Below are 99,018 nucleotides of genomic sequence, written 5' to 3'. Positions count from 1 at the left end.
TACCATACATTCGAAAGTAGAATTTTGGCGCAAAAATGAGGATTTGGTTTTTTGGCGAAACGGTGGACCATCACCTCCAGGACTGCTATCGCATTTACCTGCAGTCAAATCCTGAGATTCTCCGGAAACTCCAGGAAACATTCCCTTCGGGACCATTTGCCGTTTCATATGATCGAGGTAGATCGAAGGCCGTGCTCTGTCGATTCTGGCATTATTCTACAACCAGCCGGTTCCCAAATGCCAAATCGAGAAGAGTGCGCGATACGGTTCCTGGAATTTCCTCGGACTCCACAAAGATGCCGATGGATACTTGGCATTTGGCAGGAAAGGTATAACGGTTGGAGTCTGTGGGATCGTTGACTACGGCTTGCAGGGTAAATGACGGACTTTGCCCTTGGAACTCTACCTTTTCGAGGCGTGTAGTCGATCCAGCTTCTACCGATGAGTCACACCACATGGAAGGCTCATAATTCAGTTGAGGGCCGTTGACGCTGACTCTGAGACTAATATTTCTCATATCATCCTGCTTCTTGATGTCCACCTCAGATACGTTCAAACTAATTTCCTTGTTTCGATCCATACCATCGAGCTTTTTGGTTCGCGTGATTTTCATACTCCCATCATTGGCCGCGATATGGATGACTCCGTCCTGAACAAGGACAGTATAACCCGCGCCTGCAGCTTCATTGATGAAGTCAGAAAATTTACCAGCTGGTTCCAAACTGTAAGCAAGGACGTTGACATCGGAAATGCTTTTCGCATTACATGTTTCCGGAGTTACGTAGAGATAGGCTTGGCTGAAGTTCTCGCCTGAGATGTAAGTGGCATTAATGTACTGGCTCTCATCGCAAAGAGTCTCTTCCATATAAAATCCATTTTCAAGCGTCGCTGAGGGCGAGTCGGAATCATTCTCTTTCTTGCAGGCTGCCAGGGAAATAATGAGCGCGAGCACAGTCAGACTTTTTGAAATCATGATTTTCCTCTTGGGTTAAGTGATGCCATGATGCATGACCTGTGCCTCGCATATCCTGTGGAGTTCGCAGCATTGGATCTGTTTGTATTGGATGATTGTGTTGGGAATGTCGACAGTAAGAATTAGGTATAATTTGGCAAGATTCGGCTGAGACAATATGGAGTATCTCGGTATCCATTCGAATCGAGCCAATCACCGGACACGCCACAAAACCATTTCCACTGAAATGGCAAGTGCAATTTTATTCTCAAACCGGACATGATAGTCCTGGTGTTGCAATCGCTGAATACTTAGGGAATGAAAGCCGTACTGATGCTAGCTACTTGAAGGCCTCAAGTAATAGGCATGGTCAGGCATGTGACTCAAGGCTAGTGGTAGTCGCAACAATTACACACACAGTTCAAAGCGATTGGTCATTTGAGTCTTTGTCGTCGGGATAGGCAGCTATCTCAAACTCAAGATCCAAACCAAGGTCAGCTATTTTTTTGAGCTGATTTGCAGTGAAAGTAAACCATCCACCATCTTTTGTCCACCAGGTGCACCTGAAGGAAATGCTGACGCCGGGAACAGTTTTCAACACGTCCAGGCCAGACTTGGCCAGTGAAAGCTTATCAAGCATCCAATCCATATGCTCTACAAGCATATTTGACTTTAACACTTCATCTGAGATCAGAAACCAACAGTTGTTTTTATTGATCCTAACCCGGCCCAGGGAATTGGGGCCACTTATCTGCCCCTTCTTGAAGATTTCTGTTGGGGTGATACCCAGTATTTCGGTCACCTTTTCGGGGTCAAGATCCCCGGGATAAATCAAAAGTTTGACTCTACATTCCAATGCATCGGTGGAATTAACGGACTCATCCATCGGTTTTGTTCTCTCAAAATAAGTATTCTATGAGATTGCCAAGATTCCTACCATTTGTATCCAGATAATCACCATTTGATAGAATCTTACCATGGTGATCGTTACGCAAGCCCAAATCATCCTTCAATCTCTCAAGAGCCTTACCCCATTCTCTTTTATTCAAGCTTCGTCCAGTCGCCTGATTTAGTGCTTTAGCCGTACGTTCCTCGAGGGTTCTGCCACCGGTTTGTAAGACTTTGATTCCCCAGTTTATCGCACCGGACTCGGCACCAACCATAAACGGGCGCATGATGGCGAATCGCATCGCCGCGAAAAGAGCAGAAATTCTTCCACTTGCCATGGTGGCGGTAAGCTTGGAGCCGACAACGGCGGCTCCACCAGCGACTCCCCCCAGGATCATTCCACCCGCGAATTCAGCAGCGAATTTCTTAAGCCCATGGTAATTGCCTTGGGCAAGATATCGCCTTGTCAGATTTTCAATTTCCTTCGCATTGCGACCATAAGGCCCCGCAGCCGCTTCCGAACCAATGTCTTCTGGAGCAATGGCCCCGGCTATGACTCCGGAGGCAATTTCTCCGGCTCTAGTTTCAGTATGTGTCGCTGCCCCGGTCGACTCCGCACCAAACGTCATGCCGTTGATAAACGCGTCCACAAGAGCCCGGTTCGCACTAAAATAAGTCGATACTGTAACCGGTTCCTCGACTTCCTCTTCTTCATTGTCCGGTGTAACGACTGTGCCTGTATTTATATCGTGGCCCGAAACAATATACTCGCGCCCGCCAATAGTAGCCGTATCTGCAATCAGAGAGGTACCTCCAGCACCACACACGCGCCGGTTCTGTGCTTCAATTTCACTGAGCAAACCATGAAAGAAGCTGTCGGCAGTCGCACGAATGGACCGTACCAGGTTCGTATCCAACGAGCCATCATCACTGTAGAGTGGCCAATGCACGAGGGATTCGGCAATTTTCTCGTTGGCAATTCTGTTATAGGCGGCACGTAAACTTGCAAACCGATCAATCATGGCGGGACCGGAAGACTTACATGCAGGATTCCTGGGTTCAGTCGTTACCAGCTTGTCCTCATCTCCAGGTATGGAGTCATCAGTGGTCGTCCACCGTGGGTCAGTCGAGTCTTTTACAGGCGATGTTGCTGGGCTGCCACTGGGTTGTGTGCCCGGAGCAGCAAAGGTCTGACGCAGGAGATCGGAACGTTTCTGGGTACAAGTCTTCTTTTGTTTCGAAAGGACGTTCTTGAATTCACGATCCGCTTCAAAACGGCTTATCAAAGGAATTTTGGGTATAGGGGTGAATTTGGATCCGCCTATGGTACCTCCACGGACTGGCAAATCTGGGTCAATTCTTGAGGTCGTGCTTCTGAGGTCCTTTGGAATAAGTTTTTCACCCGAGCCAACGTCCGGGGAGACAGAAGAGTGAGTTCCTATTGATGGTATTACAATAGGTCCACCCGTCAAATCCGAATCGCGTATGATAGGCGCCACATCACCAGCCAAATTACAATGGTAGGTATCGTACATCTCTCGCGCCCTATCAGCGCAGCTTTGTGGAAGGCCGTCTGGCTCTTTAAAGTTGGCGATCAAACCGAAGTCGAACTCGGCTTTTTGCCTGCAGGCATTGCTGCAATAGACATCAGTAAAAGTGTAAAGGTCAGACTGTACGCTATTGGTCAATAGCTCGTTAAAGGCTTTAATGGTCGCGTCCGAGCATTCGCCGCGATCCTTAATTTCCTTGCGACCTGTGAGTGAAATTTCAAAAGAAGCCAGCTCAAGTCCGATGGCGTTAAGATAGCCGAGATAATCCGCAAAGAAATACCGACTCAATTCCTGAAGCTCACCTGAAGGAATAGGGCTTATTCCTTCATCCTCATATACTTTGCGCGCCGCTGTCTCCCATACTGCACCGCCAACGCTGGCAGGCGCACTGACACGTCCCCCTAAAGTGGTCTGAGCCTGGGACATTGGGGTTGCGATCATAAGAATTATGGATAGGACTCTGGAGAATATGGTGCGCTTGCGTCGTGTCATTGAACAGTCCTTCTACCTGGATTTAAAGCCCAGTTGGGCACTCTCTAATAAAGTGGGACTATTCCCAACCACTCTGCGGTTTATAGCAAAAGGCTGGTTTCCGCAAGCAAAAATACAGTCTTTTTGACTTAGTGGATACGAGATTTCGTTCTCAGCGGTTCGTTACTTCAACAGACTAATATTATGACATTTTCAGCTCAACCGCCCTACCTCTCTGGCCGGGGTCATGCGGAGCTCAATGAGATGAGCGATGGCTAAACTGTTATTGTGAGTCCCCCTTTCCTCTCACCCATCCAGCAACTTTCAAGATCGCTCTTGTAAGAAGATTCAAGCGTGCTGGAATCACCCCGGAGCAATGAGGGCAGCGGATACCGCGATGGAATCTTCTGCCTGCCAGGTCCAAACTATCGAAGCTTCGGGAGCAGCTGTGACATGAGTGGAAAACCGTACCGCACGCGAGGCACCTGGACGCCTCGGCCGGAATCCTGATACCAAACAGGAGTTCGGCGAAGGCGACACCGGGATTCAAAATATAGTGAAGCACCATCGGATCGGTCGCGGTCATGACCTTCCTGGAATGTTCAGCACCGCAAGTCGGACATTGTCCGAGTTTCGCATTCGGGATAACGTCGACATCGGCTCCGATGTCCTGCTTGAGGCTGATGATGCGCTTCATGCCGGGACGCACGACCGCAAAATACATGGCGAAACCAAAGATAAGACCGGCCGCGGCATATCCCGGTAGTTGCGTGGCCAGCGAACGAAAAGTTGGCACTTTGCCACTGATCAGCCATCCCAAGCCATACTGCAACAGTCCAAAAAAGAGGGCAAACCTGAGGCCCATCCCGGCGGCCAATCGCCGATTAAAACTTTCGAAGGCTTGGGCGCTCATCTTTCCCTGAAGGAATCTGGTTTTTGCCAAGGCCAGCTGCGGCTGGCGCGTCGTGCCAGCTTCCTTTTTCAACACCTTAAGGATCTCCTCGTTTTCCATACTGGTCTCTCCCTATCAGACTTCGTGGAATACGGATGGCCATCCTAACCGAACCATACTTTTCGGAAAAGCTCCAAGGGAAGCCATCAATATGTTGACAAAGTGGCCGAAATTACAGGAAGAGGAGCCACATCATGAAAAAGAGTCTGCAAGTCGTCCTTCTTTTGTGTCTTGCCATAACCTTCAGTTTTTCCGAACGGGCCTTGGCCGAGCAGATGATTCTGGAGGTGAATGGAAACCAGGGCCAGCTTAGTCTTAACAACTGGCTTTGGTATCAGGAGGACCCCACTTCGGTCTATACAGCGGAAACTCTCGCGGACCCACTCTTTCAACAGCGCTTTGCGCCACTGGACCGCAAGACTCCCAATTTCGGGCTTTCTGGTTCGGCATGGTGGGCCCGGGTGACTTTGAAAAATACCAGTCCTCATCCCCTGATCCTGTATGTTACGCAGGAATATGCCCAGGTCGATTCCATGGATTTCTGGCAATTGTCCCCGACGGGCGAAGTCATGGCTCATGCCCGGGGCGGAGACAGGTCCGTGAGAGATCCCAATGCCGTTTCGTATCGCTTGCCCACTTTCAAAATGGAACTTCCACCCGGCGATTCCGTGCTCATCATGAGAATGCAGACGAACGGCAGTGGCCTGTTTTACGTCAATGCCAACACGGAACAGAATTTTTCTGACAAAAAGACGATGGAGTATGCTTTCATCTATTCCATGATGAGCATCCTCTTCTGCATGGCCGTTTACAATTTTTGTATCTGGCTCCAGCTGCGCAAGCTCGTATATTTTGTTTATGTGATCTTTATCGTCACCGTGGCACTGCAGCAACTCGGCTTTTCCGGACTGACGACTCATTTCAGCCAGGATACGTGGTTCATGAACGAAGGCGCCATCATCTTCACGGGCCTGTCCGTGATGGCTGCCTGCCTTTTTACGATCATGTTCCTGTCTCTTCGCAACCGTCATCCCTGGCTTCAAAGAAGCTGTTGGATCACGTTCATTCTGCCTGTCGTGGCGTGCCTTGGCCTTCTCGATTCCTATAATACCGGTATCAAGTTGATGATCCTGTCGACCTTCAGTGCGGCCATCGCCGTTACGGTCGCCGGCTTTGTGTGCTGCTGGAATCGCTACCGTCCTGCTTATTTCTTTACAGTGGCCTGGCTTGCAGTGCTGGTGGCCTCCCTGATTCGGTCGGCCATGCTAGCAGGATCCTTTCCTGTGACCTTTTTCTCCGAGTGGGGGACTCTGATCGGATCAGCTATCGAGGTCATGCTCCTCTCCCTGGCCATAGCGGACAAGATTCGAATCAGCGAAAAGAATGCCTTCGACAAAATCGAGAATTTGAATGCGGAACTGACCAAGGAACACGACATCGTCGTTTCCCTCAATAACAATCTGGAACGCATGGTCGAGGAGCAGACGCGGGAAATCAAATCCATTCTGCGCCATATCCAGATCGGTATCCTGGTCGTGCGAAAAGAAAACCTGGAGATCACCGACACCCATTCGATGTCAGTGAAACACCTTTTCAATGTCAACCAGATCGCTGGCAGGAATGCCATTGAACTGATTTTCGGTAACGCTCTGATCAGTCGGGAAGTTGCCAGCCAGGCCGAAAGCGTTCTGCAGAGCTGCCTCGGTGAAGACGCGTTGAACTTCGATACCAACAGCCATCTCCTGCCCACCGAAGCCCGTTTCCGCTTCGGTCAGGAGGAGCGGATCATGCAATTTGATTGGAACCCCGTGGTTGACAAGGAAGGGAACGTCGAAAAATTCCTCGTTTCGGTCAAGGATGTGACGGCCATGAAGCAGCTCGAAAGCGATGCGGCCGAAAAATCCAAGGAATTGGGCTTTATCGCGGAAATCCTGGAAATTTCAGCCCGGCAGTTCGGGGTTTTCATCAACTCGTCCCAGCGCTTCATGGCCGACAATATTCGGCTGCTGAAAGCCAATGTGAAACCGCAGCGGGAAGTCGTTAAGATCCTGTTCATCAACATGCATACCATCAAGGGCGCAGCCCGGGCTCTCGGCCTCAAACTCCTGACGCCGGTGATCCACGATGTAGAGCAGAATCTCTCCGGAGTTCTGAAGAACACCAAGGATTGGGATCGGGATACTCTGCTTGCCGATCATAATCGTGTCAGTACTTTGCTTGATCAGTATCAGTATCTCAATCAAACCAAACTCGGCCGGACGTCCACGGATGTGATCAGCATGACGATAGACTTCATACAGAGGCTGCGTCAGGCGCTGCTCTCTGCCGAAACCGAGGGCGACACCAGTCTTCGCCTCAAGGTCAAGCCCATTCGGGAAAGCATCGATGAAATGGCGTTCACCCGCGCCGAATCCATATTCCGGGAAGTGCTTTCCAATGCCGAGATGCTCGCCAGGGATCTCCAGAAGGAGTCGCCTCGCATCGATATCGTTGATAATACCGTTCAGCTGACGACCGAAGGCCAGGAATTGGTACGCAATGCTTTCATCCATATCATCCGCAACAGCATGGATCACGGCATCGAGAACGCGGATGAGCGGGTGTCCCGAGGCAAGACCGCTGAAGGCCACATCAGTGTTCAGTTGGAAATCATGGGCAAGCAGCTGCAGATTCGTTATCGGGATGATGGCCGGGGTCTCAACCTGCGCGCCATACGACGTCTTGCAACCGAGCGCGGGCTGATCACGGAAGACCAGCGTCTTGGTGATCTGGATATTGCCTACCTCATATTTGAGCCGGGGTTCAGTACCTGTGAGACATCCAATGAAATTTCCGGGCGAGGCGTTGGGATGAGCGCGGTCAAGGAGTATGTTGGCTCCGAGGGCGGGTCGGCTGAAATCCGCCTCCTGACGGGCGAGAAGGTGATCGACCCGGACTTCATTCCTTTTGAATTCGTCTTCGCGATCGGACCCCGTTTTTTCGTCCAGAAAGCTGCGGCTTGATTGCAGAAGGCCAGGGTGTTCACTTCATCCAGGTTTTTTGCGACAGGTCCATGGCAACGCCCAGGGCATCCGAGGTCCCGCAGAGCCTGTGACTGAGGTTGGCGTATTCGGAATAAACGAAGCGGGCCAGCTCGCGGCATTGACTGCGGATCAGCCAGCGCAGAAGAGCCAGATGTACGAGCAAAACCTTGTCGATGTCCGGCAGGGTGTGAACGGACTGCAATGTTTTCTTCACCAGGGCGAGGCGATGCGCCAGCGGAATCTCCTTGTCATAGGCCCGCTCCAGCTGGATCGCACAGCGTTGATAGACGCCATGGGGTTTGAAGTTCAGATTTTTTTTCTGGCCCAGCGATTTCAGTTTGGGCAGATGATCCATCCACTGAAGTCCCCCGATGGAACGTATCCAAAAAAAGCTTTCGAGGATGTAACTCGCCTGATAAAAATCCCGCCGCGGATTCATGACTTCCATCAGTCCATCGATGCTTCCCGTGCGCACGATCTGGCGGCAGAGCACTTCCCACTGAATCTCCCGGCGTGTGCGCTCATCAAGCTCCACCCGCAAAAGATCCGATGTAAACGCATCGGCCTCGTCCAGACGATGCGCAAGGCGCAAGGAACGTAATTTCATCAGCTGCGCATAGGGCAGGAAGTTCGGATCCAGACCATGTTCCATCGCACGTTCCACATACTGCGCCGCCAGCTGCGCTTCTCCGAGCCGCAGGCTCATCCGGGCCAGCGACAGGGCTTGAAAGGACTTTCCTCCAGGAAGATCGGCCCCGGACACATGTTCCACGAGCTGCTGTTCAATACAGGCCATGAGCGGCTGGCCATCACTCATGTGAAGCTGGGCTTTGAGTATATGAAGCTCACCCCACAGAAAGGCCAGAGGTGATGATCGGGGTTTGATGTTTTGAAGGGTGAGCAAAGCATCAGCCAGTTGAAAGAGTTCCTTCACCTGAAGATCTGTCAGACCCCCCTCCCGCACATGCGTGTGGAGGATGGTCATGGTATAAATCAGGCGGTCCAGCTCCTGTTCCTCGGATTGGGCGATCCGGTTCAACAGAAAGGGAATACGGTCCAGCGACGACTGGAACGGAGCCAGCTCTTCACGGATACGGGCTTTGATCTGTTCAATCTGTTCCCGTTTCCAGCTTCTGCCTGATGCTTTGCTCATGGGCTCACTTTATCCTTGGGTCGTTACATTATGCCACGCACGATCAAAACTGAAAACCAAGATCCTTTTTCAGCTTGTCGCACTCAGCCTTGGAATTCCCTACATAGGACTTGCCGTTGATGTTGAAAGCGCAGTTCACCTGGATGATCGAGCTGGAATCCTGAGCAGGAGCCGTAGCAGTTTCAGGAGCAGGTGTGGGAGTGGGAGTGGAAGCGGGAACTGGCGGCGAAACAGGAGCTGGAGTGGGAACAGGATTTTCCGTCCTTTCATCATCACGGGCAGAACTCGAGGGCATATCCGTAGGCTGAGCCTCTGTAACGGGAGCCTGGGGTCTGGAATCTTTTGCTGTGGTTTCCGTCCGGTCGACAGGATTGGGCTGACGAGTCGTTTCCTTTGGACTGGTTCCGCAGGCGTTCAGAAGGAGAAAGGCCACAGCGGAGAGGAACAGGTTTTTCAAGGACAGCATGGGTCACCTCATGGCGTTGGATGTAAAGGGCAACGCCCAACCTTCTACAAGGCCCGCGCCAGCCAAAAACCTGAATCATCCCAGGCTCAGCATCCGCGCCGTGCATGTCCGGTTATGGACAGCCTTGGGCCCAGCTTCTCTCGCACATTTTTCAAATCGGGGATATCATGGCAGAAAAATCTGCATACGCCGGTGCTATGGCGTCGCGTAAGGGTCTGGTTTCCAGGTTCAGGCGCAAGACCGGGATAATTCAAAGAAATCCGCGCAAGAGGGAGTGTTCCATGAAGCTCTGGCCCATCCTGATCCTGCTCCTGTCATGGGCAATGCCTCTGTTCGCCGGGCCGCCGCCGAGCGGTTTGTCCTGGCAAACGGAAACCGCGATCCAGCCTCTCGGCAGTCCAAAAGCGCAACGCGGCGGACGTATCATCGCCCCCCTTGCGGATTTTCCGCTGACCCTCAGGCAGGTCGGGCCGGATGCCGCCTCAGCCTTTCGCCGTTACCTGGATGAAAACGATCTTTCCCTTCTCATCGCCCATCCCAATGATGAGCGCTGGCTGCCGCTGCTGGCCACCCACTGGGCCCTGGCTGCCGATGGACGGACCGTTTATTATCGTTTGAATCCAGCCGCGCGCTGGTCCGATGGCAAAGCGATCACGGCTGCGGATTACGAATTCACCCTCGCCTTCATGCGCTCACCGCACATCCAATCGCCATGGTCGCAGGATTTTTATACCAGGATCATTGAAACGGTGGAATCCTTTCAGGAGAGCGATGGCAAGGAGGTCATCGCCGTGCGGCTCGTCCTTCCGGATGCGGATCGCCTGGCATTGACCAACATCAAACCCATGCCACGGCACTTTTATGGAACCCTCCAGGCGAATTTTGTGAGCGACTTCAACTGGAAGATTCCGCCCAACCCAGGACCCTATCAGATCACGGATGTGGAAAAAGGCCAAAAGCTGGTCTTTTCACGTAAAAAGGATTGGTGGGCTCAGGATCTTCCCCTATTTCGCCATCGCTTCAATGTGGATGAAGTGATCTTCAAACCGATCCGTGATGTGACGGTCGCCTTTTCCTACCTGAAATCAGGCGCGCTGGATGTCATGACGATCACCAGCCCCGATCTTTGGCATGCGGGGGCGCGCGACGAACCCTTTCGCCTGGGTTACATTCATCGGCTGCAGGCCTACAATGAAACGCCACGCAATGATTATGCGCTGATCATCAACCAGGCTCATGCGCCTTTCCAGGATCCACGAGTCCGCGAGGCGCTGGCCCATGCGATGAATATCGAGCGCGTGATCCAGGAGCTCCTGCAGGGAGATTTCCAGCGTCTGCAAGGGATTTCTCAGGGCTATGGGGCCTACACCAACCCGCGCATCAAAGCCCGCCCCTATGATTTGAAAAAGGCGGATGAACGTTTGATCCAGGCCGGCTGGAAGGTGCGCAATGCGGAAGGGATTCGCATCAAGGATGGAAAAACGCTCAGCGCCACCCTCACCTACACCCAATCAAACCTTACAGCACGTCTTCTCCTGCTTCAGGAGGACGCTCGCAAAGCGGGATTTGACATCAGGCTCCAGCAGCTGGACCCAACCCAGGCTTTCAAGCTCTTTCGTGAGAAGAAGCATGACATCGCCTTCTGGGCCTGGACCACGCCGCTGCGCCCGGAATATCGCTCCCGCTTTCATTCCCAGTTTGCCGGCAAGGGACCCAACTCCAACTTTTCCAACACGGCCCTGCCGGATCTGGATCGCTTGATCGAGGCCTATGATCAAGCGGAAACGGAATCCGAGCGCATCGCCCAGGCTCATGCGATTCAACAGCGGGTTTTCGACGATGCCAGCTATATCCCCCTATTCGAGGTCCCGTTCTATCGGCTGGCTCACTGGAGCTGGATTCAGTTTCCGGATCCCAGCGGCACGCGCATCAGCGATGGTCTTTCCTTTTTTGATCCGGGCATCGGTGGGTTCTTCTGGGTGGATCGCCAGCAGGAAACCATCGTTCGCGACGCCATGCGCCAGGGCAAAGCCCTGCCAGCCGTCACGCGAGTGGATACCACCTTTCGCGCCCCATAAAGCACAACCCCGGTCCGCGGACCAGGGTTGGCATCAGCTGTCTGGCTGTGATCTCACATTCCAAGCATGTTATTGCTTGTGATAAGGAACCTCGTCGTCAATTTCAGTGGGGCGATCGCTGGTTTGATTAAGGAGTAAGGCAAAGTTTTTACCGAAGTAAAGGGTGCCTTCGCGGTCATCCACCACTTCCTGGATGACGTCGCCTTTCTTGATGGCAAAACCGCGGCAGTCAGCGCCGGCCACATTACGTTCCTGACCCACGGCCCAGTCGGTGATACCGCAGAAGCGGGTGGTGTTCAGGACATCTTTCAGCGTATCGCTGTTCACGGTGATGTAGACGTCGTTTACCGAGAAATTCAGCATGTCGAGCTGAGGATTCTCAGGCAAATCGCCTTTCTCCTGAACGGTACCGTCCACGCGCAGGGCCAGACCACTGTCCTGGCAGGCTTCATCACCAAAATACTCCTCGGTCCGGCTGAAGCCGCCATCAGCCTGGATGTCCACGGTACGGATGCTGTGGCTCAGGTCCAGGGCGGTGCTGGCAATGCAATCGGTTTTATAGAGGCCGATATAGTTGGTGGGGATTTCCTCGACGACGTTATCATTTTTATCATCATCGTCGTTATCACCACAGGCTGGCAGGATAAGCAGGGACAAGGCAATGAGAGAAGCTGCTTTACGGATCATGGTTTTACCTCTTATGAAGCTTAGTGTGTTACCCTATGGTCCAGTGCCCGGAGGCACATAATCCCTTAGTTGGAAGCCGCTTTACGAGCCGGCACATTGCGTTTCACGATGACAACGGCCTTGGAAACGCCGCCCTTGGCTTCCAGCAGTTGGGCGATGCGATTGGCGTTCGGATCATCCGCTGGAGTGCCTTTCACGGCTTCCTTCACTTCGGCGTTTTGGGTTTCGAAGACCTTGCCGATCCAGGTTGCGTCCTTGGCCATGTTATAGGTATCAACATTCTTGTTACCCATTTTTTCCAGAAGATTTTCGATCGCGTCCGCGCGTTTGTCGGCGAGTTCCACCTGAGCATCCGACAGCTTGCCACCGCTTGGCATTTGTTCGTCGGCCCAGGCAGCCACGATCACCTTATCCACGGTGTTATCGTTGAGCACGGCCTTGTACACGGCGCGCAGAGAGCTGGCGTCAGACTTCGACAGGGTCGCGCTGCCTTTTTTGAATGTAACGGCGGTGATATCCTTGTCCACCAGGTCATAGGCTTCCGTTTTCAGGTTTTCGACCGCTTGTTCAACTTTATTGGCTGCGTTTTCAGCGGCCCGCTCGACCTTGCCCTCTGCGTAAAGCGCAGGATGCATGAGTCCAACGCCCAAACCTGTTGCCAAAAATAATGTAACGGCTGCTTTCATTCTCTCTTCCTCCGGATGTTAGATCCGACTCGCCTTCATTGCGAATCTGAACAGGATGGCAAGCAGAATGCGTGCCAAGACCCGGCCGTGGCCTTTCCTGTCAAAAAGTCTGGAGAAGAGCAAACTCAACCGCCTCGGGGACGGGTTTTCATTTGAAGTTGTTAGGAATCGGCAACAGCAGGTCCAAACGGGTGTAGGCGCGGCTGTATGAAATTTCCAGCAGTCGGCGGAATGCGTCCACCCTTGCTGACCTGTGCGAGCAGCGGGGCGGACTCCTTTTCAAGACAGGCGTTAAAACTCATGCCCGAGTTTTACACCGTAGGTGCGGGGCGGATTATAAAACGAGGTCCAGGTGCTGGATTCTGCAATCCAGCTGGCATCGGTTTTTACGGCTTCATCGCTGGCATTCACAACGAAAGACTCAACAAACCAGACATTTCTCGCGACCTGATAGCGAAGGCTTGCATCCACTGTGCTGTAAGCCTTCTGCGTGCGGGCGCCCGAGAAAGAGCCGGATTTTTCCTCGGTGGAAGGTGCCTCGTTGAAGGCATTCAGATACGATTTCGTTTGATAGTGCGCCTGCACCCTTGGCATCAGCATCGCTCCTTCCGCGAGCGGGACATCATGCTCATAGGCGGCGCTGAATGACAGGCGTGGCGCATGAGGCAGAACATTGCCCTTCAGGTTCACGGCATTTTCGGGTTGCGTGCAATCGAGGAGGGCGGAGTCACAACTTAGAAAATCGTCGTAGCGCGCATCGAGCATGGAGCCATGTCCAACCAGACGATTGGTTCGGGTAATCCGCCAGCTGAGTTCCGCCTCGAGGCCCTTGATGGTGGCGGCGGCTGCATTGCTCGTGACGAGCTGCTGCTGGCCATTGGGCTGATATTCGATCGCCGCCACCTGCATATCCTTGTACTTCATTAAGAAGGCGGCGAGGTTGAGGGCCAGGCGCCGCTCCAGGAATTCCGACTTCACACCCCATTCATAGTTGGTGAGAAACTCCGGTTTGTGACGACGGCCGCCATCGCTCAGACCACCCGATTTGAAACCGGTGGAAACAGTCAAATACGTCATGAGATTGGCCGCGGGATTGGCTTCCAAACGCGCAAGCCAGGTGTTGGCCGCATCCTCTGTTTTCGCATCATTCGCGCCACCACCGGGCCAGGTTCCGGGTGCATAAACACTGCCGCAGCTTGCCTCATTCACCGGGCCGCCAGGTCCGATCACTTGTCCGCCATTGCCCAGCGTGGCACCAAAATCCGGACAAACCCAGTTGCGGCCGCCGACGTCCTCTTTTTTCTCGGTCGTGGCACGCGCGCCGAGGGTGACACGAAACGTATCGGTGAGGCTCAGGGTTCCCTGACCAAAAACGGCCTCGGATTCCAGGGTCCGCTTGGGTTGAATGAATGACATCGCCCATGCCGTATCCGTCGGCTGCGTGGGATAAGGAGGGATGGCCGCATTCGCATCGGGCACCTGGACCTGGGTGACATCAATATCGAAACGGATGGCGTTATCCTCACGAATGGTGAAGAGTCCCAGCAGCCATTGGAAGGCGCTGGTGTCGATCGACTTCACCTGCAGTTCATGCGAATCGCTATCAAACTGCGAGGATTCCGTGCGATGTTCCTGCTTGAATCCTGGCAGGGTGCCGGCATCATAGTCACTGGAGTTTTCCCGCTTCAAGCGCGACCAGCTGCCGATATAACTCAATTCAATGGATTCCAGCGGACGGTAATCGATGCGGCCACGCCAGGTGATGGTGCTCTGATCCAGGTTGCCCGGCGTGTCGACCAGAGCTGAATAACGTTTCTGTCCGTCCCGGGGTTTTTGCATCAGGGCAATGCTGCCGGTGCCGTTATCGCGATAACCTTCCACCGCGAGGGTCGTGGTCAGGGCATCGCCTGGCTCCCAAAGCAGCGTCGCCCGCGTTCCACTTTGATCTCCGGCCATGTATTTTCGTGTTCCCGGCTGCACGGTGGAGCGTTCCTGGAAATCGACATAACCATCGTGTTTGTCGGTGATAGCCGCCACCCGCAGGGCTGCTGTCTCACCCAGAGGGATATTCATGGCCCCTTGCAGAGCGAGGCGGTTGTAATTCCCAAACACCATGCTGGTGAATCCGCCGCTATCGAAGAGCCGCGGTTTCTGAGTCACCAGGTTTACCGACCCCGCTGTGGCGTTGCGTCCAAACAGGGTTCCCTGTGGTCCCCGGGCGACTTCCACATGCGAAAGATCATACATCAAGGCCGTCGCTCCCTGCGGCCTTGGGGAATAGATCCCGTCCACATGAAAGGCCACGGCCGGGTCACCCAGCTCGGTATGGTTGGTGGAGCCCACGCCCCGCAGGAAGACATGCACGCCTCCGGAGTCTCCATGCTGCTCGATGCTCAGATTCGGCACCATGGTCTGCAAACTGCTGAGGTCCTTGACCTGGGCGCGGTCCAGATCCCGCTGCGTCACCGCCGTGACCGCCAGGGGTGTATCCTGCACGAGAGTGGAGCGTTTGGTGGCGGTGACGGAGACACGCTCGGTGGCTTCCGGTTCCGTCTTGTTCTCCTTCTCCTTGTCCTCTTGCGCCTGGGCGGAAGGCAAAGCTAGCGCGAGGCCGGGAAGAATTCCCAGCAAAAATACCGTTCGCATGTTTTTTACTCCTGTTATCCCATATCAGAAGGGCTGTCGCAGAGATATTCCGATTGCAAAGCCTTGGCAACCAGAATGTTCGTACTTAGTTAAGTTTCTTACCAAAGATGTTGGGCAAAAAAAAGCCAGGATAGGGGCTTCGAGATGGCTTTAGATTTTTTCATGGGGGGTGGACTGCGGGGCCGGGAGAGTGGGCCGGGAGAGCAGCCGGCGGGGTAAAAGCCTGCGGTGCGGGGCCGGGAGAGTGACAAGGAGAGAGATAAAGGGCCTGCAATGCAGGCCCGGCAGACCGTCACTTAAGAAGACAAACGGACTTGGTTTCAAGGTAGAGGTTCACAGCATCCTCGCCCATTTCCCTCCCCCATCCTGATTGCTTATATCCACCGAACGGCAGAGCGGCATCGAAGATATTATAACAATTGATCCAGGTGGTCCCGGCCCGCAGGCGTGCACTGACCTGATGAGCCTTTCTCACGTCGCGGGTCCAGAGTCCGGCGGCCAGACCATATTCGGTGTCATTGGCCTGGCGCAAAAGATCCTCGGTATCCGTGAAGCGCATGGCCGTCATCACCGGTCCGAAAATTTCCTCACGCACGACTTTCATATCCGGCCGGGTTTCGGTGAGTATGGTCGGCTGCATGAAGTAACCCGCTTTTTCCAGACTGCGCCCGCCGACCACCACGCGGGCTCCTGATTCCACTCCGGATCGCACATAGGAGCAGACGCGATCGAGCTGTTCCCGCGACACCAGAGGCCCCATCTGCGTTTTGGGATCGAGGCCTTCACCCAGTTGTATCGTCTGCGCGATCTGGGTGATGCCGGCCAGCACCTTGTCGTACACCTTGTCGTGAATATAAAGCCGCGAGCCGGCACAGCAGCATTGCCCATGGTTAAAGAAGATGGCGTTGGCCGCCCCGGGAATGGCCACGTCGAGATCCGCATCATCAAAAATGATATTCGGCGACTTGCCGCCGAGTTCGAGCGTCACCTTCTTCAGGTTGCCCGCCGCCGCTGCAACGATCAAGCGTCCGACTTCCGTCGATCCAGTGAACGCGACCTTATCCACACCCGGATGCTGCGCAAGGTGCGCGCCGGCTTCACCGAAACCCGTAACGATGTTGACAACGCCCGACGGAAATCCCGCATCCTGGATCAGCTGACCCAGCCGCAGTGCCGACAGCGGTGTTTGCTCGGCAGGTTTCAGCACGACCGTGCAGCCGGCCGCCAAAGCCGGTGCCAGTTTCCAGGCGGCCATGAGCAAAGGAAAATTCCAGGGAATGATCTGTCCCACCACACCCACGGCTTCCTTGGTAGTGTAGGCGAAATACTCAGCACCGGGTGTATAGGGCACGGAAATGGGAAAGGTCTTGCCGCTGATTTTGGTGGACCAGCCGGCCATGTAACGGAAGATATCCGCCGCCAAAGGCACATCGCCCGCGCGGGCCACCGTGATGGGTTTGCCATTATCCAAGGATTCAAGTTGAGCCAGCTCATCGGCGTTTTGATCGATCAGATCCGCGAGACGCCACAGGAGACGCCCGCGGGCACTGGCTGAGAGCTGCGACCACGGACCTTCAAAGGCCGCGCGTGCCGCACGCACCGCACGGTCAATATCCGCCGCATCCCCTTTGGCAACCTGGCTGATCGTGTCACCGTTAGCCGGATTTTCCACGGGAAAGCTTTGGCCACTGGCCGCAGCTACCCATTGCCCATCGATCCAGAGCCGATGAGGCTGGCTCAAAAAACTCCGAACGGTTGAGTTGACTGTTCCGATCAATCCCATTTTCTTTCCTTTCAATTATCAAACAGAGCCATTGATATATCCTCGCGGTTCGCTCCATCCAGCGAACGGCTTTCATGCACCTGACTCCAGCAGGGCAAACAACTCATACGTTCTGTCAGCCACCGTTGCAAATACTTATGATCCTCGATGGGCAACTTTTGATAAGGATGCAGATAAAGCGGCGCCGCCACCACAAGGTCGGCCAGCGTCATGTCCGTGCCGCAGAGCCAGGGGTTTTGCGCCAGCCGCGCGTCCAGGGTATGCGCGAGTCGATGAAAATTTTTCTCCTGCTCAACAAGGACACGCCGGTCCGCAGGCTGCCCAAGGATGGGTTTCACCGACCCTTCCACCATCAGCACATAACAACTCGGATACCATGATGATGATTCCCATAGCATCCAACGGCGAATCTCGGCGCGGGTCGCACGATCCGGAGGATAGTAAGGACTGCCATCCGAATTTTCCGCTGCATACTGCAGGATTGCATTGGGTTCCCAAAGAACCAGTTCACCATCAGCCAGAGCGGGAAGCACGGCATGCAGGGAGTCGACAAAAATTAATTCGTAGTCAACTTCCAGCAGCTCAAAACCTGCCAGCACTTTACGGCAATTCACCGTAATAGGATCCACGTAGAGCTTCATAGGCTTCCTTTGCGTGCGAAGTTACTGGACTTTTTGTCGATGAGAACACTCGTTTTGTAGAGATAAATTCCGAAAGGCGCAATGGATCTTCATGATCCTTACGTAAATCCAATTTTAGGAGGAATTTGAGGGGCCGGAGATAGTGGGAAGGCTGAAGGGTTTTGATTTAATATGTGACGTAGTATTTTATACGCAAGGAATCGATTTGACAGCCCAAGCTTTAAAGCGGCGGGCTCGTACTCCCTTCAGTGGTTTGCGAGGCCCTGATTCGAATATTGCTGCTGGAAAGTCTGTGTCTTCCAGCATCGCAGACAATTCAATCCCGAGAGCCAGATTTTTTTTCAAGTTGACCGGACGTGGCGTAATCACTCCTTAATGGGTTCGCCTACCGCGGTAATTTCAAGCTGCTTACAAATGATTTCAATCTTGCCGGCTGTTGTATTTGTCTCAATTATAAAATGATTCAATCCTTCCAAGTCTCTTCCCATTCCTTTCCAAACTTGCTTGACCTCCGACAGGGTCTCACTCTCAACCATGTGGTCAGCTGTGAGCACAGACTCAAGGGCGTTAAAACCCATATTCATTTGAAGCAAGATCCAATAACACTTCACAAACCTCAAAAAACTCTGATTTCCTTCCGGCCAATCGACCTTCAAGACAAGTTCATCGACTTCGCCTGGATTGGAGCGATCAATATTTATATTCAAGATCACAGAATCATGCCAAGGAAGTTCTAAAAAATCACTTTCCATCATTCAAACCTCGGATCTTTGTCTCCTGGACTACTCGAAAAAATCAAACCTGCTTATACTTTTCTCTTGCATCTTTATGCAGACTCAATCTTACTTCTTCATCATCAAGCCTATCATACTTCTGAGCAAAAGCGTAAAGATCACGGTGCACTGCAATCTGATACTGAATCCTAGCTGTCATGATAACGCCCTGCAGAAGATCAAGGACACCAATCAGATCTTCGGTATCGTGAAAGGGAGTCTTCGCAAGTTCCTTCATATAAGATTCGACCAAAGATATGAAAAAAAACTTTCGCACTTCGCGCCAAACAGTTCACGATAGATGTCTGGCAAATTTCGTCGATCGTCTTCGGTAATATTAACGGGGTTGAGGCCGAGGTCTCTTTCCAAGCGCTCGGAATGAGTCACGCCGTTCTCAAGTCGAATGGCGTGAATAATTGCAAAGGTCTGCATGCACATATACTTCACCTTATTGGTTGAAGATACCAAACTTCACGAGTTGCAGGGTTGTATATCATTCCCTAATATTCTGTTTCATATCTGAAAAATCCCGGCTTACGATCCACGCCTATTCTTCTTCCTGATTCAAGAACCTCTCTTGCTATCAAGAAAGGACTTTTTCTACCTGTTTCCGAAAGCTTTTTAAAGTAATACTCAGTAAACTCAAAAGGATATTTTGCGCTTGCAGTTTGAACGCACCCGTTCTTAGCAAAAATTGAACTGGCTATTGATATTGCACCGGTCTGCCCGCCAGGCAGCATCGGCTTCATGATAATGCGCTTGACTCCGGTCAGGAGCTTGGAAATGCCCCAATCCACGCTAGTGAGATCGGATAAGTAAGAAAACCTGATGCGTTTCCTGGTTCCAGAGTTTGGTGATAAGAAGTTCAACGTCACCAGTTTTTATATTGATTGCACCATGAATGATTTTCTTACGGCGATTTCCCGTGATCGGTTGAAGTGGCCTCATTTCACCTGACACTCTGATAACCTAATCACTTATCAGGGAGGATAGTATGGGGAAGCAAGAAGTTAGCTGAAGGGCGCTGATTCAATATGTGACGTAGTATTTTATACGCAAGGGATCGATTTGACAGCCCGATCATAGAGAGCTGAAATCAAGGCTATTCCCCAGCAGGACAAAGCGCAGCGAATTCTCTTTGACCAAAGCATCGTATGATTCTTGAATGGCCCGCTTCTCAGGGCTGATTTCATAGGCTTTCTGAAACATCGCCACGGCTCGGCTCCTATTTCTTTGCAAGTACTCGCACCAGTCTTCCAGGTAATATCTCTGGCCGCTTCGCGACGGGTTTGGAGCACACAAGAAAGCCACCCCCAATTGGGCGCAGTGGCAGTCAGTCTTGTACTTCACTGCATAATAATCTTTGGTTCGTTCTTAAATGCAAACCACCGATGTACGCATGAAAACTCCAGTTCAAATAATGTAATTGCCCCAACTGTCTTGAAAGCCCACTCTTTGGAAATTTGTGATCTACTTGAATCCCTCACGTAATTTCCTGCCAACATCGCGCAGCGTTTCCAGACCTTCGGTATTCGGATGATAGAAAAGGTAGCGATGATATTGAATGTCGCTTGGAACACCGGCCTTTAATTGTGTAATCGACCGAAGCGCGAAAGATCAGGCTAGCGATATCGTTCATAATCTCGGCATGGCCCCGAATTTCATCGGCTCTCTGACAGCGGAATCCCGCGTCCTGGCAGGCAAGCCGCAGACTAGAATAGACGGCATCATAGCCACCAAACGGCATCATGACGGCGATCAAATCTGTCTCAAAGATATTGCCCGCGCCAATCCTTCTTCACCAGCTGTGCCCACCCAGTAAGGGTTTCAAGAGATTCTCCCTCTGAGAACGAAATAATTACCTACTGCTATCGGGGCGAGTCCACGAATGCTGGTAAGGTCGCCGCCACGAAAGGATTGTCTTTCGAGATGTTTGCACACTACGGGAGTTTTGATGAAACACGTTTTGTTTGCCACTTTTCTTTTATCAAGTCCATCTTACGCATTTATTTGTGAACTCGGGGCCTGCACGCAGCAGTGCACAAGCCCCGATTCTGTCATTGGTGATCAGCCGCTTCCCGTCGCGCCTGACATAAACCATGGCAACTACGTTGATTGCATGTATGCATGCATCGATCTTAAGGAACAGCTTTTCTGCTCTGATGGTTCAACACCGCCGAGGATAGAGGGCTCCGGAAATAACCTTGATCGTGGCGATAATGCCACAGTCCCAATTTTTGAAAAGGGCACCTTCAAGGCTTATGCTGAGCCAGGCTTTACGCCTCAGGATCGCACCCTTCTCAAGGAGGCGTTTGAGATCGCTTTCGAGCAGCTTGGGGCGTTATTCCTAACAGATCCTATAAATAGCGAATTTGGAAAATGTACAAATCCAACTCAATACGAAGTCTTTGCAGTGGCGGATATGTGGGGGGTGAATTTCTGGGACAAAAACACTTACGGCTTCGGAAGCATCTGGAGGGAACCTCGTATCCTAGATCAAAGGCGGATTCGGGATTCGCCACGGATCAAGTACGAAGTCAGGGTTGTAAAAACCTGGGAATCGGATGCTTTGGGGTCAGCCAGGATCGGCAATCATTCAGTCGCAAGACCTGTGATTGCTCTAAATTGGAACTTCATGAAGGGCTATCGACTCTGGAAAGGTTCATGGATAAAGGATCCGATCTACACTCATCCAGGCTTTTGGGCGTCCACAATCGTTCACGAACTTCTTCATACTGTTGGATATACGCACCCTGAAGGCTTTGACTGGAACGACCCGCAGGCAGTTGAAGCCTATAAGAAAAACTTCATGGTAAACTTCAGCGACTGCATCGAGAAAGTGACAATGCCAGAAACCTTCAATCCGAACTCTACACTTTTCATGCGCGAATAGTGTCTAAAGTTTCATATAGGAAATGAATGCCGCTGCCGTCTCTTCGGGCGTGAACATGACAAGTTCGACTTTTGAGACGGTGGCGCAACTTTCCGTCCGATATGGCACCAGACTACCGACCAGGCTTTGATCAGGGCCGATCACATTCCAGAAATTTTCCTGACTATATCGCAGATCATACCTTTTCCCATCCAGGTTCAGTCCTTCGTCCTGAATAGCCCACTGAAGCCCCGATGGTTGAGTCTTGTCGTAGGTAACGGCGATGGCCGTGGATACCGTTTCCATGTTGGCAAGGGTCGTCTTGTTGGCTGCCTCGGAGGCGGATTCAATAAATAGCTCGTCCGCCAGTGGCGAACAGGTTCCGCCCGACGGGGTGGTATCGGAGTCCTTGCTGCTGCATGCACTGGAGGAAATAAAACAGCCGAGGAGCAGAGAAATCGGAATCAATATTTTCATGTAGTGCATGTCTGACGCCCTTTCCATCGTTCGAGAGCCGACTATAGCACGCCCTGGACAGTCAGAGAAGTAGAGCGTCTTCATACAAGTATTTCCAGGATCGATTCCCATTAACCTGTTCAGCTTTGCTTTAAATAGGGCATCATTTTCATCATATTTGTCCATTTACTCTCGACAATCTTGTTTATGCTCAGTTCTCGCCCAACTTCTGATGGTGGTTCGAACTGCCCTCGGCCAGGAGTACTTAATGGCATAACGCTTCACTACGTCCGCCATAAATATCCAGCCGTGAGCTCATAGCATTTCCCCGAGCTGTGGCGGGTCATGAATGAATGAGTGAAGCTGCGTTCCTGGCCGGGTTGGTCGAGCGGGAGCAGTTTTCAACCATTTTTTGGCTAATTCAAAAAAATTACTTCCTTAAAAATGGTCTTCCTATTGACACTTCGCCAAAGATCCTGGTACCGACGAGGCCTGAATATGTTATAGGCTTTTTCTGCCGGGGGTCACATATTGCGTAGAAGTTTGGGAACGCCGGTGAACATAATCTTTCGAATCGCCCTGGTGGCGCTGATGACAGTCTCCTGTGACCGTTGGCACTCGGATGCTGATAGACTCAAGTTGGCTTGTGGAGCCAATGTTGATGCAAGCGGTCACTTCTATGTTCAGGTCACCAATCAAGACCCAAAAGATTTCGAGGCTGTCCTGTTCCGAGATGGGAAATGGGTCCCGGCTCTTCGTTCAGCACATGGTTGTTTGGAAATCCCGCGCGCTCTCAATCAACACACTGAAATTGCAGTTCGGGATCGAACGTCCATGAGAGGGCGCGCCCTTCAAGTCACGCCCGACACCGAAACAACCTTGATTACAACAGAGCTCACTGCTGAATCAGGACTTCATAGGGCGCATTTGAGAATATCCTGCCCATCTGAGTCATTTGCTACTCAAGATCGCATACCACTCACGCGATTGGAGCAGCCCACTCGCCTTTTATCACGGCCCGTTCTGACCGCTGAAATTCATAATTCCCAAGGAGAACTCGTTCATACGACCGCCTTGGATGCAGAAGCGCAGAGTTTGCAACTCGATGATGGGTGGGCGGAAGGGAACTATACCCTCACGCTGACCTCGCAAGATGCCTTTGAACTTAATGCGCCGGCACAGCAGTCCACTTGTCAGATTCACTTGGACAGAACCGCACCATCCATTGATTCCTCATTAAATTCGACCGGCTTTTATGATGAGTCAAATAAGATCCGACGTCTGGCTCCCGAGGAAAAGATTGCTATCAAGATTGAAGATGCGAACGGCGCGACCCCATATGTATGCGTTAAACCTTACCCTGCTTCCTGTACCGAGGAAGATTTTCTTCCTCTCCACTCCATAACAGCTCCATCAAGGGGCATTTGGGAAATCGTGGCTTATGCCACCGACAAGGCGGGACAAAAGTCAACAGTACTGCGTGAAGTTTTTGCCGTTTATCACCAAGAAGACATTGACAGACTCCTGGCCCGCTTGCCAGATGTGCGCACCAGCCTTTTTCTAGGCGGTCAACCCCTGGCTCTTGCCGCCATGCGTGACGCTCAAATCATCCGCAAAAATCTCGAGCTTGATGGTGAACTCGATGCGATTCGATGGCCATACATAGAAAGCTTTTGGCGTTTGGATCAACAGCTCAATTACTTACGCACAATCGATGTTGGTTTTCCTATTAGCAGCTTGAGCTTGATCACAAGTCCTTACTCCCTGCAATTCCTTGTGAAGGACCTGGAAGAGACTGCAGTCTTTTACCGAAATGAATCCGAAGCCATACCTCTGGATCACATGACTCATTCAGCTTTTTCAGCGAGTGGAGCGCTATGGACCCTCAAGTCTGGTGTATTGAAGCTTTATGAAAATGGCAGGTTAGTGCGAACATTCAACACGGATCTAGGAAGGTCTGCACGTCTCGCTGCGGGAGCTGTTGATAAAGTCGTAATCTGGCAGGCTCATAACTTCGAGGAAATGCTTGTACGTGTCTACGATCGCACTACACGTGATGACAACCCCATATTCGAAGCCATCCTCCCGAGATACAAGTTTGAAATTGGACGATATGCGTTCTTCGCTCAGGACCGTTACCTCATAGGTTCCAGCCGAAACAAACTTCTAATATGGGACAGTTTGAACGATTATGCGATTCAATCATTTCAGGCAACTGAAGGTTGCGTTATTGGTGATTTCGCGGTTCGATCTGATCATGAAATCTATTACACCAGTAAAAAAACTCGGATCACTAATACAGGATACTTCGACTCCGAAAATAGCTTTTGTGATTTGCACAGAGTCGATATATTAAACAGTAGCCTTCATGAAATCCTGACTCCACGTTTAACGAAAGTAACTTCTCCAGGCAACCTTTCATTATCATCTGACCCAAGCCAGAAATATTTGGTGCTGGAAGCTGGCTCATTTTTCAACCTTCTTGATCTAGAGGACAGAGGGAGCAATTTAGGCTTTCCGCTCAACCAAGATGAAGATATTTATCAGTTTTCCTCCATATCGACGGAAAGGCCGATGTTCCTTCTTAGCACAAGCCAAAGAACTATTTTGTTGCAGATGACATCCTTTTCCGACCCAGCTGTGCCGTTTTCAGGAGATAGACTTGGCAATTGCGCCCCACATACTCACATAGAAAAGTTCCTTTGCTTTCATGACAATCAGCACACACTTGATATCTACACCAGCGACAGAAATCTCACCCTTCAGCCATCTTTATTTCATAGGTTCACTGATTTTAGCCCGCCAGATTTGGGCGACAAGTTTCTCATCGCCAGTCTTCTGACCAAGCCTCTCCATGCAATATTTGAGCGGGAGACTAACAAGATCTGGCTACAGGATGAAAACAAATTAGTGCGAGCGCAGGCCATACTCCCTGCGGAAGCCACTGCCCTATCGCTGCACCATGATGGGCGTCTCGCAGTCGGCTTGGACAATGGAACTCTGGCTGTAATCGAAGAAGGAAAAGCGATCAAGCTCACCGAAAGGCCACAAAGCAAGATTCTAGACGTGCACATAACCGCAAGCCAAGGGATTTTTGTTTTGCGTCAATTATCTAACAATATGCAGTCACTGGAGATCTTCACAGACGACATCGGTGGGTTGACACTTCAAAAAACGCTTCATTTGCCATCTTCACAAACTTTCAACAAGATAATGTTCTCAGAAGAGGCAGGCTATGGTGTACTGTATCTGAGTGATGATTCTCGACCCGTAACGCAGGAGGTTCTCGTCTTTGCGGCCAATGGCAGTGAGCGTGGACGCATACCTATGACAGCTTGCACCTTGGAGCCGAGCCGAAAACGCCCTGGTTTTTACTTTGGTCGGGAACAGTCGATATATTTTCATGATTTCCAAAGTGGAAGCGATCAGCTTATAGCAGATTCTCTTCCCTATTCACCGTGCACGATACTTGAAGGCAACAAACTCTTTGCAACTGATATTGCAACGCTCTATGCAGTCGATACTGGCCAACGTCTGGATTCAGGTTTGAATTTCAGCATTGGCCCCCAAGGGACTATCCTGATCGAAACTTCCGATTCAATAAAAGTTCTCAGTCCCGATGGCTTAAAAACTCTCGTGAACCTTCCACACAATGACAACATTATTATCGACCAAATAATTAGTGATCCTGATCATCCAGAGTTCGTAATGGTCATAACGGACCACATGAGCGGCCAAGGCATCCGTCGCTTCACCACTGACCTCGACGCCATCGATCAGCTCCTCAGCAACTGGGGCCGTTAGAGCCTCTCCAGAGCAGCGATGGGGAAGAGAAGGTTCCAGATACGGATGGGGACTCGGAGGTCAGTACAGCGTCCATGCCCTCACTCGCCGGTCTTTTACCTACGGAACCAAGGTCTACCTCGAAATCCTCGCCAACCCCTGTGGTAGCGACTGTGGAAAGTTCATTATCAGTACGACAGGAAGTCTTGCAGCGTATCGAGACGACGGCCCTCCTGCTGCCTCAACCAGAGTCAGAATAGCTTGAGTAGCCTGCGCTAATTCACGCTCTGATTGGGGCAGGGAGCGCGGGGCTGCCACTTTTTGATTAGTTTAAAAAATTATTTGTCTGGAAATGGTCTTTGTATTGACAGTTATCCAAGGATCCTGATACCGACGAGGCCTGAATATTTTATAGGCTTTCCTACCGGGAGTTATTATGTTGCGTTGCCTTCTCGCGTTGGGCTTGGCGTTGGCGCCTGCCGTGGCTTTTTCTTCAGGGGTCGAGACTTGCAGTTTTCTCAATAATGCAGATCTCAAGGAAATCTTCGGAGCCAAGTCTTTCAACGGCCAGTTCCGGTCCAATGGCAAGGAAATCCAGACCTTCGTGGAACTGAAAGGCGACTCAGGAAAATTCAAACGTGGGGGGGCTCCTGGGAGAGACAATCTTCCCTGTATCCGTTACCTGAGCGTCGAGCAAATGAGAGAGCTTGCCAGCGCAACTGGCGGATTCGACATTGATTCTTATTTCAGTGATCCTGACTCCTGCGTCGCTGGCATTGCCGCAGAATGGACAGCCAGTGGAGCAAAAGGCCGCGTGCTCTGGTGCGTACCTTCCTATGTGAAGGGAGCCAAAATTGAGGGAGTCTATTGGCAAAATGCCGACTGGCGGGATCCCAAGTACACTGATATATGGAATGGCCGTTGGTAAAACTTCTTCTCATTATTATGGGCTTTGCTGCCCTCTCCTGTGGGCGCTGGCGTAACGACACCAACCGCCTGCAGCTTGCCTGTGGTCCCGATGTGGACCCAGCGCAGAACTCTTATATTCAAGTCACAGACATACCCCACGCAGGATTTGATGCTGTCCTTCTTCAGGACGATCAAATTTCAGCACTCAAACGCTCCGCCTATGGCTGCCTTGAAGTTCCGCACAACACCCAACGCCCAGCCGAAGTCATCATCCGCGATCAGGCCTCCATCAATGGTCGGGTCTTATCGCTACGGGAGGAATGGACCAACCCCCTTCTGGAGATGAAACTTTCTGCGGAACCAGCGCTGAGCGACCGTCTCGTGAAATTCCTATGCCCAGCTGATTCCTATATTACAGCCCAGCGTTTTCCTATGACTCGAATTGAGCAGCCCACGCGTGTTCTAACTCGCACCTTGATTCATGCTGAAATTTATAACGATCAAAACGAACAACTGCAGCAACTTCCCTTGACGGAAACAACAGGCAGTATCAATCTCGATCCCAGTTGGCCGGAAGGTCGCTATCAGCTGAAGCTTATTTCCCGGGATGTTTTTGAACGAAATGCGCCACCTTTTGAATCCCGTTGTCAGATTGTGGTCGATCGCACGCCCCCTGTCATTAGCTCCTCTTTGGAACTGCAACCGTATTATGATGAAACGCGACAGATCCGCCGTCTGGCGCCTGGAGCGCAGGTCACGTTCAATGCCCTCGATGCATCCGGTGCCGAAACATTTGTGTGCCTCAGCATGCACCCTGCGATCTGTAACGACGAGGATTACATCCCCTTGCGTGCCATCACAGCACCCGCTGAGGGCCTTTGGGACCTCAAGGCTTATGCCATGGACAAAGCGGGTCATCGGTCCGAACTTTTGGAAGCCAGCATTGCCGTTTATCACCAGGAACAGGTGGACCAGCTTTTGGCCCGCCTCTCCAATGTCCAATTGAACCTTCTTCTTGGTGCCCAGGCTCCTGCACTCCAAAGCATGCGGGAGGCCAGCAGCATTCGCCATCTGCTCAAGCTTGAAGGTGAGCAGACTGCAATTCAATGGGCTTACATTGAAAATTTTTGGAAGCTGGACCAAAAGTTAAACCTGCTGCAAAATATCGACTTCAATCAACCCGTTCAACGCGTCAACGTAAGTCCCGTATCCGATACATTCCTTGTCCAGGGAGATGAAGGCCCTGCCGTGCTCTTTGATAAAAATCAGCCCGTTTCTCACATCGACCGGAATACCCGAGCGGATTTTTCCCCATCGGGCGTGCTTTGGACCGCAGGCAATCGCTTCTTGAAGCTTTATGAGAACAATGGGCTGATAAAAACATTTTCCACGGAGATCAGTTCCCCTAAACTCAAGTCAGGGCAAACCAAGGACAGAGTCGCCATATGGGGCAACAAAGGCACAGAATCTTTGGTTCGCGTCTATGATCGCGCTTCAGTCGATGACAGCCCTATCTTTAAAGCGAATTTTCCCAGGACTCATGCCGTGGAAGAGCATTACTCATTTTTCGCGAGTGATCGCTATGTCATTGGACATAACAATCAGGAACTTATGATCTGGGACACCCAGCAGAATTTTGCACAGCAAATTTTTCAAGCTCCGGCGGGTTGTGTGGTCGTAGATTATGCCGTGCGCATGGATCGCAAAATTTATATGCTCAGCCACAAGGCAATAAGTCCGGGGGGAAGCAATGGACTTCCTAGCGAAAGCTTCTGTGAACTGAAAGTGATCGACTTCGAAGCTCCTGGACTGAGTGAAATATTAACTGAGCGCTTGAATGATGTCATCCACCCGAAAACTCTGGCATTAACGGCTGATCCGGAACAGAGCTACCTGGCACTTGCCACCGCGGTTACCTCCAAGCTTCATCTCCTCGACCTCGTCGAGCCAAGGGCTTTTGCACTTCCTCTCAAGGAGTTTGAAGTCATTCACAACGTCGCCCCTATCTCGAACGAAAAACCGCTGCTTTTTATCGGCAGCACCCGTGGGGTTCGTCTTCTGCAGATGTCCTATAGCAATGACATCGAAGCATCCGTGTACTTTTCCGGTGAGCAGCTGGGAACCTGCCTGCCTCATGCCTCCCTGCAAAGGTTTATTTGTTTCAATTTTGGACAAAGAACAATACAGATCTACAGCAGTGAGAGGGATCGCACACTGCAACCCCTACTCTACTATGGCAATACCCGCTTTGAGGATCGGAGCAGTCAGCACCTCACTGCCAGTACGTTGAAGAGCGACGTGCATGCGGTCTTTGATTTCGAGACCCGCAGGCTCCAGCTTCAGGATGAAGGGAAAATTGTACGTGCGAGCGTCATACTTCCCGCAGATGCCACAGCGCTTTCGCTCCAGGATGATGGACGTCTCGCCGTAGGTATGGAAAACGGAGCTGTTGGAGTTATAGACGCAGGGCGTGAGCCTGTGCTGTTCTCAGAGATTGATGGAACAGTTCTGGATATTCATCTCACGACAAAGCACGGCATTTTTGTTCTGCGGCAAAAATCTAATGAAACGCAGGCATTGGAAAACTTTACATTCAATGGCCGTGAACTCAAGCTTAAAAGCGAGCTGCTTCTGTCAAATGCGCAGCCTTTTAACAAGATTATATACTCCGAGGATGCTGGTCAGGGTGTCCTATATTTCAAAGGATCTGGCTCTGAGGCTCAGGAAGCTCTCATTTTTACAGCAGCTGGCGCTGAACAACAGCGCATCCCGATGACTGTATGCTCCCTGGTCATCAGTCCGAAACAGCAGGGATTTTACTTCACCCGGGATGAAGCCATCCTCTTTCACGATTTTCAGACTGGCAGCGATCAGCTGATCGCGGACTCGTTGGACTACACGCCTTGTTCCATTTTGGAAGGTCTTGAACTTTATGCGACAGGCTCCGGTTCGCTTTATTCCGTTCGTTCAGGCCAAGCCGTGGCCAGCGGTTCAACGTTCGGCCTTGGCCCCCGGGGAACAGTTCTGGTGTCGATGCATAATTCACTCAAAGTGCTCAGCTCGGATGGACAAAAAACACTCGTCGAACTTCCCTTACAAGGAAATGTGGAGGTGGTACGAATCCATAGCGCCCTGGATCATCCGGAAATCCTCCTTGAGTTTAATGAGAATTCCTTGGGCCAAGGCATCCGCCGCCTCACCACCGACCTCGACACCATCGACCAGCTTCTAACCCGCTGGGGCCGTTAAGGCGTCTCCAGCGCTTCCTCCAGTATATCCACCAGCTGCTTCGGATCGGGCGCGCCCATCATCTCCTTGATGATCGCCCCCGCCCGAAACAGAATCAAAGTCGGAATCGATCGAATCCCCATCTGACTCGAATAACGGGGATTGGCATCCACGTTCACTTTCACAACCGTCACCTCACCCTGAAATTCCTGGGCCACACGTTCAATAAACGGGGAGATGGTACGACACGGAGCACACCAGGGAGCCCAGAAGTCGACCAGTACCAGACCGGGGGCGTTGAGAACCTGCTCTTCAAAATCATTGTCCGTTATCTCGCGAGCAAACGTGGCCATCCTCTGACTCCTCTGATCATTTTCCAACCAGCTCACATAAGTACAACATTTTCTGGCCGTTTTCAAAGTTCTCGTTACCAGCAGCCTGGCCGATCAATTCCCGCCCGATTCTGTGTACGTACCTGACGTAATATTCTCCCGCAAGCCACCGACATGACACAGATACCTGGCGTGGGCTCGGATTTTTCCGCCGACATCCGATAAATATTATGTGTACATAATCTGATGAAAATACAACGGGAGTAATTGTGCGAAAAAAACGCATGACCTGGAACGTATTTACGATAATGCAATCTGTGGTGGCTTTGATCGCCGGTTTTTCGTTTGGAATTCTGATCGGATGGGGAATGGCCGTGGTCGATAAAGCGCCAGCTCTCAAGGAGCGCCGTACCGATTTATTGTCGATTGTCACAGGTCGTCGCCATACTGAATTGAGCAAACCACAATACGTGGCAACTTACATTGAGAACGATTCCAAGCCACTGAAATATTAAGGTTCATAGCGGATCAAAGTATGGTCCGGATCAGGACTGCCTCCGTAAATGCAATGCCGGCAGGAAACGCCGCCATTGCACGATCACTTTGATTCCTTGTGTATGAATCGCTGCAACCCGACTGAATCCCATGCAGAAATCTTACCTCCCGTTCCCTCGCGGAACATTGTACATTCCAACTCAAGTTGTTGACTTCGTTAGAAAGCAAGGGACTACTTTTGAAGTCCATGAAAGGTAAACGATGATACGGACGTTAGCGTTGTCAATATCGATACTGCTGTGGGCCGATGCCGCCTTTGCTGTTGGACTTTGGGGTCGCGTCACACCATTTTCCAAGGGTGAAGTTTGGGCCACGGGTGGAGTCCTCCTCAAGGACCATTACACACTCGGCCTGACTGCAACTCAGGACGGCAATGCCGTGGAATTTGGTCTTGCGTATCCTTTCAGCCGATTCGGGATGACCTCCAACATGGTTCATCTGAGCCTCGGCCTTATCAATCAGTGGGTTGATGTCAAGGTCGGTCCGCCCCAGGAGTTTCATAGCTACTATGGAACGCTGGCCTTGAATTATACACTTTTCTTTGCGGGTGCGAGGGTGGTTGAGCGGGATATCGACCACGATCTGGTCCAAAAGCGAGGACGCATCGTAAGAAAATCCATCAACGATTTCTTCATAGGACTGGGGATTTTTTTCACCCCAGGGGGCGCGATGGTTTGGAACGCAAGCCCTGAATGAGTCCCAGGGGCTTCTTGACTATAAACTTTGGGAGCCAAACAGCAATTTCCCGCTGCCAGGAAAAATTTTCCGCAAACTGTTCGCGTTGTTTCGACTGTGTTCTACTGAGAGTGGTTGAACCGGAAAAACGATGCAACACGGAGACAGTATGCTCATGAAACGCACAGTTCTCGCGGCCCTTGCCGCCCTGGGACTCACGGCCTGCGCGGAACAGGGACCAGAGACCAGTGATCTGAAAATTGATTCGGCTCATTCGATCGGAGTGGATGGCGTGATCACCAATGGGGTGATTCGCACAACGGCAACGAGTGACAGCACGATCACAAGGCAAATTCGTTCGCAGCTGAATTACATGACAGGACAGCTCAACGGCATCAGCGGTGGTGCGGATTTGAATCGTTTGGAATTGACCATCAATGAGAAAATTCCTCAGGCTGATGGCAGCTTTGAAGTGCATTATGCGGCCAAGGTTCTGGTCGCCTGGCGTCGCGATCGTACCCTGCCGGACAGCTATGAACTGATCCTGCCGGCGCGTGGCGATAGTCGCTCGATGCGCGGTTTCGTGACCGCTTTTCAGGATGCCTGCGCCGCTTCCAGTGCGCATGATGTATCCACCGGCAACTTCTGGTACTACTACCGTCCGCAACCGGACGACTGTCAGTTGCTGATGAGCGATCCCGCGCATGCCGCACTGGTTTCGCGTTTCGCCATCCATCTGAATGTCAGTGCAGAAAATACCGAGGGCAAGGCTCCGGAATATGCCAAGATCTGGGAGGATGATCGCGCGGTGATCACCGCCGTCTTTGGCAAATACGAAGACGGTGCCACCAGCAACCGGGATGCAGGGATTGCCGCTTACAATGAAATGTATTCCATGCTGCGCAGCCGCTTCGGTGAACCTGCAATGCAGGATGTTGACGTTCCTGAAGGCACCCGTCCCGGCGTGGACTATCCTGCCATCCACATGATCTTCAATACGCCCGAAGGCACCCTGGATGTGGATATTCTGCTGATCGATGGCATTCTCAGCGCCGATGAAACGTTCAAGGCACGCTACAACGAGCGCACGAAGATATCCGACCTTGTGTCCTATAACGGCCACTCAGGTCTTGGTGCCAACATCCGGGCTCTCGCGCGCATGGGATCGTTCCAGACCGGCCAGTACCAGCTGTTCTTTGTCAACGGCTGCGATACCTTCGCCTATGTGGACAATGCCCTGCGCGATGCCCATGCCACCGTGAATCCCGGCTATGAACCTTCGAAATTCTTCGACATCATCACCAACGCCATGCCGAGTTATTTCCATGCCAACGCGAATAATAACGTAGCACTGATGGAGGCCTTCCTCGGTCGCAGCCAAACCTATCGGCAGATCCTCAGCGGCTTCGATCGCGCCCAACGCGCTGTCGTCACCGGAGAAGAGGACAACGCCTGGCCGGCTGCATTCTGAGCCCTGGTGCCTATCCAAATCCCCTGGGCGGCAGACATCCGAAAGGTCTGTCGTTCAGTGGCCTTCGGTTCGATCCCTAAACTTTGGTATGTAAAACCTGCTGTCTGAAATTCCAGCAGCGGATTTTTTCGTTTTCGGCTACGCTGACTCTTGCCATAGCCAAAACTGTGCCACAGAGTCGAACGTATGAGCTTGGATCCTGATGCTTACGCACAAGCCAAAATAATCTTTCATCAAGCTCTTCAAGTGGATAAGGAGCAGAGGCCTTCCTTGATCGCCGCCAAGCGCAAAGGCCGCGAGGATATCCGGTGTGAGGTGGAATCGCTTCTGTCTTATCATGAAAGCACATCGGAATCGAACCCGTCCGACCTTCGCCCCTTGTCTGTGGCTTTCGAACCCACAAAAGCCAATGCGATCCAGGCCGGCATCCAACGTCTCCTGCAAAAGAAGGTGATTCGATTCGCCTTGCTCCTGGGTATCATGCTGGTCCTGCTCGCAGCTGCCTCGGCAGGTCGCAACACGCTGCACGCCATCCTGAAGAGGGAGGTCGCAGGGCACATGGACAGCATTCTGAATTCCAATTTCCTGTCCATTGAACTTTGGTCGGAACATCGCACGAAGGAAGTGGAGCGGTGGGCTGAAGCGCTTGGGGAGCAACCCGCTCTCAGGGAACTGCTCCGGATTTCCAGAACCAGCCAGAACCCCTATGAAGAAATCAGGTCCGCGCCAGCCCAGGCGGAAATTCAGAAATTGTTCGCAAGCACCTTGCGAGCGGGACCATTCGGACACTTTGTCATTGTCGATGATACCTATCGAGCCGTGAGCTGTGATGTGGACAAAATGGTTGGCAACCGGTTTCTCCCGGACACCCAGCTGATGAGCGTGGCCAATCAGGTCCTGAAAGGTGAAAACCTTTTTATACCCAAACGATTGATTGGATCAGCATTTCAGGAAAAGGAATTGATGGTCCAGGATGGAATATGTTTCCTGGTTCGCCGCCCCAATCCGGGATAAGTCCGGGCGCATACTTGCCGGTCTGGCTCTGTCGGTCAACACTTCGGGCAGTTTTGATCGAATTATTAAAGTGGGACGCTGGGGAGAATCGGGAGAAACCTATGCCTTCAACAGACAAGGTTTTATGGTCTCGGAAAGCCGTTTCAACGACCAACTGGTCGCAGCCGGGCTTCTCAACAAAGGACAACCGGCCGGTCTCAATATCGCCCTCAAGGATCCTGGAGGAAATTTGACGGAAGGCTTTCGCCCGAAAAATTATAGGGAGGACTGGCCGTTTACCAGGATCGTCTCGAAGGCTTTGGAACGCCCTCGCGAATATTCAGATGAGATGCAGGGCCACGTTCTCGAACCTTACCGGGACTATCGTGGTATGGAGGTCGTTGGGGCCTGGCGCTGGCATCCCAGCCTGCTTTTCGGTTTGATCACGGAAGTTGACGCTGGCGAAGCCTTTGTTACGTTGCGCTTCGCGGATACGCTCTATATGGCCATGATTATCCTTTGCGGCACCGCGAGCCTCTTCGCAGCCCTGAACTATTTCGCCATGATCCGGATGCGTCCTGCCGCTCGCCTGGGCGACCGCATGGGGCAGTATCGCTTGCTGAGGAAAATAGCGGAGGGAGGGATTGGAGAGATTTATTTAGCCAGGCATGAGTTTCTGAAAAGGCCTGCCGCCATTAAAATCCTGAAGAAGGATCGCGATAAACCCGATTCCCTCAATCGCTTTGAAGCCGAGGTTCGCGCCACCTGTAAGCTGACTCACCCCAACACGGTGGCCGTCTATGATTTTGGTCGCACCGTCGACGAGTGTTTCTACTATGTGATGGAGTATCTCCAGGGAATCAGTTTAGCCAGGCTCATCGAGGTCGAGACACGCATGCCCTGGAGGAGGGCCATCCATCTTCTTCTGCAGATCTGTGGTTCTCTGAAGGAGGCCCATGCTCTGGGCCTGATACACCGTGACATCAAACCTCTCAATATCATGGTCTGCCGGCTCGGAGGAGTCTACGACTTCGTCAAAGTCGTTGATTTCGGCCTGGTGAAAAGCATCAAGAGCCTTGTGCCTTCGGAAACGACAGACTCTCTTTCCAGTCAGCTGCGCGGGACGCCTGGTTATATCGCGCCAGAGCTTTTGATTCAGCCCTTGGCAGCCAATGAGCGCAGCGATATTTACTCCCTGGGTGTCGTCGCTTATAAGATGCTGAGTGGTTGTAACCTCTTTGATGCGACCCACGAGGCTGGCCTGCTCTATGATGTGCTGCATACGACACCTCGAAACCTGGCCGAGCACAGGCCGGACCTGCCTCCCGCGCTCGTCCGATTGATCATGATGTGTGTTGAAAAGAACCCATTGCACCGGCCACCCAACATGGAGACGCTGGAGAGCGAGCTGAGAGCCTCGGCTGATGCGGGGGTCTGGACTCAGAATGAGGCCAAACAATGGTGGTCCTTGAGGGATCACCTTTTGCTGCTGCCCGGGTAAGCGAACGGAGGGAGGTGTCCCCAAGCTTAGAACGCCAGCCCGATGAAAAGATCAACGCTGATCAGCATAAGACGGTAGGACACCGTGGACTGCGTGGTGGTTTCGCCAGGGGTCAGATCATGATCCGATGTGGTGATTTTGGTGCTTTCCTTGCCGAAACTTTGTTGCACAACACTCAACCCCACACCACTGCGATAGCGGCTCCGCGCCGAAAATTGCCCATCAGCCTTGTCATGCACCACCTGCAGCCGCGCTCCTGATGCGGCGGGCCCGCTGTACTGTTCCCAGGTGGAGTATTTGTAGTTGCTGCCATTCAATCGAACCTGATGGGTCGATAGCACCGAGAAATTCGCCGTTCCATAATATTCCCCGCTGATCTGCATGGAAAACGTGGGCGTCAGGACCATCGAGAGCCCGAGATGGGCTCCGTAGAGATTATAGGTCGCGCGCTTCCTGACCCCATCCTCGGTGAAATTCAATTTGAGCTGTTTGATTTGAACGCCCATGACCATGGGCCAGGGCTTGCGCAAAGTTCCGGGGATATAACTGAGCTGAAAGGAATAGTTGTAGCCCTTGTTCAGGAGCGGTGAACCCGTTTTCGTCAAAGTGCCGGCCGTCGCCCCGGCCCCGCCCATCAAAGTCAAACCCGCCCAGGCCTCTCCGCAGAGGAGGAGAAGCAGCAGTTGTCCCAGGAAAAGGCAGGTTCGCAGCACGACGGCACTCCTGATCGCTTCCTCTTTATCGGTCGCATCCTGCCCTTCCGGAAGTATCGAAAACGCCCGGAAAAACACTCTTACGGCAAGGTAAGCCAGGGTTGAAAGCAGCCCAGCCTTTTGAAACTGCAAATTTATTCGGAAGCATTCAGACCATTATCATTTGTGCCGATCGCCTTGTTATGAAGAGTTTCCTGTGCGGAACGATCATGACCTTACGGTAAGAAGGAAACAGTCATGTTGAAATGCAAACCTATCATCAAAGCCGTGCTTGCCCTCACGCTGGCTACTGCCTGTGGTGCGGAGGAGCCGGTTCAATATACGGATGAGGACACGGAAAGCTCCACGACCACGACCCTCAAACGCCGGACCTTCAACTTTCCCGTGAAAGTCACCACCAGCGAAACAGGTTTGAGTCTGGCCGCGGATGCCACCGCCTTTTCCGTATCACTCACCGACTGTGTCTCGACCCATACGGCGACTGTGACGGAAACCAAGGCTTATCTTGAAGTTTATGAATTCGACCGCAACTGCCTCGCCAAGCTCACAACGTTTACCTTGAATAGCAAAACTTATACCCCCAAGGTCGGTTCTGAATTTGATACCTGGCTGGTGGGTGACGTCGCGACCTTTGAAGTGGCCGCCGCCAACCCTGCTGATGAATTGACGGTCACCGTTGTCAGTACCATCGCCAATCCGGTGGTCGCCGGCGGGGATATTCACTATCAGTTTTCGGAAGTCACTCAAGGGGATACGGAAACGCTGGGTGAGGCTGTGGTGCGGGAATCGGCGACCTTGAACGTGAATGGGCAAGCGGCTCCGAATTTTTCCATCGCGCAGGTGGAACTGGTCGACATCACCGCCGATGGGAATGGCGAATTCCGCTTCCAGCTCGAATGCAATAACGCGGTGACAGGCACAGGCGTCAATATCCTTTGCGATGACGTGGCTCTGAGTTCGATCTATATGGCCCTGGCCGAGGATACCTATGGGGTTCCTGGTCCTGATCTCACCGACCTGGAAGATATCTTTACCGCAGCGGCCGGCGGCACGCAGATTGATATGACCACGGACGCATTTGAGGCCGGACAGGGCACCCCGGTTCTGGCCAACGGTGGCTTTATTACAGCGGATACCGGTGATGCGGATGTGATGGTGCTCGCAGGGACAATGCCGATCGTGACCCATCCCAATATGGTGTTTGTGCTGAAATCCGGACCGTCCTACACCTGGTTTTATATCCGGGTGACGACCATTACCCAGAGTGATGACGGCCCCTAAGATGCTGCTGCGACTTTTCACGCTAGGCTTCGCCCTCGTCCTGAGCGCCTGTGGCAGCGGGTCGAACACGGGGCTCATCAAATACTATCTGGAGCGCGAAGCCACCGCCACGACCACCAATGTTTTGCGTCTCGAAATCCTCGGCGATTTCAAACCCAAATTCAGTCTGAGCGGCACAGGATTCGTGGCCGACGTCCCCCTGGATACCGTGCTGGATGTCCGTGAAGCCATAGCCTTGACCGCCGATCAATTCGGTGAGGTCACCCTGACCATCACCCTGTATCAGGAAAACGGCAAAGCCTACCTGCAGGATAAGATCGTCTGGAAATCCAGCCCGGAGGTGCCCCCCGAGCCCGAGCCCTACTTTTCCGAGGATGCCAGCGCCGATGCCTGGGTCTACCTCGTCCTGCCGTCCACCCGGGGGAGCAACGTGCGCGAAGTCTGGGTGGAGGGGGATTTGGAGGCATCCCTGTCGGCTGGACAATACTATGACATTCCGGGTGATGATCAGGTCCTCATTCAATTGAGTGAGGGCGACGGCATCAAAAATCTTAAGGTGAAGTATCGCAATATCTTTGGCACCGACGGTCCGGTCATGGAAACGCAGATTGCCCGCAAGAGCCAGCCCCCCACAGAGTGCAGCGCCTCCCCTGTGGCCTTGACGACAGCCACCGGGTACGTCCGGATCCGAATCCAGGCCGTCAATGATGGCCCGCTCGCCTTTCGCGTGGAAGGTGATGTCGAAACGGTTAAAGAGTACCGCAGCTTCGAAGAGGCTACGGTTGAAGCCCTCATGCTGTCGCCAGGAGAAGGCACCAAGTCGCTCACGGTGAAAATCCGCGATGCGGCTGGAAATTTTTGTGAGGACATTCCGCTGACCATCAGCTACGACCGCAGCTATGTCCCCGGCTCTGTCGCCTTTCAGAACCAGGCTTTGTGGACGGACGAGCCCGACGTCGTCATCCTGCCTCAATTTGATTACCTGCCAGGCGACAACGTGAGTATGTTCATCAGCGGCAATGTGGTGGCCAGCGAGAGCACGTTCCAGTGGGTCCCCTACAGCGACTCGGTAAATGTGACCTTAACCCCTACCAACGGGACCCGGCATGTGATTGTGCAATACCGCAAGGACGAAACGTTGATGGCAGAGGTAACCGCCTCCATTTTTCTGAAGCCTTATGTGTCGATCAATGGCTCGGGAGCGACCGTGAGCGTGATTCCCAGTAACATCATCGGTGCCCAGTCTCTGACATTGACTGGCTGCGTGGAACCTTACGTTGAGGTGCCTTACGCCACCAGTTATTCCTGCACCAAAGCAGCGACAGAGGCTATCATTACGTATCACCTGACCGATGGCTCGACCGTGACACGATCAGCCGCTTTCTAAAGCCTATACAGAATCTTCACCCTCCGTCGAAAAATCAATGTGATCAAACCCGCGGCCTGTCTTGTTTGTCGGATCTTTACAAGCTGGTACGAACTGTGCACATTGCAGGAGGTCCTTTGAGTTGTTATCAATTTTCGAAAGGGTGATACTATGAAACGATCCATTAGCATCTCGACTGCGCTGCTGCTGTCTTTGGTTGCAGTCTCCTGTACGAAGAAAAATACAGGAATGGAAGGCAACAATAACAACGCTGAGCCTCAAACCCAGACAGCTCCTGACACAACAGGGACAACGGCTCCTGATACAACAGGAACCACCGGCACTGACACGACGGGCACAACCACGGACACCACGACTGGCACGAACTTGAATCAGCCAGCTCCAACTCCAAACTGTCCAGATCCTAGCTCTCCCGGCTATGATCCAACCAAGGTTGACCCAGCCTGTCCGCAGCCCGGCACCACCACTCCTACAACACCAACGGACACAACACGTCCGACCACGACTCCGTAACCTTCGGATGGCCGCCCTGCCTTGCAGGGTGGCACCCGCGACCTTTTGCCTTTATACTGACTGTTCTTCTGCCAAGGAGGACAGACTATGACTGAACGCATGATCCCCACCCATGGCGCGGAACTCTGCACCGAAGCCTTTGGTCAGCCTCACCAACCGGCCCTGCTTCTGATTATGGGCGCCTGCGCTTCGATGCTCTGGTGGCCTCAGGAATTTTGCGAGCGCCTCGCTCAGGCGGGCTATTTCGTCATCCGTTTTGATCATCGTGATACCGGCCGCTCCACCTGCTATGAGCCAGGCACCATCCATTATTCCCTCGACGACATGATGGAGGATGCTGTGGCGATCCTCGACGGCTACGGTGTGAAATCCGCGACAGTGGCCGGCGCCTCGCTGGGTGGAATGATCGCTCAGCTGATGGCTCTCAAGCATCCGGATCGCGTCGAGAGGCTCGTTCTTCTTATCTCGGGCCCTGTGGCTGTGCCGGAAGGCATCGTACTGCCGCCGATCGGACAAAAGGTGCTCGATCATCATGCAAACTCGGGATCGATGGACTGGTCCAACGAAGCCCTCGCGCTGGATTTCATGGTGGCCGGCTGGCGGATTACCGCAGGAACCCGCCATCCTTTTGATGAGTCCCTGATCCGTGCCACAGCGGTTGAGGACTATCACCGTTCCACCAACCTGCGGAGCAGTTTCAATCATGCCCTCCTGAGCGGCGGGGAATGGGCCAGCGGCCAGCTGCCCTCTATCCAGGCCCCGACTCTGGTGGTCCAGGGGACGGATGATCCGGTCCTCCCCTTCCCGCATGCGGAATACCTGGCTCGTGTCATCCCCAAGGCCCGGCTCGTTGCCCTGAAAGGTGCGGGGCATGAGTTGCATCGGGGGGATTGGGACCAGATCATTGCCGAGATCAAAGCGTTGCATTAGGCAGCAGAATAAACCATTGAAGAGCTCGCTCCCATGGGCGCAGTCTGCTCGCGCCTGCTTAGCATTTTTTCATCCAGATTCCACTAATTTGGCTGGGGTTTGGTCCCCATCGCTTTTATGATCTGGAGCAAATGAACCAACATGAAAAAGCTGGAAAGGCTAAAGAAAATTATCGTGAGAACATTGACTCTTGGGGCAAGTCTTTTGGCTGCCAATGCCGAGGCCAGGGATATTGGGCCAACGTTTAAAAAACCTTTGATTGTAGGGGCCAGCGTCAGCGGCGGCTATGCAGCACCCGGACCTGGTACGGTTTTGAGCACCCGGTATACCGATCCGAAAAACATACGAACCATTGCGTATAATGGAACACCGGGACATGTCGTGTTGAAGAATATTCTGCACCACAATTTGAAAGATCACTCGGTGATCATCGGCGTCGATCTCTTCTTTTGGGATTCCATCTATCCCACCGCACCGGCCAGCGTCGCAGCCCTGCGCACTCTCGTGAAGGAAGCGGAAAGCGCCAAAATCCCCTTGATCTTGGGCGATATCCCGGATCTTTTGCCGGGTCTGCAGAGTCAAAGAGCGATTCTGAATCAGGAGCTGCAGCAGGCATGCGCTCGTTACAGCCAGTGTTATCTGGTCCCCCTGAGCGAGGTCTTCCAACAGATCCAGCGGGATCGGCATCTGGTTTATCAAACCAAACGCTATACGCTGCGCGAACTCCTGCCGGATGGTCTGCACCTTGGACCCATTGCCAGCGCTTACGTTGCGGACCTCATGGAAGACCTCCTGCAAGGCCGCAGCGGCTGAGAACGATATCTTTCGCCCCGGTCCGTCCCGGATTGCACTTCGGACGGGCCTCATGCCAAGCCCATGGTCCATAATATGATAGTCCTGTTCCGATAGGCTAAAGGTGGGCTTAAGCGCCCAAACTTGCCGGGCTCAATTCATCCCGATGCAGCTGAAACAGTTCGTGGGTCCCCTTCATCCCGCGCACAGCGCGCGCCCCCAGGGCCGCGACCTGGGAGCTCGAAAGGTGGCGGGCTGCGTTCTGGCCTAAAAGGATCTGCCCTGGTTCCGCCATGCTCTCGATGCGGGAAGCGAGATTCACCGCACCTCCGATCACCGTATAATCCGAGCGTTTTTCGCTGCCGAAACTTCCCACAATGGCCTCGCCCAGATTGATGCCGACCCGCAGTTGAAAGCTCACACCAAAGTCCCGCAGCCAGACCTGATTCTGCCCCTCCATGGCCCGCATCAGATGACGGGCACAGGCGACCGCCCGTTCCACCTGCTTGTCCGGTGCGCTTTCAAGAGGCGCACCAAAGATCACCATCACACAGTCACCAATGAACTTATCGATGGTACCGCTCTCGGCAAAGACCACATCCGTGGCCATATGCATCCACTGATTCAGGAGGCGCGCAGTGCGTTCCGGCCCCAGCTGTTCGGCTCGGGAGGTGAAGTCGACCAGATCCGCAAAGAGGATGGTGACCATACGCTTTTGCGGCTCTTCATCCAGGCGCGAGCGGCCAAGGCGAATTTCCTCGACCAGGGCCGGCGGCAAAAATCGGGAAAGAATGCGGGTCTGCAGATACTGCTGCAGGTTTTGCATCCTTTGCTGCTGCACCTGCCGGCGCCAGAACCCAAAGCTGGCCAGGCCAAGCAGGGCCATGCTGGACGCGGCCAGGGAAACGGTGAGCTGAGACTTCTTTTGCGCCAGATCCAATTCCATGCGACTGATTTGAGATTCGTAACGACTGCGATCCGACTCCGCACGGGCGCGTGCCAGTTCCAGGCCATCCACGGACCGCGCCATGCGCTTTTTATTTTCGGGCCTGATCTTTTGCCGATAGAAGTGCTGAAACTGCTTGAGGACGGCGGTTTCGATTGCAGGGCTTGGCGCCAGCTGCAGAATCTCCTGGGTCATATGTTGTATCACGTCCAATTGCGTCGCATCCGGCAGAGTCACGCAGAGTTTTAAATTCGCCTTCTCTCCCAAAAGCTGTCGCACGATCTCCCCATAGCAGCGCAGAAAGGCGACCCGCATCGGACTCTCAGGATAGTTGATGAAAGACACCTGCCGCAGGCTGGCGCGAGCTTCCTGCTGCTGACCAAGATGAGCGTGAGCCAGAGCTGAAAAGACCAGCGCATCCTGCACATATACCGATTCCGGACTGACCCTTGCGAAATGTTCGAGCGCTTTTTGATCATCCCCAAAGGCAAACAGCACACCTATGCCCTGATTATAAGCACTGTCGCTGGCCGCAGCGAGGCGCCCTTGCATCCGCATCCGCTTCTCATTCTCAGCATAGATGGCCAGACCCTGGCGAACGATCGCCGGACTGTTGCCCGGATCCACATAGAGTCGGGCAATGGTGCCGAGCAGCTGGGCTCGCAAAAACCACGAGGATTCCGGAAGGGTGGCGATCGCCTTGTGCACGAGAAGGCTGGCTTTGCCAAAGTCATAGTTATCCGTCATGACCGCAAGGGTATCATGCGCAATCCAGCCGGCGACATCGGTACCCGGTTCGAGCTTCTGAGCCATTTCAAAATAATGTTCGAGCCTCTCCACGAGCTGCGGATAGTCGAGCGTGGCATCATACAGAACATAGGAGGTCAGAAGAAGGTAATCATCGACTTTGGGTTCCACCTGCAGACGCAGGCGATGAAAGGCTTCGCGATCCGAAAATTCCAGATAAAAGAGGAGTTGCCTCTGACCGGAGTAGCGTACAGCGTCCGGGAGCTGGGTCGTGGCCAGATATTTCTCGAGAGCGGTGCGGATCGTGAGGCGATCGGCATCCGGCGGCAAATTTAACTGGGGACGAATCACCTGTTCGAAAGGAATGGAATAGCGCCCGAGATTGCCGAGCGCCGGCCTGGTCAGAATCATGCCGATGATCAACAGAAGAAGCGATCTCAGGATCTGCAACCGGACCTCCCCACGCGAAGCGGAGTATCCAGTTTAACATAGGATTTCTATTGCCTCACTTTCTTTGATTCACCGCGTGAAAGTTTTGTGGCCTTCGCGGCCACCTCGTTAAGTTCCTGCACAACGCCTCGGCATTTGCCTTTCTCATCCAGACCGGTTTCGATCAAGGGAACCAGAGCGGCGATCGGATTGACCAATGCCCCGAGCGCGACAGCCAGTCCCGAACGGGTCAGCAGCTCATCCCGTTCCAGGCTCACTTCAATGTCATTCAGCGGGCCTTTGATTTCAATCGGGGACCGCAGACTGCCGACACTGAAATCATGCGGGTGCGCTTCCAGAACAAAGTCCACCTTGTTGCCGACCAGATTCACCTCCCCTTTGCCGATGATGCTGGTGTCCTTGGTGGAAATCAGAAAGGTTTTGGTTTTGATGACGCCGCCGCCGGCCTGAAACGCGGTCAGGGCACATTGGATTTCATAGAGAGGATGTTTCTTTATCCAGTTGCTGATGGTTTGCGAGACATCGATACCAAAGGCTTCGATCACCGTGCCGGACAAGGCCCCATCCTCGATGGCGAGTTCAATCGGACCTTTCACCGACTTGGCCAGCTCCATCGGCGTTTTGCCTGTCATCGTCAGATCCAATTGCCCGGTGAGCCGACCATGGGCCATCTCGGAAGGCTTGAGATCGAACACAGGAATCTCCTTGGCGACCGGAGCGAACAGAGTGGTCAGATCCACCCGTTTGGCCCCCATTTCGATCGAGACATCGAGAGGCAGCTTGCGGCCGTCCACCCGAATATGTCCTCCCACCTTGCCCGAGGCCACCGCGAACGTCATGGGTTCAACCCGCAGATGGCCATTATCCAGTTTCACCGTAACATCCCAGGCATGGATCGCCCGACCTGATTTTTCACCACGATAGTGATTCACGAGATAGCGCAGATCCACATCCACCACTTTCATGAGGGAATTGTCGATCACCTTATCCGAGAAATACTGCCCCGCTGGCTTCGGTGTTTCGTCCTCGGGCTTATAGCGTTGATCCGTTTGAAAGAGACCCGCCCAATCCTTTTGCACCGTCACCGGCGATTCCACCTTGCCGGAAATTTTCGGGCGTCTGGGTCGGAGATCGACATGCAGATCGCCGTTCACTTCGCTCGACCCGAGCTTCAAATCGATCTTATTAAAGTGGAAATTTTGAGGTTCCATGCGGGACTCAAAGGCCAGTTGCCAGGCCGGAACGGTGCCGATATTCAAATGCAGGATCTTTTTAATCTGTTCGATATTCGGACCTTTGGCCTTGACGGTAAAGTTGCCTGTGGAATTCGCAATGCGGACCCGGGCGTTGAGATCCAGCTCCTGTTGGCCGAGTTCGGCATGGAGACGCAGGGGAAAGGGTTGCGCTTCATCCTGGAAGGTTTCGAGGGTTCCTGTTTCCCCCTCAATTTTCCAGGGAAACTCATCGACGCTGCCGTGACCACTGAAGCGTGGGGTGGGATCCTTCTCAGGCGCCTGCATTTCAAATTTCTCAATGCTGACCTTGATCGGCTCCTTTTTTTCCAGGATATCATAGCGAAACTGGGCATCGGTGATGGCGGCCAGGTTTACAAAAATATCCGGCAGCTTTTCCAGGATTTCCGCGGGACTTTGCGCATCCTCCGTCGGCGGTTCCTCAGGCTTTTTCGTCTCCTTCAGATGAAGCCGCCCGTTATCCACCGTCAGAGTCTGGATCAGCAGCTGATCCTTGAAGAGCAGAGGCCAGGTGGCCACGCGGATCCGGGCCGGCCCGGTGCTGAAATTTTCCAGACCTGCATCCTTTTCGGCCATATGCATCTTGAATTTGCTGACCTCCAGGTCCAGGGAACGCCAGAGTTTGACGCGGATGCCATCAAGCTCATCAATGCGAACAGCTGTGTAACGCTCCACATTGCGTATCAGAAAATCCCGATGCCTGTTCCAGTCCACAAGGTTGATGATCAAAAAGACCGAAGCCACCAGGATGACAAAGACCGCCAGGATTCCTGAAATGATTTTAAGCAGAGTACGCATGGTTGTGATATCCTTCGCCGGGGAAATCCCGTGGGATCGATCCTACAACGCCCGCCTCCGACATAAAATGTTGGTAAATTAAGTCATTTCCGTCTCATTTTCCCTGCACCCGGCCTGGTACACCTGGCGTGCGCGCCCCTGCCACAGCTGCTTATGACTTGGTGCTAGCACGGAATTATGATTTTTTTCGATGAATCGCGGTTATCAGTGGAAATCGCAGAGTCGTATCCGCATTCTGTGCCCGCGGACGACTGCGGAGGACGCCATGAATGAGGAAAGGCATGAAAGACAGACCACATGCTTCCCACCCAAATCCTATCTTCTGAATCAGAAGGATCGCTTTGCATGGTTTTCACCGGAATGGAATGCGGAGTTGGAGGCCGTTTGGGAGAAACCATTCGACGTGAATCAATATCTCGGGCGGCATTTTTTTGACCTGCTTTCGGGTCCCAGTATACGCTTCATCTATCGTTCACTGTTTAAAATCGTCCGCCGGCCACACAGCGAACCCATGAGTCTGACCGTGCGATGTGATCATCATCCCCTCAAAGTTTTGCTGAGTCAGGAGCTTAACCACGAGGGGGAGAATTGGATCAAGGTTGAGTTGGCCTATGTGAGCTGCGAGATTCTGGAGGACACCGAACCCATGTTGCATTTTACCAGGGATAAACCTCTGAAAATGTGCAGCTGGTGTCAGGCGATTTTTGATGACGAGCATGTCGCCTGGTTGCCTCTCGAAAAGGCCCTGGGTTACTTTCCGCTGTTGCACGATGCCGAGATTCCCAGTATCACACACGGCTGTTGTCCGGTTTGTTTTCAATCGCTTCGAGGCAGGATTCATGAATATTCTCGTGGTGGATGATGATGCTGTCATGGTTGAACTGTTGCAATTCTTCCTGGAGGAGTGCGGCATGTCCGTCGTCACAGCCAACAGCCCTCCCGAGGCTTTGCCGCATCTGCAGGAAAAAAAAATTGATCTGGTGCTGTCGGACGCCGTGATGCCAGGCGGTGGTTACATACGTCTCTTAAATGACATTCAAAAGACCCAGCCCAATATCCCGGTGATTCTGATGTCGGGATATGGATCAACGGATCTCGATGTACCCTGCAATCAAACCCACGGTTTCTGGCGCAAAGGTGAAGCGATTGATGATCTTCTCAATATGGTCAAGGCCATGCATTGAATCACGGTCTCCCCTTTTTTTGCCCACCATGTTTAAAACTGACGCATGTATTCCGTGAAATGCAGTAAATTTGTGCCAAACGCCTAAAATCACAAAACATTCAAAGAAATCCGAAAAATAAAGCTCAACCATTCTAAATGAGTTATCTATACTCGCACTGCGAACACAACTTATCGAAAAAGGAAAGCAATGCAGATGCGATTTGCCTGGTTACTCATGTTTCTCTGTTTGACCCAACCATCCTTGGCTGCCACCGGCAGCCCCCCTGCGTCCACCCTTGCCGCTGGCGGTTATCACACCTGCTCACTCCGTAACAACCAGGTTTATTGCTGGGGATACGGTCTGCTCGGGCAGCTCGGCCAAGGCCAGCATGAAAATGAATCGCACGCTGTCCTCGTTCCCGGTCTGGGAATGGATGTGAAGCAGGTCGCGACCGGTGAGCTGCACTCCTGCGCTGTAAAAAAAACCGGTGAGGTGTACTGCTGGGGCTTCAGTTACACCGGAGCCACGGGCAATGGCGAGTCCCGGATGAACACCGGCTTTGGCTCTTACATGATCCCTTCCGCCACTCTCCGGCCATCGCGTGTGCAAGGACTGACAGGTGTGAAGATCACCCAGCTGGCCGCCGCGAAAGGTTCGACCTGCGGTCTGTCGACGACCGGCGACGTTTACTGCTGGGGCGCCGGCTCAGAATATCAATTGGGTGATCAAAAAGCCGGAATCACCAATCACTCGGGAACGGCACGCCGCGCGACCGCGCTGGGAGCCAAGGCCGAATCCATCCACGCCTCCGAAAATGGGTTTTGTGCGATCACGACGAATCAACAGCTTTTGTGCTGGGGTTTCGTGGTGGCAGCCACCCAGAAGAATTTCCCGATCACCAATGTCACCCCAAATCAGCTGACGGTGAAAAGCCTCGCTCTGGGGGATGCCCACTCCTGTTTCGTGGATGCCACGCAGCGGCTGTTCTGTATGGGAGACAACTGGTATCAACAGACCGGTCTGTCCGATACAGCCAGCAGCTGGACCCAGGTCGGCACCGAAAAGTGGCGGATGGTCGATACCTTCAAGAAAACCACCTGTGGCATCACAGCAAGCGGTCAGGTGAAATGCTGGGGTCTTTGTCTTTATGGCCTTTGCGGGGACACGAAAAAGAGCGTTCTCGTCACGCCACAGCAGGGGCAGGACGCCTTCCGTTTCAGTTCCATTACGCCCGTGACCATTCCTGGTCTCAGCAATGTGATTGATCTCGCGGTCGGCGCCCGGCATGCCTGTGCCATGATGAGTACCGGCGCCATCAAATGCTGGGGCAGTGGCTTCCTCGGCCAGCTGGGTCAGGGCAGCAGCCGGCAATCGGCCACCCCAATTGCTGTCAACTTTGCCAATTCAACCGATGCCGCCGCCTGGTGGAGTGACATGGACATGACGCCCAGCCGCGTGCAGGACGCTCTGGATGATCTTGAGGTCTGGGCGCAGCAGGAAAGCCGCAAGTCGATTTATTATTCGAAATCGCTGGTCGCCCTGCCGCTCGCGTCGAATCTGTATGCGATCAACAAGAGCAACTATAACAACATCTACGGCTTTGGGTACTTTCACTGGGTTCTGCGTAAATCCGCAAAGTTTCTCGAGCTCCTGTATCCCGATCGCGCGGTGACTGTTCTGCGCGTGAATACGAACTATCCGTATTCCAATCCGCACGGGCAGGAGGATGCCCACGATAAAGGTCTCGACGTCGATATGGGTTACATCCTGGAAAACCCGGATGATCCGACCTCACCGATCGATCTGGAGGCCCAGTTCTGGTTCACCTACATGATGTATAGCGAAGCCGCGAAGGTGACAGGCCATCGTTACTCCGGTTTCTCCTATATCCATGAGCTGGAGTCCTATCTCCACAAGGCCAAGGGCGAACAGATGGTCGACAGTCGCTTCACGTTTACCAAGATGATGGATCCCTGGGAGTTCTACCACGTCTCCCATTTCCACTTTGGTATCAATCCCTGTACAGGGACAATTCAGGCCACTTCCGAAGGCCCGCGTTGTCGTTGATAAATCCCGCTTCCGGAGGGTGGCCCCCAGGTCACCCTCTTCTTTTTTTCCTAAGTGCGGGCCTCCTGGGGAACTATCGAAATTCCACCATGACACTCCAGAATGGCGAACTTGATTTGGTCCATGCTTTCGAGGCCATGCGTCTCCCGCGCCGAGGCCAGGATATCATCCTCGTCGATGCGGGCGGCCGCCATCCGATCCCTGATGGGTTTGCCATTTTCCACGATTAAAACCGGACGACTGTTCAGGATGTGATTGAAACGCGGCAGGCGAAAACCGATCACGGATAACAGAATATCGAGCGACACCAGAGTGATCACAATTAAAAAGGAATTGGTCAGTGAGTTGTCGTTCTGATTCAACGCGCTTTGCACCGTTTCACTGATGATCAGCAGAAGCACGAAATCAAAACTGGTGGTTTCAGCCAGACTGCGTTTGCCGGCGATGCGGAAAATAAGCCAGACGAAGAAATAAGTAATCGTGCCGCGTATAATGCTGTCCATGGTCCTTGCGTCCCTTTACGGATAGACAAACTGCCGAAAGGCGTAACCTTCTGCGCCATTCACAAAAATACGGCCTTCGAGGCGTCCCATTTCCTGCGGTTCCAGACTCCACAGGATGGTCGTGGGTTCACCGGTATGGGTCGCTGTAAACCAGAACAGGGTTTGATCTCCATGCGCGCTCGACTCGGGTGCCGGAGTAATGTGTTCAATACGAAATTTGTGGAGATACGTGTTCGGAAAGGCCACCGCGATCACACCGGGCTCGCCATGGATGGGAGGAATTTCAAGTTTCAGGGTCGTAAGGTCGTGACGATGCAGGAAACGATCATACTGCAGGTGAAACTGCTTCCCCCTGAGTTCCGCCTGACTGAGGACGCCCTTGCCAAACACGCCCAGAGAGGCTGCCAGCAGGATAATGCCCATGCAGGCCCAGCCTACCCTTTCGAACAGGAATTCCCGCTTTTGAAAGCCCGGATCCGATAAAGTATCAAGCGTCGTTTTGATTTCAGACATAGTTCACCACCTGCCGTGGATCAATGCATTTTTCATGCTAGTCCCACCCACCCAGGTTTTGTAGGAAGGCGAGGGTTTCCGCCTGGCTGTGCGCGCCAGACCTTCAGAATGGGTGAAGGTTGCGTGTAGGAGGGACTCCTCAGGCCGCCTGATTTGCCACGTGGCGTTCGATCTCAATCTGCAGGGAGGTGCCTTGACCGGGATCCGTTTCCAGATGGATACGACCGCCGAGTTCGCGGACGGCCTGGATAATACCTTCCAAACCCACACCACGTCCGGCTTCCATGGTAATCATGTCCTGCGTGCTATGCCCGCCGCGACTGACCAGCTCCACCAGTTCCAGCCAGTTCAGACGACTCAGCGCCGCTCCGGAGGGACCGCCGGCCGCGCGGGCCTTGCTTTCCCAGTGCTGCCGATCAAAACCACGTCCATCATCACGACAGGTGATCATAAGGCCTTGCGGGGATTCACTGAATTCAAGCAGGATCGAACCCACGGGGTCCTTGCCCCGCGCGCGGCGATCCTCATCCATGCCATGGACAATGGCATTGCGAAGGATATGGACGAGAAATTCGAGGGCCTTTTCCTCCTGCTGCGAACGCACGCGCACCTCATGGCCGCGCACTTCGATTCGCACCGGGCGGTTGAGCCTTTGCGCCAAAAGCTGGCAATTTTCAATGATGGGCTGCACGAACGTTCGGACCGGTTTGGCGACCACATTTTGAATCCAGCCCGCCACATCCTCCTGTAATCCGGAATCGTTGCGCCGTTCGACAAGAACCTCCAGCTCCTGCAACTGCGCAGCTGTCACCCGCGCCTCCAGCTGTGGGGTGGAGCCCCAAGGTGTCTTCAGTATGCTGGCGTGAGCGTCGAGAAAATGCTGGAAAAGATGTTCGATGGACTGGATATCCGTCGCGTTGAGCGCATGACATTCCTCGAGCTGATGCAGGCGCCTGGCGACCTGGGTCAGGCCGAAAACCGTGCTATTGCCTTTCAGGGTATGCAGCAGAAACGCCTGTTCGCGTGGATCCGTGCTCACCTTCAGACGCGCTATGAAATCATGGCTATGATTGATGAACTGGCGGAAGGCTTCGAGGTCCTGCAGGATTTTGATAAGCAGGCGATGCCGCCGTGATTCGCGCGTTTTGCGTTTCAATTCCGTCACGTCGAGTATGGTCAAAAGAAGCGTTTTGATTCGCCCCTCTTCATCCCGCAGAGCCTTGCATTCAAGCCGCAGGGCGCGCGGACCCAGGCGGATCTGTGAGGGCAGTTGAGCCAGGGAAACCTCGGTGGGCATCAGGTCGCTGAAGATCTGTTCCCAGGCGAGAGTCCAGGTTTTCCGTGCCACCGGATTCAACTGCAGAAGATTCACAAAGGGTTGCCCTTCCACGAGGTTCTGCCCCAGGAGCTGATGACAGGAGCGGGAGAAGCCTTTGACGATATTGCCCTCGCGATTGACGATGACAAAGCCACTGGCCACATTATCCAGTATGGTGCGGATGGTTTCGGTGCGTTCCGCCACCAGCGCTTCCACGTGGGTCAGATGATTCTGCAGTTCCTGGTTCAGACGGCGGATCACGCCATCCGCCTGGGCCCGAATAAACTGCACACGGTCCCCGATCGCCAGCGACATCAGAAGCCCCTGAATCACAACGCTCACGAAGTTTCCGTATTGAATCACATGGGGGACGTGATAGATGCCGAGCAGGTTCAAGGTGAGAAAGATATTCGCACCCAAAAACGTGACAGAAGCGAGCAGATAGTAAGCGGCTGGCTGATAACCACGCAGGATGGCCGCGACACAGGCCACGATGAGCGAGAAGGACCCCACCCCGACGCTGGCACTCATGAAGCGCGCTTGCTGATCAAAATCCAGGACCAGGCCGGCCATCAGAGGCATGAGGGTGAAGATCAGAAGACACTGGAAAAAGCGCAGAAAGTTCGGAAGTATTTTCTTCATGGAGAGGAAGGCGATCGTGACAAGGACGGAAAGGCAGCTGGTGAAGGTGCCGATCGTAACATAGCCTTCATTATCGAGCCAGACGGCCCACTCCGGTTTCACCAGATAAGGCCAGACATTCTGCATCGACATCTGCAGAAGGATCATGCTCAGCAGAAAGGCACTGTAGTAACTGTAGGTCCGGCTGCGTAGGGAAAAAGCCAGAAAACTGTTATAGATGAAGAGCGCCAGGAGGAAACCAAACAGGGCGCTCAGGAACGCCGTATCCAGGAAACGATGGCCGCGAAAGCCCGCTTCATGCCAAAGGTGAAGCGAGAGTATGTTGGGCCCCTGGGATGCGGAGCGCAGATAATAAATGTTTTCACCAGGCCAGGCTGTGAGCGCGAAGGCCGGCCTGCGGAAGGCATAGGGATCCGGCCGCGACACGCTGCGGTCGCCCCGATGGTCGGCCAGCAATTGGCCGTTTGGATCCTTTTGATAGAAGCTGATAAAATCCGTCAGCGCATAGCCACTTTCCAAAACCAGAGCTCGAGGCCGCGGCTCGGGATTGTGAATCACAAAGCGCAGCCAGATTTCGCCCTTGAGGTGGGACGGACCGGGGATATCTTTCGCGGAAGGCATAAAGTTGCCATCGTGTTGCCCTGTGACCATCACCGCAGGATCCATCGGCGTCCTGGTATTGACCCAAAAAGCCACCTGTCCACCCAGGAAAAATCCTTCGTTATCCTGAACTCTACTGAGATCGATGATGGGAAATTGAGACAGAGCAAGGGCCCTGGCCTGACCCAGCGTCAGCCAAAGAGCAAGCAGAATAAGAAGTCTGCGCATGAAAAATTCCTCGCCTTCGCAGTTATCATCGGCCATTCCCGAGGAAAGTTGATGCAGTAACGCCATGCCGCCCGAGTAGGTTTTCACCTACATCTAGGCACCAGGCCGCAAATTTTCTATAAGCGAAAGGAAGCGCGTTGCTTCCCCGTACCACGATGAGGCGGAGCCATGAGGCGTTGGGGTAAAATTCTTGCCGTTGTCCTGCTGGTATTAGGCGGGCTGGAAATCGCGTGGATCATCGCGGCCAATCGTTACCTCGAAAACCAGGAATTCAAGGATCTTCTGCAAAAAGGAGGCACGCGATTCGCCTATGAAAAGGCTTCCTCGTACCTGCCGGGTCATATTCATGTCAAAGGTTTGACGTTCGAGGATGAACGCACGCGTATGGAGTTGCCGGAGGCCCGACTGCAGATCAGTCTTCTGGCTTTGGCCGGCAAGCGCATCATCATTTGGTCTGCCAACGGCAGGGGCGGATCCCTGGCCTTTCAGCCCGGAGAGCCGTCGGCGGAAGGCGACGCGGGAGCCGACCGCGGCACGCCGCCTCCCACCTCGGACACCGAGGATAGAAGCTGGCCTGTGTACTTTCAGGAATTGACCTTTAGAAATCTGCAGAGTCTCAAGGTGGGAGCCTTCGCCGCCCAGGGTTCCATCGACGTCTCGGCTGAACTGCAAATCGCCGCCGAGGACAAGGTCCGAATTCGGGACGGAACTCTCGAGCTTCGTCAGGTGCAAACCCACTGGAAGGAGCAGAAGCTCGCCCACATTGAAAAGCTGGAGGGTCGCTTTGAACTCGATCCCTTTCGGGCCAAGGATGAGCTTCTGCGCAAGCTTTCCCTGGATCTCAGAGGCCAGGCGGAGCTGGAACAGGGTGAGGTTCTGCAGAGTTTTATCGTCGATGCGCCCTGGCTCCGGATCAAAGGTTTGAATCTGCAGAGCAGCGGTCGGATCGTTCTCAATCAGGGACAGCTGGGTCCGGCCACGGAGCTCGTTTTTGAGTCACCCCACATGGAGACCGAACTCTGGAAGGAAACGGTGCGCGGGCTGGGAAAACTGACTCTTGCTGTGGACGACCGCGTGCAATTGGAACTTTCCATACCGGCCTTCAGCATCGATCACGAAGCGAACGGCCACCGGGATGTCAGCGGCCGGGATCTGAACCTGAAACTGGTGGCTGATGACCGTGATGTCCTAAGCCGTGATCGCGCGTGGCACGCGGCGCTCGTTCTACCGGAAAGCACTGTTCATGATCTTCGCTATTTTAACCATTTTCTGCCCAAGGGCCTGGGGTTTGAATTCCGCTCCGGTGAAGGCAAGGTTGCCTTGCATTTGGATTCCGCCAACACGCAGGGCAATTTCATACGCGTGGACGCTCCTGCCGCGCTGGTGAGCTATGAGAACCGGGATTTTTACGGAAGCATTCATCAGGAACTGAATATTGCCACCATCGATTTCGTGCAGGAAGGCTTCACGGTCCCGACCGGCCTTTTGAAGCTGAATGTGCGCCCGGGTGGCAAGGATTCCCAGGAGGAACCCTGGGTGGGTCAGCTCCAGCTCCAGCAGGGTCGCGTGCAGGTGACACCGTCCCGCTTTGAAGGCACGTTCCAGCTGCACGCCGCTGACCTGAGGCCCATCCTTTGGATCTTTGATCCCAAATCAAAACTCCCCGACTGGTCCCGCAAGCTTTTTCGCGATGATAAGCTGGAAGCGCAGTTTCATCTGAAAGCCGATGAATCGAGCTATGCCATCGATCATTTCAAAGCGGAAACTTCCGATCTGAAACTGGAAGCCTGGTATCAGGGCACCCCGGAGCACAAACGCGGCAAGCTCTTTCTGCGTTATGGATCCCTCACGGCAGGCATCGGGGTGCAGGACGATGACTACAAACTTCAACTCCTCAGTTCACGTGAATGGTTTCAGAACCGACAGTAGGTGCTCGACGGTCCTGCCCCTTGGCAGGCATGCGGGCATAAAAGCTGGTCATGAGATTTCTGTAGTCCGGGATGTGGCTGGAAAAAAGTGCGGCCAGACCTTCCACATCGTTGCGCCAGTCACGATGAAGCTCGCAGGCCATGCCGAACCAGGTCATCAGTTGCGCTCCGGCTGCTGACACGCGATTCCATGCTGATTGGCGTGTGACCTCATCGAAAGTTCCCGATGCATCGGTGGCAACAAAGACTTGATACCCATCTTCGATGGCCGACAGTGCGGGAAAGGCAACGCAGACTTCGGTAACGACACCGGCAATGATGAGCTGCCTTTTGCCCGTTGCCTTAACGGCTTGAACGAAGTCTTCATTGTCCCATGCATTGATTTGCCCTGGCCGTGCGATATAGGGCGCATCCGGAAAGGTCTGCTTGAGTTCTGGCACCAGAGGGCCGTTGGGGCCATCCTCGAAACTTGTCGTTAGAATGGTGGGGAGTTTGAAATATTTGGCGAGGTCAGCGAGGGCCAGAACATTGTTCTTAAACTTGTCGGGCTCGATGTCCCGCACCAGCGAGAGCAAACCCGCCTGATGATCGACCAGCAGGACAGCGACGTTGTTCTTATCGAGACGGACGTAGGAATTTCCCATGGTCAACACTCCTTTCGGTTTTTCCCGCTTAGGATAACTCGACGGCTGGGTTTTGTCATTTTGTGCGCCGCTGGCAGATTCCCCCATGGCAGCACCAGGAGAACCTCCCACTCCTAAGCGACGTGCACAGTTGGTGCCAAAGCCCTGTCCCCCATTCTTTTCGAAAAATTTATTGGTCAGCGCAGCGTCTCCCGGCTATGGTCTCGCCAAGACAATCACAAGACGGAAAGGAACTCGCATCATGCGTCTATTCTTCAGTATCCTGGCCACGCTCGGCCTGGGGGTATCCAGCTCGCTCTTTGCTTCCGGCATGACCCTGCACATCTGGATGGCGGAAAAGGCCGCCAATGAATACGTTCATATCCCTGAGCTGCGGGCCTTTCTGCAGGAGCAGTCAGCTGCCTATAAAAACGGGTCCATCTTTCCTGACTCCGGGTACGCCGCCGGTCATGCCTTCGGCGAATATTCCCACTGGGATCACTTCCTCAATTCCTATTATGCCGTGATTGATGAACGTTGCCCTGACCTCAGCAGCGGCGCCTGCCGCAAGGCTTTCGCGCATATGCTGGGATCCCTGGCGCACAGCATCGGTGATGTGAATTTCGATCGGCATTTCGTAACGGCGGAAGCGCACCATGATCACGGCGGGGATATCGGCACGGCGCAGAGTTATACCGATCCCGGTTGTGATTTCCTGGCCATTCTTGAACATAAACGCGGCTTTAAAATTCCGGATCTGAACCTGCCTACAGCGGAACTCCTCGCCGCTTTTGATCGCGGTGGTCAGGTATCCGTGACGGCCGAGGATATGAACAAAGGCGCGGCCATTCAAAAACTTGCTCTGGTCGGCGAACCTTTGGGCAGTCCGTTCACATATCTCTATTACAAGGCGAAAATGCCCTGGGGTTCCAAAAACTATGTGCACGCGCGCGGCGGGGTGAATGATACCGCACGACGCATCGCCCATGCCTGGGAGCTGGTCTGGGTGCGCTACCATCGCGGCGAATCCCCCGAAGGTCTGTTTGATTCCGTCGGAGGCTGGCCTTATGTGGACTTTTATATAGCGGATGAACTTCTGGAGAACTTTTAAGGAACCGGCCGCCCGCGACCCCATTCGCTCGCGGGATGCCCTTCCCGATCCGCTTTTTGCAGGGTTTCCTGATAAACCGCCCGCCTTGAAGCGGCACGGCTTTCGTCCGGATAAAGTGCCCGGCGCTGCTCCAGATGCAGAGCCAGCCACGCGGTGATCTGAGGCGCGGCGAAGGAGCTGCCTGATTCAAAGGTTCCTGTCGAAGGGCTGAAAAGTCCCTCGGCCGGCACCGCCAGCGTCCGCTCCTGAACCGGAATCACCGCACCGGGTATGGTCGCGGTCAGAGCCAGGTCCTGAGCAAAAAGCGCGAGGTTGAGAGCCAGAACTTCGAGGCCAATCGGCTCCGCTTCCTGATACATCTCCCGAATCAACTTCAAATCATACGAGGTGAGCGTCGCCACCGGTCCCAGACCTTTTTCCACGCGACGACTCGTGAGTGTTCCAAAAAGATCGGTGCCGGTGTTGCCAAGGGATTTCACGAAAAGTCCCGTGCGGGTCCAGCGCCGCAGGCTGTCCTTGAACGCAGTCTCGACTTTTTTGGTTACAGGATCTTCGGGAAAGGCGCGGCTCATATTGATGATATCGACATCATTCCGATCGGCAAGGTGCTGCATCGCGGCACTGTAGGATTTGCCATCCGCCGCCACGGGAATGATGTGCGCTTCAGGCGCCAGCTGCAGAATGATATCAATCACGGTATTCCCATGGGAAAGTTCCACAGGGCGGCCAAAGATTAGAGGCTCAGCAATCCTGGCCTTGGGATGGAGACGTCTCTGTTCCTCGATGCGGGCGTTTTCAAAAACATCGAAGACCACAATCCGAATCCCCTGCCCTTTCCATTGCGCCTGGAGCGGAGCCAAACCCAAGCCGGCAAAGCCCGGATGAAGCCGCAGGACGTAGTCGGTGATGGCCTTTTGGAAGTCCCGAAGAGCCTCACGGCAGCGATCGAATTCCGGCCGCAAGGATTTTTGCTCCGTCGGGCTCAGGCCCTCAAACAGAATCGCTGAAAGACTCAGATACTCATCCAGCCGCGTGCTCCACTGCGCCAGATTCTGATCTTCAAACAGCGTCTGGATCACAGCCTGGTCCGGTTCAGCCGGCAGAGCCTGGTACGCGGGAATCAGCGCCTTGATTTCCGGATCGGCTTCAAATCCATTGATACGCTCCAGCCCTTGCAGAGCCTCGAACCAGGCGGCTTCCCCCGCCCACAGAACCGGCATAAGCAGCATATTGAGCAGGATTAAACTCAAACGGATCAAGGTTTTCATGGGCTGTTCCTCGGAAAGTGGCTCTGCCCAGGTGATAGCATGAAAGAATGCGGAAGAAAACCTCAGCCTGAGCGGTACCCCAGCCCCTGCCCTCGACGCGCCCGAAAAAAACGCTTACTATGCCGGAGGATAGCAGCGGAGTTCCTGTCATGCGGCGTTTCCTTAATCCCTTTGTCCTTGTCCTGACTGGTCTTCTGGCCTCTGGATATCTGTATTTGGCCCTGCGGCTGTTCGAAAGCCTGCCGGCCCGGCTGGTCTTTCTCCTGCCCTTTTTGTGCATCTGGGTGATTCCGGTTTTCTTTTGGAGTCGCGACAAGGAATCCCATACCAACCGCGATGACTTCGTCCAGGGACTCGCCTATGTCTGCATGGGCTGGTTGAATTTCCTGCTGGTGCTGACCCTTGGCCGTGACCTCCTGCTGCTGGTTACCTATGGGACCGTTTCCCAGGAATGGCGAGCCCTCCTGATGGATCCGGGTTCCGAGGTCGTGGTGATCGGATCCGTGCTGGCCCTGGGGCTCGGCATGCTGATCGCCTGGCGTGGGCCGCGGTTGGTGGAAATCGATGTGCCCGTGGAAAATTTGGATCCGCGCCTGGAAGGACTCCGTATCGCGCAGATCAGCGACCTGCACGTGAGCTTTATCATTCGCCGCCGTTATGTTCAAAGTGTGGTGGACAAGGTCAATGAGCTGAAAGCGGATCTGGTGGTGCTGACCGGCGATATCGTCGATGGATCCGTGCATAAACTCAAATCCTACGTGGAACCTCTTGCTGCTCTTGCACCGGCGGCGCACCGTTATCTGATACTCGGCAATCATGAATATTATTCCGGCGTGCGAGCCTGGGTGGAACACTTCCGTTCCCTGGGTTTGCAGGTGCTTCTGAATGAATATCGCAGCATCGAACATAAGGGTGCTCTGCTGCATCTCGGGGGTGTGGTGGATCCCGCCGCTTCGGGGAGTGGCGAAGGACCACGACCGGACAAGGCTCTGGGCCCCGAGGGTTTGCGCATCCTGCTTGCGCATAATCCGAAGCTCGCCGCGCCGGCCGCGCCGCTCGGTTTTGATCTGATGCTGTCCGGGCACACCCACGCGGGACAGTTTTATCCCTGGAATCTCGCCGTTCGACTGGTGCATGCGCCGCATGTTGCCGGATTGTCACGCGAAGGCAAAATGTGGGTGTATGTGAATCCCGGAACCGGCAGCTGGGGTCCTCCGATTCGTCTCGGCACGCGACCGGAGTTGACTCTGATCCGCCTTGTGAGGGCACAACCGGCATGAGATGCGTCTGGATCTGGCTCTTCTTTTCCATCATACTGGGCTGTCGCACAAGGCACCATGAAGGTCCCCCTTCGGATCATTTCGATGGCTCGCGTTTTTTTCAACCTGGTGGGATGGAGCCCAAAAACATATTCTCCGTTCTGCGCTGGCGTTTCCTCGGGGATCGTGAGGATTGGCCGGAATCCGTTGCCAATACCGAGACACCGGAGCTGCCGGATAAAGTGCAGGACGGCGAGGTTTTCCTCACCTTTGTCAATCAGGCGACCCTGCTCATTCAGCTTCCTGGGTTGAACATACTCACCGATCCCATCTGGTCCGAGCGGGTCAGTCCGGTGAGCTGGGCCGGCCCCAAACGCGTGCGGCCACCGGGTTTGCCCTATGAAAAACTACCCCCGATTCATGTCGTCCTTGTGTCCCACAATCACTACGATCATCTCGATTTGCCCACGCTTCAACGTCTCGCGCGGGATCATCACCCGCAGATTTTTGTGCCACTGGGCGATAAAACCTGGCTGGAGAAGGAAGGCGTCACCCATGTGCGGGAGCTGGACTGGGGACAATCCGTGGTTCTGTCTCCCGCCGTGAAGTTGATTTTTACGCCGAGCCAGCACTGGTCCGCGCGCGGTCTCTTCGATCGCAATCGCAGCCTCTGGGGTTCGTATCTTTTGGAGTTTGGCGAACAAAGGATCTACTTCGCCGGCGATACAGGATATGGACCGCACTTCAGGAACATTCAGAAGGACTATGGCAAGGTCTGGCTCGCCCTTTTGCCTATCGGTGCTTACGAACCTCGCTGGTTTATGCAGCCGGCCCACATCAATCCTGCCGAAGCTGTGCAGGCGCATGAGGACCTTGGCGCCAGGCTGAGCCTTGGCATCCACTATGGGACCTGGCAGCTCTCCGATGAAGGCATCGATCAGCCCATTGTGGATTTGAATGCCGCCTTGCAGAACAAGGGACTGCCGCGTACAGTGTTCGAGCCAGCGCTTGTGGGCAAAACGTATCGCCTGCGTCCAGGAGATCCAGCCGAAGGGGGATAAGGCATGCCGACCGTTCCCTTGTTATTTATTCTTTACCTTATCGCGGTCACATCCTGTGCCACAGTCCCTTGCCAATGGGAGGCTCTTTATCAAAAATCCTCTCACTGCGAGAATGGAGTCTGTCCTCCTGATCCCCCCATGGAAGGTCCGGGGTCTCCGGTCTCCCCGCATAACACTGTGCGACGCTCGGTGCTCCATGAAGATTCCAACCATCCTTTGCATAGTGTTATTTATGAACCGCATGATCCCAAGCCGGAAAAGGCCCCGGTCGTTCTCTTTCTGCACGGCTATTTCGGTGCTGATCCCGCCGCTTATGAGCTGATGCTGAGGCACATCGCACGCAAAGGTTTCATCGTGATCTATCCTGGTTACGGCCATCCTCTGCGTCCTCAGGCATGGGCGGACAATGCCGCGAATGCTTTGAATCATGCTCTTGAATTTTTGGAACAGGGTGATCATGTCAGGCCGGATCGCAAGCGGGTCGGGTTTGTTGGCCATTCGATTGGCGCAATCCTCGCTTTGCATCTGGCCCAGAAGAATGCGGCCGCAGTTCAGTCCTTCCTTCCACAGCCGCGTGTGATCATCACTTTGGATGCCGCCGGCATCACCTCACTCGCCTGGCCGTTTATATCTATAGATAAGGATAGACTGAGGCGACTACCCGACGAGACCTGGCTTCTTTTGGTTATGGCGGAAGAGTCTTATCAAATGCGACTGCAAGACCCGCATCACTGCCAGACCGATGAGATTCCACCGGGAAAATACTGCAATGCCTTTACCGTGAATCGTCTCGCCTACCGGCAGACGCCGCAGATTCCCGATGCCCGAAAAGCGGCGGTCATGATTCCCAGTGATCAGGAAGGCGATGTGGAGCTGCGCTCGGAACATAATGCGGTGCAGGCCGACTGCGGTTTCCTGGGCGAGCCTATCAATGCCGTGGATTATTGGGGCTACTGGAAGCTGACTGTTGGGGCCCTGGCCCATGTCCTGCTTGGCGATCCCGATGATTATGCCTTTTCCGATACCAGGCTGCGGCGGGCCTTTGGCACCTGGAGCACCGGTCGACCCGCACGACCCATTGCAGGCCTGGATCGCTGTCTCCAGGAAGGCAAATGCCCACAGTGACTCGCGCTTTTGTATCAATCCCTACATAAAGTTCGGTATTGATCCGGAAGCCTTTCCCCGTGATATGCTGCCGGCACCTGCATCCAACCGCAACGTGGGATGGATTTCCCCGTCCTTACGCCTCCGCGTCATGTCCTGACACCTTGCCCTTTTCGTCCCCCAAACGAATGAATGATTTCTCCTGTCATAAAACACAGACAGAGACCAACCTTCTCTGCCCATGATATTTTTCCGAAACCTTCATAATCAACGCCAGCACGGACTTGTCGTCGTGAGTTCAGAAAAAGTTAACTGCGTTCCTCTCAGGAAGCTTTTATACCGGAGGTTAGCCGATCAATGATTTTTTTCATTCAAACAGATACCGTGCGTGCATACTCCCGGCTCAAGCGGAGCGTCGTTGTGCAACGCGAGAACTGAAGGTGGTCTTCCTATGATAACTCCTGCAATCGTTGGCGTGTCTCCTTTCGAAACTCCGGATGTAGGACTGGTGGAAACCCTGGGTCAGTCCGGTGCGTTCGGGGTTCTCGATTTAGGACGGGATACGGCAAGCGGGCGGCAGGCGCTGGCCGCGTTGCAGGGAAAACGCCGAGCCTCCTATGGCGTGCGCATCAGCTGCCTTGCGGCTTTCACACCCACGGATCTGAATGAACGCATCACGACTTTGATTCTCGATGCCGCGGATCTTTTAGCCCAGGATGATCCGGCCGCGGTTCTCGCTGCCTGGCGTCCGCTGGCTTCTGCGAAAGGCACCCGAGCCATCTGGGTTCAGGTCTGTTCCCTGAAAGAGGCCAGGGCTCTCTTGTCGGTGGCGCAACCGGATGGATTGATCGCCAAGGGTGCGGAAAGCGGAGGGCGGGTCGGCCTGACCTCGAGCCTGATCCTGATGCAGGAACTTCGTTCGCTTGGACTTCCCTTCTGGGTGCAGGGCGGCATCGGACGGCATGCAGCGGCGGCTGCGTTTGCGGCGGGAGCCTCGGCCGTGGTGCTCGATTCCCAGCTGGCCCTGCTGAAGGAAAGTCAGGTGCCCGAGGCCTTGAAAAAAATCATTCAGCATTTTGAAGGCACGGAAACCCGCATCATGCATCAACATCAGGTGGTGAGCCGGCCGGATCTTAAGGTTCCGCAGGAACATGAAATCGATGCAGCAGCCTTTCTGCAAAGTCTCGGCCTGCATGCAGCGCAGCCGATCCTCCCGGCCGGGCAGGATCTTTGTCTCGCGCGTCCATTCGCGGAACGTTTCGGTCATGTCGCGGCCATGGTTCAATCACTCCAGCGTTCTGTGCGCGGGCATCTGCGGCAGGCGAAGGCTCTATCATTCCTGCGCCCCGAGGGGCCCATGGCCCAGGCCTATGGCACCCGTTATCCCCTGGCCCAGGGACCGATGACCCGGGTCAGTGATCGCGCGGAATTTATCAAGGCCGTTTCTGATAACGGAGCCCTGCCCTTCGTGGCCTTGTCGCTCATGGGAAAACAGGCCTGCCGTGAACTTCTCGAAACCACGCAAAAGAAATTGGGATCGCAGCCCTGGGGCGTCGGCATCCTCGGTTTTGTCTCCGAGGAATTACGCCAGGAACAGCTGGACGTTTTAAAGGACTTCCGACCGTCCGCGGTTCTGATAGCCGGCGGTCGTCCGGCTCAGGCGGATTTTTTTGAACAGAAAGGCATTCGCTGCTTTTTGCATGTGCCATCGCCTGGTCTTTTGCAGCAGTTTCTAAAGGATGGGGCGCGGCGCTTTGTATTTGAAGGACGCGAATGCGGTGGCCATGTGGGACCGCGTTATAGTTTCGTTCTCTGGGAAACGCAGATTGAAATTCTGCTGCAATCCTCCTGCGTCGATGAACTGGAAATTTTCTTTGCCGGCGGTTTGCATGATGCCGTCTCCGGCGCGATGCTCGCAGCGATGACAGCTCCCCTTGCGGCGCGCGGAGCCAAAATTGGAGCGCTCCTGGGCTCTGCCTATCTCTTTACTGAAGAGGCAGTTCAAACCGGAGCCATCCTGCAAAAATTCCAGGACGAAGCCGTGCGCTGCACGGAAACCGCCCTGCTGGAAACGGCACCGGGTCATGCGATCCGTTGTGCGGAAACCCGTTTTGTGCAGACTTTCCATGATTATAAAAATGCCCTGCGCGCTCGCAAGGATCCCAAACAGGTCTGGGCGGAGCTTGAGGAATTGAACGTCGGACGTCTGCGCATAGCCTCCAAAGGTTTGGAACGTCAGGGGGATAAACTCGTCACGGTGGATCCGGAGCGGCAGGACGCGGAAGGTCTTTACATGCTCGGTCAGGTGGCTCAGCTGCGCGACACGATTTGCAGCATGCGCGAACTCCATGAGGACCTGACCCGTGGTGCCACCGATCGGATCGCGGGTCTTGAGCTGACAGAAGTTCCGAGGCGAGAACCGGCGGATATTGCCATCATCGGCATGGCCTGTATTTTCCCGGGCGCCCGCGATATTGAAAGTTACTGGCGCAATATTCTGACCGGAGCGGACTTGATCACCGAAGTTCCGGAAAGCCGCTGGAAGGCGTCCACCTATTTTGATCCCAAGGCGCAGGATACGGGCAAGTCCCTCTCGAAGTGGGGCGGCTTTATTGATGAGACGGAATTCGATCCTTTGGAATTCGGCATTCCGCCCAACTCGATGGGAGCCATTGAACCCACGCAGCTGCTGAGCCTGAAAGTGGCCAAACGCGCGCTTGAGGACGCCGGTTATCAGCAGCGTTCCTTTGATCGCGAGCGGACGTCGGTGATCTTTGGTGCCGAAGCCGGCACGGATCTTTCATCCGCTTATGGATTCCGCGCGCAATTTCCCATGTATGCCGGTCCCATTCCGCCGGAACTCGATGCGCACCTGCCGAGCCTGACCGAGGATTCCTTTCCCGGGGTTCTGGCCAATGTCATCTCAGGTCGCATCGCCAATCGCCTGGACCTGGGCGGATCCAATTATACGGTCGATGCCGCCTGTGCTTCCTCGCTGGCCGCGCTGGATCTGGCCATCAAGGAACTGACGGAAGGCGAGAGCGAGATGGTGCTCTGCGGGGGCGCCGATCTGCATAATAGCATCAACGATTACCTCATGTTTTCCAGTGTCAAAGCCCTGTCACCGACCGGCAAATCGCATCCTTTCGCGGCCGATGGCGATGGCATCGTCATCGCCGAAGGCGTGGCGGTGATCGTCTTGAAACGCCTGCCGGACGCGATTCGCGATGGCGATCGCATCTACTCGGTCGTGAAGGCGATCGGTTCGTCCAGTGATGGCAAGAGCCTCGGTCTGACCGCCCCACGCAAGGAAGGTCAGATGCGTGCGCTGTATCGCGCTTATGAACGGGCCGGTTTGAATCCCACTGAGATCGAACTGGTGGAAGCCCACGGCACCGGAACGGTGGTCGGTGATCGCACGGAACTGGAAACACTGAGTACGGTCTTCTTTGAATCCGGAGCCTTGAATCGGCAGTGTGCCCTGGGTTCCGTGAAATCGCAAATCGGTCACACGAAGTGTGCGGCGGGCCTGGCCGGTGTGATCAAAACCAGTCTGGCCCTTTATCATGGCATTCTGCCCCCGACCCTGCATGTGCAGGAGCCCAATCCCTATTATCGGCCGTCGGCCAACCCCTTCTATTTCAGTTCCGTGGCCCTTCCCTGGGTCCGCAAGGAAAGGAAGGCGGCCGTCAGTGCCTTTGGTTTCGGCGGCACGAACTTTCATGCGGTGCTGACCTCCCATGCAGAGCCCGAGCCTACGTTGCCCGCATCCCAGGGTCGCGCGGCGGAACTCTTCCTCTTTGCGGACAAGGAGCAGATGCGGCTGCTTAAGGATATACTGCAAAATCATCCCGAGCTGCATTTCTCGCGACTCGCCTATACGCAGGCGCAGCTCGCGCGGAATCATGTAACCGTGGCTCTGGTGGCACGGAATGCGCAGGATCTTTTGCAAAAGATCGAGCATGCGCTCAGCACCGAGGATTCCACGCCAGCCCAGGGCATCTTTGTGCGCCAGCGTGAAAATTTTGAAGGTAAAATCGCCATTCTCTTTTCAGGCCAGGGCAGTCAGAGCCTGAATATGGGGGCCGAGATTTTCACCAGCTTTCCGCAGCTGCGCTCCTATCTTGAACTCGGCACTCCGTGGCTGCCGCGGATTTTCCCCAAGGGAGTCGTGCCACAGTCGGAAGAGGACCTGAAGAAAACCAGCTGCGCGCAGCCTGCGCTCGGCATCGTGGAAATGGCGTTTTACGAACTCCTGCGAAGCATGGGGCTGGAAGCCGACATGTTCGCCGGTCACAGCTATGGTGAACTCACCGCGCTTTTTGCTGCGGGCTGTCTCTCGGCGGAGCAGTTGATTCAATTGAGTGAAGCGCGGGCCCGAGCCATTGAAACGGCCGCTGCCGGACAGAAGGGTTCCATGGCCGCAGTGGCCGCGGATTATGCCACGGTCCTGCAGGCCATCACGGGTCTCGATGTTTCCATCGCCAATCACAATGCGCCCCAGCAGGTGGTGATTGCCGGACTGGATGCCGATATCGAAGCTGCTCTGATTTCACTGAAAGCCCAGGGCCTGGCCGCGAAAAAAATCCCAGTGGCCTGCGCATTTCATAGTCCGCTGCTGGCCGCTGCGGAAACGCTGTTTGCCGCCTCGCTGGAAGAGGAGACGATCGGCGCTCCGCAGAAACCCATATATTCGAATACCACGGCCGCCCCACATGAGCCGGCCACCCTGAAAAAAATGTACGCCGCCCAGATCGTGCGGCCCGTGCAATTCGTGCGGCAGATCGAACGCATGCATCAGGATGGAGCCCGACTTTTCCTCGAAGTCGGTCCAGGTTCCGTGCTGAAGGATCTGGTGGGACGGATTTTAGGAGACCACCCGCATCAGGCTCGGGCCATGGGGCAGAGAGGCAACAGCCTCGAACAGTTTTTGAAACTGGTGGCGGAACTTATCAGCCTCGGGCTCCCGCTGCAAACCGATATCCTCTTCGCGCAGCGGCAGCTCGAAGTCTATGACTTTGATGTTTGGGCTCAGAAAAAACCGAGCCCCACACTGTGGCTGGTGAACGGCCACCTGGCCCGACCGCGCGTCGGTGTCATTCCCAAAGGCGCACTCAAACCCGGCGAATTCCAACTGAATCTTACACGCTTGACCCAGGGAGCCGAAATGAATCACGACCATGGACGCATCGAGACCCGCGAAAGCATTGTGAAGGAATATTTGCAATCGATGCGGCAGCTCGTCGAAAGTCAAAAGCAGGTGATGCTGCAATATCTGGGCGCGGAGCAGCCGCGGACTTTACCTGCCATGGAAGCCAGTCCGGTGCGTGAAACCCAGCCGGCCCTGAAAGTCGTGAACGCTATGGTGGCGCCAGCCCCTGCTGTTGAAATCAAAGTGGAACCGATGGCGCGCGATATCCCTGCCACCGTCCTGCAGGTCGTCAGTCAGAAGACGGGTTATCCCAGTGATATGCTCGACCTCGATCAGGATCTGGAAGCCGACCTGAGTATCGACTCGATCAAACGATTCGAAATTATCGCCGACCTCGGTGACATCCTGGGTCACAGTCGGGATCAGCTCGAAAAGCTGGCCGCGATGAAAACCTTGCGGCAGATGATTCAGGCTCTGGAATCGCAGCAAAAACCGGTAGCCGTGCCGGTCCCTGCTCCAGCTCCGTCCCCGGCTCCCGAACCACTTGAAACCAAACTGAGCTCTGATCAGAATGTGCGCCAGTATCTGATCCGGGTGGAAGAGGTTCCGCTGAAACTTCAGATTGAGCCGAGTCCATCCCTCAGCGGCCGACGCATCGCCATTCTTAAGGACAGCAAAGGCATCGCGCAACCTTTGGCCGGATTTCTCAGTGAAGCCGGTGCGCAGGTGAAACTCGTTTCCGTCGGCGATGAAGCGCCTTCGGATGCGGAAGCGGTCGATGGCCTCGTGCTGCTTTCGCTGCTCGATGAGTGGGGCTCGAATCCCACGGAAGTCTTCAAGACCTTGCAGCAGGCCTGTCGTCGCAATGTGCACACCATTATCGGCGTCACTGGCCGCGGTGGAGCCTTCGGTCATGATGGTCAGGCCGAAAACATTCATCAGGGCAAGGGCATGTCCGGCCTTTTCAAAAGTCTCGCCAAGGAATACGCCGATAAACTCGTGAAGGTGATCGACTTCGATCCTCGTGAACAGCCGGCTCTGATCGCGCGGCAGATCTTTCAGGAACTCCTGGCCGGTGATCCTCTCGTGGAGGTCGGTTATGTCGGTGATGTGCGGCGGCAGCTGGTCTGCGTGCCGCTGCTCACCGAACTCGGCGAGGAAACTCTTTCCCTCGACAAAAATTCGGTCATCCTCATGCTCGGCGGGGCGCGTGGGATTGCGGCTCAGGTCGCGGTGAAACTGGCGGAACAGTATGGCTGTCGCTTTGAAATCGTCGGCCGTTCCCCCCTGCCGGATGAGGAAAGTCCCGAAACGGCCCGCATCCCGGATCTGCAGGGACTCAAGGCCCACTTTGTCGTGAACAAGACCTTTAAAAAACCGGCTGAAATCGAAGCCGCCTGTCGTCGCATCATGCAGAATCGCGAAATGCAGGCGACGGTGCAAAAACTCAAGGCCCTGGGTTCGGGCCTGCGCTATCACTGCTTCGATGTGCGGGACAAGGATAGCCTGGAAGCTTTGATTGATCGACTCTATGTCGAAGGACGCATTGATGGTGTCATCCACGCAGCCGGTGTGCTGAGTGATTCCCTGATTCTCGATAAAACCCCGGAGGCGTTCACACGGGTTTTTGAAACCAAGGTGAACCCTGCGGAAGTTCTGGAAGCGAAACTGCAAAGCGATGTGAAGTTCGTGGCCTTGTTTTCCAGCGTGTCCGGTTGTTTCGGCAACCGGGGCCAGACCGATTACGCCGCCGCCAACTGCGCGCTGGATCATGTGGCCCGCAGTCTGGGCCGCAAGGTGAAAGGCCGCACGCTGTCCATTAACTGGGGACCCTGGGCCGGCACCGGCATGGTCACCGCGGATCTTGAAAATGAATACCGACGCCGCGGCATCGGTCTCATTCCGCCCCAGGTCGGCACCCAGCGCTTCCTTGATGAACTCCGTTATGGACGCCACGAGACCCGGCAGGTCGTGATCATGAACGGCTCGCCAGAAAGTTTTGGTTTCTCATGACCATGCAGGACGTATTGCTGCTTGCAGCTGACGATATCCGTTCGTTGATGGAAGGGCTCCGTGAAGGACAATCCTTGGCCGCCGGGCGCGGGCTTCTGCGCCTGGCGGTAATTCATCCCACCGAGGAGCGTTTGGAACGGGCCCGCAAAGTGCTGGAAAAAGGCCGGCCGAGTCGCGGCATCCAGGATATCTGGTTTGTTCCGGAGGGCCTGCTGCAATCGGGAGGACGGCTGGCCTTCATGTATCCGGGCATCGACTCGCAGATGCCGATCGATACCCGTGATGTGGCCGAACAGTTTCAGCTGCCGCCCGTGAACGTGCAAAGGGATGCCTCGCTCGAAAATCGCGGCACGGAGGTCTTCTTCACTTCCGATCTTTACACGCGGGTTTTGAAAAAACTCGGCATCAAACCCGATATGGTCCTGGGGCACAGCATCGGGGAATGGGCGGCGATGCTGGCCTGCGGTTATACCGGGGATCAGTCCATTGATGAGGTCGTCGCCGCCTTTCAACCCGGCATGCTGCCGGTTCCTGGTGTGGTGTTTGTCGCCCTGAGCTGCGGTGTGGACAAGGCCCGGGCTGCCATTCAAGGGCTGCCGGATCTGGAGATTTCCCACGATAACTGCCCGCATCAATCCATCATCTGCGGCGTGGAAGCCAGTGCCGACCTTGCCATCGAGCGCCTGCGCGCGGAGAAGGTGATCTGTCAAAAGCTGGATTTTCGTTCCGGCTTTCATACATCTCTTTTCAAAAATTATACCGGCGTGATCGAACGCAGTTTCCGCACCCTGCATTTTGCCGAACCTTCGCTTCCTCTTTGGTCCGCCACCACCTGCCGTCCCTACCCGACCGATCAGGACGCTTTGCAAAAACTGCTGATTCAACATCTGGTGGAACCGGTCCGTTTCCGTGAGCTCACGGAGGCGCTGTATGCGGACGGCGTGCGGGTCTTTTTGCAGGTCGGTGCCGGCAGTCTGCCTGGTTTTGTCGATGACACGCTCCGGGGACGTCCGCATCTGGCGCTCAGCACCATCGTGTCCCAGCGTTCAGCCCTGGCGCAGCTCCAGCGCTTTTGTGCCGCTCTGTTTGCGGAAGGTGCCGATTTCAGCCTGGAATTCACGCCTCAAACGATCACCCCGCCGCCCGTGGAAAAGTCTGCCGCGTATGTGCCCGCTCTGGACCTTATGCAGGAAATGGAGCTTTGCTTTGATAGCATGAAGGAAGCCATGCGTGAGGTCACAGCCGCTCTGCATCGAACGGAGCCCTTCCGCCGCCGGCTCAAGCATACGCTCAGTCTCAAGGATCGCCCGGAGCTGATGGATCACTGCATCTATCGGCAAAAAAAGGGCTGGAAAAATACCAGCGATCTTTTCCCGGTCATGCCCATGACAGCGACCATCGACCTCGTCCGACGACTGGCCGAGGAACATGTGGAAAATCGCGTGGTCATCGCCATCGAGGATATTTCCGCCTCGAAATGGTTGGCTGTCGAATCGGTCAAGGAACTGGATATCGAACTCAACTATGATGGGCAGAGCCGCCTGAAGGTGGACATCATCGGTCACTTCCTGGCGACGGCGGTTCTTTCCCCAGGCTATCCGCCCGCTCCGGCCTGCTCTCTGCCACCGCTCACGGAGCCCGAGGCCAGCTCCATTCCGCTGGCCACCGTGTACCAGGACGGCTGGCTCTTCCACGGTCCGCAGTATCAAGGGCTCACCGCCTTCGACGGCGTGGGAACGAATGGCATCGATGGAAAAATTCGCGCCACTCCGGTGCCAGGTGCCCTGCTCGATAATGTCGGGCAGCTCGCAGGACTTTGGATCATGCAGCGTCTGCCGGTGGATCGTTATGCGATGCCGATCCGTATCAAAAAAATCAGCTTCTTCGGCCCGCAGCCGCAGCTCGGCATTATGGACTGTCGCGTGCGCAATCGGCGCATTCGCAGCCGCGATATCATGTTCGATATGGAAGTGAGTTCCCAGAATCAGGTCTGGGCTCGCATCGAAGCCTGGGAAAAATGGCGATTTGAATGCGATGACCGGCACTGGCAGTTCCTCCTGAAACCGGGCAGCCGTATGATGGCGGAGCAGCGCGAGGGCTATTCGTGGTTTGAACCCGAGCATTTGAGCGACGGCATCTGTCATGAACTGTCCCGTCGTTATCTGCGGGAAGAGGAACGCAAAATTTATCAAGGCCTCGGCGCGAAGCAAAAGGAATGGATCTGCGGGCGCGTCGCGGCCAAGGACGCCGTGCGACATTTCCTTTGGACCCACGGCTATCCCCACGACATTTATCCTGCGGAAATCTGGATTCAGAATGATGCCAACGGCAAGCCCTGCATCACGGAAATGCCGGGGGAATGGCTGCTTCACGTGTCCATTTCCCACAAGGAAAATCTCGGCGTGGCCATGGTGAGCGAGCGTGCTTTTCCGGGCATCGATATCGAAAAAATTGAGGTCCGCCAGGACTCCTTTATGCGCACGGTCTTCACAGCGGATGAATGGCAACTCCTGCCGGCCGAGGATCGCGCCGAGTGGATCACCCGTTTCTGGAGTGCCAAGGAAGCCTTCGCCAAATCCACCGGACTTGGTCTGCAGGGTGACCCGAAAAAATTCGTGATTGAAGAGTGGCAGAAGGATCGCATTCGCATTCAAAAGGCCTGGGTGCAGAGCACCAGACTCGGGTCCTTTATCGTGAGCAAATTTGGAGGTTTGCATTGATGCTTGAATCACATGATGAACAGAAGATTCTCGATGAAGTCCGCAGCATGATAGCCGGCATCATCGGGCAGGATGTGGATTTGAATGATCGCGAGATCGCCCTCGAGACCTCCTTCAACCGCGACCTGGAACTGGAGAGCATTGAATTCGTGGTGCTGTCAGAGCAGCTGCAGAACCGCTATGGCAAGGAACTCGACTTCGCCGGCTGGCTTGCCGGCAAGGAGCTGCAGGATATCATCAATCTTCGCGTCGGGGACGTGGTTAGGTTTATCGAACAATGCCATTGATTGAAATCAACGGAACCCGGCTGCACTATCAGCGCCTCGGCCAGGGACCGGCGGTCGTGATGATTCATGGTCTTTTGCTGGGCAACATGGCGAGCTGGTACTTCAGCCTCGCGTCGCAGCTCGCGGCCCGGCATGAGGTTCTGCTTTATGACCTGCGGGGTCACGGCATGAGTGCGAAGAGCCCGGGCGGCTATAACCTGGAAACCATGGTCGATGACCTGGAGGTGCTGCTGGATTCCCAGGGTCTTCAGGATATCGCCCTCATTGGTCACAGCTATGGAGCGATGATCGCGCTGCAGTTCGCCTTGCGTTATCCCGATCGCGTGAACCGCCTCGTCTGTATCGAAGCCCCCGTGCCTCTGGCCCGCGGCCTGGAAATGGATGAGTTCCGCAACGCCGATCCCGAAACGATGCTGGCCGCCCTGCCTGTGGAACTGCAGAAATCCCTGGGCACAGGCAGTCGACAGGGGCGCCGCTTGATCGCCCGTTTGAATTTTCTTTTGAATGAAACCAATCTCCTGGCCCAGCTGCGGAACGAACGCGAACCGGCTCTGGCCGGCGCCGGTCGTTATCAAAAGCCGGCTCTGCTCGTTTACGGGACCCAATCCAAACTGGTGGATGTGCCGCGTAAACTCCAGGGTCTTTTGCCCCAGGCTCAGATCAGCTGGCTGCCCGGCGGTCATTATCTTCCATCGGAAATGCCGCAGGAACTCGGGCGTACCATAGGAGAGTTTTTCTCATGAGTTTTTTGAGTGTGGATGGAGTCCAGCTGCACTACCAGGTTCTGGCGCCGGTGAATCCCAGGCCTGGGGTGATGCTTGTGTTCCTGCACGGTCTTGTGATGGACAATCTCTCCAGCTGGTTTTTTACGGTTGCGAACCAGGCGGCGCAGGAGGCTCGCGTTCTGCTCTATGACCTTCGCGGTCACGGCATGAGCGATCGCCCCAGGCAGGGTTATGGGCTCGCGCAGCATCTGACGGATTTGCAAAAACTTTTGGATCATGTCGCCCCGGATGATCAGGTGATTTTGATCGGCAACAGCTTCGGTGGCCTACTCGCGTTGAATTTTGCGCGTTATTTTCCCGAGCGCACGGCCGGACTGGTGCTGATTGATGCCCAGATCAATGACCAGGTCTGGCGCGATGATATGATGAATTCCCTGCGTTTGGAAGGCGAAGCCCGCCAGGAAAAGATCGCCGCCAATTTTCAAAACTGGCTCGGCCGGCACAGCGAGCGCAAGAGCAACCGCCTCGCGCGCAATGCCTATGAGCTGGTGCATGAAACCACGCTGCTCGATGATCTTTACGCTTCCCCGTACACGCATGACACTGATCTGGAAAAGATCACAGCGCCGGTGCTGGCCGTCTATGGCGGGAATTCCGATATTATCGGTAATGCCGAATGCTTGGCGCGGCATCTTCCCAGCTGCCGCATTCAAATCTTTGCCGGCTGCACGCATTCCGTTCTTTGGGAACAAACGGAAACTCTGCGTGATGTAATCCTGGCAACGGTGCAGGAGCAGATGCAGCAACTGCATCCACGGCTTGAACCGGACCAGACGCAGCAGTTGCATCCACAGCTCGCGGCGGACCAGACGCAGCAGTTGCATCCACAGCTCGCGGCGGACCAGACGCATCATCTGCATCCGCAGCTCGCGCCGGAGCCTCTGAACGGCAACGTAGAAAGGCAGGTCTTCTAAAGTGTCGCGATTTATGCTGATCGTCCCGCCTCTCGCGGGCCATATCAATCCCACGCTGGCCATCGGACGGCGGTTGATGGCCGAAGGTCATGCCGTAACCTGGGTAGGTTGCGGATGGCGCGTTTGGGCCCTGCTGCCGCATGATCTGCCGCTGATTCCCATTCAGGAAACCGCGGACATTGACGTCAATGCCAGCTGGATGGCGAAGGCTCAGAAAGTTACAGGCCTGGAATCCTTTCAATTCTTTTACGAGGAATTTCTGGTTCCCCTGACGGATGCCATGATGCCTGGCGTTCTGCGGGCCATCGATCAATTTAATCCGGATCTGATCCTCTGCGATCAGCAGGCTCTGGCAGGCGCCCTTGCCGCGCGTTTGAAACGCCTACCATGGGCCACCCTGGCCACAACTTCGGCTGCGGTTTTCAATCCCATCGTGCAGATGCCGAAGGTCAAGGAATGGATGATCGAAACCCTCGGACGCGTGCAGGATCGCTATGGCCTGGAGCGTTGGGAAAGGCCCGATCTCTCCAATGACCTTGTGCTCATCCTCTCTGTGCGTGAACTGATCGCCGCTGAAGAACACATACCCGATCATTTTCACTTTATCGGTCCCTCCCTGCGCGAGGAGCAGGATGCCGCGGATTTTCCCTGGCACCTTCTGGACTCCAGGCGCCGCAAGGTTTATTTGTCTCTCGGAACCATAAACGCCGAGCGATCCCAGAAATTCTACGCGAAGGTCAAGGAGGCTTTCACCCATTCTGAGCTGCAGCTGATCCTGGCCGCACCTGCGGATATGCTGGGTCCGGTGCCGGACCATTTCATCGTCCAGCGTTATGTGCCGCAGCTCGCTCTCTTAAAAAAGGTGGATGCCGTGATTTTCCACGGGGGCCACAACACCTTCTGTGAAACCCTGCTGCATGGTCTGCCGGCCGTCGTGGCCCCGATCAAGGATGATCAGCCGGTGATCGCCGAGCAGCTCGTCCGCAGTGGAGCCGGCCTGCGTGTACATTTCGATCGCGTGAAGAGCGCGGACCTTGCTGCTGTCACCCAGCGGGTCCTCGATGAACCGGAATTCCGTGACGCGGCCATGCGTCTGCAAAGGATCCTGCAGGCCAGTGGTGGTCCGGCGCAGGCCGTGAAACTTTTGAAAGGAATGCTGCGATGAATGCCTGCCTCAGCTGTCCCTTCTGCCCGGATCGCGGGCATTTTCAACAGGCACGGGAAAAAGCCCAGGTGCCGGCCATAGTACGAGCCTTTCAGGACCAGAAATTTACGGTCTGGCGTTGTGCAGGCTGTGGCTCGCTCCATTCGAAAGAGGAGGTGAACCTGCCGCATTATTACGAAGGCTATCCCTTCGCCAAACACAAACTCGACTTCTGGAGCAAAATCGCTTACCGCAAACGCACGCGTGACCTTGTCAAACAGGGCGTCAGGCACCATCATAAAATCCTCGACTACGGCTGCGGGGCTGGCGTTTATGTCCAATATCTGCGCGATCAGGGCTATGTTCACGCGGTCGGTTACGATCCTTACGTCGAATCCTTTGCCGATCCCAAAAAACTGGAAGCGGAATATGATGCGGTGCTGGCTCAGGATGTCATCGAACATGCCGACGATCCGGGCCTCATGCTGCAGGAAATTCTCCGCTGTTTGAAACCCGAGGGTCTCCTCTATCTCGGCACGCCCCTGGCCAATCGCATCCGACTCAAGGACCATGACCGCTATGCGATGAGTCTGCATCAGCCTTATCATCGGCATATTTTTTCCAAGAAGGCTCTGCTGGCGATGACCAAAGCGCATGGCCTGCGAGTCACCGGCTTATCCCAGCGTCACTGCACGGATACCCTGACCCCGACGGTCAACACCCGTTTTCTGCATGAATTCATCCGCGCCGGAGGCAACGTCGTGGATGTGGGCTTCGAACCGCCGCCCGAGGATATCTGGAAGCGTCATCCGAAGCTGCTGCTCTTTGCATTCCTGGGTTATTTCTTTTCGCACCGTTCCGAATTAAGCGGCTATTTTCGTAAGTCGCTGGCGGGAACCTGACACGTAATGAGGCAAGTATGAGTTTTTGGCTGTTTTTTGCAGGTTTTATGGCCCTCGTCTGGGTTCTCGATGGATTGCGTTTGAGAAAGCGGGCCCGCAGTCTGGCCGTCATTCCGCGCGCAGAATTCGAGGTTCCGGTGACACTGCATTTCATCACGCGGACGCAGGCGACGCTCGATGAAGCCACACGGCGTGCTGCGGCTGCCTATGCCGAGGCGCAGAATCTGGATGTCCTGGTCCTGCTTCCCGGCAACATGCCTGCGGCGGAGGCCCTGCTCGCGTGTCAGGCCATTCAACCCGAACAGTTTCGGCGCGAGCGCATCGCCTCGGCGAAATGTTCCGGGGAAGCGATCCTGGTGCGTTCCCATATCCTGGAGCGTTTCGGGCCGGATTACGAATCCCCCACCGAGGCTGTGGACTTTGCCCGTCTCGCTGATCAACTCAAAAAATACGCCGGCACCGGGATGGATTTCGCGATCGTGCCCTGGCTGAAGGCTTCACCCCGGACCTGGCGTGAACAGGGTCCGCTGGTGGAATTTGTTTTCGGTGGTCTTGTCCGACCCGTCATGCTCCTTCAACTCCTTCTGGTGATCCTCGGGGCTTTTTTCATTCCGACCGCGGGACTGCTGGCGTTTGCGGCTTATCATGTGCAGCCTCTTCTGGCTTTGGGCGGGACTCCTTTCAAAACCAAAGGTCTTTTTCCCTTCGCCATCCTGCGCGTTTTTTATGATTTCCGAACCCTCCTGACAGCCGGTCGTCGGGATCAGGCCGAACGCAAGGCCCTCATCGAACAAAGTCGCACGCAATATCGCGAACTCCTGGCCCAGGGCATCAAGCCTTTCTTCGAAGAGCCGCGCCCCGACTGCCCCATCTGTGGTTCCATGCGTTTGAAAACCGCCGTCTCCAGCAGGGACTGGATTCAATTCAAACCGGGCGTTTTCAAGCTCGCGCGCTGTCTCGACTGCCAGCATCTCTTTCAAAATCCGCGTCTGTCCATCGCTGGCCTCAATTTCTATTACAAGGACTTCTATGATGGGCTTGGCAAGGAACGAACCGACGTCGTCTTCAGTTACGGCAGCAGCCCTTATGTGGCCCGGGCGCAGATGCTAAAAGGCCAGGCCGAACCGCGGCGCTGGCTTGATGTGGGAGCCGGGCATGGGCACTTCTGCTGTGTCGCGCGGGATCAATGGCCGGGCGTGTCCTTCGATGGACTGGATCTCAATCAAGGCGTTCTGGACGCGGAAAAACGTGGCTGGATTGATCGGGCCATCTGCGGTCTATTTCCTGAACTCGCCGAACGCCTCGCCAGCGAAGGCAGCTATGATGTCATCAGCATGAGCCATTATCTGGAACACACCCGCGATCCTGAATCGGAAATCGCAGCGGCGGCGAAGATTCTGCCCACTGGCGGGCATTTGCTGATTGAACTGCCCGATCCGGAATCCCGTTTCGGCCAGTGGTTTGGCTCATTCTGGATGCCCTGGTTTCAACCGCAGCACCAGCATATGCTGTCAACCAAAAACCTGGAACGCATTCTGAACAAGCATTCCTTCGAAACTCTGACCTGGCACCGGGGCGAGGCGCATCAGCCGGTGGACTTCGTCTTCTCGGTGGGCCTCATGCTCAATGCGCTCGCGCCGCCACCTGACATGCCCTGGCGCAAACCAGCCACATTTCTGCAGCGGTTTTGGAACAAGGCCGTATTCCTTTTGTGCCTGCCGATGATTATTCTCGCGCGGATCCTCGATAAGTCCATGGCCCCGCTCTTTCGCAGGCCAGGCTGGTCGAACAGTTATCGGGTCCTGGCGCGACGGATCGCTTGAAATATCAGGGCGTCGCGTCCATGCGCAAACCCTCCAGCAGGGCATCCAGGGATGGGCTGAGGGAGGGACTGCTCTGCCGGGCTCTCAGAAATGAAACAGCGGCATAACCTTCCAGCACGGCGGTCACGTCCTGCGAAGGATCTCCGCGATTCACCCGCTCGCTGCCACCCATCATATACACATCGGGTTCAACGTTGATAATCTGCGGCACGTGCATGTTGTAACCGGCACAAGCCGCCTGCACCACGCCCCGCACTTCCACACCGGGGTGATTGATGTTCAGGATTTCTCCGGTCGGCCAATCCAAATGATCGAGGGAGGCCGCGATGCGACAGGTGAGCTGCGCGGCGCGATCAAAGGCATCCTGCTGCAAAGCCAAAGGCGTTCCACGCTGCAGATCCACGCTGACGGCGATCGCCTTGTAACCGAGCAGGCCGGCTTCCGTGGCCGCCCCAACGGTTCCACTGTAGTTGACGTCCCAGCCTACATTCAAACCGTGATTGATACCGCTGATCACCAGCTCCGGAGGCGTCGCCTTCAAAAAATGATGCAGGGCCAGCGCCGCACAATCCGCCGGTGTTCCCTGCACGGCCCATGTATGGGCATCGATGCGCGAGGTGGAAATCGGCCGAAAGAAAGTCATGGCATGGGACTGTCCACTGCGCTCGGCGCTGGGTGCCACCACATAAACTTCATGCTGCAGCGCCCGCAAATGCCGGGCGAGTGTGAGAATGCCAAGAGCTTCATAACCATCATCATTGCAGAGCAGAATTCGCATGCGTCATCCCTCAAACCTTGGGCGCAGAAACGCACCTTGCCACTATCCTAACAAAGAGACGGCGCAGGCACGACGGAAAATCGGCTTCAGACTTCCGTACCATGCGGCAACACGATGGTTCGGTTAACCGGCAGGATTCGTATCGCAATTGCGAAAGTCCTCCGCCTCAAATCCCTGTCGGAAGGCTGCCATGCGTTGCTTCGAGGAACCATGCGTGAAGGAATCCGGTACGACATAACCCTGGCTGGCCTGCTGCAGCGCATCATCACCGACCGAGGACGCGGCATTCATGGCTTCCTCCACATCACCCGGTTCCAGCGATTGATTCATGCTTTGCGTGGACCGCGCCCAGTAACCGGCCAGGCAGTCTGCCTGCAGCTCAGTCGCCACACTCGAACCCTGGCGCAGGAGTCCCAGTTGCTGCTGCACGTGATGGCCCACTTCATGCGCGATCACGTAGGCCTGGGCAAAGTCGCCCTGCGCTCCGAGTTTCCCGGCGAGCTGCTGAAAAAAATCAGTATCCAAATAAAGCCGCTGATCACCTGGACAGTAGAAGGGTCCTACCGCGCTGCTGGCCATGCCGCAGGCTGACTGCACACGACCACTGAACAGCACCAGCTTCGGCTCCTGATAGGTGCGGCCGACAGCCTGGAAGGCTCGATTCCAGACATCCTCGGTGTCGGCCAGGACTACGCGTAGAAAGCGTGTCTGGTCATCGTTGGTGTTCACCGGTGTGGTTTCCCGACCTGAATCCACGATGGCGCTGGGATCACCACCGAGGAGCGCATAGAGGATGGCCAGAATAATGCCGCCTCCGCCCAGCGTCCCCATGGTCTTCATTCCACGACGGTCCACCACATTGCCGCTTTCTCGTCTGCCTCGCCATTGCATTTGGAAATACCTCCATAAACGGGGGAACTGCTTCGAATTAAGCAAGTTTCAGACCATGGCATGGCACAGGGCTTGCTGACCGTTTTTTTGGAAAAACTGGGCACCAAGGAGGAAGCATGCCGCACTCTCAGAAACGATTGAAGATGGAGCCCGCTATCGATGCCATCCAGCTCTTGCAGCAGCAGCATCGGGAAGTGGAAGAGATTTTCGCGGAACTCGAATCCACCTCTGCGTTGAATCTGGAGAAACGTCAGGACCTCGTTCGGCAACTGGTGATCGCCCTGGAGGCTCACACCTGGATCGAGGAAAAAATTCTCTATCCTGCCGGTCTGGAGGTGGACCCCGTGCTGACCCGTGCAGCGGTTGAGGAGCATAGTCTCATTCAACACATGTTGCACAAGATCGTGGAGACCGAAGCGGATGATGCGGCTTTCCTGCCTCGCGTGAAGGTTCTCAAGGAGATCGTTGCGCATCATGTGGCAGAGGAAGAGGCGGAGTATTTCGTGGAGCTGCAAAACAAACTCAACCGGCGACGTCTCGCCGATATCGGGATCGAGATCCATGATGAGTTTGCCAGCCGCACGAAACGTCTGCGGGTTGTTGTTTAACCCTCAAGCCCCGAGGTGAACAGCTCGCAGGAGCTGCACCTCGCTGGCACGTTTTAGAATCTCCAGCCGATATCGAGACCGATGCGATCGATGTTCTCGGTTTGACCGGCACCCAGGAACGCCGACCAGGTCCGTGTCTCACGGCCCAGACGCAGTTCAGCACCCGCGTCATCGAGAGTGTCATCGGAAATATCGCTCTGCACCGCACCAACCAGACCACGAACACCGGCGATCAGACCGCCAGCGCTTTGATAGCCCACCATGGGTGCGAAGTGGAGCGAAGTCATTTCCTGATCATCACCCTTCAGGTAAACGTTACCGATGGCGCCGACTTCCACGCGCAGGTTTTGAATGCCGGTTTGGGGAACGTAGGCGACATCAAGACCTGGAGCGAAGTAGTCATCCTTCTCTTCCACACGGCTGTGGTCCATACCCAGGCGTGGACCAACGCGCCAGTTGCCACCGATAGCTGGAGTGGCGGTGGCGGTCACGTCGCTGGTTCCAACAGCAGCGGTCAGCTCTTCACGCTCGATGGTTTCTTCAGCCACGGCTTGCGATTCCGGAGTGGGCTCTTCCACCACGATGCGTGCGACCAGACCATTTTGAGGAATTTCACCGATGCCCCGGGCTTCCACCTGCAGTTCCGGCACGCGCTGAAGCAGAGCTGTCTTCAGATTTTCCGCGCGGCGTTCGGACAGACGCTGATTGTATTCCGTCGTTCCTTCCGGTGTCGCCGAACCGACGATCTGCAGCGGTTCCTGTGTCGCAGCCTGCAGGCGGAGCGTGCTCACACAGTCTTCCACAGCCTGAGACGGGACTTCGGCGCTGTCCCATTGAAAGGGCACGCGGCACTCGCGCATCTGATCCTGACTGTATGCAATTCCCTCCACCGTCAGAATACCCAAGACCAAACTGTTGACCAACTTCATGTTCATACAAATCCTCCAGCCTACTTTTATATTACTGCTGATCACCCACAAGCCTGAACTTCGCGTCCTTCACGGACAACGCCAGACCGCTGGAACCAGCAGACCACGAGACAACGAAATGCAAGGATCGCACCGCACAATTCCTGGTGAATGAGTTAGTTAATATGGCCGATCTCACTCACCGATTCACAGGATCCGTTTAAGAAAACGAAGTTCCCAGTCGCATGGTGTCCCCGGAAACTTTGAGCCGCGCCGAGCGTTGCAGCCTATGAAGCGCTGTACTCAGACCGATCAGAGCTGCTGCAGCGAGCAACGCAGCACCGGCCCCCGACCGGCGCGTTTTGCCAAACACACCCTGGCCCTGAGGTGTGGTACTAAGAATATGGCCTTCGGTCAATGGCATAGGCTGCGCTTTTTTGAAGTAATGATCGAGGTTCCACTTCATAAGGTAGGTACTAAAGGCCGGTGCCAGCACGTAACCCAGTCGAGCCAGGTTCACCGGCCAGCCGACGATGCGTCGGGCTTTTGGGTTCTGGGCCAGCTTTACCACGGTGCGTGCGACTTTCCATGGACTGTAAACGGGAGGAGCCGGTTTTAAAATATGACCGGTATAGTTAGCGGCGTGCTCGAAACCAGGTGTGTTGACAAAGCTGGCAAAGACATCACAGACGTGAATGTCCGGCTGTTCCCTCAGCTCGGCACGCAGCGCTTCCGAGAAGCCGCGCAGTCCAAATTTGCTGGCGCTATAGGCAGCCGCATACGCCGTGGGCAGCCAGGCTCCGGCGGAATTCATATTGATGAGCACTCCCGAGCCCTGTCTTTTGAAAAAAGGCAGCGCCGCATACGCACCATGAATGCAGCCGAGCAAATTGAGACGCACCACCTGCTCATGGATGGCGAGGGGCACTTCATCGAAGGCGCCCATCGCACCCGCGCCGGCATTATTAAACCAGACATCGATGCGGCCGTTGAAATGATTCGCTGCGATCTGAGCCAGCTGTTCCACCGCCGCCGGATCGGTGACATCCGTCGGCACCGCCAGCGCATGGCCACCCTTTCTTTCAATTTCGTGGACCACGTTGTTCAGCGCACGCGCGCGCCGGGCCGCGACGACAACGAAGGCTCCTTCCGCCGCAAAAGCCAGGGCCGTGGCCTTGCCGATGCCGCTCGACGCTCCTGTGACAACGACCGTGGCGCCTTTTAACTGATGCTTGTGCATGGTTCTGCTCCTTGTCGCAGAGAATCAAGGAGCAACTTGCAACAAGCAGACCACTGCTACTCGGGAACCACGCCCCAGCCCACAGCGACCCCCTGGGGAAAAATATCATCGGGAAAGTAAACATCCTGCACGCGATCGTGTTCCACCTGATATGCGCAGGGTAAATTGCTGCCGGCAAATTCCCAGGCGTTCAATCGGGGGCATGCTGCCTCCTTAAGCAGAAAACGCAGACGCTCTTCGCTGTCGCCCTTCAACGTCAGACTCAGGCTCGCAAGTTTTTCATCGGCAAAGTGGGGGACGAAACCGTATGTATAAGGGGGCACGTAACGCAGCTCACCGCCGGTAGCAGGAAAGTCCTTCCGCATGCGTGACGAGAATGCGGCAGAGCGGAGCGTAGGGATACGATAAATCAACTTTCTGATGAGGTGCATGGCAGGAGTAAATTTTTTGAGCAAGCGGACCAAAGAGTCCCACGACCAGATGGGGTGGGTGGCTGGCTGGCCAGGACCGGCCCAGAGGTCAGGGTCCAGGGTCCGAGCAGACTGAAGAGCAATGGCAACCGTTTCATAAGCAAATCCTCGCGCTCCATGGTATCAACTGTCCTTTGGATACCGGAGCCAGGGCTTGTCCGTAAAGGTGCCTGAGTCCAGGATGGATGAAAATGTTTTCAATCTGCAAACATACGGTAATTTACCCATGAGGGGTGAAGATGGTCCCGAACCAGGGAACAGCCGGATGTTTCGCATGTACGCGGAGTTAGTCAAATCAGCATGAACACCGAAAATCTGACACTCATCGTCCTGCGCGCGGCTTCCAGCAAGGAGGCACTGCAGCAGGTTTTTGCCTTTCGCAAGGCTTTGGATTCCAAGTTCTCTCTGGCCTATATCGCCCGGCGGCTCGGTTTGAAATCGCGCGGCACGCTGTCCTTGATGCTGCGCGGCGAGCGGGCCATACCCGCCCGGATGCGCCGGTCCCTGCTGCAGCTGCTCACGCAGGATGACCCTTTGACTGATTACCTCGAACTCCTCTTGACGTTGGAGGAAGCCACGTCGGCCAGTGCCCGGCAGGAGGTGGAAGGGAAGTTGAAGGCACTGCATTATTATCTCAGGGATCGCTTCACCAGCATTCAGCTGCAACATGGGATGAATCTTTTGGCTTCCGATATCCTTTGTGCCTTCGATCTTTTCGCCGGCTGCCCGACCGAGCGGCAACTGATCGATTTTTTCGGCAAGGCCCGCTTTCGCGAAGTCCAGACGGCCATCGGCACACTCCTTCTGAATGGTCTGATCAAACGCCGGGATGGAGTGTTGCAACGCACCGAGCGCACCCAGCGTTTTCTGACGATCCAGGGGAGCGAACAGGATTCCATGCTCACCTACTTGAAGGAATCCATTCATGACGCCTATCAGAATGTTGGCAAATGGCAGGGCGATACCACGATGTCCTGCTTTGGATCGACCACCATGAGTGTGCGGCGGCAGACCTATGTGGAAGTGATCAAACGCCTCAAGAAGGATGTCTTTCGTTATTTTTCTGAACTGGAAACGGAAGAGGGTGATACCCTGATTCGTTTCAATATGCAGATCTTTCCTTTGCAACCACCAGGATAAGTCGATGGTCCGCCTTCCCGAACTCAGTGTGGCCCCCATGGAGGGCGTGACCACCTTTCCGATGCGCCTCTGGCTGACGATGACCTCGCAGCCGCCGGCGATGACCAGCCCTTTTTTAAAGGTCACGCGTGCCTTTCCCGAGTCGGCGCTGCCGGACACTTTCATCCCTGAACTGATGCAGCTGCGTGAGGCTCTGCCTTATGAACTCGTGCCACAATTTATTACCGGGGAACCCGAGCAGTTTCTGCGAGCCGCGGCCTTTATTCCTCCCACGCTGGCGCCGGTGATTGAAATCAACTGCGGCTGCCCTTCCCCGAATTCCATGGGACGTTATGCGGGGAGCGGCATGCTGAGTGATCCGGAATTTTTTGCGCGTTCCATCGAAACTTTATCCCAGGAATTGGGGCCCGGACGCCTGGCGGTAAAAATGCGTCTCGGCGTGCAAAGCGATGCGGAATTTCCGGCCCTCCTCGCCGCGCTCACGGCCCTGCCTCTGGCCCGACTGACTGTGCATGCCCGCACCCGAGCCGATGGCTATCGAGGTCAGGCCCGCTGGACCGAGGTGCAGCGCGCGGCTTCGGGCACCCGGCTTCCTGTTTTCGCGTCGGGTGATGTCTGGGGCTGGACGAGCTGGCAAAGGCTGCAGTCCACCGCACCGGATATTCGCGGTGCGATGATCGGTCGCGGGCTGTTGCGGAATCCCTGGATTTTCTGTGAACTGCAAAGCGGAACGAAGACCCGAATGCCAGCCTTGGTCTTTGTGAATGCTTTATTTTGTTATGCCCTGCTGCAGGAAATTTTTCTGCGCGATGCCGGAAAGCTTTTTCAAAGGGTCGTCCGAGGGCGCCTGGGCTCGATCTGTGGCGTGGATTTCGGAGCCTGGGAGAAGGCCACGGTGGAACTCACCAATCTGGTGTTCGGGGTTCCCTTTCTTTTGCTTCAAAAGGACAGTTTGAAACCGCGGACGCTGTCACCGGTAGCCTTCAGTCGGCTGCGATTTCTTTGGAGTTATCTGCGTTCCAGCCTGCCGGAACCTCTGGCCGCCCCGGGGCTCATGCGCTGCCGCCAGGCGCCGGATTTTTTTGAGCTGCTGCTGGAAACGATTGAAGATGCGGGTCTGGAGACGATCGAGGTGAGTCATCAGGAGGCCTGGGATGCGCAGTTTGCTGGGCTCCGCGGTTGACCTGATGCCTGCCAAAAACCACTAGGCGGCATGCACATACTGCGATAAAAATTCGCAAAATGCTCGCTGATTAAGCAGCTGGGTTTGTTACATAAGTCCAATAGATCCGAACGCGGTTCCCATCATGCTCCACATTGTCCGCAACCTCACGTTTTCTTAAGTGAAATTGCATTGGACATACATATTTAGAGCCAAATTCGCTCAGCCGACTTTTTTCGCTGAATAAGATTTTCGAGCCAACCCTCTAAACATCAAGCCTCTGAAAAGCTTACTAGAGGGATTTCCATACTCAAATTCTTGAAATCGTTACCCTCATTTTCACTTTCAGGATCACTTGTGCTAACGGCCGTTGCGACTCCTCGAAAACTATATCGTGTAGAGGTTGTACCACCCCAAGTGCCAACCAATCATCACAGGACATTATGGATGCTGCAATAAAACTCCCTGCTATGTGTCCCTTACCAAGTGAATCTCGCCCGGCGCACCAGGTTATAGATAACATACTGGTATAACTGACGTAAGATAGGAAAGAAAATGCTGAGAAATAAAATTGTGATGACAAGTCTACCGTTGATTGCTTGGCTGATGTGTACTCCTCTGAAGGCGGAAGATCAACAATTGGTCTGGTATCAGAATGTGGTCGCCGATGGCGCTATCCACGAGATCGGTCGAGGTTGGTGGAACGAATACACTACGACTTTCCAGTCGACAAATGAATTTGTTGAGTGGCGTTCTCAGTGTCATTGGGATTCACCGCGCAATCCTCCCTATGAAATGGGCAACAACTTCATGAGCTACTCCGTAGTTGAGCTGGGTAACAGAGAAGTTGGAACAACGGCTGTAAAATATCCCACCAGACCTGGAGCTGGTCAAAAAAGGGATACTCTGGATTTTTCAAATGCATTTCAAACGCTGACTGAACTTCAAGGTTACTTCCCAAATAAAACAGGCACCGTACAAATTCATGTTCGTGGCACAACTGATAGATGCGAAAACCCTGCAGGACCATCTATTACACCACAAAGAACAGTTAGCCTCTACATACAGTATCGGCTTACCTGCAGCAGCAATGATACTGGGTCTTGGGTACATACTCAACATATCTGGCGTGAGCCGTCCAATATCAATTTCCCAGTCGTAGAAAATCTTCCAATTGAACAGACCTCCTACATTAATATTGATATCTCTAAATGTGACGGCCCTCTCTTTATATCAGCAAGAGTTTTGCCAGCAGAAAAACTGACCATTAATTGGTGGAATATATCACTGTGGGCCGACTAAAGGCAATTCGCTCAAATGAATCAAAAGTATAAGAAGGTGTTACAAATGAATTTGTTACATACCATCGTCCTTTCACTGGTGTTCAGCTCGACCCTAATCGCGGGAGTAAAGGAGAATCAGGAATCAAACATTGATTTGGGGTCTAAAATTTCAAGCGATCGTGAGTATACTTTTTCCGCGAGCAGTGTAGTTAAGCCCCTGGGGGTTTATTCAAGCATCGGTGCAAGAACACCAATAAAATTGACGGTAGCCTGCGATGGCTCAACAATTTTAGCGGATGAGTTCTTCTATACTAAGCATCTCAAGGGTGTCGACAAAATACTCCAAGTAAGTATTTCCAACTTTTCAATTAAATGCCCTTCTCTCGCTCCTCAAATCATACTGGAACCAAACGGAATTGAGCTTGAGATATCATCTCCTTTTTATACTTACAAGATCACAGATGTAGGCGCGAATTTTGAGTCCATCAAGCGAGATAGGGACTCGAAAGCTAAACAGCTTGCAAGTATCATGGCCACGCTTTCGAACGAGGCCGGAGCAAAAGAATCCTTTTATTGCATGATTAAAACCCAGGATGCAAATGCTCTTGTGCCGGATGGTACGATTCAAGCAATGAAGACTGAATACGCTAAGGATCATGGCGACTTTGATTTGGAGACAAACATAATATGTCCAGTCCCTGAAAAGGGTGCTCTCACGAAGATGGTTGATGTTTGCCAGAAAGAGGGTGATGAAAATTTATCTGACTTTTGTCTGAAATACGACCGCTATCTGAAGATTCGAGATTGGTATTATTCGTCCATTGATCGCCTGATCGAAATCGCAGCTGAACTTAACCCAACTTTGGCACAACTTGGTTCTGAGATAAAACGCGTACAAGATGGCATGGACACTGAAATCCAAGGATATGAGAGAACTCTGCGCGGCAAGATTAATGAGGACCAACCTGAACCTTCTCTTTAATTTGAAAATTCCTGCATACTGGAGCCTACTACGATGTGGACGAAAACTGTTACCAGAACGGTCCTGGGCTTGGCGTTGTTGACGTCGGGCTCTATATATGCAATTTGTCCGACGAGCGAAGGGAATAAGCGTCTTCCGCCATGGTATGACGGCGAATGCAACATCAGCCCTTTATTCAAGAATCCAAACAATGCATGTCAAGCAAAGGACTTGCTAGAAAAATTTGGATACGACCCAAGCACTCCAAACATGATGGGCGTACCAAATATTGTTGTCGACGGTTTCTCGCATCGGCCGCTGGAATACCAAGCCTGGAGGCTCTGCGAGAGCACTCAGCGGGCACGATGCCTTCAATCAATGGATTTGCTCTATATTTCTTACAACAATCTTGTCTCGATACATTTCTCTGAAGACAAGCCTGATTCAGTAAGTTATCTGGAACCCAATCCCAACAAGAAGCCGCTTGATTATAGCTTCGATAGAGCAATCAGATTTCTGAACACTAAGAACGATGAAGTTCTGTCCCTTATTGAATCCACATCCGGAAAAGCTAAACAAAGAACCGATAGCTTTACTGCCCAACAGTCTGCGTCAGATCTGGACAGAGCGATTGTTAACGCATTCAAGGATCTAAGCAACAAAGCATCAGGGCTTTCAGCTGATGAAAGAGTTCTTTTTGAAAGCACCGATTCTTTCATTAGAAAACTAACCGAGATGAATTATCGAGTCGGCAGTCTAACAAAAGGTTATGACTGCACGTCTCAACCCGTCCCAGATTTCAACAGCGATTTCACTGCTTCAGTGGACAAATATAACGCCAATATTAAAGATGCTTCCAATGCAATACAGATCATAAGGAAAGAATTGCATCAACGAGCGAAACATCGCTCCGATCTTTTGGCACTGGCTTACTATAAGCTCAAGTATGCGTTTTATAAGAAAGTTGCCGGAATCCGTGGTGAGAAAATTGATGCAATTATAGATCAACTTTATCGGGATTTGGCACTTGATAAGCTTATGTGGGAGATGACAGATTGGTGGACCGCAGCAAGTATCAATGGATTGGCTCGCCGATTGCATACGGATTACTACTTTTATTCTGAACCTCTTCGAATTCTTAAGTCTCAAAAAGAACAAGCCTTAAAATTTAAAGACAGAATGTCGAGCCTATCTGGGGTTAACAGTGCCGCTCTCGCGATTGCACTCAAAAGTGTTGACGACAAAGTTTCCATTATAGATTCAGATATTAAATACATCGAAAAGAATGGCTGGCAAGGGTTTCTTTCCTTGCAAAAGAATTATGCAGCAAGATTAGCTGCAGCTTTGCCTAACAACAATATATGTCAAACCAAAGCCAAGGAATTCCTTGCAAAAGCGGGGGAAGTTAAAACGCTGGCAGCGTTTGACTTGGTATCGCCACTTTATAAATCAACGGCGGAAGTATGCGTAGGACAATAATTTCTATTTTTCTTATTCTGAATGCATTTTTATTTGCTGGTTGTGATTCCAGCACCTCCGTCTCTTCGCTGAACGACGAAAGTGGCGATATATTCTCACCAATCAAGGAAAGTGACTTTGATCCTATCCCAGAAGTCACAGTTGAACCATATGTGGATGCTGTTAAGGACCTATGTGTTGAAGGATGTTATGATCCAAACAACCCTAAAATAGACTGGACATGGAATAATTCGCGCATTCCTGGCAACAGGACTGTTTCGGATATTCTTGGCGGCAATGACATCTCAAACGCTACAAAGAACAGTATTGATTACAACCCTTATGGCCAGGGCGCATCCTTCAGAACTCCTGGAACGTCTGACTCCACAAAGCCTACCAAGGACAATACAGGGAAAACGCTCGCTGACATGGAAATACAGCAGCGCCAGCAGGAAAACGAGCGACGTAACCAGGAAGCCAAGAAATTCATGGAAGCGCGTGAACTGCATGATGACCTTCAAGCACAATGGGTCAAGGGTTTCGATGATGCCCGTCGAGAAGTCGGGAAAGTTGTAGCCGATTATAAAATTGCCGTTGGAACAAATTCAGCCAATGCCTCCCCCATTACATCACGTGAATCATACAAAAGACTCGCTGGGAGTATCAGTAGTGGTCAAAGTTCAAGGCAGCAGGCACAGCAGCGTATAGAAGCTTCTCTTCCCAAAGTGGAAATTAAGGTTGACCAAAACGTCAACGGATTTAAGACTGATATTCAAACTATAGAAGGCATGGCGGTTAGAAGGGCAGAAAGCTACGTAAACTACGCTAAGCGCACAATCGAGAATCCAAGTTATCCTACAGAAGGGAGGCAGAGAGCGAGAGAGTTGCTAGCAGATGCCACTAACACCTTGGATTTTGCTGATACGAAATATGCCGCTGGCCAAACCAGGTTTGGAGACAAAGCTCTTGAAGTTACTTACGCACTTGCTGATATGGCAATTGCAATCGCCCCACTTGCCTTATATGTAGCTTTTCCTCAGGCCGCCATCGTTGCTATCGGAGCTGAAGCCTTTGTTATTGCCAAGAGCTGGTACGAGTTCCGTTCCGGCAAGAGAATTTACGACGGATCTGAGCTATCTCCTTTCCAAAAGGATATGGCTCTCGTGAATGTTGCCTTTGGTTTCATCCCAGCTGCAGCTGAGCTTGGTGCGGCTGTTTTTTCTACCGGAAAAAGTGCACTGGTCTATGCACAAGAGATTCTATCATTCGGCAGGTCAGCTGATGAAGTTGCTGAAGTATCCCGGTCTGCATCCTCCCTCGGACGTATTGTTAATGTTGCGGATGAACATGCAATTCGTAACGGCCAGTCTATAAGCTCGTTAGGCGAAGCAATCGAATCGGTCACCCCCCTATCCGGTTCAGCAGAGGAAGTAACTGCAAGAGCCTTGCAATCTGCGAGTAGGAACGGCTTAAAGTCTGTAGACGATTTTAGTATTTTTGCTGAAGAGATTAAAGCATCCAAAGCAGGAGCTGCGGGTGAATTCGATGCTACTGGGCGGATGGTACGAAATGAAAGCCGCAGTATGGTATACCAGGACCCTGGATCCCTGAACTGTGGTCCTGCCACCTGCGGCATGGTATTAGACACATACGGAAAACCCAAGAAACTTGTGGACTTGATCGCCCAAGTCGGGGATAAAGCGACCACAGGCGATGAACTCGTCGCGCTATTGAAATCAAATAGTGTCAATGCAAGACGGAACATGGAAACATTTCCAAATGATTTGGAGCGCCTAACAGCTGGTGGACGTCCCGTAATAGCGAGAGTTGCCACCAATGGAGACTATGATCATTGGATCGTAGTTGATGGCATAACCATCAGAAATGGCCAAAAAGTCGTAGCTATTAGGGACCCTGCTCCAAAGCCCCGTCCGGACAGTACAAAGGGCGGGCCTTATTATGAGCTATTTGAAACATTCAAAGCGCGATATACGCGAGAGGCGATCATACCCAATAACAACTAGATGGGTTGCAAATGTTCAGTAAAGAGCAGGCAATAGAAATCCTATATAGGGATCTCTTGAAGCGTGACGAGACTCAGGCTCTTCGCGACCGCCCCATCATATTGGATCGATTGACAAGAGAAACCTCTTTTGGCTGGGTTTTCGGATACAACAATGAGGAGTATGCAGCCACTCTGGATCCAAAAATAAAATGGGTTGGTGCCGGGCCTATTCTATTCAACAAGAATAATGGCGAATTTCGTCGGTTGACGGCAGGTGAGTCTAGTTATCTTGATGAGGTGATTGAGGATTATGAGCGCGAAATCGAAGCTCAAAATGGTCATTGGGTTTTAAGGATTAAAGAGGGGCAGAATAAGTTAAAAGTTGTCAACGCAATTAAGCAAGTCTTTGGACTAGAACCAAAGGCTGCTCTTTCGTTGATAACCAACTTACCTTGCGACTTCCTTAAAGGAACCTGGAGAGAATTAAAGGTGATCCAAGAGCAACTAAAATCGCTTTCAATTCAGACTGAGGTCTTGGTAACCAGAGACCCTGTTGTTATGGGAACCTTTAAAGGCGGCAAACTGCAACCATCAGAGAATTGAATCAAGGCGGCAGGAATGCTTAACGGTAGTTTACTGCAATGTTCGAAGCAGACTTCAATACAGAGCGAAACCTAATATTCATGAGGGGCCTAAGATGTCCTCGTTCAAATCCTTGAATGCTTTTCACATGGGTAATGCAAACTTAATTTGTGCAACTTTGCTATTCTCTGGCCTCTGTTTGTCTTGTTCGGAGGCAAAAAAAGGACGCAGTGTTGAGCCGAATCAGGTAGAGTCTCCTGAATCGCTGCCGACTCCAGATCCGACGCCTCTACCGTTAGGTCCAGAGCCGAAAGAAAATCCTGAGATCAACTTATCTCAAGATGGTCGTTTAGACTACTCCGGATTTCGAGACAATAGTTTTGCTTCAGTATCATGGGATAAAAAATGTGAGGGCATTCAAGATTTCTTCGAAGACTTCACGAAAGCTTATCTTGAGCCAGGGATTGATCTAAAAGTTAAATCTGATACTTGCTATTCATCTTATGGCGCTAAAGATGTCAATTTTACTTTGAAAGTCAGTTTGGCGAAAAATGACAAAAACCTTGACCTAGTGCTTCACCTTTTTGGCGAATTTAACTGGGTAACTCGTCAAATTGAAATTAAAACTGTGAATGTTGAAAGATCTGAAGGAACTAGCCATACAGCTTATATGTATCAATCTTCAGACAGCATTTTTGGGCGAAAGCTCCTGTTTTTGCCAGTTACATTCAAGGCCTGGGCTGAGGAAAAATCAAATAATGAAGTCACGGTTTATGGAGTGCAATATCAGCAATATGCTGACGAACTCTTACAGACTTTTGGGCCTGGAACCAAAGGTGCAAGCGCGCTAACAGATGACCTTAAGACGGTAACGATGCAGTTCGAGCCAAGTGGAGCTGGCTCTGGGCACGGAACAGTGAAGTTTTTGGGTGTGGACCCTGACCTATTCGTTGATCATGACGAGAAAATGCGAAAGCACTTAGGATGCGAAACTTTGGAATGTTTGAACTCTGCGTCCATTCAATACCAAGTATTGGGCCCAAAATTAGTGCTATCTGCTCCGCCTATCAAAGCAGGTCAGTGCCGGATTGAGACAGAATTTTTCTTCTATGATCTTGAGAAAACGGATAAGTCGTTTAAGTTAGTAAATGGACTATGGGGAATGCACAGCAGCGGCACTTCGGTGCCTTGTGAGGAATAGAAGATAGGATATTCGCTAACACCGCTCCCTTCGAGCAAGGCTTCAACGAGTGAGAAGCGCAGGTTACTGTGAATAAATGAGCGGCGAGGCAGACAACGTCGTCGGCGAGGGGATTCCGAATTGGCGCTCAGCTTTGGAGTAGGCCGATCACTCCATTCAAAACAGGAATCGTGATCAGGCCCATGGCAAAGCGAGAGTTCCAAATCCGTTTGTGCCGGGCCGCATTTTCCCGAATTTCCATGACCACCGAAGTGAGCATCGCTCCACCCGCGGTCGCGAGCAGGAAAGGCAGCAGCGCGGCACTTCCATGGAGCAGCACGCCGGCCCCCATGCCACCGAAGAGTTCAATCACGCCGGATCCAATGCCTCCAGCCAAAGACCACAAGGGACTCACCCCCAGAGCCCGCAGGCAGGCCACCATCAGCAGGCCTTCCGGTATATTCTGGAGCGCGATCGAACTCAAAACGGTGCGGGCCTGCACGACATCCAAACCCACAAGAGCGGCACCCGAGGCCAGGCCTTCCGGAAAATTATGAACCATCAGCACCAGAGCGAGCAGCAGCTGCCCCTGCTGGCCTTTGGCGGCTTCAAAACGATGCATGAGGCGATGCAGGACGGCGATCATGAGAACACCAGCATAAAATCCCAGGGCGATCGGCGCGAAACGCTGCCAATCGCCAAAGGCCTCCACCGCAGCAGGGCCGACCAGCGAAAACGCGACCGCTGAAATCATGAGCCCGAGCGCAAAATCGATCGGCAGACGCCAGGATTCAAAACGCTTTCCAGGCAGGCGCAGCATGGCCAGAGCCGAACCGAAACTGGTCGAACCAAAAGATATCAAACCACCCAGGGTGGCCAGCATGAAGGGTGTCATATTCCATTCCTTTCCAGCCGGGTCACAAGGCAGACCGGGCTTACATGAATAGAATCGTCCTTCTCTTCATAGAAATAAAATATTAAGATTCAATATCCCGATAGCTTTTGTCTATATTAATTAAGATCTTAAATATCGGGCGGTTAAGCTACCTTTCACCGCCATCACCGCCTCGGGCGTTCCCTCTGCCACTACGCGTCCGCCCTCATCCCCGGCCCCCGGGCCCATATCGATAATCCAGTCGCTGCGGCGGATGACATCCATATCATGCTCCACCGTAACAACGGTGTGCCCCGCATCGACCAGGCGGTCGAGCTGAATCAGAAGACGCTCCACGTCGGAAGGATGCAATCCGGTGGTGGGCTCATCCAGCACATAAAGAGTGGCACCACGCGTGGCCCTCTGGAGTTCACTTGCAAGTTTTATGCGTTGCGCTTCTCCGCCTGAAAGTTCCGTGGCGGGCTGTCCGAGACGCAGATAACCCAGCCCCACTTCGCGCAGGACCTCAAGCGGCCTTTGGACAGCGGCTTCGTCGGCAAAAAATTCAAAGGCCCGATCCACAGTCATGCCCAAAACATCGGCGATGCTGTGCTCACGATATTTCACTTCCAACGTTTGGGCATTGTAACGCGCTCCCTGACAGGTGGGACAGGGGGCATAGACGCTGGGCAGGAACAGCAGCTCCACCATGACAAAGCCCTCCCCTTCACAATGTTCACAACGGCCCTTGGCGACGTTGAAGGAAAAACGTCCGGCATCATAGCGGCGGGATTTGGCCAGCTTTGTCCCGGCGAAGAGTTTGCGAATGGGATCGAAGAGGCCTGTGTAGGTGGCGAGGTTGGAGCGCGGCGTGCGACCGATCGGCTTTTGATCGACGCGCACCAGGCGTTTGATACCGCCGAGGCCGCCTTTGATTTCACCGCCCAGAGTGACCACTTCCGTGCGTTCGATTTCCTCCCCTTCCCCATCCTCTTCCTTAAGATCAAGGCCCAGAGCTTTGGTCACAAGCTCAACCAGGACCTGGCTCACGAGACTCGATTTTCCGGATCCCGAAATGCCGGTGACGCTGGCCAGCACGCCGAGGGGAATATCCACATCCACGTTTTTCAGGTTATTGCGGGTGACACCCGTCAGGTGCAGCCAGCCCTTGACCTTGCGGGGTGTGCGGGGATCAGCATTTTTCTGCTGAAAAAGATGCCGCCGCGTTTGTGAAGCCTCCACCTGCGCAAGACCTGTGAGCGGACCGCTATAAAGAATTTCTCCGCCCAGCTGTCCCGCGGCCGGACCCACGTCCACAATCCAATCCGCCTTGCGTATGATTTCAAGTTCATGCTCCACGACAAAGATCGAATTGCCCGCGGCCTTCAATCGCGCCAAGGCCCGCAGCAAGGCTTCGGTATCCGCGGGATGCAGTCCGGCGGAGGGCTCATCGAGCACGTAGACCACACCGAACAGATGGGAATGCACCTGCGTGGCGAGACGAAGGCGCTGCAATTCACCAGGCGACAGCGTGGGCGTGCTGCGTTCCAGGGCCAGATAACCGAGTCCCAGATCCAGGAGCACCTGCAAACGCCCAAGGATATCCGCAGCAATGCGTTCGGTCACCAGAGCGATTTCCGGATGCTCGCGGCGCAGGGTCTTGAGACGCGGCGCACGACCCTCGGCATAAGGTTCCAGGATTTGCCCCAGAGCCTTCATCGGCAGCAGGGAAAGTTCGGCGATATCCATGCCCTCAAAGGTCACTGACAGCGATTCCTTGCGCAGGCGTTTGCCGTGGCACGTGGGACAGTCCTGATACACCATGTACTGTGACACGCGTTTTTTCATGAGCTGGCTCTGCGTATTCGCAAAGGTGTGCAGCACGTAACGCCGGGCGCTGGAAAAATTGCCGATGTAACTCGGCTCCTCCTTGCGTTTCAGCGCCCGTTTCACTTCGTGCGCTTCGTATCCCGCATAAACCGGAACGGAAGGTTGTTCATCGGTGAAGAGAATCCAGTCACGATCCTTTTTGGGCAGCTCCCGCCAGGGCTTGTCGATATCGTAGCCGAGCGTGACCAGGATATCGCGCAGGTTCTGCCCGTGCCAGGCGGGAGGCCAGGCGGCAATCGCCCGTTCACGGATGCTGAGATCCGGATCCGGTACCATGGATTGTTCGGTAACATCATAAATACGACCGAGGCCCTGACACTTGGGACAGGCTCCTTCCGGAGTATGCGGGGAAAATCCTTCGGCATGAATCAAAGGCTGACCCGGAGGATAGGTTCCGGCGCGGGAATAGAGCATACGGAGAAGATTGGAAAGAGTGGTGACAGTTCCCACGGAGGATCGGGTGGTTGGGGATCCACGCTGCTGCTGCAGAGCCACGGCTGGCGGCAGCCCTTCCACGGATTCGACTTCCGGCACGGACATCTGATTGAAGAGGCGCCGGGCGTAAGGTGAAACGGATTCCAGATAACGCCTTTGGGCTTCGGCATACAGCGTTCCGAACGCCAGCGAGGATTTTCCTGAACCCGAGACACCGGTAAAGACAACCAGAGCATCACGTGGAATATCCACGTCTATGTTCTTGAGATTATGTTCGCGAGCGCCGCGAACCCGAACAAAGCCTTTTTCCTTGGGATCGTTCATCCGCCTTCTCCCTTGCCTAGGCATTCGGATCTTAGCACAAGGGAGAGCGGCGGATGAAGATCAAGGGTCTGTTCTTATTCCTGACAGGTCTTCTTAACGGAATACTCTTCGATTTCGCCAAGACGACTGTCGTTCGCATAAGGGTCCTGGAAGGTCAGATTCAGAACCTGATCCGCCGCGGACTCACTGACCCTGAAGGTCAAATCATACGATACGCGATAAAAGCCATAGAAGCTGCGAATAGGAGTCAGAGTAAATTCGCAGTTGCGTACCGCACGACCTGAGATGTTCTTGGCCTGAATGACCAGACGATCACCCTGCTCGGTGAGCTCGCCGAGGAGCTGGAACTTCGCTGGCTTCGTTGGATCATTCAAATCATCTGGATCTGGCTTGGGTGCTTCGTTGCCGCTTCCCAAAGGATCCTGACGGCCAGTCAGCTGGCGGGCCATATCAAGAATCATACTGTAGTTCTGACTGACGCTCGCATACTCGTTGCCGCCGACGCAACGTCTTTGAGCATCCATGTAGGCTGTGGAGGCAATACCGGCCACATACCATTCACCGTTCTGCTGCACATACAATGGACCACCGGAGTCACCACTACAGGCGGCGGTGCTGCCATTGCGGACGCTCAAGGAACCGCGACTGCCTTGACCCACATAGCGGCTGTCGACAGTGCGCAAGGTACCGAAGGAATTCGGTGTGTTGTCACTACCATAACCGGCCTGACGAACGGTCTGACCATTGGTCAAGGAAACACCAGCGGGCAGAAGTTTTGCGGGTTTATAACCGGCAGGAATATCGCTGGCCAGTTTCAGCATGGCCACATCATTGTGCGGATCCGTATAGGCCCGATTCACGGTGGCCTTTTCAATGTTTATGATCTTGCGATCGCGGCCATTGAATTGAATCCCAAACAGCACATAACCGCCCTGCACGGAGTTATCGTAGCAGTGCGCCGCCGTCAGGATCAAATCCTTGGCAATGATGGTTCCTGTACAACCATTCAGGCCAACGGTTGAGATCTTTTCCGGCCCGCTATCCTGGGCGGTCACACGGCGACCACCGACGATATCGAGATCACTGTTTTCGGCTTTTTTTCCGCAGGCATTCAGGGTGGTGAGAGCAGCGACGCTGCTCAGGAGCAGGGGCAGGGTTCTCTGTTTCTTAAAAATCATGATGTTCGTCCTCTTCAGTTCAATCAACACAGGGGGAGCTACAAAACTCACCTGTCCAGCTCTACCGGACTTCGTGAACCTCTGCTTGCTTCAGCTTGAGGCTTACGCGCAATCCGGGTGCGAGCCGGGTTCATGACGAAGAGGAGGATGATTTACCGCAATCGCAGACGCGGTGTGAGGGCTCCGAGCACACCGCCCCAGACCAGATGCGTCATGATCTGAAGGGCGACCTGGGACCGGGATTGTTTGGTGGGGAAGCGCAGAATGCCAGCAGCCGGGATCCAGCCCGAATAACTGACTGTCCATACACCAAGACCAAAGAGCATGCCTTTGAGAACGCTCTGCTCCTCAGGTTTGGGTGTCACCAGTGGATACAAAACGCCGGTTCCTGTGCCAAAACCAAAGTGGGAAAGCCAGGTGAACGCTGCTTTTTCAGAACGGTCCATGTCCTGATCCACCTCCAGTTTTTTTGCGATTCCATCAGCCACTTTTTCAGGCGGCAGAGATTGCACCTGAGGCTGCTGCCAGCGGCGCATCAGAAACATCGCACCCGTCATGGGCACAGTGGCCACCAGGCCGGCCAGGGCTCCGTTGAACAGTGACATTTGCATAAAAACCTCCGTGGGCTGGAAGAAAATCTGGGACACGGCCTGCATATTGCAATCCAAAAAGCGAAGGCTCATGAAGGGTCTCTTCACAAAGGAGTCGACCATGGCACAGAAAAAGAAAGGCAAACATAACACCGGCGGCGAACCAACCAAGCATGCCCAGCAGCTGCATGAGGATGAAGCCGCCGATCGTCAGTTTCAAGTGGATGTCAACGAAGGCCATGACAACAAACGCGGAAACATAGGGCCTTCAGGCCAAGGTGGTCACCGTGGTCGCGAACATCGCACGCATCAATCCAATGCTTCGGGCGGCGCTGGCGTTCCCGGCCGTTAAGCCATCATAGTGACAATACCCCAGGGGTTCATGGGTTTGATCTCAAACCCATGAATCAGCCGCGCTTTCTATTTTCAATATAAGGTCCGTATATTGCACTCGCTCCGGGGACGGCCGTGATCGAGCGGCAGCTCCGCATCAATGTCCAAGTGTCAGGTGGATGGCCATGGTTTATCTCAATCGCATCGTCCCTGTTGAGGCTCCGTATGGACTGGAACAAAAAGCAGCCATAGGGTGGCTGATGAAGGCCTTGCAGCGCAGCAAGGCGGAAAACCAGGGGGACGAGCCCAAACAGAACCGGGGTCTGCAGCTTTATGAACGTTTCCTCGGCAATGCCAGCATCGGTTTCCGCCGCTCTGTCCTGCGCGACTACAGCCATGACGATTGGAGGAGCATGGTGCTCTTTAAAGACGACAGTCGCGTGGATGGAACAGCGACACCTTGGATGGCGCCGCCCTTGGAACGACGCATGCAGATATTTGCGGAGCAGGCATTACCAATGGCTCGTGCAGCTTTTCAGGATGCGACGGAGGCGCCCGCCTACTGCATCGAAGTTTCCTGCACTGGCTACGATGCGCCTTACACGGCCCAAAAACTTCTCCTCGACAAGGGCTGGCAGTCCCAAACCCGCCTCTTAAAGCTCGGGCACATGGGCTGCTATGCATCCGTTCCAGCCTTGAATCTGGCGGCCGAACTGCTGCGTAGTCAGAACAATCACAGGACGGTCAGCATTTTCTCAGTGGAGTTTTGCAGTCTGCACTTGGCCCCCAGCGCCTCGGAAGCGGATCAGATCGTGGCGAATATCCTCTTTGCGGATGGTGCGGCGCGCATGGATCTCAGTCGCCACCGATCACCGCAATGCCTGGCGCTGCTCGATCATGCGGAAACCTTGATTCCGGATTCCACGGATTGCATGACCTGGCGGCCGGGGGATTCCCACTTTCGTATGGTGTTGAGCCGGAAAGTGGGGCTGAAAATTGGTGAAGTCTTAAAAGATAACGTCAGCCAGTTTCTCAGTGGGCATGGACTGAGGATTCATGACATTGATCGCTTCGCCGTCCATCCCGGTGGACCTTTGATTATTGAAACCGTGCAGCGCAATCTGGAGCTGGATGACGAGGCGGTGCGTCACAGCAAGATGATTTTGCATCAATATGGAAACATGTCATCCAGCACCCTCCCCTATATCTGGGCTTCCATGCAGGCCGATCCTCGTGTGAAAGCCGGCGAACGCATCGTTTCCCTCGCCTTTGGACCGGGCCTGACTTTGATGATGAATCTTTTGGCTAAGGATGTCTGATGAGGGGAGACGGCATGCAGGTGTTCCTGAGTATACTCTTATTCAGTCTGGTCCTGATGCAAGGCATGATCATGGTGATGGATGAATTTGTTTTCCATCGCCGCCGCGGCCTGCCCCCGTTTGAACGCTGGGGACACGTGGCTGATACCAGCCTCTTTCTGTTGGCCCTTTTGGTGCCGGCTTTTCTCACACCAACACCGACCTGGCTTGCTGTCTATGGAGGCCTGGCCTTCGCATCCTGCGTTTTTATTACCAAGGATGAGTGGATTCACGCTTCCGCCTGCAGCGGCGCCGAACAATGGTGCCATGCTCTGCTGTTTGTCCTGCATGGTCCCATTCTTCTGACAACAGGTCTGATCTGGTTTCTGCAGCCGCATCATCCCACTTTAAAAATGCTGCCTCCCATCATTTTGGTGTGGGGTCTTTATCAACATCTCTACTGGAATGTTTACCATGACCGCAAACATAGCCGAACCCGCGGTGAACAATCAGTTCTACGACGACCTGGGCGAACGCTGGTACAATGATGATGAGCATATCATCGCCCTTCTGAGGGCCGAATCCGTCTTGAAACTTGATTATGTGCGAGGCATTTTCAAACAAAATCAGCTCGCCCCCGGCGCGCGTGTGCTCGACGTCGGCTGTGGCGCCGGCTTTCTGTCCAACGGCCTGGCGGCTGATGGCTATCGCGTGACCGGCATCGATCAGTCGGCCGGATCCCTGGCGGTGGCGCGCCGTCACGCACCGAAGAATTCACGCGTCGCCTATAGAAGCGCGGATGCGTATCGGTTGCCCTTTGAGGATCGTGCTTTCGATGCCGTGCTGATGATGGATTTTCTGGAGCATGTGAATGAACCCGCACGCGCCATTGCCGAAGCGGCCCGCGTGCTCAAACCCCAGGGTCTTTTGATTTTTTATACATTCAACCGCACGCTGCCCGCAAA

The 99,018-nt window shown here is 54.0% G+C and carries 81 protein-coding genes (1 of these 81 running past the window's edge); 47 read left to right on the top strand and 34 right to left on the bottom strand.

Annotated features, from left to right (window positions below; genetic code table 11):
* Nucleotides 1–211: 211 nt before the first annotated feature.
* The 4 genes from OLTU_RS14385 to OLTU_RS14370 all read right to left on the bottom strand — a co-directional run bounded on the left by OLTU_RS14385 (nucleotide 212) and on the right by OLTU_RS14370 (nucleotide 4,873).
* A complete protein-coding gene (locus tag OLTU_RS14385; protein ID WP_141733464.1) occupies nucleotides 212–973 on the bottom strand; it encodes a hypothetical protein in 762 nt (253 codons plus the stop codon).
* 400 nt (nucleotides 974–1,373) lie between these two features.
* The gene (locus OLTU_RS14380; RefSeq protein ID WP_141733463.1) at nucleotides 1,374–1,838 is read right to left on the bottom strand and encodes a DUF4279 domain-containing protein; all 465 of its coding nucleotides are present in this window, start codon (nucleotides 1,836–1,838) and stop codon (nucleotides 1,374–1,376) included.
* Between the two features lie 13 nt (nucleotides 1,839–1,851).
* Entirely contained in the window at nucleotides 1,852–3,831 is a 1,980-nt protein-coding gene (locus tag OLTU_RS14375) for a hypothetical protein (RefSeq protein WP_218110039.1), read from the bottom strand.
* A gap of 313 nt (nucleotides 3,832–4,144) precedes the next feature.
* On the bottom strand, nucleotides 4,145–4,873 hold the full coding sequence (locus OLTU_RS14370) for a hypothetical protein (RefSeq protein WP_141733461.1): 729 nt from the start codon (nucleotides 4,871–4,873) through the stop codon (nucleotides 4,145–4,147).
* A gap of 134 nt (nucleotides 4,874–5,007) precedes the next feature.
* Here OLTU_RS14370 and OLTU_RS14365 point away from each other — a divergent pair, with 134 nt between their 5' ends.
* A complete protein-coding gene (locus OLTU_RS14365; protein WP_141733460.1) occupies nucleotides 5,008–7,815 on the top strand; it encodes a 7TM diverse intracellular signaling domain-containing protein in 2,808 nt (935 codons plus the stop codon).
* Between the two features lie 19 nt (nucleotides 7,816–7,834).
* Here the strand turns inward: OLTU_RS14365 and OLTU_RS14360 are convergent, their stop codons facing one another.
* Both OLTU_RS14360 and OLTU_RS14355 read right to left on the bottom strand, forming a co-directional pair.
* A complete protein-coding gene (locus OLTU_RS14360) occupies nucleotides 7,835–8,989 on the bottom strand; it encodes a hypothetical protein (protein WP_141733459.1) in 1,155 nt (384 codons plus the stop codon).
* Between the two features lie 43 nt (nucleotides 8,990–9,032).
* Entirely contained in the window at nucleotides 9,033–9,455 is a 423-nt protein-coding gene (locus OLTU_RS14355) for a hypothetical protein (RefSeq protein ID WP_141733458.1), read from the bottom strand.
* 281 nt (nucleotides 9,456–9,736) lie between these two features.
* Between OLTU_RS14355 and OLTU_RS14350 the strand changes: the two genes are divergently transcribed.
* On the top strand, nucleotides 9,737–11,533 hold the full coding sequence (locus tag OLTU_RS14350; RefSeq protein ID WP_176736623.1) for an extracellular solute-binding protein: 1,797 nt from the start codon (nucleotides 9,737–9,739) through the stop codon (nucleotides 11,531–11,533).
* A gap of 69 nt (nucleotides 11,534–11,602) precedes the next feature.
* Here the strand turns inward: OLTU_RS14350 and OLTU_RS14345 are convergent, their stop codons facing one another.
* From OLTU_RS14345 to OLTU_RS14310, 8 genes are all read right to left on the bottom strand, one after another.
* Nucleotides 11,603–12,220, bottom strand: a complete 618-nt coding sequence (locus OLTU_RS14345; protein WP_141733456.1) for a hypothetical protein — start codon at nucleotides 12,218–12,220, stop codon at nucleotides 11,603–11,605.
* 65 nt (nucleotides 12,221–12,285) lie between these two features.
* The gene (locus OLTU_RS14340; protein WP_141733455.1) at nucleotides 12,286–12,906 is read right to left on the bottom strand and encodes an OmpA family protein; all 621 of its coding nucleotides are present in this window, start codon (nucleotides 12,904–12,906) and stop codon (nucleotides 12,286–12,288) included.
* 291 nt (nucleotides 12,907–13,197) lie between these two features.
* On the bottom strand, nucleotides 13,198–15,552 hold the full coding sequence (locus OLTU_RS14335) for a TonB-dependent receptor (protein WP_141733454.1): 2,355 nt from the start codon (nucleotides 15,550–15,552) through the stop codon (nucleotides 13,198–13,200).
* Nucleotides 15,553–15,844: 292 nt separating this feature from the next.
* The gene (locus tag OLTU_RS14330; RefSeq protein ID WP_141733453.1) at nucleotides 15,845–17,335 is read right to left on the bottom strand and encodes an aldehyde dehydrogenase family protein; all 1,491 of its coding nucleotides are present in this window, start codon (nucleotides 17,333–17,335) and stop codon (nucleotides 15,845–15,847) included.
* An 11-nt stretch (nucleotides 17,336–17,346) separates the two neighbouring features.
* Complete coding sequence (locus OLTU_RS14325; protein WP_141733452.1) at nucleotides 17,347–17,976, bottom strand: glutathione S-transferase family protein; 630 nt, start codon at nucleotides 17,974–17,976, stop codon at nucleotides 17,347–17,349.
* A gap of 365 nt (nucleotides 17,977–18,341) precedes the next feature.
* Nucleotides 18,342–18,731, bottom strand: a complete 390-nt coding sequence (locus OLTU_RS14320) for a hypothetical protein (protein WP_141733451.1) — start codon at nucleotides 18,729–18,731, stop codon at nucleotides 18,342–18,344.
* A 40-nt stretch (nucleotides 18,732–18,771) separates the two neighbouring features.
* Complete coding sequence (locus tag OLTU_RS14315; protein ID WP_141733450.1) at nucleotides 18,772–18,987, bottom strand: hypothetical protein; 216 nt, start codon at nucleotides 18,985–18,987, stop codon at nucleotides 18,772–18,774.
* Nucleotides 18,988–19,249: 262 nt separating this feature from the next.
* Nucleotides 19,250–19,498: a hypothetical protein gene (locus tag OLTU_RS14310; protein ID WP_141733449.1), complete on the bottom strand. Its 249-nt coding sequence runs from the start codon at nucleotides 19,496–19,498 to the stop codon at nucleotides 19,250–19,252.
* A gap of 79 nt (nucleotides 19,499–19,577) precedes the next feature.
* Between OLTU_RS14310 and OLTU_RS32900 the strand changes: the two genes are divergently transcribed.
* Nucleotides 19,578–19,706 carry a hypothetical protein gene (locus tag OLTU_RS32900; RefSeq protein WP_281181199.1) on the top strand — a complete coding sequence of 43 codons (129 nt, stop codon included), beginning with the start codon at nucleotides 19,578–19,580 and terminating at the stop codon, nucleotides 19,704–19,706.
* 123 nt (nucleotides 19,707–19,829) lie between these two features.
* On the opposite strand, the gene OLTU_RS32895 is transcribed toward OLTU_RS32900, so the two are convergent.
* Nucleotides 19,830–19,958 carry a hypothetical protein gene (locus OLTU_RS32895; RefSeq protein WP_281181198.1) on the bottom strand — a complete coding sequence of 43 codons (129 nt, stop codon included), beginning with the start codon at nucleotides 19,956–19,958 and terminating at the stop codon, nucleotides 19,830–19,832.
* A gap of 355 nt (nucleotides 19,959–20,313) precedes the next feature.
* On the opposite strand from OLTU_RS32895, the gene OLTU_RS14305 reads away from it, so the two are divergent.
* Nucleotides 20,314–20,571 (top strand): hypothetical protein, encoded by a 258-nt coding sequence (locus OLTU_RS14305; RefSeq protein ID WP_141733448.1) that lies wholly within the window; start codon nucleotides 20,314–20,316, stop codon nucleotides 20,569–20,571.
* Nucleotides 20,572–20,703: 132 nt separating this feature from the next.
* Entirely contained in the window at nucleotides 20,704–21,642 is a 939-nt protein-coding gene (locus OLTU_RS14300; RefSeq protein WP_141733447.1) for a hypothetical protein, read from the top strand.
* A 3-nt stretch (nucleotides 21,643–21,645) separates the two neighbouring features.
* Here the strand turns inward: OLTU_RS14300 and OLTU_RS14295 are convergent, their stop codons facing one another.
* The gene (locus OLTU_RS14295; RefSeq protein WP_141733446.1) at nucleotides 21,646–22,263 is read right to left on the bottom strand and encodes a hypothetical protein; all 618 of its coding nucleotides are present in this window, start codon (nucleotides 22,261–22,263) and stop codon (nucleotides 21,646–21,648) included.
* 369 nt (nucleotides 22,264–22,632) lie between these two features.
* On the opposite strand from OLTU_RS14295, the gene OLTU_RS14290 reads away from it, so the two are divergent.
* From OLTU_RS14290 to OLTU_RS14280, 3 genes are all read left to right on the top strand, one after another.
* Nucleotides 22,633–25,881 (top strand): hypothetical protein, encoded by a 3,249-nt coding sequence (locus tag OLTU_RS14290; protein WP_141733445.1) that lies wholly within the window; start codon nucleotides 22,633–22,635, stop codon nucleotides 25,879–25,881.
* 415 nt (nucleotides 25,882–26,296) lie between these two features.
* Nucleotides 26,297–26,788 (top strand): hypothetical protein, encoded by a 492-nt coding sequence (locus OLTU_RS14285; RefSeq protein ID WP_176736622.1) that lies wholly within the window; start codon nucleotides 26,297–26,299, stop codon nucleotides 26,786–26,788.
* Entirely contained in the window at nucleotides 26,782–30,018 is a 3,237-nt protein-coding gene (locus OLTU_RS14280) for a WD40 repeat domain-containing protein (protein WP_141733443.1), read from the top strand. The genes OLTU_RS14285 and OLTU_RS14280 overlap by 7 nt, the downstream gene beginning before the upstream one ends.
* On the opposite strand, the gene trxA is transcribed toward OLTU_RS14280, so the two are convergent.
* On the bottom strand, nucleotides 30,015–30,350 hold the full coding sequence (gene trxA / locus OLTU_RS14275; RefSeq protein ID WP_141733442.1) for a thioredoxin: 336 nt from the start codon (nucleotides 30,348–30,350) through the stop codon (nucleotides 30,015–30,017). The genes OLTU_RS14280 and trxA overlap by 4 nt on opposite strands.
* A gap of 248 nt (nucleotides 30,351–30,598) precedes the next feature.
* On the opposite strand from trxA, the gene OLTU_RS14270 reads away from it, so the two are divergent.
* From OLTU_RS14270 to OLTU_RS14250, 5 genes are all read left to right on the top strand, one after another.
* The gene (locus OLTU_RS14270; RefSeq protein WP_141733441.1) at nucleotides 30,599–30,844 is read left to right on the top strand and encodes a hypothetical protein; all 246 of its coding nucleotides are present in this window, start codon (nucleotides 30,599–30,601) and stop codon (nucleotides 30,842–30,844) included.
* A gap of 241 nt (nucleotides 30,845–31,085) precedes the next feature.
* Complete coding sequence (locus OLTU_RS14265) at nucleotides 31,086–31,580, top strand: hypothetical protein (protein ID WP_218110038.1); 495 nt, start codon at nucleotides 31,086–31,088, stop codon at nucleotides 31,578–31,580.
* A gap of 154 nt (nucleotides 31,581–31,734) precedes the next feature.
* On the top strand, nucleotides 31,735–33,030 hold the full coding sequence (locus OLTU_RS14260; RefSeq protein WP_141733439.1) for a hypothetical protein: 1,296 nt from the start codon (nucleotides 31,735–31,737) through the stop codon (nucleotides 33,028–33,030).
* A 186-nt stretch (nucleotides 33,031–33,216) separates the two neighbouring features.
* Nucleotides 33,217–34,044, top strand: a complete 828-nt coding sequence (locus OLTU_RS14255; RefSeq protein WP_141733438.1) for a hypothetical protein — start codon at nucleotides 33,217–33,219, stop codon at nucleotides 34,042–34,044.
* Nucleotides 34,004–35,524 carry a protein kinase domain-containing protein gene (locus OLTU_RS14250; RefSeq protein WP_141733437.1) on the top strand — a complete coding sequence of 507 codons (1,521 nt, stop codon included), beginning with the start codon at nucleotides 34,004–34,006 and terminating at the stop codon, nucleotides 35,522–35,524. Before OLTU_RS14255 ends, OLTU_RS14250 begins: the two co-directional genes overlap by 41 nt.
* A gap of 26 nt (nucleotides 35,525–35,550) precedes the next feature.
* Here OLTU_RS14250 and OLTU_RS14245 read toward each other — a convergent pair whose 3' ends face one another.
* Complete coding sequence (locus OLTU_RS14245) at nucleotides 35,551–36,237, bottom strand: hypothetical protein (RefSeq protein WP_141733436.1); 687 nt, start codon at nucleotides 36,235–36,237, stop codon at nucleotides 35,551–35,553.
* 237 nt (nucleotides 36,238–36,474) lie between these two features.
* Here OLTU_RS14245 and OLTU_RS14240 point away from each other — a divergent pair, with 237 nt between their 5' ends.
* The 5 genes from OLTU_RS14240 to OLTU_RS14220 all read left to right on the top strand — a co-directional run bounded on the left by OLTU_RS14240 (nucleotide 36,475) and on the right by OLTU_RS14220 (nucleotide 41,161).
* Nucleotides 36,475–37,518: a hypothetical protein gene (locus OLTU_RS14240; protein ID WP_141733435.1), complete on the top strand. Its 1,044-nt coding sequence runs from the start codon at nucleotides 36,475–36,477 to the stop codon at nucleotides 37,516–37,518.
* 1 nt (nucleotide 37,519) lies between these two features.
* A complete protein-coding gene (locus OLTU_RS14235) occupies nucleotides 37,520–38,905 on the top strand; it encodes a hypothetical protein (protein ID WP_141733434.1) in 1,386 nt (461 codons plus the stop codon).
* Between the two features lie 150 nt (nucleotides 38,906–39,055).
* Entirely contained in the window at nucleotides 39,056–39,418 is a 363-nt protein-coding gene (locus OLTU_RS14230) for a hypothetical protein (protein WP_141733433.1), read from the top strand.
* Between the two features lie 87 nt (nucleotides 39,419–39,505).
* Nucleotides 39,506–40,348 (top strand): alpha/beta fold hydrolase, encoded by an 843-nt coding sequence (locus OLTU_RS14225; protein ID WP_141733432.1) that lies wholly within the window; start codon nucleotides 39,506–39,508, stop codon nucleotides 40,346–40,348.
* 174 nt (nucleotides 40,349–40,522) lie between these two features.
* A complete protein-coding gene (locus OLTU_RS14220) occupies nucleotides 40,523–41,161 on the top strand; it encodes an SGNH/GDSL hydrolase family protein (RefSeq protein ID WP_218110037.1) in 639 nt (212 codons plus the stop codon).
* 109 nt (nucleotides 41,162–41,270) lie between these two features.
* Here OLTU_RS14220 and OLTU_RS14215 read toward each other — a convergent pair whose 3' ends face one another.
* A complete protein-coding gene (locus OLTU_RS14215) occupies nucleotides 41,271–43,283 on the bottom strand; it encodes an adenylate/guanylate cyclase domain-containing protein (protein ID WP_141733430.1) in 2,013 nt (670 codons plus the stop codon).
* Between the two features lie 47 nt (nucleotides 43,284–43,330).
* Entirely contained in the window at nucleotides 43,331–45,334 is a 2,004-nt protein-coding gene (locus tag OLTU_RS14210; RefSeq protein WP_141733429.1) for an AsmA family protein, read from the bottom strand.
* 190 nt (nucleotides 45,335–45,524) lie between these two features.
* On the opposite strand from OLTU_RS14210, the gene OLTU_RS31910 reads away from it, so the two are divergent.
* From OLTU_RS31910 to OLTU_RS14200, 3 genes are all read left to right on the top strand, one after another.
* Complete coding sequence (locus OLTU_RS31910; protein WP_218110036.1) at nucleotides 45,525–46,196, top strand: hypothetical protein; 672 nt, start codon at nucleotides 45,525–45,527, stop codon at nucleotides 46,194–46,196.
* On the top strand, nucleotides 46,174–46,518 hold the full coding sequence (locus OLTU_RS14205; protein ID WP_176736620.1) for a response regulator: 345 nt from the start codon (nucleotides 46,174–46,176) through the stop codon (nucleotides 46,516–46,518). The genes OLTU_RS31910 and OLTU_RS14205 overlap by 23 nt, the downstream gene beginning before the upstream one ends.
* A 189-nt stretch (nucleotides 46,519–46,707) precedes the next feature.
* Nucleotides 46,708–48,567: an RCC1 domain-containing protein gene (locus tag OLTU_RS14200; protein WP_141733427.1), complete on the top strand. Its 1,860-nt coding sequence runs from the start codon at nucleotides 46,708–46,710 to the stop codon at nucleotides 48,565–48,567.
* 50 nt (nucleotides 48,568–48,617) lie between these two features.
* Here OLTU_RS14200 and OLTU_RS14195 read toward each other — a convergent pair whose 3' ends face one another.
* From OLTU_RS14195 to OLTU_RS14185, 3 genes are all read right to left on the bottom strand, one after another.
* Nucleotides 48,618–49,070: a DUF421 domain-containing protein gene (locus OLTU_RS14195; protein ID WP_141733426.1), complete on the bottom strand. Its 453-nt coding sequence runs from the start codon at nucleotides 49,068–49,070 to the stop codon at nucleotides 48,618–48,620.
* Nucleotides 49,071–49,085: 15 nt separating this feature from the next.
* Complete coding sequence (locus tag OLTU_RS14190) at nucleotides 49,086–49,583, bottom strand: hypothetical protein (RefSeq protein ID WP_141733425.1); 498 nt, start codon at nucleotides 49,581–49,583, stop codon at nucleotides 49,086–49,088.
* A gap of 139 nt (nucleotides 49,584–49,722) precedes the next feature.
* Entirely contained in the window at nucleotides 49,723–52,371 is a 2,649-nt protein-coding gene (locus tag OLTU_RS14185; RefSeq protein WP_176736618.1) for a 7TM diverse intracellular signaling domain-containing protein, read from the bottom strand.
* A gap of 168 nt (nucleotides 52,372–52,539) precedes the next feature.
* Between OLTU_RS14185 and OLTU_RS14180 the strand changes: the two genes are divergently transcribed.
* On the top strand, nucleotides 52,540–54,300 hold the full coding sequence (locus OLTU_RS14180; protein WP_141733423.1) for a translocation/assembly module TamB domain-containing protein: 1,761 nt from the start codon (nucleotides 52,540–52,542) through the stop codon (nucleotides 54,298–54,300).
* On the opposite strand, the gene ycaC is transcribed toward OLTU_RS14180, so the two are convergent.
* Complete coding sequence (gene ycaC, locus OLTU_RS14175; protein ID WP_141733422.1) at nucleotides 54,266–54,943, bottom strand: isochorismate family cysteine hydrolase YcaC; 678 nt, start codon at nucleotides 54,941–54,943, stop codon at nucleotides 54,266–54,268. The genes OLTU_RS14180 and ycaC overlap by 35 nt on opposite strands.
* A gap of 241 nt (nucleotides 54,944–55,184) precedes the next feature.
* On the opposite strand from ycaC, the gene OLTU_RS14170 reads away from it, so the two are divergent.
* The gene (locus tag OLTU_RS14170; protein WP_176736617.1) at nucleotides 55,185–56,033 is read left to right on the top strand and encodes a zinc dependent phospholipase C family protein; all 849 of its coding nucleotides are present in this window, start codon (nucleotides 55,185–55,187) and stop codon (nucleotides 56,031–56,033) included.
* Here the strand turns inward: OLTU_RS14170 and OLTU_RS14165 are convergent.
* On the bottom strand, nucleotides 56,030–57,301 hold the full coding sequence (locus OLTU_RS14165) for a S8/S53 family peptidase (protein WP_141733420.1): 1,272 nt from the start codon (nucleotides 57,299–57,301) through the stop codon (nucleotides 56,030–56,032). The two genes, OLTU_RS14170 and OLTU_RS14165, sit on opposite strands and share 4 nt — an antisense overlap.
* A 149-nt stretch (nucleotides 57,302–57,450) precedes the next feature.
* Between OLTU_RS14165 and OLTU_RS14160 the strand changes: the two genes are divergently transcribed.
* From OLTU_RS14160 to OLTU_RS14110, 11 genes are all read left to right on the top strand, one after another.
* Nucleotides 57,451–58,581: a metallophosphoesterase gene (locus OLTU_RS14160; protein WP_176736616.1), complete on the top strand. Its 1,131-nt coding sequence runs from the start codon at nucleotides 57,451–57,453 to the stop codon at nucleotides 58,579–58,581.
* Nucleotides 58,578–59,621, top strand: coding sequence for an MBL fold metallo-hydrolase (locus OLTU_RS14155; protein WP_141733418.1), 1,044 nt, complete (start codon nucleotides 58,578–58,580; stop codon nucleotides 59,619–59,621). Before OLTU_RS14160 ends, OLTU_RS14155 begins: the two co-directional genes overlap by 4 nt.
* Nucleotides 59,622–59,798: 177 nt before the next feature.
* Complete coding sequence (locus tag OLTU_RS14150; RefSeq protein WP_218110035.1) at nucleotides 59,799–60,746, top strand: alpha/beta hydrolase family protein; 948 nt, start codon at nucleotides 59,799–59,801, stop codon at nucleotides 60,744–60,746.
* A 430-nt stretch (nucleotides 60,747–61,176) separates the two neighbouring features.
* Nucleotides 61,177–67,890 carry a type I polyketide synthase gene (locus OLTU_RS14145; protein WP_141733416.1) on the top strand — a complete coding sequence of 2,238 codons (6,714 nt, stop codon included), beginning with the start codon at nucleotides 61,177–61,179 and terminating at the stop codon, nucleotides 67,888–67,890.
* Nucleotides 67,891–67,892: 2 nt separating this feature from the next.
* Entirely contained in the window at nucleotides 67,893–70,610 is a 2,718-nt protein-coding gene (locus OLTU_RS14140; RefSeq protein WP_176736615.1) for a 4'-phosphopantetheinyl transferase superfamily protein, read from the top strand.
* Nucleotides 70,610–70,897: an acyl carrier protein gene (locus OLTU_RS14135; RefSeq protein ID WP_141733414.1), complete on the top strand. Its 288-nt coding sequence runs from the start codon at nucleotides 70,610–70,612 to the stop codon at nucleotides 70,895–70,897. Before OLTU_RS14140 ends, OLTU_RS14135 begins: the two co-directional genes overlap by 1 nt.
* Nucleotides 70,888–71,640: an alpha/beta fold hydrolase gene (locus OLTU_RS14130; protein ID WP_141733413.1), complete on the top strand. Its 753-nt coding sequence runs from the start codon at nucleotides 70,888–70,890 to the stop codon at nucleotides 71,638–71,640. The genes OLTU_RS14135 and OLTU_RS14130 overlap by 10 nt, the downstream gene beginning before the upstream one ends.
* The gene (locus OLTU_RS14125) at nucleotides 71,637–72,596 is read left to right on the top strand and encodes an alpha/beta fold hydrolase (protein ID WP_141733412.1); all 960 of its coding nucleotides are present in this window, start codon (nucleotides 71,637–71,639) and stop codon (nucleotides 72,594–72,596) included. The genes OLTU_RS14130 and OLTU_RS14125 overlap by 4 nt, the downstream gene beginning before the upstream one ends.
* A 1-nt stretch (nucleotide 72,597) precedes the next feature.
* Nucleotides 72,598–73,761 (top strand): glycosyltransferase, encoded by a 1,164-nt coding sequence (locus tag OLTU_RS14120; protein WP_141733411.1) that lies wholly within the window; start codon nucleotides 72,598–72,600, stop codon nucleotides 73,759–73,761.
* Entirely contained in the window at nucleotides 73,758–74,642 is an 885-nt protein-coding gene (locus OLTU_RS14115; RefSeq protein WP_141733410.1) for a class I SAM-dependent methyltransferase, read from the top strand. The genes OLTU_RS14120 and OLTU_RS14115 overlap by 4 nt, the downstream gene beginning before the upstream one ends.
* A gap of 17 nt (nucleotides 74,643–74,659) precedes the next feature.
* Nucleotides 74,660–76,465, top strand: coding sequence for a class I SAM-dependent methyltransferase (locus OLTU_RS14110; RefSeq protein ID WP_141733409.1), 1,806 nt, complete (start codon nucleotides 74,660–74,662; stop codon nucleotides 76,463–76,465).
* 4 nt (nucleotides 76,466–76,469) lie between these two features.
* Here the strand turns inward: OLTU_RS14110 and surE are convergent, their stop codons facing one another.
* Both surE and ypfJ read right to left on the bottom strand, forming a co-directional pair.
* Entirely contained in the window at nucleotides 76,470–77,243 is a 774-nt protein-coding gene (gene surE / locus OLTU_RS14105; RefSeq protein ID WP_141733408.1) for a 5'/3'-nucleotidase SurE, read from the bottom strand.
* Between the two features lie 123 nt (nucleotides 77,244–77,366).
* Nucleotides 77,367–78,134, bottom strand: coding sequence for a KPN_02809 family neutral zinc metallopeptidase (ypfJ, locus tag OLTU_RS14100; RefSeq protein WP_141733407.1), 768 nt, complete (start codon nucleotides 78,132–78,134; stop codon nucleotides 77,367–77,369).
* 116 nt (nucleotides 78,135–78,250) lie between these two features.
* On the opposite strand from ypfJ, the gene OLTU_RS14095 reads away from it, so the two are divergent.
* Nucleotides 78,251–78,742: a hemerythrin domain-containing protein gene (locus OLTU_RS14095; protein WP_141733406.1), complete on the top strand. Its 492-nt coding sequence runs from the start codon at nucleotides 78,251–78,253 to the stop codon at nucleotides 78,740–78,742.
* Nucleotides 78,743–78,795: 53 nt separating this feature from the next.
* Here OLTU_RS14095 and OLTU_RS14090 read toward each other — a convergent pair whose 3' ends face one another.
* The 3 genes from OLTU_RS14090 to OLTU_RS14080 all read right to left on the bottom strand — a co-directional run bounded on the left by OLTU_RS14090 (nucleotide 78,796) and on the right by OLTU_RS14080 (nucleotide 81,321).
* Nucleotides 78,796–79,677, bottom strand: a complete 882-nt coding sequence (locus tag OLTU_RS14090) for an OmpA family protein (protein ID WP_141733405.1) — start codon at nucleotides 79,675–79,677, stop codon at nucleotides 78,796–78,798.
* Nucleotides 79,678–79,870: 193 nt separating this feature from the next.
* A complete protein-coding gene (locus OLTU_RS14085) occupies nucleotides 79,871–80,890 on the bottom strand; it encodes an SDR family oxidoreductase (protein WP_141733404.1) in 1,020 nt (339 codons plus the stop codon).
* A 56-nt stretch (nucleotides 80,891–80,946) separates the two neighbouring features.
* A complete protein-coding gene (locus OLTU_RS14080; RefSeq protein WP_218110034.1) occupies nucleotides 80,947–81,321 on the bottom strand; it encodes a hypothetical protein in 375 nt (124 codons plus the stop codon).
* 339 nt (nucleotides 81,322–81,660) lie between these two features.
* On the opposite strand from OLTU_RS14080, the gene OLTU_RS14075 reads away from it, so the two are divergent.
* From OLTU_RS14075 to OLTU_RS14040, 8 genes are all read left to right on the top strand, one after another.
* Entirely contained in the window at nucleotides 81,661–82,500 is an 840-nt protein-coding gene (locus OLTU_RS14075) for a TIGR02147 family protein (RefSeq protein ID WP_141733402.1), read from the top strand.
* Between the two features lie 4 nt (nucleotides 82,501–82,504).
* A complete protein-coding gene (locus OLTU_RS14070; RefSeq protein ID WP_141733401.1) occupies nucleotides 82,505–83,683 on the top strand; it encodes a tRNA-dihydrouridine synthase family protein in 1,179 nt (392 codons plus the stop codon).
* A 555-nt stretch (nucleotides 83,684–84,238) separates the two neighbouring features.
* Complete coding sequence (locus OLTU_RS14065; RefSeq protein ID WP_218110033.1) at nucleotides 84,239–84,964, top strand: hypothetical protein; 726 nt, start codon at nucleotides 84,239–84,241, stop codon at nucleotides 84,962–84,964.
* A gap of 45 nt (nucleotides 84,965–85,009) precedes the next feature.
* Nucleotides 85,010–85,927, top strand: a complete 918-nt coding sequence (locus OLTU_RS14060; protein ID WP_141733399.1) for a hypothetical protein — start codon at nucleotides 85,010–85,012, stop codon at nucleotides 85,925–85,927.
* A 33-nt stretch (nucleotides 85,928–85,960) separates the two neighbouring features.
* Nucleotides 85,961–87,385 carry a hypothetical protein gene (locus OLTU_RS14055; RefSeq protein ID WP_141733398.1) on the top strand — a complete coding sequence of 475 codons (1,425 nt, stop codon included), beginning with the start codon at nucleotides 85,961–85,963 and terminating at the stop codon, nucleotides 87,383–87,385.
* Nucleotides 87,370–89,388: a cysteine peptidase family C39 domain-containing protein gene (locus OLTU_RS14050; RefSeq protein WP_141733397.1), complete on the top strand. Its 2,019-nt coding sequence runs from the start codon at nucleotides 87,370–87,372 to the stop codon at nucleotides 89,386–89,388. The genes OLTU_RS14055 and OLTU_RS14050 overlap by 16 nt, the downstream gene beginning before the upstream one ends.
* A gap of 11 nt (nucleotides 89,389–89,399) precedes the next feature.
* A complete protein-coding gene (locus OLTU_RS14045) occupies nucleotides 89,400–89,972 on the top strand; it encodes a hypothetical protein (protein WP_141733396.1) in 573 nt (190 codons plus the stop codon).
* A 94-nt stretch (nucleotides 89,973–90,066) separates the two neighbouring features.
* Nucleotides 90,067–91,152 carry a hypothetical protein gene (locus OLTU_RS14040; protein WP_141733395.1) on the top strand — a complete coding sequence of 362 codons (1,086 nt, stop codon included), beginning with the start codon at nucleotides 90,067–90,069 and terminating at the stop codon, nucleotides 91,150–91,152.
* 127 nt (nucleotides 91,153–91,279) lie between these two features.
* On the opposite strand, the gene OLTU_RS14035 is transcribed toward OLTU_RS14040, so the two are convergent.
* From OLTU_RS14035 to OLTU_RS14020, 4 genes are all read right to left on the bottom strand, one after another.
* Nucleotides 91,280–92,026 (bottom strand): ZIP family metal transporter, encoded by a 747-nt coding sequence (locus OLTU_RS14035; RefSeq protein WP_141733394.1) that lies wholly within the window; start codon nucleotides 92,024–92,026, stop codon nucleotides 91,280–91,282.
* 120 nt (nucleotides 92,027–92,146) lie between these two features.
* Nucleotides 92,147–94,654, bottom strand: a complete 2,508-nt coding sequence (gene uvrA, locus OLTU_RS14030; protein WP_245676822.1) for an excinuclease ABC subunit UvrA — start codon at nucleotides 94,652–94,654, stop codon at nucleotides 92,147–92,149.
* A 74-nt stretch (nucleotides 94,655–94,728) separates the two neighbouring features.
* On the bottom strand, nucleotides 94,729–95,832 hold the full coding sequence (locus tag OLTU_RS14025) for a S1 family peptidase (RefSeq protein WP_141733392.1): 1,104 nt from the start codon (nucleotides 95,830–95,832) through the stop codon (nucleotides 94,729–94,731).
* Between the two features lie 152 nt (nucleotides 95,833–95,984).
* Nucleotides 95,985–96,515 carry a DUF6789 family protein gene (locus OLTU_RS14020; protein WP_141733391.1) on the bottom strand — a complete coding sequence of 177 codons (531 nt, stop codon included), beginning with the start codon at nucleotides 96,513–96,515 and terminating at the stop codon, nucleotides 95,985–95,987.
* Nucleotides 96,516–96,543: 28 nt separating this feature from the next.
* Between OLTU_RS14020 and OLTU_RS14015 the strand changes: the two genes are divergently transcribed.
* The 4 genes from OLTU_RS14015 to ubiG form a co-directional block, all read left to right on the top strand.
* Entirely contained in the window at nucleotides 96,544–96,774 is a 231-nt protein-coding gene (locus OLTU_RS14015; RefSeq protein ID WP_141733390.1) for a hypothetical protein, read from the top strand.
* Between the two features lie 166 nt (nucleotides 96,775–96,940).
* Complete coding sequence (locus OLTU_RS14010; RefSeq protein ID WP_176736614.1) at nucleotides 96,941–98,074, top strand: type III polyketide synthase; 1,134 nt, start codon at nucleotides 96,941–96,943, stop codon at nucleotides 98,072–98,074.
* Between the two features lie 14 nt (nucleotides 98,075–98,088).
* Nucleotides 98,089–98,601 carry a hypothetical protein gene (locus OLTU_RS14005; protein ID WP_141733388.1) on the top strand — a complete coding sequence of 171 codons (513 nt, stop codon included), beginning with the start codon at nucleotides 98,089–98,091 and terminating at the stop codon, nucleotides 98,599–98,601.
* On the top strand, nucleotides 98,528–99,018 hold the 5' portion of the coding sequence (ubiG, locus tag OLTU_RS14000; RefSeq protein ID WP_176736613.1) for a bifunctional 2-polyprenyl-6-hydroxyphenol methylase/3-demethylubiquinol 3-O-methyltransferase UbiG. The gene runs 286 nt beyond the window's last position; 491 of the gene's 777 nt are visible here — the first part of the coding sequence; the start codon lies at nucleotides 98,528–98,530; the stop codon falls past the right edge of the window. The genes OLTU_RS14005 and ubiG overlap by 74 nt, the downstream gene beginning before the upstream one ends.

The sequence above is a fragment of the Oligoflexus tunisiensis genome (genome assembly GCF_001748245.1).
Lineage (GTDB): Bacteria > Bdellovibrionota_B > Oligoflexia > Oligoflexales > Oligoflexaceae > Oligoflexus > Oligoflexus tunisiensis.
Note: the sequence above shows the minus strand (reverse complement) of the source record. Positions and strands in the feature narration are given on the sequence as shown.

Bases quoted from the DNA above. Each gene is read 5' to 3' on its own strand.
- OLTU_RS14345 (WP_141733456.1), bottom strand. From the start codon at position 12,220: ATGATCCGTAAAGCAGCTTCTCTCATTGCCTTGTCCCTGCTTATCCTG.
- OLTU_RS14250 (WP_141733437.1), top strand. From the start codon at position 34,004: ATGGAATATGTTTCCTGGTTCGCCGCCCCAATCCGGGATAAGTCCGGG.
- OLTU_RS14025 (WP_141733392.1), bottom strand. From the start codon at position 95,832: ATGATTTTTAAGAAACAGAGAACCCTGCCCCTGCTCCTGAGCAGCGTC.
- OLTU_RS14050 (WP_141733397.1), top strand. From the start codon at position 87,370: ATGCGTAGGACAATAATTTCTATTTTTCTTATTCTGAATGCATTTTTA.
- OLTU_RS14325 (WP_141733452.1), bottom strand. From the start codon at position 17,976: ATGAAGCTCTACGTGGATCCTATTACGGTGAATTGCCGTAAAGTGCTG.
- OLTU_RS14230 (WP_141733433.1), top strand. From the start codon at position 39,056: ATGAAACGATCCATTAGCATCTCGACTGCGCTGCTGCTGTCTTTGGTT.
- OLTU_RS32895 (WP_281181198.1), bottom strand. From the start codon at position 19,958: ATGTTTCAGAAAGCCTATGAAATCAGCCCTGAGAAGCGGGCCATTCAA.
- OLTU_RS14145 (WP_141733416.1), top strand. From the start codon at position 61,177: ATGATAACTCCTGCAATCGTTGGCGTGTCTCCTTTCGAAACTCCGGAT.
- OLTU_RS14330 (WP_141733453.1), bottom strand. From the start codon at position 17,335: ATGGGATTGATCGGAACAGTCAACTCAACCGTTCGGAGTTTTTTGAGC.
- OLTU_RS14370 (WP_141733461.1), bottom strand. From the start codon at position 4,873: ATGGAAAACGAGGAGATCCTTAAGGTGTTGAAAAAGGAAGCTGGCACG.
- OLTU_RS14180 (WP_141733423.1), top strand. From the start codon at position 52,540: ATGAGGCGTTGGGGTAAAATTCTTGCCGTTGTCCTGCTGGTATTAGGC.
- OLTU_RS14065 (WP_218110033.1), top strand. From the start codon at position 84,239: ATGACAAGTCTACCGTTGATTGCTTGGCTGATGTGTACTCCTCTGAAG.
- OLTU_RS14360 (WP_141733459.1), bottom strand. From the start codon at position 8,989: ATGAGCAAAGCATCAGGCAGAAGCTGGAAACGGGAACAGATTGAACAG.
- OLTU_RS14320 (WP_141733451.1), bottom strand. From the start codon at position 18,731: ATGATGGAAAGTGATTTTTTAGAACTTCCTTGGCATGATTCTGTGATC.
- OLTU_RS14185 (WP_176736618.1), bottom strand. From the start codon at position 52,371: ATGCGCAGACTTCTTATTCTGCTTGCTCTTTGGCTGACGCTGGGTCAG.
- OLTU_RS14340 (WP_141733455.1), bottom strand. From the start codon at position 12,906: ATGAAAGCAGCCGTTACATTATTTTTGGCAACAGGTTTGGGCGTTGGA.
- OLTU_RS14170 (WP_176736617.1), top strand. From the start codon at position 55,185: ATGCGTCTATTCTTCAGTATCCTGGCCACGCTCGGCCTGGGGGTATCC.
- OLTU_RS14090 (WP_141733405.1), bottom strand. From the start codon at position 79,677: ATGAACATGAAGTTGGTCAACAGTTTGGTCTTGGGTATTCTGACGGTG.
- OLTU_RS14350 (WP_176736623.1), top strand. From the start codon at position 9,737: ATGAAGCTCTGGCCCATCCTGATCCTGCTCCTGTCATGGGCAATGCCT.
- OLTU_RS14135 (WP_141733414.1), top strand. From the start codon at position 70,610: ATGCTTGAATCACATGATGAACAGAAGATTCTCGATGAAGTCCGCAGC.
- OLTU_RS14040 (WP_141733395.1), top strand. From the start codon at position 90,067: ATGTCCTCGTTCAAATCCTTGAATGCTTTTCACATGGGTAATGCAAAC.
- OLTU_RS14130 (WP_141733413.1), top strand. From the start codon at position 70,888: ATGCCATTGATTGAAATCAACGGAACCCGGCTGCACTATCAGCGCCTC.
- OLTU_RS14375 (WP_218110039.1), bottom strand. From the start codon at position 3,831: ATGATCGCAACCCCAATGTCCCAGGCTCAGACCACTTTAGGGGGACGT.
- surE (WP_141733408.1), bottom strand. From the start codon at position 77,243: ATGCGAATTCTGCTCTGCAATGATGATGGTTATGAAGCTCTTGGCATT.
- OLTU_RS14365 (WP_141733460.1), top strand. From the start codon at position 5,008: ATGAAAAAGAGTCTGCAAGTCGTCCTTCTTTTGTGTCTTGCCATAACC.
- OLTU_RS14265 (WP_218110038.1), top strand. From the start codon at position 31,086: ATGATACGGACGTTAGCGTTGTCAATATCGATACTGCTGTGGGCCGAT.
- OLTU_RS14380 (WP_141733463.1), bottom strand. From the start codon at position 1,838: ATGGATGAGTCCGTTAATTCCACCGATGCATTGGAATGTAGAGTCAAA.
- OLTU_RS14155 (WP_141733418.1), top strand. From the start codon at position 58,578: ATGAGATGCGTCTGGATCTGGCTCTTCTTTTCCATCATACTGGGCTGT.
- OLTU_RS14285 (WP_176736622.1), top strand. From the start codon at position 26,297: ATGTTGCGTTGCCTTCTCGCGTTGGGCTTGGCGTTGGCGCCTGCCGTG.
- OLTU_RS31910 (WP_218110036.1), top strand. From the start codon at position 45,525: ATGAATCGCGGTTATCAGTGGAAATCGCAGAGTCGTATCCGCATTCTG.
- ypfJ (WP_141733407.1), bottom strand. From the start codon at position 78,134: ATGCAATGGCGAGGCAGACGAGAAAGCGGCAATGTGGTGGACCGTCGT.
- OLTU_RS14225 (WP_141733432.1), top strand. From the start codon at position 39,506: ATGACTGAACGCATGATCCCCACCCATGGCGCGGAACTCTGCACCGAA.
- OLTU_RS14055 (WP_141733398.1), top strand. From the start codon at position 85,961: ATGTGGACGAAAACTGTTACCAGAACGGTCCTGGGCTTGGCGTTGTTG.
- OLTU_RS14060 (WP_141733399.1), top strand. From the start codon at position 85,010: ATGAATTTGTTACATACCATCGTCCTTTCACTGGTGTTCAGCTCGACC.
- OLTU_RS14295 (WP_141733446.1), bottom strand. From the start codon at position 22,263: ATGGACAAATATGATGAAAATGATGCCCTATTTAAAGCAAAGCTGAAC.
- OLTU_RS14210 (WP_141733429.1), bottom strand. From the start codon at position 45,334: ATGCGTACTCTGCTTAAAATCATTTCAGGAATCCTGGCGGTCTTTGTC.
- OLTU_RS14205 (WP_176736620.1), top strand. From the start codon at position 46,174: ATGAATATTCTCGTGGTGGATGATGATGCTGTCATGGTTGAACTGTTG.
- OLTU_RS14075 (WP_141733402.1), top strand. From the start codon at position 81,661: ATGAACACCGAAAATCTGACACTCATCGTCCTGCGCGCGGCTTCCAGC.
- OLTU_RS14085 (WP_141733404.1), bottom strand. From the start codon at position 80,890: ATGCACAAGCATCAGTTAAAAGGCGCCACGGTCGTTGTCACAGGAGCG.
- OLTU_RS14235 (WP_141733434.1), top strand. From the start codon at position 37,520: ATGCTGCTGCGACTTTTCACGCTAGGCTTCGCCCTCGTCCTGAGCGCC.
- OLTU_RS14200 (WP_141733427.1), top strand. From the start codon at position 46,708: ATGCAGATGCGATTTGCCTGGTTACTCATGTTTCTCTGTTTGACCCAA.
- OLTU_RS14125 (WP_141733412.1), top strand. From the start codon at position 71,637: ATGAGTTTTTTGAGTGTGGATGGAGTCCAGCTGCACTACCAGGTTCTG.
- OLTU_RS14305 (WP_141733448.1), top strand. From the start codon at position 20,314: ATGTCGCTTGGAACACCGGCCTTTAATTGTGTAATCGACCGAAGCGCG.
- OLTU_RS14255 (WP_141733438.1), top strand. From the start codon at position 33,217: ATGAGCTTGGATCCTGATGCTTACGCACAAGCCAAAATAATCTTTCAT.
- OLTU_RS14095 (WP_141733406.1), top strand. From the start codon at position 78,251: ATGCCGCACTCTCAGAAACGATTGAAGATGGAGCCCGCTATCGATGCC.
- OLTU_RS14260 (WP_141733439.1), top strand. From the start codon at position 31,735: ATGAAACGCACAGTTCTCGCGGCCCTTGCCGCCCTGGGACTCACGGCC.
- trxA (WP_141733442.1), bottom strand. From the start codon at position 30,350: ATGGCCACGTTTGCTCGCGAGATAACGGACAATGATTTTGAAGAGCAG.
- OLTU_RS14160 (WP_176736616.1), top strand. From the start codon at position 57,451: ATGCGGCGTTTCCTTAATCCCTTTGTCCTTGTCCTGACTGGTCTTCTG.
- OLTU_RS14335 (WP_141733454.1), bottom strand. From the start codon at position 15,552: ATGCGAACGGTATTTTTGCTGGGAATTCTTCCCGGCCTCGCGCTAGCT.
- OLTU_RS14115 (WP_141733410.1), top strand. From the start codon at position 73,758: ATGAATGCCTGCCTCAGCTGTCCCTTCTGCCCGGATCGCGGGCATTTT.
- OLTU_RS14005 (WP_141733388.1), top strand. From the start codon at position 98,089: ATGCAGGTGTTCCTGAGTATACTCTTATTCAGTCTGGTCCTGATGCAA.
- OLTU_RS32900 (WP_281181199.1), top strand. From the start codon at position 19,578: ATGCGTTTCCTGGTTCCAGAGTTTGGTGATAAGAAGTTCAACGTCACC.
- OLTU_RS14110 (WP_141733409.1), top strand. From the start codon at position 74,660: ATGAGTTTTTGGCTGTTTTTTGCAGGTTTTATGGCCCTCGTCTGGGTT.
- OLTU_RS14020 (WP_141733391.1), bottom strand. From the start codon at position 96,515: ATGAGCCTTCGCTTTTTGGATTGCAATATGCAGGCCGTGTCCCAGATT.
- OLTU_RS14140 (WP_176736615.1), top strand. From the start codon at position 67,893: ATGCAGGACGTATTGCTGCTTGCAGCTGACGATATCCGTTCGTTGATG.
- OLTU_RS14035 (WP_141733394.1), bottom strand. From the start codon at position 92,026: ATGACACCCTTCATGCTGGCCACCCTGGGTGGTTTGATATCTTTTGGT.
- OLTU_RS14015 (WP_141733390.1), top strand. From the start codon at position 96,544: ATGGCACAGAAAAAGAAAGGCAAACATAACACCGGCGGCGAACCAACC.
- OLTU_RS14385 (WP_141733464.1), bottom strand. From the start codon at position 973: ATGATTTCAAAAAGTCTGACTGTGCTCGCGCTCATTATTTCCCTGGCA.
- OLTU_RS14300 (WP_141733447.1), top strand. From the start codon at position 20,704: ATGAAACACGTTTTGTTTGCCACTTTTCTTTTATCAAGTCCATCTTAC.
- OLTU_RS14355 (WP_141733458.1), bottom strand. From the start codon at position 9,455: ATGCTGTCCTTGAAAAACCTGTTCCTCTCCGCTGTGGCCTTTCTCCTT.
- OLTU_RS14165 (WP_141733420.1), bottom strand. From the start codon at position 57,301: ATGAAAACCTTGATCCGTTTGAGTTTAATCCTGCTCAATATGCTGCTT.
- OLTU_RS14195 (WP_141733426.1), bottom strand. From the start codon at position 49,070: ATGGACAGCATTATACGCGGCACGATTACTTATTTCTTCGTCTGGCTT.
- OLTU_RS14045 (WP_141733396.1), top strand. From the start codon at position 89,400: ATGTTCAGTAAAGAGCAGGCAATAGAAATCCTATATAGGGATCTCTTG.
- uvrA (WP_245676822.1), bottom strand. From the start codon at position 94,654: ATGAACGATCCCAAGGAAAAAGGCTTTGTTCGGGTTCGCGGCGCTCGC.
- OLTU_RS14190 (WP_141733425.1), bottom strand. From the start codon at position 49,583: ATGTCTGAAATCAAAACGACGCTTGATACTTTATCGGATCCGGGCTTT.
- OLTU_RS14070 (WP_141733401.1), top strand. From the start codon at position 82,505: ATGGTCCGCCTTCCCGAACTCAGTGTGGCCCCCATGGAGGGCGTGACC.
- OLTU_RS14240 (WP_141733435.1), top strand. From the start codon at position 36,475: ATGTTGAAATGCAAACCTATCATCAAAGCCGTGCTTGCCCTCACGCTG.
- OLTU_RS14010 (WP_176736614.1), top strand. From the start codon at position 96,941: ATGGTTTATCTCAATCGCATCGTCCCTGTTGAGGCTCCGTATGGACTG.
- OLTU_RS14080 (WP_218110034.1), bottom strand. From the start codon at position 81,321: ATGCACCTCATCAGAAAGTTGATTTATCGTATCCCTACGCTCCGCTCT.
- OLTU_RS14315 (WP_141733450.1), bottom strand. From the start codon at position 18,987: ATGAAGGAACTTGCGAAGACTCCCTTTCACGATACCGAAGATCTGATT.
- OLTU_RS14310 (WP_141733449.1), bottom strand. From the start codon at position 19,498: ATGAAGCCGATGCTGCCTGGCGGGCAGACCGGTGCAATATCAATAGCC.
- ycaC (WP_141733422.1), bottom strand. From the start codon at position 54,943: ATGGGAAATTCCTACGTCCGTCTCGATAAGAACAACGTCGCTGTCCTG.